Raw genomic sequence first — 114,965 nt, forward strand, 5'->3', positions numbered from 1 at the left:
GAACAGGACAGTGAAACGACTTCGCGCCGATGATAGTGCGGGTTCCCGTGTGAAAGTAGGTCATCGTCAGGCTCATTATTCAAGCTACCCCCTCTGATCTCTACGGTCAGAGGGGGTTCGCTTTTTTTGCGCCTGCTCTAATAAATCGCATCTTTTCGGTGAGTGCATGGGAGAATATGACCATGCATGCATTGTTTGAAGATTCCGGCAAATTCTTGGCCGGTCGTATCCTCTCTGAAACTGATACTTCGGCTCAAGTGGAGCTTGAGTCTGGCAAACGGGTCAAAGTCAAGGCTACCCACATTCTGCTGAAGTTTGATAAGCCCTCTCCCACAGAGCTGATGCTTCAAGCACAGGCCGTGGCTTCCAGTATCGAACTGGATTTGGCATGGGAGTTTGCCCCTGAAGAGGAGTTTGGTTTTGCCGATTTAGCGCGCGACTATTTTTCTGAGCAGGCTACATTGGCTCAGCAGGCGGGTGCCTTGTTCTGTATGCATGAGTCTCCGCACTATTTTCGGCGGGCGGGCAAAGGACGTTTCAAAAAGGCGTCGGCAGATGTTTTGCAACAGGCTTTGGCGGCCATTGAAAAGAAAAAAGCCATTTTGCAGCAGGTGGCTGATTGGGCACAGGCTTTGGGGCAAGGGGATTGTCCACAACCAATTCGTGATCAGTTGTACAAAATCCTGTTCAAGCCTGACAAGAATGCGCCAGAGTACAAGGCCGTAGTGGAGGCCAGCCGGTCTACCCATACCGCTCCTCTGGTGTTGTTACAGCAAGCGGGAGCCATAGATTCTGCATACCAATTCCATTGGCAGCGGTTCTTGTTTGATAACTTTCCTAAGGGTACAGGTTTCCCCACCCTAGAGGCACCCCAACCACCAGAAGATTTGCCGCTGGCTCCGGTACAGGCCTATTCCATTGACGATTCGCATACCACCGAAATTGATGATGCGTTGTCGGTTCAGGGGTTAGGGACAGGAACGGTGGTGTTGGGTATTCATATTGCTGCGCCCGGTTTGGCGATGGTGCCGGGATCGTCACTAGACCAGTTGGGGCGCAATCGCTTGTCTACGGTGTATATGCCAGGGTACAAGATCACTATGTTGCCCGATGCAGTGGTGCAGATCTATACCTTGGATGAGGGGCGTGCCAACCCGGCAGTCTCTTTGTACGTCACGATCAATGAGGAGAGCCTTGAAATCATTGGGACGGAAACGAAGCTGGAGCGTGTGCCGGTGGCGGTCAATTTACGCCACGATCGACTCGACCATATTGTGACGGAAGGGTGGTTGACCGATCCATCTGTGCAGGTTCCAGAGACGCCAGAAGCATTGCTTTGTTTGCGCGAGCAATTGGCATTTTTGTACCGATTGGCCAAGCAGCTCAAAGCCCAACGGGAAGTGGTACGCGGTAAGCCGGAAAATTTTAATCGACCCGATTACAACTTCCGTTTGCAGGGCAACGACGGCGCTGAGCCTGATGGTTCTGAGACCGTACAGATCACGACCCGTCAGCGTGGCGCACCCCTGGATCTGATCGTGGCGGAGGCGGCGATTGTGGCTAACAGTACTTGGGGTGCTTGGTTGGCAGAGTTGGGGGTGCCTGGTATCTACCGCAGTCAGGCTAGCATGGCACCAGGGGTCAAGGTGCGTATGGGCACGAAGGCATTGCCCCATGCAGGTATTGGTGTGAAGAGCTATGCTTGGGCTACATCGCCGTTGCGCCGTTATGTCGATTTGGTCAATCAATGGCAGATTATTGCCTGTGTGCGCCACGGCAACATGGCTGCACTGGCCGCACCTTTCAAACCCAAAAGTGCCGAGTTGTTTTCTATCATTAGCAGTTTTGATGCTACTTATGGTGCCTACAACAGTTATCAGGCCAGTATGGAGCGTTTTTGGACGCTCAAATATTTGCAGCAAAATGCAATCACCGAGCTCGAAGCCACCGTCATCAAGGATGTGCCTGGTGGCGATTGTTTAGTCCGTGCCGATACCTTGCCATTGGTCTTTGCTGTTTTGGGGGCACAGAATTTGCCACGCGGCGCTCGTTTGCGTGTCAAGTTGGGTGCCATTGATGAAATGGCATTGGATGTGCATGGCACGGTGTTGGAGCGTTTAGACAACCCTGTGGATTCTTCTGCAATGGCTGCAGAAGGTGAGGACGAAGAGGATGCCGCTACTGCAGGGCCGATTGCGATTGCTGTAGATCTGAGTGATGCAGACGCAGAAAACAGTGTGCCGATGGCGCCCAGCGTCGGATAATCTGCCTCCGTGAAATCACCAGCCTTTTTTTCTTCCTTCAACACGTTGCAGTGGGCACTGACAATGTCGGTTGCCCTGCATGCAGGGCTGTTGACAGTGCGTTTTGTTCACCCTGAAGCTTTTCATCGGGTATTTCAGGATACGCCTCTGGAGGTGATTCTGGTCAATGCCCGTTCAGATGAGCGTCCTGACCAAGCGCAGGCGATTGCTCAACATGCCTTGGCAGGGGGGGGAGAGGCTGCCCAAGGGCGGGCTAGCAGTCCGTTGCCTTATTCGGCTTTGACCAAGGTAGGTGATGACTACGAAGAGGCACAACGCCAGTTAGATGCTTTACAGGTACAGCAGATGCGGCTGTTGGCACAGTTGCGCCAACAGCTGGCGGCCTTGCCACCCTCTGATCCACAAAATGTGGTTGCTGGCCGTGCGCCTGAAGAGCAGGAAGAAAAACGCCGTCAGTTGTTGAAGCTGTTGGCTGAGATTGAAAAGCGCATCAATGATGAGAATGCCCGACCCAAGAAGCGTTACATCAGTCCTGCCACGCGCAATGAAGTTTATGCCGTTTACTACGATACGATGCGCCGCAAGGTAGAGGATAAAGGGACGGCTAACTTTCCGGAGAGGAATGGGCAAAAAATCTATGGTGAGTTGACCATGATTGTGACCGTGAATCATGATGGTCGTGTGCTGGAGACAGAGGTGGTGCAGAGTTCTGGCAATTCCTTGCTCGATCGTCGTGCCGAGGCGATTGCTCGAGCCGCTGGGCCTTTTGAGCCTTTTGGTCAGGCTATGCGTAGTCAGGCCGATCAGATTGCTGTGGTGTCACGCTTCAAGTTTACGCGTGATCAGACGTTGGAGACCCATGTGCAATGAGTGGTAATGCTGATCTTTATTGTGTGATGGGCAATCCGGTAGAGCATAGCCGTTCACCTTGGATACATGCCCGTTTTGCTGAGTTGACAGGAGAGGCGCTGCGTTATGAGCGCCGTTTGGTGTCATTGACAGGTTTTGCCCAGGCCGTTCACGATTTTGCGGCTACGGGGGGCTGTGGTTGCAATGTGACAGTGCCATTCAAGTTAGAGGCGGCAGGTCTGGCTAGCCATTGCAGCGAGCGTGTGCTGTTGGCTGGAGCGGCCAATACGCTGACTTTTAGCGCAGGAGCCATCGTCGCTGACAATACCGATGGCTTGGGTTTGGTGGCAGATTTGACGCAGAACGCGGGTTTCGATTTGGCCGGGCGCGATGTGTTGTTGATTGGTGCGGGTGGTGCCGCAGCAGGTGCATTGGGGCCATTGTTGGCGGCCAAGCCGCGCTGTGTTGTGGTGGCTAATCGAACGTTGTCGCGTGCCCAGACGCTGGTGGCCGCCCATGCGGCGTTGGCTGTAGCCAACCATACCGAATTACTTGCTACAAGCCCACTGGCGTTAGAGGCTGATTTTGATTTGGTGATCAATGCCAGTGCCAGTAGTTTGGTGGGTGATGCCGTGCCAGTAGCAGCAACCGTGTTGCGTTCTGGGGCGCTGGCTTATGACATGATGTATGGCCCTGCGGCCCAAGGTTTTTTGGATTGGGCGAGCACCCACGGTGCCCAGGCCCGTGATGGCTTGGGAATGTTGGTAGAGCAGGCCGCAGAAGCTTTTGCCATTTGGCGTGGTGTGCGTCCTCCGGGAGCGCAGGTATTGGCTGAGTTGCGCGCGCTGTTGGTGGCGCCTTCCTTGGCAGCAGGTCATGCGCATTCTGGGCATTGATCCTGGCTTGCAAACCACCGGTTTCGGGGTCATTGATGTGCAGGGGCAGGCTGCTAGTTATGTGGCCAGTGGCACTATTCGCACGACAGGTTTAGCACTGGGGAATTTGCCGGGGCGGCTCAAGGTGTTGTTCGACGGGATTGGCGAGGTGGTGGCGCGTTACCAGCCAGATGCCGCCGCGGTAGAAATTGTGTTTGTCAACGTCAATCCACAGTCGACGCTTTTGCTGGGACAGGCGCGCGGTGCCTGTATTACGGCATTGGTGGCTTGTGATTTGCCGGTGGCTGAATACACCGCACTGCAGATGAAGAAAGCCGTTGTGGGGCACGGTCGTGCAGCCAAGTCTCAAGTGCAGGAGATGGTGCGCCGTTTGTTGGAGCTACCTGGTTTGCCAGGCACCGATGCTGCCGATGCCTTGGGGTTGGCCATTACCCATGCTCATGCCGGTGCCGCCATGGCCCGACTGGGCGCCTCTACGACTTTGCAACGTCGCCAACACGCGATGTTTAAGGCGGGGCGCAGTTACTGATACTGACGATGCCTTGTAACATTGGCATCAAAGCGCGCACACCACCCACGCCTGCGCGATGCCTATTGCATGGCCGAGGGCTGCCTATCCCCGCACGTCCGGTCTTTCAGACACATTACCATGGCCACTACTTACACTATCAGCGACCTTGCCAAAGAGTTTGACCTCACGACCCGTGCGATGCGCTTCTATGAGGACATGGGTCTGCTCCAACCGGAGCGCACTGGCCCTGGCGGTCGTAATCGTCTCTACAGTAACCGTGATCGTACCCGTCTGAAGTTGACGCTGCGGGCCAAGCGTTTGGGACTGTCGCTGTCCGAGGCGAAAGAAATTATTGATCTGTATGACAGCCCCCGCGACACTGGCGTGCAATTGCGCAAGTTTCTCAGTGTGCTGGCGGGGCATCGTTGCCAGCTGGAAGAGCAGATGGCCGATTTGCAAGCGAACCTTGACGAAATCAAGGAGCACGAAAAAGAAGCCCGTGCGCTGCTAGCGAAGATGGACAAAAATCAGCCATAATTGACGTTTACGTAAACGTAATTCAGGAGCTGGCATGGCAGAAGCTGTTTTTGAGCCACGTGATCCTCAATATCTCCAGCGGGTGAGTGACAGCTTTGCCCGTCAGCAGGCGATGCATACTTTGGGTGCGCGGTTGGAGCATGTGGCGCCCGGTGCTGTGGATATCGGGCTGGATTGGGCAGCGGCATTAACCCAGCAACATGGCTTTTTGCATGCAGGCATGGTGTCTACCGCACTAGATTCTGCTTGTGGCTACGCCGCCTTCACTCTCATGGCTGCCGATGCCGAGGTGCTGACCATTGAGTTCAAGATCAATTTGCTGGCTCCGGCGCTGGGCAAACGCTTTCGCATGGAAGGCCGGGTGCTCAAGCCGGGCCGCACTATCACTGTGGCTGAGGGTCGGGCGTATGCCTTGGCGGATGGCCAAGAGAAGTTGGTAGCCACCATGCATTGCACCTTGATGGCGGTCACAGGCCGTCCAGATGTGCGCTACTGAATCGTTTCGAGCATCTTTTCTTCCTTTCATACCTACACATCAGGAGACATTGCGATGAGCCTTCCCGCCAACTTGCCCGGCCTCAACTTTCAACTGGGCGAAGACATTGATGCCCTGCGCGATGCTGTGCGCGACTTTGCCCAAGCCGAAATCGCTCCCCGTGCTGCCGAAATCGACCATAGCGATCAGTTCCCAATGGATTTGTGGCGCAAGATGGGCGACTTGGGCGTGCTGGGTATCACGGTGTCTGAGGAGTACGGTGGTGCTGACATGGGCTATCTGGCCCACATGGTGGCGATGGAAGAAATTTCTCGTGCCAGTGCTTCGGTGGGCTTGAGCTATGGCGCACACTCGAACCTGTGTGTGAACCAAATCAACCGCAATGGCAATGCCGAACAACGGCAAAAGTACCTGCCCAAGCTGATCAGCGGTGAGCATGTTGGTGCCTTGGCGATGAGTGAACCGGGTGCAGGCTCTGACGTTATCAGCATGAAGTTGAAGGCCGAAGACAAGGGGGGCTACTACCTGCTCAATGGCAACAAGATGTGGATCACCAATGGCCCCGATGCGGATACGTTGGTGGTTTATGCCAAGACCGAGCCAGAGTTGGGGGCGCGTGGCGTCACGGCCTTTTTGATCGAAAAGGGCATGAAGGGCTTCAGTATTGCGCAAAAGCTGGACAAACTGGGGATGCGCGGTAGCCACACGGGCGAGCTGGTGTTTGAAAACGTGGAGGTGCCCGCGCAGAACATTTTGGGCAACGTCAATGGCGGGGCCAAGGTGCTGATGAGCGGCTTGGATTACGAGCGTGCTGTGCTCACCGGTGGCCCGCTGGGCATCATGCAGGCTGTGATGGACAACGTGGTGCCTTACATCCATGACCGTAAGCAGTTTGGTCAGAGTATTGGCGAGTTTCAGCTTATCCAAGGCAAGGTGGCTGACATGTACACCGTGCTGCAAGCGGGGCGCTCGTTTGCTTATACCGTGGCTAAGAATCTGGACATGTTGGGCACTGACCATGTCCGCCAAGTGCGTAAGGACTGTGCCAGCGTGATTTTGTGGTGTGCTGAACAAGCCACGAAAATGGCGGGCGATGGCATTCAGATCTTTGGTGGCAATGGCTACATCAATGAGTATCCCTTGGGCCGTTTGTGGCGTGATGCCAAGCTCTATGAGATTGGCGCTGGCACCAGCGAAATCCGCCGCATGCTGATTGGCCGAGAGCTGTTTGCCGAGACCTGTTAATTTTCTACTTTGAAGGAGTCCCGTGATGCATAACCCCTCCATTAGCCAACTGTTTGACAACAACCGTGCTTGGGCAGCGCAGATGGAGCGGGATCGGCCGGGCTTCTTTACCAACCTGATGGCGCAGCAAAAGCCGCGCTATATGTGGGTGGGCTGCTCTGACAGCCGGGTGCCTGCCAATCAAATCACTGGCTTGGAGCCGGGTGAAGTGTTTGTGCACCGTAATGTGGCTAATGTGGTGGTGCCCACCGATCTCAATTGCCTGTCTACCATCCAATACGCAGTGGATCAACTCAAGGTGGAACACCTGATGGTGGTGGGTCACTACGGTTGCGGTGGCGTGCTGGCGGCTTTAGAAGATATTCGCGTTGGCTTGGCCGATAACTGGATTCGCCACGTCAAGGACGTGCGTGACCGCCACCGTGATTTGCTGGCCCGCATGGCCCCCGAGTCCCGCCATGATGCTTTGTGCGAACTCAATGCCATTGAGCAGGTGGTCAATATTGCCCAAACCACGGTGCTGCAAGATGCTTGGGCACGCGGCCAGCAAGTGACGCTGCACGGCTGGTGCTATGGCCTGAAAGATGGGCTGATCAACAACCTGCACATGTCTGTCAGCAGCAACGAGGGGTTTGAGAGCCTCTACCGTGCCGCCATAGCAGGGGTGGCCGAAGGCCGTTGCTAAATACGCCCAAAAATACAAAACCAAACTACAGGAGACAACACTATGACATCCCCAACTACCGAATCCATTGTTATTTTGGGCGCAGCCCGCACCCCGATGGGCTCTTTTCAGGGTGATTTTTCTGGCATTGCTGCCCATGATTTGGGTGGTGTTGCTATTGCCGCCGCCGTAGCCCGTGCCGGCGTGGCCCCCTCTGCCGTGGGCGAAGTGTTGTTTGGCAATTGCCTGATGGCAGGCCAAGGCCAAGCCCCGGCACGCCAAGCCGCCTTCAAGGGCGGATTACCCAAAGAAGCTGGAGCGGTCACGCTGTCCAAAATGTGCGGCTCGGGCATGAAGGCGGCCATGTTTGCCCACGATATGTTGTTGGCCGGCACACACGATGTGATGGTGGCCGGTGGCATGGAAAGCATGACCAACGCCCCCTACCTGCTGCAAAAAGGCCGGGGCGGTTATCGCATCGGCCACGACCGCATTTTTGACCACATGATGCTCGATGGCCTCGAAGATGCCTACCAGCCGGGCCGCTCGATGGGTACGTTTGGCGAAGACTGTGCCGCCAAATACAGCTTTAGCAAAGCGCAGCAAGATGCTTTTGCTACTGCCAGTGTGCAACGCGCCCAAGCCGCCATTGCCTCGGGCGCTTTTGCGGCCGAGATTGCCCCTGTCACCCTGCAAACACGCGCAGGTGAGGTTGTCGTCTCCAAAGACGAAGGCCCGGGCAAAATCAAGCTCGACAAAATTCCCCAACTCAAGCCTGCCTTCAAAAAAGACGGCACCATCACGGCCGCTTCCAGTTCGAGCATTAACGACGGTGCGGCTGCATTGGTGTTGGCGCGCGCCTCTACAGCCCAACAACTCGGTGCCAAGCCGCTGGCGCGTATCGTGGCCCATGCCACCCACGCCCAAGAGCCAGAATGGTTTGCCACGGCCCCCCTTGGGGCCACACAAAAGGTGCTAGCCAAAGCAGGGTGGAGTGCTGCCGATGTGGATTTGTGGGAGATCAACGAAGCCTTTGCCGTGGTTCCTATGGCGTTGATGCACGATCTGAACCTGCCGCATGACAAAGTGAATGTGAACGGTGGCGCTTGTGCTTTGGGCCACCCTATTGGGGCCAGTGGTGCGCGCATCATAGTGACGTTGATTTATGCACTGCAAGCCCGTGGCCTGACAAAAGGCGTGGCTACCTTGTGCATTGGTGGCGGGGAAGCCACAGCGGTTGCCATTGAGCTGCTGTAAGTTCTAGGCTCAGGAGACCCCCATGCTGCTGACCCAAGATCAGGAGATGATTCGTGATGCTGTGCGCGATTTTGCACAGCGCGAGCTCTGGCCCCATGCTGCCCGCTGGGACAAGGAGCACCACTTTCCTAAAGAAGCGCACCAAGGGCTGGCAGCACTGGGAGCCTACGGCATTTGCGTGCCCGAAGAACTCGGCGGAGCCAACCTCGACTATGTCACGCTGGCGCTGGTGTTGGAAGAGATTGCGGCGGGCGATGGCGGCACCAGCACTGCCATCAGCGTGACCAATTGCCCAGTCAATGCCATCTTGATGCGTTATGGCAATGCCCAACAGCAGCGCCAGTGGCTCACACCCTTGGCCCGTGGCGAGATGCTGGGCGCGTTTTGCCTGACGGAGCCCCATGTAGGCTCTGATGCTTCGGCGTTGCGCACTACGGCGACCCGTGAGGGTGATGGCTATGTCATCAACGGTGTGAAGCAGTTCATTACCAGCGGTCAAAACGGCCAAGTGGCCATCGTGATTGCCGTGACCGATAAGGCGGCTGGCAAAAAAGGCATGAGCGCCTTTATCGTGCCCACCAGCACCCCTGGCTATGTGGTGGCACGCCTAGAGGACAAACTGGGCCAGCACAGCAGCGATACGGCACAGATCAATTTTGACCAATGCCGTATTCCAGCCGACAACCTGATTGGCGCGGAAGGCGAGGGTTACAAAATCGCCCTTTCTGCTTTGGAAGGTGGGCGTATTGGCATTGCCGCACAAAGCGTAGGCATGGCGCGTAGTGCCTTGGAGCTGGCAGTGCAGTATGCCAAGCAACGCGAGAGCTTTGGCACCGCCATTTTTAATCATCAGGCAGTGGGTTTTCGTTTGGCTGATTGCGCTACGCAATTAGAGGCGGCACGCCAGCTGATTTGGCATGCGGCCAGTTTGCGCGATGCCGGTCGTCCTTGCCTGAAAGAGGCAGCGATGGCCAAACTCTTTGCCAGTGAGATGGCCGAACGGGTGTGCAGTGCTGCTATCCAAACACTGGGCGGTTATGGCGTGGTCAATGATTTTCCGGTGGAGCGCATTTACCGGGATGTGCGTGTCTGCCAAATCTACGAAGGCACCAGCGATGTGCAGAAAATCATTATCCAGCGGGCATTGGCCTGATCAAGGGGCTCGCACCACGATTCTGGAGTTGAGCTGGTAGCCAAACCCCCGGATGGCCTTGATGCTGTGGGATAGGTTCAGCATTTGGGTCATTTTGCTGCGCAATCGGCTGATGAGCACGGCGAGGTTTTCACGGTTCAGGTGGCTGTTGCTTTGTTGGTTGATGCGCTGGAGCAGCATGTCGGTGTCCATGCGCCGTTGGGGGGCCAGCGCCAATTCTCGCAACAGCTGGATTTCTGTCATGCTGAGTGACAAACTTTGTTGCTCAGACCGTATCAACTGCTGGTGGCCCAGGTCAAGCACCAGTTCGATTTGGGGGGAGCGTTGTACCCGGCGTGCCAGGCTGGCAATCACAGCCTCCAATTCGTTGATGTTGGCGGGTTTGGTCAGATAGACATCGGCACCCGATTCATAGCCTGAGATTTTGTCTTGGGACAGTTTGCGTGCTGTCAACATGACGATGCCAATGTGGGGCATTGCGGCACGCATTCGTTGAGCGATACTCAATCCGTCTTCTTCAGGCAGGTTCAGATCAAGAATCAGGATATCGGCGGGTTCCTCGTTCAGTGCGGCGTCGAGTTGTTCGCCCGAGTCTACGCCCCGCAATTGCCATCCGGGTCGTTCTAGAAATGCCAGCAATTCTTCTTGCAGCAATTCATTGTCTTCTACCACCACAATAGACAAAGGGTGGTCAGCATGGGCATGGACAGGGTGAGCGTTTAACAACGGGGATACTCCAGCGTGAATGTGATCCACATGCCATCTTGCCGGTACTGAACCTGCCCACCACCGCGTTGGGCGATTTGTTGTACCAAGTACAGACCTAAGCCTGAACCGGTGGCGTGGTGGGCTGCATTGGCACGGTAATACTTTTGGAAGATCTGCTGGGCATCAGGATAACCAGCGCGCCCAGGCAGGTTGCGCACCACCAGATGCCAGCGTGGCGGTGTTTTTGAACTGAGCAGTTGGACTTCTACCAGACTGTCTGGTGGTGAGTAGGCCAAGGCATTGTCGAGCAGGTTGCTGAACATTGTTTTGACGTTCAGGCTGTCTGCCTGCACAGGCAAGTTGCTTGGCAGTTGCAGCACCAACCGATGGGCATTTTTATGCTGGCGCTGGTAGTCGTGCAGCAGTGCAACCAAGTCCAGTGTTTCTGGGTGTTCGCTGGTATGACCTTGTTCGAGCCGGTCTACTTGTCGGCAGCGTTCGAGCACAGCATCCATGCTGTCAATTGCTTGCTGGATGCGGACGAGCCGTTGCCGACCAAAGGTATCTTCCAGTTTGCGTTGTAGCGTCAAGGCCGACAGGCGGATGCTGGCCAGAGGGCTTTTGAGCTCATGCAACAGCATGTTGATGAAGGTGGCCGATTCTTGGAGCTTTTGTTGTTCCCATTGAAAACGGCGTTGGGTCTCCTGTATTTGGCCGTGCAGCAGGGCGTATTCCCGTTGTTGTAGAACATCTCGGCGCATGAGCACCAGATGCAGCATCACAGCAGCAAACAGGTTGACCAACAGGGTGCTGGGCAGCACATGCAGCGCGCCTGATTGACCGACACCCAGCATGGGCAACAACAGGTAAATGAGGTAGCTGATTTGTAGGCCGTAGAACACACGGATAGTCCAGCGCAATGGCCGATCGTTGATATTGAACAGCAGCAGATCTGCCAGACCGATGAGGGTATAAAACAGCACGGCATTGGTGTTGAGCTTCATTGCCAGCCGCGGATCACCCCAAAAAATTTGCCATACCTCCCAGCACAGTATCAATACCACGGCTGTACGCAACCAAAAGATCAGCCTGTTGCCATCAAAAATGGCATTGATCTTGGCATACATCAGGGAAGCCAAGGTCAGGTGTACGCAGGCGGCCAGCATGGAGGCGCGGTCTACCCAATAGGGCTGTGCGGGCAGGATGTATCGGGCCAAAGAACCCGTAAAGGCCAGCGTGAGCACGATACCAGCCAGTTGCAGCAGGCCATTGATTAGCCAAGCGCCGTCTTTGCTAATGAGTGCCCGCATCAGGGCTATCCAGGCCAGCACCAGTAGCAGGCAGATGTAGGCGCCCACCAACAGGTATTGCAAGCTTTCAAAGTGTTGGGCATCGGCTTCGGTACGGACTTGTACATTCAGTGCCTGTACGGTGTTGCTTTGCAGCCGAACGTAAAACACGGTGGCTTGTTGTGGTGCAGCCGGGTATAGCCAGAAGCTGTAGGTCAGGTCGGGGCGTTCGCGTTGTTGGTAAGCCAGCAGATCACCACCTTGGCGAATTTCCCAGGGGGCGTCGGTTGGGGCGGAAGGGGCAGCGGGCCGATAGAGGTGTAACTGATCGATATGGGAGGGCCGCACCGAGACCACCAGCCGAGGCTCGGTGCTGGGCGGTACTGTGACCCGCAGCCAGAGTGCGCTTTTGGTGTATCCCCGTGACAAAAATTCTGGTGCCGGTGCAAATGCCTGTTGTTGTACCTGCTCAAAAGACATCTGACCGTGGTGGTCGACAAACATTTCGCGCTGCACTGGTAGCGGCGAGGCTTGTGCGGTGCAGGAGATGCCACCCAGTAGCAGGCACAGGAGCAAAAACATGCATCCAACACTGCAGCGCAGTACGGCATGGTGTGGCATGGTGCGTGGACTGTGCTTTCAAAGAGGAGATAGAGGCATCTGCGCGGTTGGGGTGCGAGTGGCTTATGGGGCCGAAGCGGAAGGGGGGCTGGGGGCGGGTAGGGGCCAATCCATCAGGCGCCAGCCCATGAGTGCTGCAGGTACGTCAAAGACATGGGCCAACTCTAGTAAGTCGCTCATGGCCAGGTCTTGGACACAGAAGCGTAGTACGGATTCGGGAATGAGCAGGCGCAGGGCAAACTGGTGGGCTGCACGCTCGGTGCGGGTTTGCATATCCATAGAAAAATCATCAGACACCTCTATGCTGCGCTCTAAGCCGGGACGCAGGTGGTGCAATGCCACATGCCCTAGCGCCTGGGCCAAGGCGTAGCGTTGTCGTTCATGGTGGTGGTGCTGCCCCAGCGTGACCAAAGGTTGGTTTTGTAGGCTGATTTGTAGGTGGGCACAGGCCGCCGTTGGGCTAGGGCTGTGGGCTAGCACTATGCCCATGTTCTGGGCAATGTGTGCCACATCCACAGGCACCGATTGATTCCAGTGGAGCTTGAGAATGCCTTCTGCAAACATGACCATGCGGCGCATTATCGGAGGCACCAGTCCAGTGCCTCCTCCATAGCCCCTCAGAGGAGAGGTTTTTCAGAATTTTTCCCAGGATTGCAGGTAGCGCCATTGGCCTTCGGGCACTTTGGCCAGTGGGACACGTCCGAGACGGATGCGCCGAATGGCCAGCACGCGCAAACCTACCGCTTCGCACATGGCCGGAATTTGTCCGGGGCGGATGCCTTTGAGTGCAAAGCGCAGCCGGGTTTCGTTTTGCCAACTCACTTTGATTGGGGGGAGCGGGCGGCCATTGAAGCTCAGGCCGTGGCAGAGCTTTTGCAGTCCGCCGTCGGCCATTTGGCCTGCCACTTCCACCACACATTCTTGTTCTAGGGTCTCGATGTCTTCGGCCAGTTTGCGTGCAATGCGTGGGTCTTGGGTATACACCACCAAACCACTGGCGGGCGTCGGCAGGGGCGTAAAGCACTGCAATTGCTTGAAATGGCGCAAGAGCACGCGCGTGCCCGATGCATCTTCAGGCAGGTGCGAGGCGGCATTCAGTAGCGTGATGGCCGAAGGCGCACCTTGGCTACGGCTGCCGTGGGCGCTGGCTCCTGCTTCTTGTCCTAGGCCTGCTTCAAAGCCTGGTGGTTTGTGCAACAGCAGCGTAACGGGAGCCAACTCCAGCAGGCTGGCATCAGGGGCCAGTGTGACGGTTTGCTGCGCAGCCACGCGGGCACCGGGGAGTTCTACGATGCGGCCATCGATGCTCACCCAGCCTCCTTCGATATATTGCTCGGCGGTACTGCGTGAGCAGCCCAATTGCTGTGCCAAACGCTTGGATAGGCGTACCAGCCCCGTGGGGATGTTTTCAGTCATTGCCCGGCTCCATACTTCGAATGCGTTCGACATGGGCCAACAATGAGCGTTGGGCCACCGGCCACAACCGTGGAGGTACATCGGCATAGGCATGGGCCACCCAGTCTTGCACTGTGCCATCAGGCAGTGCCTGCATGGCAGCCAGCACTTTGGCCTCGCGGGCCAGCCGATGGGCTCGAAGTTGGGCTATAGCACCGCGTGCGTTGTGCAATACATAGCCGTGGGCAGGCAGGATGAACTCCACCTCGTATTGCAGGCACAGGGCATCGAGCCGATCGAGCGAGTCTAGATAGTCGGCCATGTTGCCATCGGGTGGGTCGATGACGGTGGTGCTGCCATTGAGAATGTGATCTCCAGAGAACAGCAGGCCATCTTCTTCTTGTAGCAAACACAGGTGGTTGGCGGCATGGCCGGGAGTGTGTACGGCTTGCAGCGTGTGGCGCACTTCACCTGTGGGCCCCGTCAGTGTGAGTTGTTGGCCGTGTTGCAACACAGCATCGGGGGTAAAGGCACTGGCGGCGCGGGCGGTGGGTGCAGAGGGCAAACCCAGAATTGGTGGCGCGGCCCGCCCGGCCTGGGTGCAAAGGGCTTGCAAGGGGGCGGCACCAGGCGAGTGGTCAGGATGTGAGTGGGTGCAGACAATGGCGCGAATGTCTCCCCCAGCGGCACGCCAGAGCTTATCGAGATGCGCATGGTCGGCGGGGCCGGGGTCGATGGCGATATAGCCGGTGCTGGGGTCGCCCACCAGGTAGCTGTTGGTGCCGGGGCCAGTCATAAAGCCGGGGTTGGGGGCCGTGAGGCGCTGCACATTGCGCAGCAGCGGTACGGGGGTGGCACTTTGCCAGTCCAGCGGGTGCAGCACTTGACCATCAGGGCACACCAAAGCCAGCTCGCCAAAGGGGGGCTCGTCCTCCATGTAGTGCACTTCTTTGCCAGCCAGTAGGCCGCCGCGTGGGCAGCAGACCCACAGTGCTTGCTCGTGGGCCACAGCAGCCAGCACAGCATCTGCGTTGGCAAAACGGGCCAATCGCTCTAAGGTGCGGATGGTAGGAAAGATCATGAAGAACTGCCCTGCAGCATGGCGTTCGAGCGCCTGTTGGGGCGAGACCCAGACCGGCTCAAATTGCTCTTGTTCATCGGCAATGGGTGTCTGGCCTTCGGGCATACGGGCCACCAAGAAAGGCACGGCAAAGCGTTTGCTCAGTTCACGCGCGCCAGTCCAATGCGCCAGCACATACACCGTGTCGGCGGCCAATGTCAGTCCTTGTGCTGCACATTGGGCGGCAAAGGGGGCATGGCGGTGGAGGCGGGCAATGTCTTGGTCATCCGCCATGCGGCCATCGGCATGGCGGGCCAGCAAGATGCCCAGTTCTTCAAAACTTTCGCGGATGGCCGCGATGGCCTGGGTCAGGTGCAGATCGTTTTGTGTAGGGCGTCTAGCAGCTGCGGCATGGGATTGCGCATCCAACGCATCAATGCCGCCACCAGGAAAGACATAAGCCCCTGGTGCAAAGCTGGCGTGGTCTGAGCGGCGGGTCATGAGCACCTGCAAGCCCTCGGGACTGTCGCGCAACAGCAACACGGTGGCTGCATCGCGGATGGGGGCGGGGGTGTGGGGTGGATGGAGGAGCTGACTGGGGCGGATCATGGCCTGCATTATGGGCAAGGTGGTGTTGCTATGCGATGTCTGTTGGTTTGTTTTTCGCGGCTCTCTGGTCATCCAATGCTCCAAGATTGGTATGGATGCCGGCGAGGAAAGGCCTGTAGCCAAGAGGCCGCACTAGGGGTTGAAAATGCTGAGACAATGCGGACACAAAGCGTTGCCCCCATGAGCACCAAGGTTTGCCGCTGTTGCGTCAAATTTTTGGCTGGCGACCGCCTCCGTGTCTTAGGTGCGCGCTCCCTGCCCAAAAGCAAAATCAAAGATGGCACCTGCTTTGACTAAGACGATGGCATCGCTGTGGGCAACGCCAAATCAAGCGTTGTCGTCGCAAGACTGTACGCATCGCAGTGCATGGCACGATTCGAGGCCGAAAGGTATCGCAAACCTTGGAGTAAAGCACGGGGGTTGTGTGGACTGTGGCTGTGGGCACCATCGGGATAAGAATGCAGTCAAAAATATCCTGAGCCAATCCAGCGTCCGTGCGGGGCATCGCACGTCTGTAGAGGGAGTCTCTGCCCTTTAGGGCGCGGAGGAAGTCGAGTTGCTAGTTTCCTTGTTCATATCTGCCCGCAGTGGCTCTGTGCTTGGGGCTGCTTACCGTCTGGGGGCATGGTGGTGTTTGCTGGCGGCTCTGTTGGCAGGGTGGGATTTGCAGGGGCGTTGGACTGAGCCTGGGCGAGTGGTGGTGGTCTGGTTTAAGTTGTGGATTTTCTGGGCATCGTGGGCTTTGTTGCCTTGGTTGCTGGGGATGCTGATAGGGCTGCATCGGTCGGCAGGGCGGCGTGGGCAGCATGGGCTGGGGCTGGTGGTGCTGGCAGTAGCAGCTTGGGGCGCCTTGGTCGAGCCACGCTTATTGGTGGTGCGCACGCACCCGCTGGCCTTGCCCGCAGGCAGCCCACCTTTGCGGCTGGCGCTGGTGGCTGATCTGCATCTGGGGTTGTTTGTGCGTGGTTGGCAGTTGGAGCGGTTGGTGGAAGTGCTCAATGCCCAAGCAGTTGATGCAGTGGTGGTGGCAGGAGACTGGACTTATGACCCACCATTGGATTTGCAAACTGCTTTGGCTCCATTGGCCCAGTTGCGCCATCCGGTGTGGGCGGTATTGGGCAACCACGATACCGAGTCTCCGGGCCCACCACTGACCTCCGTGTTGCGCACCGCCTTGCAAACCCACGGTGTGCAGCTGCTGGAGGGCCAAGCGATTTCTTTCAAGGGTTGGGAGATTGTGGGCTTAGGCGATTTGTGGGGGGCTGACCCGCGCACCGATATTGCCCGTTTGTTGCCATCAGCACCCCCCAACCGGCCTCGGCTGGTGCTAGCGCACCAGCCTGATACCGCCGCCTTATTGCCCACAGATGCTGCCACATTGGTACTCAGCGGCCATACCCACGGTGGGCAGATCACCCTGCCGTGGATCACGCAACACCGCGTGTTGCCAGGCATCAGTGCCTACGGCTGGTATGCGGGCCGCTATAGCACGCCGGCTGGGACACTCTTTGTTACCACGGGGGTCGGTACTATCGGGCTACCGGCAAGGTTGGGTGTGGTGCCTAGGGTGGATGTGTTGCAACTGCACTGAAGCACATCACAGTCAGGCCAAGCCTGCAACGATAATGGCCCCCTATGCAGATCCGCTTTACCAAGATGCAAGGTGCGGGCAACGACTTTGTCGTGCTCGACGAAACCCAAGGCCGTCTGGGCCTGACGCCAGCGCACTACCGCCTGCTGGGTGACCGCCACTTTGGCGTGGGTGCTGATCAAATTCTCACGGTGCGTCCCTCGCCGGGGCCGGGCATCGATTTTGAGTATGTGATCCACAACGCTGATGGGGGTGAGGTAGAACAATGTGGCAACGGTGCGCGCTGTTTTGCCCGCTATGTGCGTGACTGCGGGTTGACAGACAAGGACACTATCCGCGTACAAACCCGCTCTGGCGTGATTGCCCCCCAGCTGACGCCCGATGGCCGTGTGACGGTGGATATGGGCTGCCCGGTGCTAGAGCCCGCCCGTGTGCCTTTTGAGGCCAGTGGTCTACAACCCCAACAGCAAGGCCAAGGACAGCACTGGCCGTTGGAGCTGGGCAACGGGGGCCCTACAGTGATGGTGAGTGTGGTGTCGATGGGCAATCCCCATGCCGTACAGATTGTGGCCGATGTGGATGCGGCCCCCGTCGCCACCACCGGCCCGTTGATTGAGCACCACCCGCGCTTTCCGCAGCGGGTCAATGCGGGCTACATGCAAGTGGTGGCCCGCGACCACATTCGCCTGCGCGTGTATGAGCGTGGTGCAGGCGAGACGCTGGCTTGTGGCACCGGCGCCTGCGCTGCGGTGGTGGCTGGCATCCGCCTGGGTTTGCTAGATGCACGGGTGGATGTAGATACCCACGGTGGGCGCTTGAGCATTGCCTGGGGCGGTCAGCCTACTGATGCGGTGTTGATGACCGGCCCGGCCACCTTCGTTTTTCAAGGTCAGATCGAACTACCCGATACCCTTTGACACCCTATGACTGCCCACGACCCCACCCCTTTTATGGCCCCGATCACCGAAGAGGACATTGCCGATTACCTCATGGAGACGCCGGGGTTTTTTGAGCGCCATGCCGAGTTGCTGACCAACGTGCAGATCATCAGCCCGCATGGGCATCGGGCCGTCAGTTTGCAAGAGCGCCAAGCCGAGCGCCTGCGCGCCAAAATTGCCGATCTGGAGCAGCGCATTCTGGACATGGTGCACAACGGCCAGCAAAACATGTCGATTGACCAGCGCCTGCACCAGTGGGCCTGTGACCTGCAACGCGTCACGCATCCGCCCTCTTTGCCTGAGATGGTAGTGCAAGGCATTCGGCGCCAGTTTGAGGTACCCCAAGCTGCCATGCGTATCTGGGGCGTCTCTCAGGCCTACGCCAATGCACCGTTTGCCATGGGTGCCAGCCACGACGTGCGCGCCTTTGCCTCCTCCCTGACCATGCCTTTTTGCGGCCCCAATTTGGGCTTTGAGCCGGTGGGCTGGTTGCGTGATGGCGACATGGTGCAATCGCTGGCGCTGTTGCCGCTGCGCGATGGCCCGATGGAGCACGCCACCCCGGCCTTTGGCCTGTTGGTGCTGGCCTCAGAGGACCCACACCGCTTTGAGGCCACGATGGGCACCGATTTTCTGACACGCATTGCCGAGACGGCCAGTGCAGCCCTAGCACGCCTGCGTTGATCAGGCGCTGGTGGTGGCTGCGACCGTGGTGGGCAGCGCCTCTGGAAGCACCAGCGGCAGCGACAGCGTGAAGCAGGCACCCGCCCCAGTGGTGGATTGCAGTGTCAAAGTGCCACCGAGCAGTTGTGCCAGTCCGCGTGACAACCCTAGGCCTAGCCCAGTGCCCCCATGCTCATAACTGGTGCGGGCATTGCCTTGGCGAAAACGCTCAAAAATGCGTTCGTGCAGTTCGGGGGCAATGCCTGGGCCGGTATCGCGCACATGCAGCAGCAAAGATTGTCCGGTGCTATCGAGTTCGACATGCAAGTCGATATGCCCTTGCTCCGTAAATTTGACGGCGTTAGACAGCAGATTGTTCAAAATTTGCTTGAGCTTGAGCGGGTCGGTCACCATGCGCTCGGGCACTCCAGGGGCCACAGAGCAATGCAGATGCAATGCCTTGGCTAAGGCACTGATTTCAAACAGGGCAGTTACTTCATGCAGGACATCGTGCAGCACCACGGGCACAGGGTGGGTGGGCATGGCATTGGCTTCAATCCGGGCCAGATCCAAAATTTCGGTCAGTAGGCTATTGAGGTGGGTGGCGGCATGGCTGATCAGACCGGCTTGCTCAATAATGGCTGTGTCTTTGCTGCGCAGGGCAATCAGTTCTGAGAATCCCTTGATGCTGGTCAGGGGGGTGCGCAGCTCATGGGACATGGCGGCCAAAAATTCGCTTTTGGCTTGGCTGGCCTGTTGGGCTATGGCCTCGCTGTGTACCAATGCCTCATGGCTTTGTGCCAGTTCACGAACGCTGCTGCGAAAAAGTGCCAAAAAAGCCACCACACACAGGCTGGCCAAGGTGGACATTACCAGCAGCACATTGCGATTGGCCCGCCAGCGGCTAAAAGCTTCCTCTACTGTGGTGCCGCTGATGACGGTGAGTGGGTAATTGCCGACCCGGCTGTAGCCCACGATGCGCTCGACGCCATCGTTGCCAGTGCCAATGATGGTGCCATCCAGATTTTCCAGAATGGCAGTTGCCAGCGCGGCAGGGGTGCGCTCACCCACGCCAGAGCTCATGCCATCAATCACCCGCACCCGGATGATCTCGTCCAGCCCCGCCAGCATCAAACCCGCCCCTGGGCTCAGTTGCACATTGCTGTAAACATTGGACAGATGTACGGGATTGAGCGAAGCCACTACCACCCCCACGGTATGCCCATCCAGCCCGGTTACTTTGCGCGAGAGCTGGATGGTCCATTGCCCAGACACACGGCCTTGCAAAGGTTTGCTGATGAACAGGCCATCCCATAGCTCGCGTGAGGTTGGATCGGCTTCACGCGGTTGCAGGTGTACCCGAATATGTTCGCGATCCTTGAGTGAGATCTTGCCACTGCGTTTGCCGTCGGGATCCAGGTTGCTGCCCTGAAAGTACCCTTCTGCATCGACAAATGACAATTGCGTCATGATGTCGGGCACCAAGCCGGTCTCGTTGGCCGTGCGCAGGTAGTCCTGTGGCTGTGGCTTGTGCTCGGCCGCCAGGGTTTGCAGGCGTAGCACGGCCTGATCCATCGTCTCTAAGACCCGCAAAGTATGTTCCTTGATGGCGCGGGCCATGTTGATGTTTTGGCGCAGTTCGGTCTCTTGTGTAGCCTGCCACTGCCAGTACAGCACCGTGACCACAGTAGTCCACACTACAACCAACACAAACAGGCTGAAGCCGTAGACCATCACTGCATGGCGGGGCGTGCGGTGCCGACTGGCAACATGGGCAGAGGGCGCGGAAGCTTTCATGGGGAGGCCGCAGAAGAAGTCAATGGCCTGTTGGTGCCGGGCCAATGAACAGAACAGAAATTGAAAATATCGGAGTCACCCAAACAGGTGCAAGAGCGAGTTGGATGCTTAGCGTCCCAAGGGGTTGTCGGTGACCAAATCGGCAAAAGTCATGCGATGCAGAGTGACGCGCTGGCGCAATGCCCACAGCGCGTCGCTGTGCTCCATAAAGCAGTCCACCACGGCTGGATCGAAAGCCCGTCCCCGCTCCGACAGCAGCATTTCCAGCGCCTTCTCATTGCTGAAGGCATTGCGGTACACCCTGTCCATCGTCAGGGCGTCATAAAAGTCCACCACTGTGACGATGCGTCCAGACAGGGGGATGCTCTCACCGACCAACCCTGAAGGATAGCCCCGACCATCCCAGCGTTCATGGTGGGCCAAGGCGATTTCGGAGGCCATCTGGAACAGGGCGATACGCGACTTACCCAAAATATCGGCGCCGATGGCGGGGTGCTGGTTCATCACCTCACGCTCAGTATGGTTGAGCGGGCCGGGTTTTTTGAGCACGTTGTCTGGAATGCCGATTTTGCCGATGTCGTGCATCGGTGCCGCCTTGCGCAGCAGCGTGGCATACGACACCGACTGCCCTAGATACAGGGCCAGTGCCTCGGCCAGAAACCCGATACGCACGATATGTACACCCGTGTCGTCATCTTTGTATTCTGCTGCCATCGCCAGCCGAAACAGCGCCTCGTGGTGGGCGCGGGCCACCTCCTGAAGGGCTTCGTTGCGTTCGTGGTACATGCGCCCCAAATCAGAGATGATTTTCTCCATTTGGTCAGCGGCTGCCGCATCGAATTGTGTTGCCTCCGGCGTGCGCACGGCTTGGGACATGGACATCAGTCTTCTAAGCTGTTGATGGTCTCTATCAGTTTGAGTGGACTAAAGGGTTTGAGCAAATAGGCATTGGCTCCAGCCCCCATGCCTACCTCCACGTCTTGGCTTTGTCCACGCGCTGTGAGCAGAATGACGCTGGGCTGGCCCAGTGTTGGGTCTGACTTGACCAAACGACACAGATCCAAACCATCCATGCTGCCCGGCATCACGACATCCAGTAGCAGCAAATCAGGACGGACAAGACGCACCTGGGCCAAGCCTTCATCTGCATTGGCTGCCTCATGGATCTCATGGTCTTCGAATTCCAGGGTCATGCGGATCAGCCGGCGAATATCGGCATGGTCTTCGACAATCAATATGCGCTTGCCCATGATGCAGTTTTTTGGAAAGTAGAGACACGGTACACTGGTAATTTTATCATATCTATCAAAAAATAGATTTAGAAATGATAGAATTTTCTAATGGCCCGCATAGAGCAAGTTTCTTTATTGCCCGAAAGTTGCAGTACCCGCGATGTAGCGCAGGCGCTGGGGTTGGCTGTGCGTTCTGTGCAGTTGATGGTCGACCGGGGCGAACTTGAGGCCTGGAAAACACCGGGTGGGCATCGGCGCATTGCGCGGGCTTCGGTGCAACGGTGGCTGGCCCAGCGTCAGGCACCCAACCCGCTGGGGACGCCACTGACGGTGGTGCGCTCGGCAGTGCAGCCGCCTTCGGTGGCGGCAGTCGCTTCAGATCACCTCTCCTCGGTAGCCTGCAAGGGCGTTGGTAGGCCCAAGGTGTTGCTGATCGAGGATTCCGTCCATATCCAAAATCTGGTTCGGCAGTTGCTCCACCACCATTTTCCCCAAGTGGAACTGTATGTGGCAGACGATGGCATTGTGGGCTTGGTCATGGCAGGGCAATTGCAGCCCCAAGTGCTCTTGGTCGATATTGTGTTGCCCAGCATTGACGGCAGCACATTGATCAGCCGCTGGCGTTCGCACCCACAGTTTGCAGGCAGTCAGTTGATTGTGCTGACAGGGCTGGATGCTGTAGAGCAAGCCCGGTATGCTTTTGCGTTGGCAGGGGTGCCCGTGGCCCACAAGCCACAACTGGTGCAGGAGCTGCCCGCATTGCTGGCCACGAGCTTACAGGCCACAGATGTCTGTGCTTGGCCTGCCATTGGTGGTAGATTCGCGCAATGACTGAAAGTACCAACCCCACCCCCTTGCAATCCCAAGCAGAAAAAATCCGTGCCGACCTGTCGGCCATGCTGCTCAAGGCCGCCCAAAGCGCGTCACCATCGGCTGCACAGGCCACGCCCAGTGCGGCCGCTGCCAATCCTGTGAATGCGCAAAAGCCCACATCTGCGGGGCAGTAACTAGGCCAGTGGCTTGTATGGTGTCTGCGCACAAGCGCCACAATGGCACCATGACTACTTTTCATCGCCCTGCCCTGTCCATGCTGGATCTGGTGGCCGTCCGTGAAGGCGGCACCGTGGCCCAAGCTTTGGATATTGCCTCGCGTACTGCCCAGCATGTCGAGGCACTCGGATTCCGACGTTATTGGGTGGCTGAACACCACAACATGCCTGGCATTGCCAGCTCGGCCACTGCGGTGCTGGTGGGCCATATTGCAGGACAGACCACCTCCATCCGTGTGGGCTCCGGTGGCATCATGCTGCCTAACCATGCTCCACTGGTGGTGGCTGAGGCTTTTGGCACCTTAGCCGAGCTGTACCCCGGTCGCATTGATCTGGGGCTGGGCCGTGCCCCCGGCACAGATGGCCCTACCATGCGGGCTTTGCGCCGCGACCGTGTTGAAATGGAAGAGGATTTTCCACGCGACGTGGCCGAAGTGCAGCGCCTTTTGGGGCCGGTGCAACCCGGCCAGCGTATTGTGGCTATGCCTGGAGCGGGTACCCAAGTGCCCCTCTGGCTACTGGGATCTAGCCTGTTTTCGGCACAGCTGGCAGCGCAGATGGGCTTGCCCTATGCGTTTGCTTCCCATTTTGCCCCGCGTATGTTGCTTCAGGCAATTGAGCTGTACCGGCGATTGTTTCGGCCATCAGCTGCATTAGATAAGCCCTATGTGGTGGTTGGTGTGCCAGTCATTGCCGCCCCTACGGATCAGGAAGCGGCTTATCTGGCCAGTAGCACCTATCAACGTGTGCTGGGCATTCTGACCGGACGGCGCGGGCGTTTGCAGCCCCCAGTAGAGAACTTTGGTGCCCAGATCAGTGCTCAAGAACAGGCTGGTATTGCTGACTTCTTGGCAGCGGCTGTCATTGGTGGCCCTGAGGCGGTTCGGGCTGGATTTGATGCACTGTGGCAGACAACGCAGGCCGATGAGTTCATGTTGGTCTGTGATGTGTTTGACCCAGCATTGCGTCTGCGGTCACTGGACATTGCTGCAGCCCAAATCAGACAGTAATAGTCTGCACACATTCCCAATCAGGCTCCAATGGAGCCTGATTTTTTTTGGAGTGATAAATTAAATATAAATAAGAATAAATCGTTTTATCTATTGGAGTGGTAGCCATGAATTTTCTGATGGCTTTCCCCAAGAATGCCTACATGATTTTTGCAAGAAACACCATGTGTTATCACAAAGAATGGAGGTTGTAATTCTGAATCAGAAATTTCTTAAATGAAATCAGCATGAGATGAATGATGAATCAGGACATTCTGATACTGGAATTGCGTTATGCTACAGAGCACCACAGGTGCCTATTTTTTAATCATTACTTGTGGTAGACCTTGGAGAAGCAAAAAAGGAAATTAGTTCCAAGTTTTTTTGTGGCTGCTGTTTTTGAATGCAAACCTGCTGTTTCAGCAATCCGCATAGATCTAGTGCGGTACAAACCAGAAAAGAGGAAAATATGAAAGTTTACGGAAAAGTGCTAGGCTTGGTTGTTACTGGTGTTTTCTCGGTCATACCATTTTCTGCGTCTGCCGAAAACCCCAAAGAAATTCGGGTAGACTATGCGAGCTATTCTCCTACCAGTTTGGTAGTGCGAAAGATGGGCTGGATGGAAGAAGAATTCAAAAAAGACAATATTCCAGTCAAGTGGGTGTTCAGTCCTAGTAGCAGCAATGCGATTGATTTTCTGAAAAAAGGCAGCATTGATTTTGGTTCGGCTGCCGGATTGTCTGCTGTGATGGCACGCAGCAATGGAGCACCGCTCAAGGCTGTGTATGTGTTTTCCAAGCCAGATTGGGTGGCACTTACCATCGAGAAAGATTCGACCATCACCAGTGTCAAAGATTTGAAAGGCAAGAAGATTGCAGCCACCCCTGGCACAGATGCGTATAACTTCTTCCTTCGGACATTGGATATGAATGGCATGAGTAAAGCCGATGTCACGATTGTCAATTTGGCGCACTCGCTCGGACGCAAAGCACTTGAAAATAAGGAGGTAGATGCTTGGATGGCATTAGACCCCCATCAGGCAGCTTCTACCATTGAAGCGGGAACCAAGGTCTTGTACCGTAATCCTGATTTTTCTAGCTTTGGTTTCTTGAATGCCAATGAGTCGTTTGTGAGCAAGTATCCAGACACCGTCAAGCGTGTGATTCGGGTTTATGAAAAGGCACGTACTTGGGTTATTGCCAATCCAGAAGAAACAGCCAAGCTGATGTCTGAAGAAGCCAAGATCAGCCTGCCAGTGGCCAAGGCCCAGCTCAAGCGCAACGACTTTTCCAATCCCACCCCCGGTGCAACCCACATTAAATCCTTGAAGGCTGGGCTTCCTGTTTTGGTGCAAGAGAAGCTGGTGTCTTCAGAGGCCGTGGGCAACAAGGCGATTGATGAGCTGATCACCAGCGAATTCATGAAGTAAGCAGTAGAAAAAACCTTGATTACATCGCGGGCTGGCCCCGCGATGTCCATTTGCAGCACTGGGAGCATTGCAACGATGTCCATCGCAAAACGCTTGTATTTGACACTTTGTTTGTCTTTGATCGGCCTGATGTTGGTCGGGTTTATTGGTCATCTGAAGATGAACAAGGTTTATGAAGTTACCAATAAAGGTAATTTCAATACGGTTCCCAGTGTGTTGGTATTATCCAAAGCTATTGATGAATTTGGCCAACTGCGAGCACATACATCATTGCATGTTTTGAGTGCAGATGATAATGCAAAATCTGATATTGAAAAATATATCAAGGCAGATTATGAGAATGTGAAGGAGTCTCTCAAGGGTTACGAAGTGTTTGCTTCTGGTTCTGCCGATAGAAAAATGTTGGATCAACATCGGGCAGCATTAGAGGTTTACTACAAAGGGGTGCAGGGTGTTCTGGAGATGTCGCGTGGAAATTTATTTGATGAAGCGCGCGATCTGATCGTTAAAAATCAGCCCAACGAAATCAAATTGCGAGATTCTTTTGTTGAGCACATGAAGCTCAGTGATACTATATCTAAAGAGGTGGCTCAAGAAGGACGGTCTGAGATTTCTTCTGCCATTTGGGTGTCTGTGGTAGTGACATGCCTGATTGGTATTGTGGTGGGGTGGATGATTTTTGTCATTGCCCGTAATTTGATTCACCAGTTGAAGTTTGCCGGAAACTTTGCCAACACCATTTCAGCAGGTGATTTGACCAGCAAAATAGAAGTCAGATCCAATGATGAAACTGGGCAAATGATGGCGGCCATGAAGGCCATGAATGACAGCTTGGTAAAAATTGTCAGTGCAGTGCGCACTGGCACCGATGGCATTGCTACCGCATCGAGTGAAATTGCCCAAGGCAATAGCGATCTGTCTACCCGCACTGAAAGCCAAGCCAGTGCTCTGGAGCAGACGGCTGCTTCTATGGAAGAATTAGGCTCTACGGTGCGACAAAATGCCGACAGCGCCCGCCAAGCCAATCAATTGGCTGTGAATGCCTCAAATGTAGCCGTCAGGGGCGGCGAAGTGGTGGGGCAGGTGGTGGAGACCATGAAAGATATCAATGAGTCTAGCCGCAAGATTGCCGACATCATCAGTGTGATTGATGGTATTGCCTTTCAAACCAATATTTTGGCCTTGAATGCCGCAGTAGAAGCGGCCCGTGCTGGTGAGCAAGGACGCGGTTTTGCCGTTGTGGCCTCTGAGGTGCGCAGTTTGGCTGGCCGTTCGGCAGATGCAGCCAAAGAAATCAAAAGCTTGATCAATGCCAGTGTGGAGCGGGTCGAATACGGCACAGTGTTGGTGGACAAGGCGGGTGAGACCATGAACGAAGTGGTCAGTGCCATTAAGCATGTGACCGATATTGTGGGCGAGATCAGTGCTGCCAGCAGTGAGCAGGCCAACGGTGTAGCCCAGGTGGGCGAGGCAGTCACACTGATGGACCATGCCACACAGCAAAATGCGGCGTTGGTCGAGCAAATGGCTGCAGCCACTGCCAGCCTGAAGGCACAGGCCCAAGACTTGGTGCAGGCGGTGAGTGTGTTCAAGTTGGACTTCAGCGCGCAAAATGCCGCTCCGCGCCAAGCTGCGTTACGGGCAGCACCCGTGGCAGCACCATTGCCCCGCACCGGTGCGGCACCTCGGGTGGCTGCAGCCCCCAAACCAGCGGTGCCACACCAAGCCAGTAAGCCCGCCGCATTGATGAAGCCAGCACCTGGTAAAACCAAAGCAGCCGAGGACGACTGGGAAAGCTTTTGAGTATTCGCCACAGTTCCCGCCCATGATTGGTGGGGTGTGGCGGGCGTGCATGTGCCTGCAAGGCAGCGTCTGGTCATAAGGTTGGGGGCGTCAGCCGCTACCATGCACGGCTTGACGCTGTGTCCTGAACGCCCAACTGCTGCCTATGCCCGCTTTTTCTTTTGAAGCCCTGGATGCCCAGGGCCAGACCCGCACTGGTGTGCTGGAGGCCGATACGGCCAAGGCTGCACGCAGCCAGTTGCGTGCCCAAGCTCTGGTGCCCTTGGCCGTGGCACTGGTGGAAGTCGGCTCTGTGGGTGGCAGTACGCCATCATGGAGCCAGCGGCTTTTGACCCGTCCGGTGTTTGATGCCACGGGTTTGGCGGTGTGGACGCGCCAATTGGCGGGATTGGTGGTGTCTGGTCTGCCGTTGGAGCGGGCACTCACCGCTTTGGCCGATGAGGCCGAAGACGAACGCCAGCACCACTTGCTGGCTGCTTTACGGGCCGAAGTGAATGCAGGCGCTAGCTTTGCCCGCGCTTTACAACAGCACCCACAGGAGTTTTCTGATATTTACAGTGCCGTCATTGGTGCGGGAGAAGCCAGTGGCAGCCTAGGGCTGGTGCTGGAACGTCTGGCCGATGATCTGGAAGAACGCCAAGCCTTGCGCGCCAAGCTGATGGGGGCTGCACTCTATCCCGCCATCGTGACCTTGTTGGCCCTGGTAATTGTGCTGTTTTTAGTGACCTATGTTGTGCCCCAGGTAGCGAGCGTGTTTGCTGGCACCAAACGGGCTTTGCCCTTTCTCACGGTGGCCATGTTGGCTTTGAGTAGCGCAGTGCGCCAGTACGGTGGGGCATTGCTACTGGTGCTGCTTTTGGGGGCTGTAGGTTGGCGCTGGATGCTGGCGGGGGAGGTATTCCGACAAAAGGTAGATGCGGCTTGGTTGCAATTGCCTTTGTTGGGGCGCTTGGCACGCAGTTATAACGCCGCTCGTTTTGCCAGCACCTTGGCTATGTTGGCTGGTGCGGGAGTTCCCATTTTGAAGGCTTTGCAGGCGGCGGCAGAGACACTGAACAACCGCGCTATGCGCGCCGATGCACTGGAGGCGCTGGTGCTGGTGCGTGAGGGTGCGCCGTTGGCGTCGGCATTGGCCCAGAAAAAGCGTTTTCCGGGGTTGGTAGCCATGTTTGCCCGGTTGGGTGAGCAGACGGGGCAGTTGCCTCTAATGCTGCAACGGGCAGCCCAGCAACTCTCTGCCGAGGTGCAGCGCCGTTCCATGCAGTTAGCCACCATCTTGGAGCCTGTGCTGATTGTGACGATGGGGCTGGTGGTGATGCTGATTGTGCTGGCCGTGCTATTGCCCATCATTCAACTCAACCAATTTGTCAAATAACTGTTGCTAAGCCATGAGTGCCTCTTTGCAAAACCAGTTGGTGGTCGCTATTTCTTCGCGGGCCTTGTTTGATTTTGAGGAGGAAAACACGGTTTTTGACCGTGATAACGATGCCGCTTACCGGGCCTTGCAGCGCGAGCGCCTAGAGGTGGCCGCATCCCCAGGGGTCGCTTTTTCGCTGGTGCGCAAGCTGCTGGCTTTTAATACACCAGAGCAGGCACGGGTCGAGGTGGTGCTGTTGTCGCGCAATGATCCCGTCAGTGGTTTGCGGGTGTTCCGTTCTTGCCAAGCCCACGGGTTACCCAGTGTGCAGCGTGGTGTTTTTACCCAAGGGCGTGAGCCTTTCGGTTATTTACGGCCTTTGGGGGCACATTTGTTTTTGTCTGCCAATGAGGCCGATGTGCGCCAGGCGCTGCACTTGGGCTACCCTGCTGCACGGGTGTTGACTGAATCAGCCCAAGCAGGCAACGCCCATCCGCAAGAAGTGCGTATTGCGTTTGATGGTGATGCCGTGCTGTTCTCAGACGAGGCCGAGCGCGTGTTTCAAGCCCAAGGACTCGATGCCTTTCAGCGCCACGAGAGCGACAAAGCGGCCCAGCCTTTGCCCGAAGGCCCATTCAAGCCCTTGCTGGCCGCCTTGCACCGCTTGCAGCAGGCCAGCGGCAGCAGTGGGATGCGCTTACGCACGGCCTTGGTCACAGCACGCAGCGCCCCGGCGCACGAACGCGCCATCCGCACCCTGATGGATTGGAACATTGCCGTAGATGAAGCCATGTTTTTGGGCGGCCTGCCCAAGGGCGAATTTTTGCGTGAGTTTGAACCGGATTTTTTCTTTGATGACCAAACCGGCCATGTGACCTCTGCGGCTCGCCATGTACCAGCAGGCCATGTCAGTAGTGGGATTGCCAACGTGCCGTGACCCAGGCACTCAGGGCCACTACAGCCCCCCAGTGCGCTTGACCTTGGGGTCGGAGTAGGTCAGGTCGGCATCGTTCTTGGCTTGCAAGGCCATACGCTCTTGCAAGGTCATTTTGTTGATCTCTTGGGCCATCTCGATGGCGGTGCCACTGGCTCGCCACATGGACTGGATAAAGTCCAGTAACTGCTTGTAAATGGGCTCTGGCTCCGGTTCTGGAGGCAGCTCCTGCACCAGTTTTTTCTCTTCTGGTGTTGTCCAGTCGCGGTTAGGCCCATCGGTGTCGGAGGGCTTGTCGGGTGTTTTGACGATGGCCCCCTCACCGAGCCGATCCATCGATTCAACTGGGTTGGGATTGTTGATGGGGCGCACGGGCACGGCCCCGGACGCGCCGGTGGTAGACAGATCAGAGCTGATCGTGCGCCACGATGGTGATCGGTCAACGGGAGGAATTTGCATGGCGATGCCCCGTAGCAATGATGGGTAAAAACCGGCGGCCCCACAGAAGGCTTTATCGCCGTCTCGTATTGCTATAACGGCAGATCATCGCAAAAATGAAGCCTTTTTTCAGGATGTCCCCATTTTCATCCAGCAGGTAGCAAATTGCACTCCTTTTGGAGTGCCTACTCAGGAGAAACTCGAGCCACAGCCACAAGTGGTGGTGGCATTGGGGTTTTTGATGACGAACTGTGCGCCTTGCAAGTCTTCTTTGTAGTCGATCTCGGCACCCACCAGATATTGGTAGCTCATGGCATCAATCAGCAGCGAGACGCCATTCTTGGTCATAGTGGTGTCGTCGTCATTGACGATTTCATCAAAGGTGAAACCATACTGAAAACCCGAGCAGCCACCACCTTGCACAAATACACGCAGTTTGAGGTCGGGGTTGCCTTCTTCGGCGATCAGGTCGGCTACTTTGGCGGCGGCACTGTCGGTAAAGAGGATGGGTGCGGGCATTTCTTCGGTTTGGGGGGCTTGGGCTACAGCACTCATGGGGAATCTCCGGGATTTTGGGAACGCACCCAAATACTACTTAAAAACAGTCGGCCATTCAGGCGGACGGCACTTGCCATCCATCTGCCTAGGGTCATTACTGAGACCCCACCAACAACAAAGCCGCCCTAGGCGAACCTTGGGCGGCTTGGGTAGCAGGCAAAAAAGCGGATTAACGCTTGGAGAACTGCTTGGCGCGGCGTGCAGAACGCAGACCGACCTTCTTACGCTCGACTTCACGGGCGTCACGAGTGACGAAACCAGCTTGGCTCAGTGCGGGCTTGAGCGTGGCATCGTAGTCGATCAGGGCGCGGGTGATGCCGTGGCGGGTAGCACCGGCTTGGCCGGATTCACCACCACCGTGGACATTGACTTGCACGTCGAAGGTCTCGACATGGTTGGTCAGTACCAGCGGTTGCTTGGCAATCATGATGGAGGTTTCGCGACCGAAGTAGGCTTGGACGTCCTTGCCGTTGATCGTGATTTTGCCAGTGCCTTTTTTCAGGAATACACGGGCTACGCTGGATTTGCGACGGCCAGTGCCGTTGTTCCATTCACCAATCATCTCGGCTCCTTAGATTTCCAGCACTTTGGGCTGTTGGGCGCTGTGCGGATGCTCGGCACCGCCATACACCTTCAGCTTTTTGATCATGGCATAGCCCAGTGGGCCCTTGGGCAACATGCCCTTGACAGCCTTCTCCAGTGCGCGGCCAGGGAACTTGGCTTGCAGGTCACGGAAGTTGGTGGCTGTGATGCCGCCGGGGTAGCCAGAGTGGCGGTAGTACACCTTGTCCAGGTTCTTGGTACCGGTGACCTTGAGCTTGGCAGCGTTGATGATGACGATGAAGTCACCAGTATCGATGTGAGGTGTGTAAATGGCTTTGTGTTTGCCGCGCAGACGGAGGGCAACTTCGCTGGCTACCCGTCCGAGCACCTTATCGGTGGCGTCAATCACAAACCACTCGTGCTGCACGTCAGCGGGCTTGGCGCTGAAAGTTTTCATGCTGTGTTTCTTTCGAGGGTTTGACCAGCCTGAACAGGGGCTGGCGTCCTGGGGACTCTTTTCCACGGTCGGTGTTTCTCTGGAGGAAACCTCTTAGGTGGTATAGGCAAAGCAGGTGTTGAACCACTGATTACCCTTCGCCGCGGAGTCGCGCAAACGCTGCGAAGCCCGCGATTATATAGCGCAGGCTATTTGACGGGTAGTCTTAATTGGATGAACGTACTTCCAGCGGCTCCATCTGCTTGCGAAACTCCACACAGGCGGGCAAATTGACAAAAGCGGGTTGGCGGCACTCCCGGCGCAGGCACATGCTGCGGGTTAATACACCGCTGTCTTCGCACAACGCTGGCGCAGGCTTGGGGGGGCTGGGGGCGTGGGTTACAGGGGCTTCTGCCGCCGGGGCTGTTGGGGCTGGGGCCGGTGTGGTAGTTGCAGTGGCCGTGGCTGTGCTGGTGGGCTTGCGGTTGGGAGGCGGTTTGGGCGGGGCGTTTTGCGACAGTGCCCGTGGGTCGGTTTTCTCAACAAAGGCTGGCGCTGGGCCTTCTGGCAGCACTTCGGCGGTGGGGACTGCTGGTTCAGGCGGGGGCGCTGGCGTGGTGGTTGGAGCGGGCGTGGGAACGGGGTCTGCCTTCTCGGTGATGATGTCTTCGACGGGGGCTGTGGCCTTGGCTGGGCTGCGGCTTGCATACGCTCCGATCCCGGCAGTCACTGCCACCGCCACCGCAGCCACGGCCGCCCATATTACCCAGCGGCGCCCAGCCTTGGTAGGGGCCGCAGCTGGTGTGCTGGTGGTGTGGGGGCGCCGTGAGGCCCGCTCGGGCCAACTCGACTCCAGCCCGATAGGTTCGGGGGGCATCTCTTGGATGAGGGTGTCTGGCCCATGCATGAGCAGGGTGTCCTGCACGTCCTCTAGCAAGATGGTGTCGCCAGCATCGGCCATTGGGCGGCTGTGCGAGGAGGTTGCGGGGGCGGGGATTGGGCCGGCGCTGACGGCCTTGGGTGAAGACAGGTCTACCGTTGGAATTGGGCCGGCGTTGGGCTGGTCGGTGGGCTCCACCCAAATGTCTCCCAAAGCGGCCCGAAAGTCAAAGGCACCCAGTGGGGCTGGGGCAGTTGTCATCTCCAGCAGTTGCAGCAAGGCATCGATGCTTTGGGGCCTGTCTTGTGGGCGCAGTGCCAAGGCTTGCGTGATGCCATTGACGAAGGCCGGTGAGTAGACCTGACCAAACTGTTGCCCCACAGTACGGGCTACACGGGCAAAGGGCACCATGCGGTCACGAATGGCCCGCAGGGTGGATGGCTCGGGCATGTCATTGCACAGGCACCCATAGACCACGGCGGCCAGTGAGTACAGATCGCTCCACGGGCCTTGCGGCAGGTCGGCATCTCCGCTGGCATATTGTTCAATGGGCGCGTAGTTGACCTTGAGTACGGCGGTGTGCTTGCGCTCACGGTCGTTGATGGCGTGGCGTGCTGCGCCAAGGTCTAGCAGCACTGGGGGGCCAGCATCTTGCAAGAAGATGTTGTCGGGCGAGATGTCACGGTGCAGCGTGTGCCCCTCATGCAGTGTGCGCAGGGCGCCCAATACCGACCACAGCACTTGGCGCAGCCAAGCCTCGGAGGGGGGGGCACGCATTTGTAATCGTGCTTGCTTGAAAGTCATGCCGCTGTACAGCGGCATGACCATGTAGGCGGTATGGTGGGCCTCCCAGAAGCGAAACACCTTGACCAATGAAGGGTGGTCAAATTGGGCCAGCATCCGCGCCTCTCCCATGAAGGAGCGTAGCCCGGCTTCAAAGGCGGGCACATCGGCCAGCGCCCGCACTGCCACAGACAGATCTTGCGCACGCCCTGCCAACGCTGCAGGCATGTATTCCTTGATCGCCACAGAGCGGTGCAGGGAGTGGTCGAAGGCTTGGTACACCATGCCAAAACCACCCACGCCCAGCAGCGCAAGAATCTCGAACTCACCCAAGCGTGTCCCCGGGGGCAAAGCATCCGCATGGTAAATGGCGGATACGGGGGTGCTGGGGGAGGGTTCGGACATGGTGGCGGCTACCAGAGGGCAAAAGAAAAGGGCATCAAGAACAATCAGCGCAGATGCCGTAAAAAAGCGCCATCATCCATGATAACGATGAAAAAATGCTGATCCAGCGCAGTGATCGTTACCATAGGGCCATGTTCAGTTATCGCCATGCCTTCCACGCAGGCAACCATGCCGATGTGCTCAAGCACACTGTGCTGATTGCCGCCCTGCAACACCTGACCGAAAAAGAGGCCGCCCTGATGGTGCTGGACACCCACGCGGGTGCGGGCCTGTACCGTCTTGATGGAGATTACGCCAAAACCAGCGCCGAGGCTGCCGATGGTATCCAACGCTTGACGGTGCCGGGTGCGGCCCATGTGCCATTGGCTCCGGCATTGCAGTCCTATATCGATTTGGTACGTTCTTTTAACGCGGGTGCCAGCACCAAGATCTATCCGGGTTCGCCTTTCATCATCCAGCGGCTGCTGCGCAGCCACGACAAACTCAAACTGTTTGAGTTGCACCCCTCAGACATGCGTGCCTTGGTGGGCAATGTGGCCCAACTGGAGGCAGGCCGCCAGGTGGCTGTGCTGCACGAAGACGGTTTTGAAGGGGTGAAGAAGTTTTTGCCCCCACCATCGCGGCGTGCGCTGGTGTTGTGCGATCCGAGTTACGAGATCAAGACCGATTATGGCAAGGTGCTCGATATGGTGCAGGATGGTCTCAAGCGTTTTGCTACGGGCACCTATGCGATTTGGTATCCGATCATTCCACGCCCCGAAGCGCATGATTTGCCCCGGCGCCTCAAGACGATGGCCCAGAAGGCGGGCAAGAGTTGGCTGCACGCCACACTCACTGTCAAGTCCAGCAAAATCACCGAAACCCTAGAAGGTCAGAGCAAACGCCCAGGCTTGCCAGCCAGTGGTATGTTTTTGATCAACCCACCCTACACGCTGAAAGAAACGTTGAAGGAGGCGTTGCCGCAAATGGTGCAGTGGTTGGGGCAAGACCGCAATGCTGCCCACACCTTAGAGTCGGGCAGCTAGAGGTGGGCCGCTTAGTCTGACTCCGGTGGTGGACAAGTGCTATCGTCGTCGGGCAAGGTATGCAGGGTCACAGGCTTGGTGCCAAGCTGAACCATGCCCAAGGCTTCAGCCGCCGCGCGGCTGATATCGATGACACGCTTGCCACCATGTGGCCCCCGGTCATTGATGCGCACGACGACCTCACGCCCGGTGAGGGCGCTGCGCACACACACCCTGGAGCCAAAGGGCAGGGTGGGGTGGGCCGCCGTGAAATCGTGCATGTCGAATAATTCGCCACTGGCGGTGCGTTTCTTATGCTGTTTGGCGCCGTACCAAGAGGCCAAGCCATATTCCTGCGGAAACTGCAAATCTACTTGGGGCAAGCCGGTAGCTTCTGGTGCCGTTTTGCCTGTGCTGTCGGTGCCGATGAGATCGCTTTGCACCGGCACGACCAATGCTCCAGCGTCAGGCACCTTGAGGCCTAGAGCCGGGGGCGGTGGGGTGGTGGTGGCGCTGGGGGAGTCTTCCTCCGGCGGCGGTGGCGTGGTGGAGTCGTTGGCGCTGGCGATGCCTGCTCCCAGCGTCAGTAAAGCATAGATCAGCAGTTGCACGGGGCGACACCGCCACCATCGGATAGTTGGCAACAGGGACATGCGCCAGGGCCTTTCCAAAAAAGCAGGGGCGCTGATGGTAGCGCAGTGGATAGGTGCCCCATACCCAGAAAAAATCCCGCACAAGGCGGGATGGACAGGCCAACAGTGGGGGGCTTAGAAGCGCCAGCCCAGACCGATGCCGAACAGTACGGGATCGACCTTGAATTCACCCACATTCTTGCCAAAAGAGGACACATCGGTACGGATTTGCACCTTTTTCACGTCCAAATTCAGGTACAGATTGTTGCCCAGTGGAATATCAACACCGGCTTGAATAGCCAAGCCCCAGCTGTTCTTGTCTACCGAGGGGTTGAGGGCGGCGGCCACCGTAGGCGCGAAGTTCACACTCGACAGGCGGGTGTAATTGACACCAGCGCCCACATAGGGCTTGATCTTGCCCAGATCGGTAAAGTGGTACTGTGCTGTCAGGGTGGGAGGCAGGTGCTTGAAGGAGCCGATAGCACCACCATTGGAGTACAAGGTGTGTTTTTGTGGCACGGTCAGGATCAACTCGACAGCCAGATTTTTGGTGTAGAAGTAAGTGAAATCAACTTCTGGCAGCCACTTGTTGTTGACGGACAGGCCCAGAGGTGTCGAGTCGCCGTTGCTGCTGTCCAGATGCACAGCACGGGCACGCACCATCCAGGAGCCTTCGGTGATTGGTTGTGCAAACGCGGAGGACGACAACACGGTACCCAGCAGGGCGGCGACCAGGGTAGTTTTTTTCATGAAGGAAATCCGGAAAAACCAGGGAACATTCCCTAGGCTGGATTGGAAAACGCTACGCCCGGATGGTGCTTGACATGCGTCAAGCACCATGCTGGCTGGGTAAAAAAACATCACTGTGCTAGGCCGAGGCGCTGGCAAATTTCCAGTGTGGCTGTGCTTTGGTTCATGGTGTAAAAGTGCAAAGCAGGTGCCCCGCCTTGGCGCAGTTGTTCGCACAATTGGGCGACTACATCCAAGCCAAAGGCTTTGATGCTGGCGGTATCGTCGCCATAGGATTGCAGGCGCAGGCGAATCCAACGTGGCACCTCTGCCCCGCAGCTATCGGCAAAGCGCAAGATGCCGCTGGAGTTGATGATGGGCATGATGCCTGGCACCACGGGTATGTCAGCGCCTAGCCGGTGTGCGTCATCGACAAAGCGGAAATAGGCATCGGTATTGAAAAAGAATTGTGTGATTGCCGAATTGGCCCCGGCCTTGACTTTGGCCACATAGGCTTGCAAGTCGGCTTCTGGGGATTTGGCTTGTGGGTGCATCTCGGGGTAGGCTGCTACCTCCAAGTGGAAGTGGTCGCCGGTTTCGGCGCGGATGAAAGCCACCAGATCGGCGGCATAGCGAAATTCACCCATACCACCGTAGCCGCTGGGCAAATCGCCGCGCAAGGCCACTAAGCGCCGCAGTCCCATCGATTGGAACAGGGCCAGCTTTTCGCGCACCGAGTCGCGCGAAGCGCCCACACAGGTGAAATGCGAAGCGCCTTGTTGGCCCTCGTCTAAGATGGCCTGTACGGTTTGCAGCGTGCCGTCTTGTGTCGAGCCGCCCGCGCCGTAGGTGACGGAGCAGAACTCGGGCCGCAGTGCATACAGTTGCTGGCGCACGGCACGCAGCTTCTCAGCCCCCTCGGGAGTTTTGGGTGGGAAAAATTCCACACTCAGCGGCAATGCGCTAACAGCAGAAGAAAGGGGTTTGGATGCGCTCATGCCGCCCTCCGAGCAGAAATAAAGAATTCGCGGTTGCCATCACCGCCAGCAATCGGGCTATCTAGCCACGTTTGCACTGGCAACCCAGCACTGGCGCAAGCCTCGCGGAGGCGCTGCTCCACCACCGGATAGAGGCTGGCATCGCGCACAATGCCACCCTTGCCCACTTGGCCGGGTTGCAGTTCAAATTGCGGTTTGACCAACATCAGCAGCGTGCCACCGGGAGCCAGCAAGGGCACCAAGGCCGGTAGCACCAAGGTTAAAGAGATAAACGACAAATCACCCGTGATGAAGTCAAACTCCGGCGTGATGTTGACGTCTTCTAGCCCAGCACGGCGACGGTGTTGCACCGGCAGCGTGCCCGCTTGACGGGCTTGCTGTTTGGCGGCCCGCTCGGCTTTGAAGGCTTCGATATCGTGCTCTTTGGCATCATCGCTGTCGTCGTAGGCTTCATCGACCACACCGCCATTGCGCATCCAGCTGTACGGGGCCACGGGCTGGGTGTCGTTGTCTTCGGGGTCTTCTTCCACCACTTCAGACAGCGCCAATTCGCAGGCCGCTTGCAGGCTCTCGGCGGTCAGGTGGCGGGCGTTCAGCCCTTCCACACAGACCACCCGCGCATCTTGGCGCAGGCGCTCATGCAACTGGCCGTGGCCCACGTCCACGCCAATCACTTGGGCTGCGCCTTGTTGCAGCAGGCAATCGGTAAAGCCGCCGGTGCTTTGGCCTACATCCAAGCAGCGCAGCCCGGCCACGGAAAAGCCCGTGGCGGCCAGCGCCCCTTCGAGTTTGAGACCACCGCGCGAGATGTATTTGGCCTCGGCGCTATCGAGTAACCGCAACTCGGCCATGACTGGGATTTCATCGCCGTTTTTGGCCACTTTTTGCCACGGCGCAAAGGACGACAAGCGCCACTCCACCCCGGCTGCAATCAGCCGCTGCGCTTGCGAGCGCGTGGCGGCATGGCCTTTTTCTACCAAAAAAACATCTGCACGCATAGCGGGTCACACTCTCTGGTTGGCTTAGTAGCGGTAGCTGTCGGCCTTGTAGGGGCCGTTTTTCGGTACGCCAATATAGGCGGCTTGGGCATCGGTCAGCTCGGTGAGCATGGCACCCACTTTTTTCAGGTGCAGGCGGGCCACTTTTTCGTCCAAATGCTTGGGCAACACATAGACCTTACCGGCTTGGTATTGCTCGGGCTTGGTGAACAGCTCAATTTGGGCGATGGTTTGGTTGGCAAACGAGGCGCTCATGACAAAGCTGGGGTGGCCGGTGGCGCAGCCCAAATTGACCAAACGGCCCTTGGCCAGCAGGATGATTTTCTTGCCATCGGGGAACTTGATGTGGTCTACCTGCGGCTTGATTTCTTCCCACTCGTATTGCTCAATCGAGGCCACATCGATTTCGTTGTCAAAGTGGCCGATGTTGCAGACGATGGCTTGGTCTTTCATCGCCACCATGTGTTCGTGGCGAATCACATCGCGGTTGCCGGTGGTGGTGACGAAGATGTCGGCCTTATCGGCGGCGTATTCCATCGTGACCACTTTGTAGCCTTCCATCGCGGCTTGCAGGGCGTTGATGGGGTCAATCTCGGTCACCCAGACTTGGGCGCTCAGGGCGCGCAGGGCTTGGGCGCTGCCCTTGCCCACATCGCCATAACCGGCCACACAGGCGACTTTGCCGGCAATCATCACATCGGTGGCGCGTTTGATGCCGTCCACCAAGGATTCGCGGCAGCCGTAGAGGTTGTCAAACTTGCTCTTGGTGACGGAGTCGTTGACGTTGATGGCGCGGAACAGCAGCGTGCCCTTGGCCGACATCTCGTTCAGGCGGTGGACGCCGGTGGTGGTTTCTTCGGTCACGCCGATGATGTCAGCCGACTTACGGGTGTACCAAGTGGCATCTACCGCCAGTTTGGCGCGGATGGCGGCAAACAGGATGGTTTCTTCTTCGCTGGTGGGCTTGTCCAAAACGGACAGGTCTTTCTCGGCGCGCTGGCCCAAGTGCATCAGCATGGTGGCATCGCCGCCATCGTCCAAAATCATGTTCGGGCCTTCGCCGGGGGTGCCGGCTGCGCCAAACTCAAAAATGCGGTGGGTGTAGTCCCAGTAGTCTTTGAGCGATTCACCTTTGACAGCAAACACGGGCGTACCACCATCGGCAATGGCAGCGGCGGCGTGGTCTTGGGTGCTGAAGATGTTGCACGAGGCCCAACGCACTTGTGCGCCCAGTGCTTCCAACGTTTGAATCAGCACCGCCGTTTGAATGGTCATGTGCAAGCTACCGGTGATGCGCGCGCCCTTGAGGGGCTGGCTGGCGGCAAATTCTTCGCGGATGGCCATCAGGCCGGGCATTTCGGTCTCGGCAATGCGAATTTCTTTGTGGCCCCAAGCGGCCAAGGTGATGTCGGCAATCGCGCAATCGGCGTTGGCAAAGGTGGAAGAAGGTGCATTCATGGGCGGCTCCAAACAGGGGTGAACAAACCACTGGCCGACACGGAAATTGCAGAAAAGAAAAGCTCACCGCACCGGAAGTGGATGAGCGTCGTTGCTAGGGTGGGTTCCGAGCCTCACGCCCCGCTGTGCTGGGGGCGCTGCAACGCTCCTCGGAAGTGGCCGATTATACGGAGTTGGCAGACAGCACAGTGGTGGCTGGGGGTTTGGGGGGAGCCAGCAAATGATCCACCAGCGCCACCATGCTGGTATGGGTTTGGACACCGGCGGGCCATTCGGGGGGCAGCGGTGCGCTGGGGTCTACTCCGGCGGCTTGGCCGGTGCAAACCAAGTGCAGAATGCCATGCACAGCGGCACCTGCCTGCATGTGTGACAAGCAACTGCCAATAATGCACACTTTGTCTGGGTCGACACCATAACGCTCGCAAATCTGCTCTAGCAGGCCCGGAGCGGGTTTGCGGCAATGACAACCTTCATCGGGGGCGTGGGGGCAATAAAACACCGCGTCAATGCGCCCTCCTACAGCGGCCAGTTGTTTGTGCATGGCCGCATGCACTGCATTGAGCGTGACCATGTCGAACAGGCCACGCCCCAGCCCTGGCTGATTGGCAGCCACTACCACATGCCAGCCCGCATGGTTGAGTCGGGCAATGGCATCCAAAGCGCCGGGCAGGGGTTTCCAGTCAGCAGGGGACGTGATGAACTCATCCTCGCCCAAGGCGTTGATGGTGCCGTCACGGTCAAGAATGGCGAGTTTCATGGGCCAGATTATGGGAGCAAAGCCGCAGGTGTGGTAGCTGCTGGCGCTGTGGGGGCAAGCACCTGCCAACCCGTGATAAACAAGCCTCTATGGCGTCCCTGCGCCCATTGCAACAGTAATGTGGTTTGCCCAGGTTGCCATTGGGCCGCCTGTGGATCGTCGATCAGCACCTGTTGCAAAGGCTCTAGGTTGGCGATGCGCAATACCAGCTCGGTGCCACCGGTGCTGCGCAGATTGGGAAGTTTGGCATGGCTGCCCAAGACTTGTGCTTGCACCGGGGCCAAGGGTTGCAAGCCTTGTAGGTTGTAGGGCCGCCACAGCAAGGCTGCACAGCCCACCAAACAAACGGCAACCCACAACCCCAACAGCATGCGTTGCACGGTGTGCCAGCCCCAGCGCCGCCGCACCAGCCACAGGCCGAGCGTTAGCACCAGCAAGGCCAACAATGGCCCAGCCAACTGCCAGAGCATGGCCGACAAGGGCTGCGCCCCAGCAAAGGGTGACAGTGGTAGCGCGGTGATGGTTGGGCCGCGCCCTTCTTGCCATTGCAACAGCCAGCGCAATCCGGCCAACAGTGCAGGGGGCGCAAACAGCCACCATGCTATGCGTTGCTGTGCCGTCAATGCCATGCCTGTTTTGCCCTCAAGCGGCCAAACGTGACAAGTCGGCCACGCGGTTCATGGCTTCGTGCAGGGTTTTGAGCAGACCTTGGCGGTTCAGGCGCAGATCCAGCTCTTCTGCATTGACCATCACATCATCAAAGAAGGCATCGACAGGTGCGCGCAGCACGGCCAGCGTCTGTAGGCTGGTGGTGTAGTCGCCCGCATCAAATTGCGCATTGGCCTCGGGCACAAAGCGTTGCAAGGCAGCAAACAAGTCTTGTTCTGCTTGCTCTTGCAATAGTGCCGGGTTGACATGGGCATCGACTTCGCCGGCCTTCTTCAAAATGTTGCCTACGCGCTTGTTGGCAGCGGCCAAAGCGGGGGCTTCGGGCAGGGCGGCAAAGGCGCGCACAGCCTCGAGGCGCTTGGCGACTTCGGCCAGACGTTGCGGGCGCAGGGCCAGCACGGCTTCCACCTCTTGGGCGCGGTAGCCTTGCTCGCGCAAGGAGCCTGCCAGACGGTCATAGATAAAGTCGGCCAGAGCCGGGGTGGCGTCTTGGATTTTGTCGCCAAAGGCCGGAACGGCGCTGGCCAGCAGTGTGCCCAAGTCTAACGGCAGGTCTTTTTCCACCAACATGCGAATCACGCCCAAGGCATGGCGGCGCAGCGCGAACGGGTCGCGGTCGCCGGTGGGCAGGTTGCCAATGCCAAACATACCGACCAAGGTTTCGAGCTTGTCGGCCAGCGCCACCACCACGCCGGTGGTGTTGCGTGGCAAGGTATCGCCGGCAAAACGGGGCTTGTAGTGGTCTTCAATGGCATCGGCCACGTCGGTGCTCAAGCCATCGTTGAGGGCATAGTAGCGGCCCATAATGCCTTGCAGTTCGGGGAACTCGCCCACCATGTCGGTCACCAGGTCGGTTTTAGCCAACAAGGCGGCTTGGTCTATCCACTGGGGCAGGGCGGCATCGCCCAAAGCTTGGGCAATGGCATGGGCAATGGCGCGCACGCGCTGCACGCGCTCGCCTTGGGTGCCGAGTTTGTTGTGGTACACCACTTTGCCCAAAGATTCCACGCGCGAGGCCAGCGTCTTTTTGCGGTCTTGGTCAAAGAAGAATTTGGCATCGGCCAGACGGGGCCGCACCACGCGCTCGTTGCCACCCACCACGGCGCTGGCGTCTTCGGGGCTGATGTTGCTGACCACCAAAAACTGGTTGGTGAGCTTGCCCGCAGCATCCAGCAGTGGGAAGTATTTTTGGTTTGCCTTCATTGTGAGGATCAGGCATTCCTGCGGCACGTCGAGGAATTCTGCTTCAAACTGGCATACCAGCACGTTGGGGCGCTCCACCAGCGCCGTGACTTCATCCAGCAAGGCGGCATCGTCAATGGGGCGCACGCCGTTGCCGATGCGCTCGGCTGCTGCGGCCAGTTGGCGGGCGATGTTGGCGCGGCGCTCGGTGAAGCTGGCAATCACAGCGCCATCGCGCGCCAAGGTGGTGGCGTAGCTGTCGGCGTCTGGAATTGCCACGGGCGACACAGTGGCTTCAAAACGGTGCCCTTGGGTACTGTGACCTGCCTGCAAGCCCAGCGCCTTGACGGGCACCACGGTGCTGCCATGCAGTGCCACCAAGCCGTGGGCTGGGCGCACAAAATGCACGCTGCTCCAGCCAGGCAGCTCGCAGTCGCGCTCCAATTGGTAGGTCATGACTTTGGGAATAGGCAGCTTGGCAATGGCTTCATCCAAGGCTTTTTGCAGGCCGATGTCCAACGTGGCCCCAGTGACAAGGCTGTGATAGAACAAGGCTTCGGTTTTGCCATCGGGAGCGCGGTGCAAGCTGGCTGCCACGGCAGCGGGGTCGGTGGGGTCAATGTCGGCCCCGATGGCGGCCAGTTTTTTCAGCAAGGCGGGGGTGGCATGGCCTTGGGCATCCAGACCCACGGCCACGGGCATCAGCTTGACTTGCACGGGCTTGTCTTCGGCCTTGAGCCAAATGTGGCTGATGTGCGCAGCCAAGCGGCGTGGCGAGGCATAGGGCGTGACCACGGTGTCGGCAGAGGTCAGTCCTTGGGCTTGGAGTTGCTCAAACAACAGGCCCGCAAAGGCATCGCCCAGCTTTTGCAGGGCTTTGGGGGGCAGTTCTTCGACAAAGAGTTCGACGAGCAGGTTTTGTGTGGTCATGTTGGGGTTCTCCCGTCTTCAGGCGGATTTTTTCTGGATTTGTGCGACCCACTCGCGCGGGGCCATCGGAAAGCCCAGGCGTTCACGGCTTTCGTAGTAGCTTTGCGCCACGGCCCGTGCCAAGTTGCGGATGCGACCAATGTAGGCGGCGCGCTCGGTCACGCTGATGGCACCGCGTGCATCCAGCAGGTTAAAGCTGTGTGCGGCCTTGAGCACTTGCTCGTAGGCGGGCAGGGCGAGTTGCTGCTCCATCAGGTATTGGGCCTGCTTTTCGTGGGCATTGAAGGCGGTAAACAGAAAATCGGCGTCGGAGTGCTCAAAGTTGTAGGTGGACTGCTCGACTTCGTTTTGGTGGTACACATCACCATATTTGAGGGTGTCTGTCCATTGCAGGTTGTAGACGTTGTCTACGCCTTGCAGGTACATCGCCAGACGCTCAAGGCCGTAGGTGATCTCGCCAGTGGCGGGTTTGCAGTCTATGCCGCCCACTTGCTGGAAGTAGGTGAACTGCGTCACTTCCATGCCATTGAGCCAGACTTCCCAGCCCAAGCCCCAAGCGCCCAGCGTGGGGTTTTCCCAATCGTCTTCCACAAAACGGATGTCGTTCTTTTGGAGGTCAAAGCCCAGCGCCTCTAGGCTGCCCAGATACAGCTCCAAAATGTTGGCGGGTGCGGGTTTGAGCACTACTTGGTACTGGTAGTAGTGCTGCAGGCGGTTGGGGTTGTTGCCATAGCGGCCATCTTTGGGGCGGCGGCTGGGTTGCACATACGCTGCCTTCCAAGGTTCGGGGCCAACGGCGCGCAAAAAGGTGGCGGTGTGCGAGGTGCCAGCGCCCACTTCCATGTCGTAGGGTTGCAGGAGTGCGCAGCCCTGGGCATCCCAGTAGGACTGCAACTTCAAGATGATTTGCTGGAAGGTCAACATGGCTTTGAGAGGCCCGCTGGCGGGGCCAGGGCCGGGCAATAAGAAAGGGTAAAAAGGCGCGCGAGGGTGGTGCCACCGCGTGTGTGCAGCCCATGATTTTAGGGGGCGGGTGATACGGGCGCAGATTGCGCGGCTTGCAGCAACAAAGGCCAGCACCCTTTGGGGGTGCTGGCCTTGTCAAATGGCACATTCGGGGCGTGTTGCCCTTTGGCCTGCTCACCTTCCAAACAACTGCTTGGAAGGGACGCAACATCCTATCTTGGAAGATCAGTATTCCCAGAAGATACGTTGCAATTCTTTGCTGTCATTGGTTTTGGTCAGGGCCACCATCGCCAAGATGCGGGCTTTTTGGGGACGCAAATCGTGGGCAACAACCCAGTCGTATTTGTCGTCAGGTTGCTCGGCATTGCGCAGCACAAAGCCGTCGGGCACGCGGGCCGAGCGCACAATTTGTACGCCTTGGGCGCGCAGAGCCTTGAGCGAGTCCACCGCTTGTGCAGCCACCGAGCCATTGCCGGTGCCAGCGTGTACCAGCGCCTTCACGCCGGCTTTGCCATAAGCTTCAATGCCAGTGGTGTTCATGTTGCTGTAGCCAAAGACAATATCTACCGCAGGCAGGGCTTTGATGTCGTCGATGTTGAATTCAGACGTCATGGTGTGGCGCTTGACCGGGGCGCGGAACCAGTAGTTCTTGCCCTCTACCACCATGCCCAGCGGCCCCCATTGGCTCTTGAAGGCTTCGGTCTTGATGTTGATGCTCTTGCTCACATCACGGCCACTCTGAATCTCGTCGTTCATCGTGACCAGCACGCCCTTGCCTGTGGCATCCTTGCTGGCAGCCACGCTCACGGCGTCATACAGGTTGAGCGCGCCATCTGCCGACAAAGCCGTGCCGGGACGCATGGAGCCCACCACCACAATCGGTTTGGTGGTGCGCACTACCAAGTTCAGGAAGTAGGCGGTTTCTTCCAGCGTATCAGTGCCGTGGGTGATGACGATGCCATCCACATCGGCCTGCTTGCTCAGAGCAGAGACACGTTGGCCCAGCTTGAGCAGATGCTCGTTGGTAAAGCTCTCGGAGGCAATCTGGAACACTTGTTCACCAGAGACCTTGGCAACGCTGCTCAACTCAGGCAGGCCCGCCAGCAGTTTGTCTACGGGGACTTTGGCGGCTGCATAGGTGGCGCTATTGGCTGCCGATGCGCCTGCACCAGCAATAGTGCCGCCGGTAGCCAGCACAACCACATGGGGTTTGGCGGCTTGGGCCATTGCAACGGCAGACATGGCAGACAGCACGACGCCAGCAAACCAGCGGCGCGAGATGGGAGAGGAAATGTGCATGAGTAAGCTTTCCAGATGATGGTTCAGGCCCCGCCGGTTGGGCGGATGACCCCTGTCCGCCTGTTGGGCGGTACACCATCTTATGAGAAATTGGTACCCACATAGATCAGAAATTGGTTGAATTTTGATGAACCTATCGTTTACCCCGAGCCCATGAGGCTGGGCTTGTGGCCAAAAAGCAAAAAGCCTGCCTGCACCGTGGTGCGCAGGCAGGCCATAACAGGAGCGACCGCAAAGGCTGAGTGAGCGGTTTATGGCTCCCAGCGGCGCAGCACCAAACTGGCGTTGGTGCCACCAAAGCCAAAGCTGTTGGACAGAGCAGTGCGGATGGGTGCGTTGCGCGTGACGGTGACCAGCGGCATACCCTCGGCGGCAGGCTCCAAGGTCTCGACGTTGGCAGAACCAGCGATAAAGCCGTCTTGCAGCATCAACAGGCAGTAAATGGCCTCTTGCACCCCGGTAGCGCCCAACGAATGCCCGGTGAGCGACTTGGTGGACGAAAACGGCGGAATGGCATCGCCAAACACAGCGCGGATGGCCCGCAGTTCAGGCACATCACCCACTGGGGTGGAAGTGCCGTGGGTGTTGATGTAATCAATCGGGCCATCCAAGCCCTCAATGGCTTGGCGCATACAGGCAATGGCACCCTCGCCCGAGGGGGCTACCATGTCTTCGCCATCCGAAGTGGCACCAAAACCGACCACTTCGCCCAAAATGGTCGCGCCACGGGCCAAAGCATGGTCTAGACTTTCCAACACCACCGCGCCGCCACCTCCAGCGATGACAAAGCCATCGCGGTGGGCATCGTAGGCGCGCGAGGCTTTCTCGGGGGTTTCGTTGTACTTGCTGGACATGGCACCCATGCCATCAAACAGCAAGGCCATGCCCCAGCTCAGTTCTTCGCCACCACCAGCAAACATCACATCCTGCATCCCCCAAGCAATTTGCTGCGCGGCTGCGCCAATGCAATGGGCCGACGTGCTGCAAGCCGAGGTGATGGAGTAGTTGATGCCCTTGATGGCAAAATTGGTCGACAAGCAGGCCGACACGGTAGAACTCATGCAGCGTGTGACCTGGTAAGGCCCGACGCGGCGGATGCCCTTGCTGCGCAGCACATCGGCGGCTTCGATTTGGTTGGCAGGAGAGCCACCGCCCGAACCCATAATCAAGCCGGTGCGCGGGTGCGAGACTTGCGCGGGTGTGAGGCCCGCTTGGGCAATGGCGTCTTGCAAAGAGATGTGCGCGTAGGCTGCTGCATCACCCATAAAACGCAATTGCTTACGGTCGATGCGTTCTTCGAGGTTGATGTGCGGAATGCCTGCCACTTGGGTGCGCAGCCCCAACTCGGTAAAGGCGGGCATCGCGCGAATGCCAGAGCGGCTCTCGCGCAGGGATTGCACGACTGTGGCCCGGTCGTTGCCAATGCACGAGACAATGCCCGTGCCTGTGATGACTACCCGTTTTTTGCTCATGCTGCGGTCTCCTTGCCCTCGCCCTCACGCATGAACAACCCTACGCGCAGGTCGTTGGCGACATAAATTTCTTTGCCATCGGCCAACAGACGGGCATCGCCAATGGCCATATTCAGCTTGCGCTTGATCACGCGCTTGATGTCGATTTCGTAGGTGACCAATTTGACATCTGGCCCGACTTCGCCGGTGAACTTGACTTCACCTGCACCCAAGGCACGACCCCGGCCCGGCAGTTGCAGCCAAGTGAGGTAAAAGCCAATCAATTGCCACATCGCATCCAGCCCCAAGCAGCCGGGCATGACCGGATCGCCTTGGAAGTGGCAGGCAAAGAACCACAGATCGGGTTTGACGTCCAACTCGGCCACGATGCGGCCCAGTCCGTGGGCGCCGCCATCGGCATCGATATGGGTGATGCGGTCGAACATCAGCATAGGGGGCAGCGGCAGACGGCCACTGTCGGGGCTGAACAGCCGTCCTTCGCCCGAGGCAATCAGTTGTTCATAGGAAAAGGAATCTGCCATGTTCAATCGTGCTCCACAACAGCGGCCATGCCGCTTCGGTTTCTCTGCTTTGTAGTCCGCCTGCGGGCGGTGTCAACCCTCCATTATCCCGCCAGTGAGGGCCTTGTGGCAGACCGTTGTGTGCGCCATGCCAGCAACAGTACCAGAGTAGCCCCTGCCCACAGGGGCCACAAGCCCCAACGTGCCGCCCAGAAGGCATAGGGCGTGGGGGGGCCATCACGCCCTTGCACCTGTGCGGTCAGTATGGTGCGCGTCAGGCGTGGCACTTGGTATGTGACTTTGCCTCGGTGGTCAATGACGGCGGTGGCGCCGGTGTTGGTTGCACGCACCATGGGACGCTCAAACTCTAGCGCCCGCATTCGACTGATGTGTAAATGTTGGTCGATGGCTAGGCTGTCACCAAACCAAGCAATGTTGCTGAAGTTGACAAAAATTGTGGGTGCCTGGGTGGGGTGGGCAAAGCGGGCGGCCAGTTCTTCGCCAAACAAGTCTTCGTAGCAGATATTGGGGGCAATGCGTTGCCCGCGCCAGTGCATGGGCAGTTGGGCCAACGCGCCCCGGTTGAAGTCCCCCAATGGGATGTTCATCATCTCGGTAAACCACTTGAACAGTGGCGGGATAAATTCGCCAAAAGGCACCAGATGGTGTTTATCGTAGCGGTAAGCGGTCTGTTGCCCAAGCTGCCAGCCAATCACCGAGTTGGTATAGCCTTGGCGCATATCTCCCAGCGGGATGCCCAACAAGGCTGCTTGTGCCCCAGAGCGGTAGTGTTGCTCTAGCCCCTCCAGATAGCCAGGTAGCAATTGCTGTGGCAGCAAGGGGATGGCCGTTTCTGGGGCAATCACCAGGTCTGCCTGAGCACTCTTCAGAGCGCGGGCATACCAACGTAGTGCCAATGGCACGCCGCTGCCGGGCTGAAATTTTTCATCTTGGGGAATGTTGCCTTGCAAGAGGGCCAAGGTGATAGGGGGGGGCTGTGGCGCTGAGGTGGATGCACACAGATCGATGGCGCAATCGCGTTGCCAATGCAGCAGGCCCAGCCCACCGAGCAGAGCCAATCCGAGCAGCCAGGCACGAAGGCGGTGCAGGTCGGTGCGTTGGGTCTGCACCATCAGCATGCCCACTGCCGCCGTCACAAAGCCAATGCCATACACCCCTACTGTGCGCGCTAGCGCGGCCAGTGGGCCGTCTACATGGGCATAACCGCTAGCACCCCAGGGAAAGCCTGTCCACCAAGTGCCACGGGCCAATTCTGCTAAAAGCCAGACGCTGCCAAAGGCGAGTGCTGTCAGCCCTCGGTGCTGGCGTGGTGCCAATTGGGCAAACAGGGCCAGTGCCCCAGCATAGTAGCTGGCTAAAAAACCGGCCAGTGCCAGCACGGCCAACACGGCCAATGGCGCTGCCAATCCGCCATAGGTGTGCATAGAAATAAACAACCACCAAAAGGTGCCTGCCAGCCATGTGGTTGCAAAAATGCCCCCGTACCGTGCGGCCTGACGCCAAGGCACAGGCGGGCGCACTAGCCAAGCCAATACGGCGATGGATGCCAGTTGCAACCACCACAAAGGTTGACCACTGCCTGGCCAAGCCAGCGAAGCCGCCTGTGCCCCGCCTGCACACAGGGCCAATGCCCCCCGAACCCACGGGTTTGCTGTCCGTGCTGTCGTTGGCGCTATCACGGGAGAGTGGGTGGCGTTGCTGCCGGAGTGACTTTCAACCAGCGCACAGCCCCACCGCGGGTGTGCAGCACAGAAAATTGCAGGCCTGACAACTGCATTTGCTCTCCGCGCCGAGGGGCATGGCCCATTTCGTGGGCGATCAGGCCACCGATGGTCTCAAAACTCAGGGCCGTATCGGTGCTGCACAATGCCACCCCTAGGGCTTCGGTCAACCGTGCAATGGGGGTGTCGCCACTGATGCGGTGAGTTTTGTCGGGCAGGGTGAGGATATCGCCCTGGTCTTCGGGCAGATCGAACTCGTCTTCGATCTCGCCCACAATTTGTTCCAGCACGTCTTCAATGGTGATGAGCCCAGCAACCCGGCCAAACTCATCGATGACGACGGCCATGTGGTTGCGATTGCCACGAAACTCACGCAGGAGATCGTTGAGCCCCTTGCTTTCGGGCACAAACATGGCCGGACGCAGTAGATCACGCACAGACAGTTGTGGGCTGTGCTGCAATTTGAGCAGGTCTTTGGCAATCAGGATACCAACGATGTTTTCGCGTTCGCCTTGGTACACCGGAAAACGAGAGTGTCCGGCTCCGATGATGGTGGGCAGCAGTGCATCCAGCGAGGCATCGACTGAAAGCATATCCATGCGTGGTGCTGGCACCATCACATCGCCTGCGCGTACATCGGTCAGGCCAATGACGCGCTCAAGCATCAGGCGCACTTCGGCATCGATCAGCGCATTGCTCTCGGCTTCGGTCAGGACTTCCAGCAGCTCAGCCCTGGAGTCTGGCCCAGGGTGAATAAACTCGACCAGCTTTTGCAGGAAAGTGCGTTTTTCTTCCCTGTCGGGCCAACGCGCAGAGTGTGGATCAGACACAGCCTTGGATGCAGGACGTGCAGTAGTGGAAGGAGTGGGTAGGATACCGGATGGCTGCCGTCTCGGGTATCTTTTGGTGGGTGTTTCTCCCACCGTGCTGTTTATTCCGCCGATTGGTGGCGTGCTGCTTGTACTCCTTGCCGTATTTCTTGCACCCCTGCCAGAAAGTGCCGGAACTGTTGTGCTTGCTGTTTGAGCCGGTAATCCAGCTCGGCCCATTGTTGTTCCACCAGTTCGGTCATGCGCGAATCCAGGCTGGCAGGTGGCAAAGTGAGGTAGGCCTCAGACTCTCCGGCGTCTTGTTCAATGACAGCCCCTGCATTGCGCACGATTTTGAGCATGGCCGTGTTTTCTGACAGGGCGTGGATGAAAACCAAACGCACCCCGGCATTGCGGGCGTGGATGGTGGCGCGTTCAAATAGGCGTGCGCCCAGTCCTTGTCCCCGCGCCTTGCGCAGCACAGAGACGCCAAACTCGGCGCACTGTTCATGCTCTGGATGCTGGGCCAGTGCCAGATGGGCCATTGCAATCAATTCTAGGCGTCGGTTGTAGACACCAAAAATTTCATCGCGCTCAAAGTCCAGCTGCGCTACATAACGGTGGATTTGTGCATCATTGGCAGGATAGCCAAAGCGCAAATAACGGTCGCCCGGCTCCAACGCCAACAGATGGGTGGCAATGCGCTCTCTGTAGGTGGGGCCCAGTGAGCGTATAGGCACTACCAGGGTAGGCCGGGTGATGGGTAGGGGGGGGCATGCTGCATCGCCGGTTTCCCGGTCACTCACTGGGCGCAGCAGATCAATGCCAGCGTCCCAGGATGCCTTGAGCCAGTCTTTGGTCGAGATCATGGCTGCCACTTTAGGTGTTTTCCGGCAACTTTCCAAGCATTTTTTGTTGCACTGCAACAATTTTGTGACCTCCATCCAACTGGGGCTACAAGGCCGTAGAATCCCGCCTGCTGCGGCGTTAACTCAGTTGGATAGAGTACCCGGCTTCTACCCGGGCTGTCGGGGGTTCGAATCCCTCACGCCGCGCCATCTTGTTTGCTATTTTTCTCATTCTCAAGCTGCTGCACCTATTCCACCCATTAAGCCCTCATGTGGTGGGCCGTGTGGCCGCCTTACTGTTGGCGGGCCTGTGCTCTGGAGCGGCCTGCGCTCTGCCCAGTTTTGATGAAGTGCAGCGCCAGTTTCGGCCCTCAGAAACCTTGGTGCTCTCGCGGGAAGGAGAGGTGCTGCAACGCCTGCGTACTGACCACCAAGTCCGTCGAGGCCAATGGTTGGCGCTGGCGGATGTTTCGCCTGCTTTGCGTACGGCTTTGGTGCTGTCAGAAGACCGGCGTTTTTATGAGCACAGTGGGGTGGACTGGCAAGCGGTGTCGGCGGCCGCTTGGGGCAATCTCTGGCATCGGCGCACCAGGGGCGCTAGCACCATCACCATGCAACTGGCAGGATTGCTCGATGCCGAGGGGCCGCCCGGTGCAGGCCGCAGAACCGTGACCGAAAAGCTCAGTCAAACCGTGGCAGCCCAGGTGCTGGAGCGGCGCTGGCGCAAAGACCAAATCTTGGAGGCTTATCTCAATTTGGTGCCCTTCCGTGGTGAAGTGGTGGGCATTGACGCCCTGAGTCGCACCCTGTTTGGCAAGGCCGCACATGGGCTGGATGAGCGTGAGGCTGCCATTGCAGCGGCCTTGGTGCGTGCGCCCAACGCCAAAGCTGCGTTGGTGGGGCAGCGTGCCTGTGGTGTTTGGCGGGCTATGCAGGCCCACACACCGCTCAAGTCGGCAGCCGAGCAAGATTGCCTGGGGTTGGAGTTGCTTGCCAGTGCCAGCCTGTCACGGCGCAGTTGGGCTGCCAGTGAGGGGGTGGCGCCGCACTTTGCCCGGCGTGCTGTGGCCCAAGCGGCCAGCACGGGCCCAGTGCCTGCCCAACTCACTACGACCCTGCGGGCCTCCTTGCAACGCTTTGCTGTGCACACCCTGACCCAGCACCTGCGCGAGTTGCAAGGTCGCAATGTGGAGGATGGCGCTGTGGTAGTGTTGGACAACGCCAGCGGGCAGGCGCTGGCGTGGGTGGGATCTTCAGGCCCATTGAGCCAAGCGGCGGAGGTGGATAGCGTGCTGGCCCTGCGTCAACCGGGCTCTACGCTCAAGCCATTTTTGTATGCACAGGCCATTGCCCAGCGGCGGTTGACAGCGGCCTCACTGATTGAAGACTCTCCTGCGCATCTCCCCACCGCCAGTGGCTTGTATATCCCGCAAAACTACGACCGCCAGTTCAAAGGCTGGGTGTCGGTGCGCACGGCGTTGGCTGCCTCGCTGAACGTGCCAGCCGTGCGTACGCTGGTGATGGTGTCGCCGGATGCATTTTTTGCGCAGTTGCAGGCCGTGGGCTTACCACTGCGTGAAAGTGGCGGCTATTTTGGTTATAGCTTGGCCTTGGGCAGCAGTGAAGTGGCGTTGTTGCACTTGAGCAATGCCTTTCGTACGTTGGCCAATGGTGGGCGTTCTAGCCCGGTGGCTTCTGCCTTACTGCCCAGGCAACCTCAGACCCCTGCATGGCAGCAGGCGTTGGATGCCAAGGCGGCGTTTATTGTTGGCGATATTTTGTCGGACAACAATGCCCGCGCCCGCACCTTTGGCACAGATAGCGTGTTAGCTACCCGGTTTTGGAGCGCCGTGAAAACGGGTACCAGCAAGGATATGCGCGATAACTGGGCAGTGGGCTGGTCGGCACGCTACACCGTGGGGGTTTGGGTGGGCAACGCCAGCGGCGTAGCCATGCACGATGTCAGTGGCAGCAGTGGCGCAGCACCGATTTGGGCGGCCATCATGGGCTATTTGCACCAGCGTCAATCCAGCTTGGCCCCCATGCCTCCTGCGGGCGTGGTGCGTGTGCCTGTGCAGTTTGGCCTGCTGCCGGGCGGGGCTGCAAGCACGCCATTAGAGGCTGCTCGGTCAGAATGGTTTGTGGCAGGTACACAGCAGGCGTTGTTTGCGGTAGATACCGGTGCTGGCGCTGCTGGTGCGCTGGCACTACCAGACCAGGCGATTCGCATCACCAACCCGGTAGCGGGCACCATCTTGGCCTTAGACCCAGATATTCCCCCGAAGCACCAGCGCCTGCACCTTAATGCCTCGGCTGCGGGCAAAAATGCCGCTCAACTGCGCTGGCACCTTAACGATAAACCGCTGGGCCAAGGCCCATCTTGGAATTGGATGCCGTGGCCAGGGCGGCACCGCATCACCCTGACCGATGCCCGTGGCACGCTGTTGGATGAAGTGCGCATTGAGGTGCGCGGTGCTGGGGTGCGTGCTGATGCCATTGCGCCTGCCACGCAACGCGGGCGCTGATGACCCAACCCCCCCTGTGTTTAGCAAGGTGGAGCAACAGCCTCTCGTGCACGCAAAGTGCGACTGAGCAAAATCACTGGCACCAAGCCTACGGCCACCAACGCCAGTGAGGGCAGGGCTGCCTCGCCCAGACGCTCGTCGCGTGCCAACTGGTAGGCCACCACGGCCAAGGTGTCGCTGTTAAACGGGCGCAGCACCATAGTGGCAGGCAATTCTTTCATGACATCGACAAATACCAGTAAGGCTGCCGCGGCTGTAGAGCGTTGCAACAGCGGCCAATGCACTTGCAACAGCAGCCGTGGACTGCCAGCCCCCAGCATTCGTGCCGAGTCATCCAGACTGGGTGGAATGCGCGCATAGCCACTTTGCACCGACTGCAAGGCCACTGCGCAAAAGCGCACCAGATAAGCCCACACAATGCCCACAGCCGTGGTGGTGAGCACGGCACCCAAGCCCAGGTGGGGCCAAGCGGCTTGTAACCAGCCTACGGGCAATAACAGGCCCACCACCACCACCGCACCCGGCACGGCATAGCCTAAACTGGCCAGTTGCACCACGCCGCGTGTGAGCCTATCAGGGCGGCGGCGCACGGCAAACGCCAAGGCCAGTGCTACGGCCACGGCCAGCCCTGCTGTGATGCCTCCCAAGCGCACACTGTTCCACGCCCATTCCAAAAATCGTTCCCACGGCAGCACCGACCAGTCTGACGCCAAAGGCCGCAGCATAAAAGCCACAGGGGCAAAAAATCCCATGAACACTGGCACGGCGCAAATCATCCAAGCCAGCACCAAAGCTGCGCCGCGCAAGGCCACGGGCTGGGCCTCGGCAGAACCCGCCCGCCCAACGCCTTTGGTGGTGAAGCGCATGCGCTGTTGGGCGCGGTGCTCCAGCCACAACAGCAGCAGCACCATCGCCAGCAGCATGGTGGCCAATTGGGCTGCTGCCAAACGGTTGTCCAGCGACAACCATGCCTTGATGATGCCGGTGGTAAAGGTTTGGATGCCAAAGTAGCTGGTCACACCAAAATCGGCCAAAGTCTCCATCAGCACCAGAGCCACCCCGGCTGCCACGGCTGGGCGAGCCAGTGGCAGGGCAATGGTGGCAATGCGTCGGGAAAGCGGGGCACCCAGCAGACGTGCTGCTTCCATCAGGTGTGCTGCCCGCTCGCTCAGTGCAGTGCGGGCCAGCAGATACACATAGGGGTAGAGCGCAAAAATAAAGACCCAGATAGCTCCCCACACGCTGCGCACTTCTGGCAACAAACGGCCTTCTAGCGCCAAGGTCTCGCGCAGCCAGACTTGTAACGGGCCGCTAAATTGCAAGAAGTCGGTATAGGCGTAGGCTGTGACGTAAGCGGGCATGGCCAAGGGCAGCAGCAGCAGCCACTCCCACAGCCGCCGCCCCGGAAACTCAAACAGCGTCACAGCCGCAGCGGTGGCTGTGCCCACCACCGCTGCACCGATACCCACCCACAAGGCCAGCCAAGCGGTGGTGCCCACATAACCGGGCAATACGGTCGAGGCCATCTCGCGCAGCACAGTCGCTGTGGCACCGGCTTGCCCTGCCCAGGGCCACCAAGCGGCCAACAAGGCCAGCACTGGCAAGGCTAGCCAGATTGCCAGCACCAGCAAAGGAAAAGAACGCAGGGAGGCAATAAAACGGTGCAAGGTGGAATCCTGTGGAGAAGCGGACGGCAGCTACAGGCCCGCGCAGCAATGCAAATGCGAATTTTAAGCATTTGGCCCGCCTACAATCGACAGCATGTTTTTGGCCCTCTCCCAACTTCAGGTGCGCTACGGCGCCCAAGCACAGGCTGCGGTGCGCGGTGTCACCTTGGGCCTGCGCGCTGGCGATATTGGCGTGCTGATTGGCCCTTCGGGCTGTGGCAAAACCACCTTGCTGCGGGCAGTGGCGGGGCTGGAGCCAGTCAGTGCGGGCAGTATCCATCTCAACCGCCAATTGGTGGGCAGCCCTGCGTGCAGCTTACCACCCGAGCAGCGCCGCATGGGCATGGTGTTTCAGGACTATGCGTTGTTTCCCCACCTCAATGTGGGCCGCAATGTAGCTTTTGGAATCCATACGTTGCCCCGTACGGAGCAGGAGGCACGGGTCAAAGAAGTGCTGCAATTGGTAGGCCTAGAAGGCAGCGAGCAGCGGTTTCCGCATGAGCTATCGGGCGGACAGCAGCAGCGTGTGGCTTTGGCCCGTGCTTTGGCTCCGCGCCCACAGCTCATGTTGTTGGATGAGCCGTTTTCTAATCTCGATGTAGAGCTGCGCGAGCGGTTAGCCCATGAGGTGCGTGCCATTTTGAAGGAAGCAGGGGCCACCGCCTTGTTTGTCACCCACGACCAATTGGAAGCCTTTGCCATTGGTGATGTGATTGGTGTGATGCACCAAGGGCAACTGCACCAATGGGATGATGCCTACACCCTGTACCATCGTCCTGCCACCCGTTTCGTGGCAGATTTTATTGGGCATGGGGTGTTTATTCCGGCCACGCTAGAGCAACAGTCTAGCGGCGTGGTGGTGCATACGCCGTTGGGCGATTTAGCCAATCTGACCGAATGTCCTTTGCCATCGAGCTACCCCAACGGTCAGTGTGATGTGTTGTTGCGTGCCGACGATATCGTCCACGATGACCACGCTTTGGCCAGGGCGCAAATTGTGCGCAAGGCGTTTCGGGGTGCAGAATTTCTCTACACCCTGCGGTTGGAAAGCGGCCAGACCGTGCTGGCCCATGTGCCCAGCCACCACAACCATGCTTTGGGCGAGTGGATAGGCATTCGCGCCCAAGCCGACCATGTGGTGACTTTTGCGCGAGAGGCCTGAGCAGCGTTAGCCGCGCTCAAAGGCCACTTGACCGCCCACCAGCGTATAGCGCACCTGTCCGGGCAGTTCGTAGCCCCCAAAGGGGGTGTGTTTGCCTTGGCTGCGCAAAGCAGTACCCTGCACTGACCAGTAGGCTTCTGGATCGACAACACACACATCACCCACGCCGCCTTCTACCAGCTGGCCTACGCTGGCTTGCAGCGTGCCCAAGGCATGGCCCAGCACGCGGGCTGGCTCATTGGTGACTACTGCCAGTGCCCGCGCCAAGGGAGCGCCGCTGTCGCGTGACCACTTGAGCGCCAAACTGAGCAGCAACTCTAGCCCAGTAGCGCCGGGTTCGGCCTCGGCAAAGGGCAGGGTTTTGGCATCTTCGTCCACGGGGTTGTGGTCAGACACCAGCGCATCAATCGTGCCATCGAGCAGCGCCGCTTGCAGTGCATCGCGGTCGCGCTGCTGGCGCAGGGGGGGCGACAGGCGGGCGCGGCTGTCAAAAAAGCCAATGTCGTGGTCACTCAGGTGCAGCGAGTTGATGCTGACATCGCAAGTCACGCGCAAGCCCTCGGCCTTGGCACGGCGCACCAACTCGACCCCCGCCGCACTGCTGATGCGGCACAAATGCACACGTGCTCCGGTGCTTTTGAGCAATTCAAAAATGGTGTGCAAGGCAATGGTTTCTGCCGCGACCGGGATACCCGACAGCCCCAAGCGCGTCGCCAGTGGGCCACTGGCGGCCACGCCTTTGCCCAGGTGCATCTCTTGGGGGCGCAGCCAAACGGTATAGCCAAAAGTATCGGCATATTGCAACGCCCGTTGCAGCACTTGGGTGCTGGCCAGCGGCACCTCGGCTTGACCAAAACCAATGCAACCGGCTTCGGTCAGTTCGGCCATTTCGGTGAGCACTTCACCAGCCAAATTGCGTGTGAGCGCACCTTGTGGGAACAGGCGTGCTTGGTGCAGTTTTTCGGCACGGAACTTGAGCATGGCGACCAAGCCCGGCTCGTCCAGCACCGGGTCGGTGTCGGGTGGGCACACCAAGCTGGTCACGCCCCCGGCCACCGCCGCAGCCATTTCAGATTCCAACATGCCCGCGTGTTCTTGACCGGGCTCGCGCAGGCGAGCGGCCAAGTCGACCAAACCGGGCAGCACAATGCAGCCGCTGGCGTTGATGACGCGGTGCGGGGCAAAATCAGGGGCTACTTTGCCCACGCCAATGATGCGCCCAGCGGCAATGGCGATGTCGCACTGTTTGTCCAAGCCGCTGGCGGGGTCGATGACGCGGCCATTTTGAATCAGGATCTTCATGGTTGTTTCCTCAAGCGTCGTTGCCCGCCACAATCGACATCACTGCCATACGCACTGCGATACCAAAGGTAACTTGCGGCAAGATGACGCTTTGTGGCCCATCCACTACCGCTGAGTCAATTTCTACCCCTCGGTTGATAGGGCCGGGGTGCATGACGATGGCATCGGGTTTGGCCAAGCGCAGCTTCTCGGGGGTCAGACCAAAGCTCTTGAAATACTCTTGGCTCGATGGCAACAGCGCACCGCTCATGCGCTCGTTTTGCAGGCGCAAGGTGATGATGACATCGGCATCTTTAATGCCTTCTTCTAGCGTGTGGAACACGCGCACGCCCATGTGCGATAAATCGCCCGGCACCAAGGTGCGCGGCCCCACCACGCGCACCTCTGCCGCACCTAAGGTGGTCAGGGCGTGGATGTCGGAGCGGGCCACACGCGAGTGCAGCACATCGCCCACGATGGCCACCGTGAGGTTGCTGAAGTCTTTTTTGTAGTGCCGGATGGTGTACATGTCCAGCAAGCCCTGCGTGGGGTGGGCGTGGCGGCCATCACCCGCGTTGACCACATGCACATGCGGGGCTACATGCTGGGCAATCAGGTAGGGCGCGCCGGATTCGCTGTGGCGCACCACAAAAATATCGGCCGCCATCGCCGACAGGTTGTCGATGGTGTCGAGCAGGGTTTCACCCTTGGCGGTAGAGCTGCGGGCAATATCCAAGTTGAACACATCGGCGCTCAGGCGCTTGGCGGCAATCTCAAAGGTGGTGCGGGTGCGGGTGCTGTTCTCAAAAAACAGGTTGAACACGCTTTTGCCGCGCAACAGCGGCACTTTTTTGACCTCGCGGTCATTCACTGACACAAAGTTGGCAGCGGTGTCGAGGATGTGCGTGAGAATATCGCGTGGCAAGCCCTCGATAGAGAGCAGATGCATCAGTTCGCCGTGGCGATTGAGTTGGGGATGGCGCTTGTGCAGCACGGCTCAGACCTCTTGAACATGAAAATGGAAACTGCCGCTGTCGGTTTGCGCCAGCGCCAGCGACTGGGTAGGGGGCAGGGCCACCTTGGCCGCAGCAAAATCAGCTTGGATGGGCAGTTCGCGCCCGCTGCGCTCGACCAGCACCGCCAAACGCACCCGCGCTGGGCGGCCATAGTCGTACAGCTCATTGAGCACGGCACGCACGGTGCGGCCCGTGTGCAGCACATCATCCAGCAGCAAAATGTCGGCTTTATTGACGTCAAAAGCCAGTTGCGTTTGGGCACTGGTGGCTAGCCCGCGCTGGGCAAAATCATCGCGGTGCAATGCCGAAGACAGCACTCCTACCGGGCCATCCAAGCCCAAATCGGCTTGCAAGCGTTGCGCCAGCCAGACACCACCCGAGGCAATACCCACTAAGCGGGTGTGCGGGCCAGACAGGGCGCGCACACCACGCAGCAGTTCGGTGTACAGGGCTTCGGCATCCAGCAGCAAACTGCCCTCATTGGTCGCAGCAGGGGAATGGGTCATGCAAGGCTCCGGAAAAATTGTTCCAAGATGATGCAGGCTGAGGCCGCATCGGCATCGCGCGCACCGCTGCTATGGGCCTCAGTGGTGCTGTAGCGTTCATCCACTTCAAACACTGGCAGGCCAAATCGACCGCGCAACTGGCGGCCAAATTTGAGGGCGCGGGCGGTGTTGTCGTGGCTGGCTCCATCAGGATGGTAGGGCACCCCAAGCACCAGCGCATCGGGTTGCCATTCAGCAATGCGCTGCGCCACTTGGGTAAAGCGGGCATCGCCTTCGGCGCGGATAGTGGTTTGCGGTGTGGCGGTGCCCAACAAGCGGTTGCCCACAGCCACCCCCGTGCGCTTGAGACCCAAATCCAACGCCAAAAAGGTTTGCAGTTGTGCCGGTATGGGCACTACCGGGTTGTTCATGCGTGCCCCGCAGTCGGTGCCAATTGCCAGGCTTGCATGCCCAATAGGCGCAGGGCTTGGTCATAACGCTGCTCTACCGGGGTGTCAAAAATGATGGACAAATCCGCCTCTACGGTGAGCCAGCTGTTTTCGGCCAGCTCCGTTTCGAGTTGGCCTTCAGCCCAAGCAGAGTAGCCCAGCGCCACCAACACCCGGCGTGGCCCGGCCCCGTTGGACAGCGCCTCCAGCACATCGCGCGAGGTGGTCATATCCACTGGCCCGGCGGCAATGTGCAGGGTGGACGCATAGGCCGACTCGTCATTGGGAGGGGCCGTTTGGCGCATGGGGTCGTGCAGCACAAAACCCCGGTCGGTCTGTACAGGCCCGCCCAGAAACACCGGGGTATCTGCCAAGTCTTTGCGTTGCAAGCCCAAGTCGATCTTGTCAAAGAGCCCTTGTAGGGTGAGGTCTGTGGGTTTGTTGATGATCAGCCCCAAGGCGCCGCGATCGCTGTGTTCGCACAGATAGACCACGCTGCGGCCAAAGGCCAGATCGTCCAGTCCGGGCATTGCAATCAGGAAATGGTGCGTCAGGTTGGTAGGCGCAAAATCGGTGGACATATACCCCCGATTTTAACGGTGAACATGCCTACCCCTTACTCTATTGGATTGGTCTGGTTCCGCCGCGATCTGCGCGTGCAAGACCACCCTGCCCTGCACCACGCCTTGTGCCAATGTGCACAGGTGCATTGCGTTTTTGTCTTTGATACCGATATTCTGGATACCCTGCCCCGTGCTGACCGCCGGGTGGAGTTTATTCAGGCATCTCTGCGGGAGTTAGATCAGCAGTTGCGTACCTTGTCCGGGCAGGCTGCGGGCGGTCTGATCGTGCGCCACGGCAGCGCCCGCACTGAGATTCCGGCATTGGCGCAGGCGCTAGAGGCCGACGCTGTCTTTACCCACCACGATGATGAACCCGCCGCTCTAGCCCGTGATGCTGAAGTACGCACCGCCCTGATCTTGCAACGTCGGGCTATGCACACCTTTCAAGACCACAGCATTTTTGAGCGCACCGAGTTGCTCACCCAAGGCGGCACACCCTATACCGTGTTTACGCCGTACAAAAATGCGTGGCTGCGCCGGGTGGATGCGGCACGGCTGGCCGACCATCCGGTGCAACCTTATGCCCAAGCCTTGGTGCCCCGGCCTGCGTCTTATTGCCAGCCTGTGCCTAGTTTGGCCGAGCTGGGGTTTGCGCCAGCAGGGTTGGCCCAACTCCGCCTGCCCACAGGAAGCAGTGGTGCTCAACAATTGTTTGACGATTTTTTGCAGCGCATCCACCACTACGCTACGGCGCGGGATTTTCCTGCCCTCAAAGGGCCAAGCTACCTCAGCACCCATTTGCGCTTTGGCACCATTTCCATTCGGCAATTGGCCCGTACGGCCCATGCACTGGCTAGCCAAGGTAATGCAGGAGCGGCCAGTTGGTTGAATGAGCTGATTTGGCGCGATTTTTACTTTCAGATTTTGGCCAACTATCCACAGGTGGTACAACGCAGCTTTAAGCCAGCCTACGATGCGATTGAATGGGAAACTGGCCCCCAGGCCCAAGCACAGTTTGCCGCTTGGTGCCAAGGGCGCACTGGCTATCCGCTGGTGGATGCCGCCATGCACCAGCTCAACCAAACGGGCTACATGCACAACCGCCTGCGCATGGTGGTGGCTAGCTTTCTCACCAAAGATTTAGGGCTGGACTGGCGCTGGGGCGAACGCTACTTTGCCCAGCAGCTCAACGATTTTGATTTGGCCGCCAACAATGGTGGCTGGCAATGGGCCAGCTCCAGCGGTTGTGATGCCCAGCCGTACTTTCGCATTTTCAACCCGGTCAGTCAAAGCCAAAAGTTTGACCCTGATGGCAAGTTCATTCGCCGCTACATACCCCAGTTGGCCCACTTGCCCACTGCGGCTCTGCATGCCCCTTGGTTGGCTCGCCCCTTAGAGTTGGAACAAGCCGGTGTGGTGCTGGGGCACACCTACCCATGGCCCTTGGTGCAGCATGATGCTGCTCGGTTGCGCACTTTGGCGCGTTATGCGGTGGTGAAGGCTGCTGGGTAACCTGTGCTGCCTTTAAGGCAGCAGCCACTGGCCCAATTGCTCTTGTAAAAAGCCCGAGCCAGACAACAGCAAAATCACCAGAAAAAAAACCGATGGAGTGGTGACCATAGCCACACTCCAGCGTTTGGCTTGGGGCCATGACGCAGGCAAAGCCCTTTGCAGTAGCCAAGTGAACCCCACCAAGACCAGTCCACCAACCGCGATCAGCGACAAGAGCACCAAAGCTACGTTGTTCAACTCACCACCACTTGGGCCTCTGCTGCCAGTTGGGCATAGTGCTTGATCAGGCTCAGCAATTCTTCATCCGAGTAGGGCTTGCCCAAATAGTGGTTCACGCCCAGTTCCATCGCGTGTTCTTGGTGCTTTTGCGCAATGCGTGAAGTGATCATGATGATCGGTAGGTCTTGCAACTTCTCGTCCATGCGGATATTACGTGCCAAATCGAAACCGTCCATGCGCGGCATTTCGATATCGGACAGCACGACCGTGGGCCGTTCCTCCTGCAAACGCTCCAATGCTTGCAAGCCATCGGCAGCCAAAGCGACGCGGTAGCCCTCGCGTTGCAACAGGCGCTGTGTCACGCGGCGCACCGTGATGGAGTCGTCCACCACCAGCACCAGTGGCACTTGATGGGTGGCAGCCATTGCCACAGGCTTGGCGATGGTTGGCGCTGCGGCAGTACCGGCTTGCACGGCTGGAGAGACGGCTTGCAAAGCGGTACGAACCTGATCGCCATACACTGTGACCAGCGCCACGGGGTTGTAAATCAGTACCACGGCACCCGAGGCCAGCACGGACATGCCGGCCAAGCCAGGCAAGCGGGCCAGTTGTGGCCCTAGGTTTTTCACCACTACTTCTTGGTTGCCCAGCACTTCGTCCACATGCAAGGCTACCCGTTGTGAGGCGCTGCGGAACACCACGACTGGACGGGTTTTGCCGTGGGTTTCTTCGCTATGCAAAGAGGCTTGCAGCAAACCACCGGCCCAGAAGAAGGGCACCTGTTCCCCGGCAACATCGAAGCGGCCATGCTGGTAAGCCTGCTCTAGGTCGGTGGTTGTGGTGCGGCGCACGACTTCGACCAAGTTGGCAGGCACACCAAACGACAGGTTGCCCGCACGCAGCATCACCACCTGCGTCACCGCAGTCGTCAGCGGCAGCACCATGCGGAAGGCAGTGCCTTTGCCCGTTTCGGTGCTGGTTTCAATGCGGCCACCCAACGCTTTGATCTCGGAGCGCACCACGTCCATGCCAATGCCACGCCCAGCAATGCCGGTCAGGCTGACCGCTGTGGTGAAGCCGGGCATAAAAATCAGGTTGGCGGCTTCGCTGTCGGTGATTTGGGCACCGGGGGCCACCAGCCCTTGCTCTTGGGCCTTGGCGAGGATGCGTGGCAGGTTCAGACCTGCGCCATCGTCGCGGAACTCGACCGAGACGTCGTTGCCTTCGTGGCGTAAATGCACGGCAATGGTGCCGATCATCGGTTTGCCTACAGCTTGGCGCTGTTCGGGCAGTTCAATGCCGTGGGCCACACAATTGCGCAGCAAGTGCTCGAACGCTGGGGTCATACGGTCGAGTACCCCCCGGTCCATTTCAATCGAGCCGCCAGTAATGTCGAGCTTGATCTGCTTGCCCATTTCTTTGGACGCCTGGCGCACAACGGCATACAGGCGTTCGGCAATGCTCTCAAACTCCATCATCCGCGTGCGCAGCAGGTCGCGTTGCAGCTCGCGTGCTTGGCGGCCTTGGGCAATCAGCTCGTCTTCGGCGCCATCCATCGAGCGTTGCAAATTGCGCTGCACGGTGGCCACGTCATTGACCGATTCGGCCATCATCCGGGTCAATTCCTGCACACGGGTGAAGCGGTCAAACTCCAAGGGGTCAAACCCGGCTGCCATCTCTTTGGTTTGTGCCAACCGAGATTGCATTTGCGATTCGGACTGCAATTCAATGTCACGCAATTGCTGACGCAGTTTGTCGAGGTTGACCGAGAGATCTGCCAACGATCCTTTGATCTGACCAATGCGTGATTCCAGCCGCGAGCGGCTGATCATGACTTCGCCCGCCTGATTGACCAATCGATCTAGCAACTGGGCCCGCACACGCACCGACTGTTGTGCCGCAGCCCGCAATGGAGCCGCTTTGACCGTTTGCAGGCGCGCTGGTGCCGCCAGTGGCTGTGCGGCAGGGGTTGTGGGCGTTGTGGTGCTTGGTGGTGTGGCTGCACTGGTTGTGATTTCAGGGGCTGGCACAACCACCGCTTCGGCTGGCCCTTGGGCACTGATGACGCGCAATACCTCAAAGTTGGCCTGCAAACTGTCCAACCGGGCCAGCATAGGCTCAATTTCTTCGCTGGTGACAGTTTCTACATCGAGTTGTTCGATGGCCGACTCCAGACGGTGCGCCATCTCACCCAAGCGCATGGCTCCTGCCAGTCGGGAGCTGCCTTTGAGGGTGTGCAAGGCCCGGAGCAACTCACTGCGGGCGGCCATGTTGCCAGGGCGTGCCGACCATTGCCGCAGAGATGCTCCCAAGTGTGGCAGCAACTCTTGTGCTTCTTCTTCAAAGATGGGGAACAGGTCAGGGTCAATGACGTCGAGGACATCAATATCATCGTCGTGCTCGGTATCCAGCGCCATGGCGTTGGCAATCGCATCATCGACCTGTTGATCGCCATCTGGGGTGTGCAGTGCAGGTGTCTGTAGCTCTGGTGCTGGTGTTGCTTCCAGTTCAAAGTCCTGCAATGGCACTTGTGTCAAGGCGCTGGTGTCATTGGCAAAGCTGCGGGCGCGCGCGTCGGCCTGTGCTTGTTCTGCGGCGGCACGGGCTTCTTGTTCTTCCAATTCGGCCAGCGCGGCCAGTGCATCCTCCAGTGGGGGCGACAGGGTGTTGATGACTTCCGTTTCTAGGATATGGCGCAAGTCTTCTTGTACCTGCAGGTTGGGCGTTTCCAACACACCGGCAGCGAATTGTTGCAACATGCGGTCTATGTCTTGCGCTGCCGCCAAGAATGCTTGGGCCTGTTCAGGCTCGCCCTTGTGTTGCAGTTGTACATGCGATATGGCATGTTCGAGCAGCCGGGCTGTTTCTGACAACGATGAGAACCCAACCGTGGCCGAGCTGCCAGCCAGTGAGTGGGCCAAGGCCACTGCGGTATCAGAGATGGGCTCATCCAACGCTTGGGCCCAATCTTGCAGTCCTCTGGTCAGGCGACGCACCCATTCTTGTGCTTCGCCAACATAGACGTTGTATAGGGCTGTGCCTATGCGTAGCGAGCCAATCTGCTTGGTTTGTTCTTCCGCCTCAATGCGGGCTTGTTCTTCCTTGGCGCGGGCCAAGGCACGGGCTTGGGCTTCTGCCGCCGCTTGAGCGGCAGCACGGGCTTGCTCTTCTTCGGCGCGGGCCAAGGCCTCGGCCTCGGCACGGGCTTGGGCCTCCGCCGCCGCTTGAGCGGCAGCGCGCGCTTGCTCTTCTTCGGCGCGGGCCAAGGCTTCAGCCTCGGCACGGGCTTGGGCTTCTGCCGCTGCCTGAGCGGCAGCGCGCGCTTGCTCTTCTTCGGCGCGGGCCAAGGCCTCGGCCTCCGCACGGGCTTGGGCCTCTGCCGCTGCCTGAGCGGCAGCGCGGGCTTGTTCCTCTTCGGCGCGGGCCAAGGCTTCAGCTTCCGCACGGGCTTGGGCCTCTGCCGCTGCTTGAGCGGCAGCGCGCGCTTGCTCTTCTTCGGCGCGGGCCAAGGCTTCAGCTTCGGCACGGGCTTGGGCCTCTGCCGCTGCTTGAGCGGCAGCACGGGCTAGCTCTTCTTCGGCGCGGGCCAAGGCTTCGGCTTCCGCACGGGCTTGGGCCTCTGCCGCTGCTTGAGCGGCAGCGCGCGCTTGCTCTTCTTCGGCGCGGGCCAAGGCTTCAGCCTCGGCACGGGCTTGGGCTTCTGCCGCTGCCTGAGCGGCAGCGCGGGCTTGTTCCTCTTCGGCGCGGGCCAAGGCCTCGGCTTCCGCACGGGCTTGGGCCTCTGCTGCCGCTTGGTTCACTGCGCTGGTGTGAGACGTGGCCGGTGTTGTGTTTGTGGCATCGAGGGCCGCAGCGAATTGCGAGAAATCGATCTCTTCGGCCACGATCTCTGGCAAGGCTGCCGATGCTGGTTCTGCGGCAGCTAGGTCGGTGGTCAGCGGTGCTGGCTCGGTGGTGGCCCAATCCAACGGGCCTGCAGAGGCCGAAGCCGTAGCTTGTGGCATCGTGACCGACAGTTCTGGCCAAGCCTCCGGTAATGCCTCCAGGGTCAGTGTCGGCAGTTCTGGTGTGGCGGTGGCTGCCTGTACTGGTGGGACAGGCGCTGTGCTGTCTACGGTAGGCTCTGTCACCAATGCGGGCGCAGCATCCGCTGGGCTATTGGTGGAGAGGGTCAGGGGGATGACTTTGTTTTCCAGTCGCAGCGCATCGGCAGAGGCACAGAACGGTGCTGCTTGCCAACCATCAAAGCGCCCTTGGCTAATATCACTGGCCCAGCGATCAAAGGCGCGCAGCGCATCCCCTGAGAGTTGCAATAGCGGTGCTTGTACCGGCTTTTGCTCGGCCAGCCAAGCGTTGAGCAGTTGCTCCATGGACCAGGCAGCTTCGCCGAAATCGTTCAGCCCTACCATGCGTGAGCTGCCCTTGAGGGTATGGAATGCCCGGCGCAGGGTGGTTTGTTCGCTCAAGTCTCCGGGGTTGTCTGCCAACGCCGTGATAGCGGCCAGACCGTTGCCCACCACTTCTTTGGCCTCTTCTAGGAAGACGTCCAGCAACTCGTCGTCCATATCCACTGGAGCGCGCACAGCAATCACTGTGGCTGGGGCAGGTGCTGCTATAGGCGCAGCAGCCGCTGTGGGGGCAGATACGGGGGGTGGGGTGGGGTTGACCGTTGCAGGGGGAGCAACCGGGGTGGGGGGGGATGTAACGGCAGCCACTGGGGCACTGGGTGCAGGTGCCACGGCTTGGAGAACGGGGGGGGTTCTGGGCACCACATCAGGCAGCGGTACCGGAGCGCGTTCCTCGATTTTGTGTGTGGTTTCTTCGTCGTCGTCGTCGTTGGCACGGGTGCGGGTGCGTCCCATCAGGGAGCGCAGTTCGCCCAGTTCTTCGTCATAGACAAACAGCTTGCGCGCCAAGGTGCGCTGGTAGCTGAGCATATCGATCAGAAAGCCCAAGGCGCCCAGACTGTTGCCCAGCTTTTCAAAGATTTGGCTGCGCTCGGTGGGGTCGGGCACCTCTTTGAGCAGCAGACGTTCGATGGTGTCGCGCATCCGCACCACCGCCAGAGATGCTTGGTCTAGACCCAGCACTGACAACACGCCACGCATTTGTGACAACTGTCCGGGCACTACGGTCAGTGGGCTGGTGTCTTCGGGCTTGCGGAAGAACTGATCCATAGCCCGCTCGGCCTCGCCCAGCGTCACGCGCAGTTCATCGACCACACTGCCCATCGTTTGGTGGTCACTGACACGGCGGTACAGTTCTTCCATCCAGTGTTCAAGGGGCTCTGGTTCGGCACCCGCACGCACATTGTCCAGCCGTTCGGCCAGCCGCCGTGCGCGTTGCGCCATGTGCTCTTCGGCAGTGTCGAGCTCCTCAAAGGTGGCTTGCAGGTACAACACCGATGTGGCTACTTCCATAGCCAGAGCTGGTGGAGGGGGTTCGGCAGAACGCAGGGTGCCTTCCACCACCTTGGAAAGTGCCTGGGCTAAAGGCTCGCTCTTGGGATGGAGTTTGCGCAGCGAGTCGCAGACCAGACTAAATTGGTCTGCGGCAGGCTTGAGCTTGTTGCGATCACCACCGGCCAGTGCCGACCAGGTTTCAGTGGCAGTGGCAATGCGCTTGCGTGCCTGTGCCAACACTGCTGGATCAAAGTGACCAAACCGCCGGGTTTCGTAATCGACAGGGACAAAACGGTGGAGTGCAAAGGTTTGGCGCACCGCTTCCAAGGCAGGGGTTTGGGCTGCTGGCGAGGGCTTGGCCTGTGCGCAGAAGAACAGCAGGTCTTGCACCAGTCTGTCGGTGAGGTTGGTGTCTCCCTTGGCCAGTGTGGCGTATTGCATCAACACCCGCGAGGCAGCCCGCTTGGCATACACATCTGCCGCAAACAGGCCCAAGGCAAAGGCCTCAAAGAAGCCAGCGCAGATCTTCCAGAAGGTACGCACCGATTTGTCGGTGCTTCCTGCAGCCAACCCCACGGACAGATGGCGCAGATCGCGTGCCGCCTCGGGGCTGCCGGTTTTGACTATTTTGAGTACGGCTTGGTCAAGGCGTGAGCGTGCCTCTGGCCCATAGCCCATAGGCGCAGCCTCTACGGCGGTGGCTGGCTCACGAAAGCGCCGTTCTACTGGCCAGAGATCAGCAGGGTGAGAGCGTTCGGCACCCGCGAGCGTTTGCACATCACGGTACTGGGGAAACAGGGCCACCGCTGACACCACTTTGCCCGTGAGCACCGTATCGAGGTATTCGCTCAGCGCAAAGCTGGCGCGTTCCAAGGTGGCCGCCGCTTCATCGCTGCACAACTCGGGCCGCTGCACATAGCGTTGCACAGCTGCTTCCATAGAGCGCAACAGCAGTGCTGGTGGGGCCATGCCAATCATTTCCAGCGCGCCACTGGCTTGGTGCAATTGCTGGCGAGCCATGCGCAGCGAGCTGGCATCGAGTGCCGCCAGATCAGACTCTTGGGCTACTTCGGCATCATGGACAAACCGGCGCAAAGCCTTGACAGCACCATCCAGAGACTTGCGTAGCTCTTCTAGCACCCAGGCCAATGGCCCTAAATCTTGTTCGCCTTGGCTCACTTCTGTGGCCGGTGCTTGGTTGGCCTCAATCATTGACATGCATTCATTCCCGGCCACACAGAGCCATAGGGTTGTTCAGGGGATGTTCAACAGCTGGCCTTGGAGCTCAAGCGATCTTGAACCGGGCAACCGATTGGCGCAGTTCTTCCGCCATGTGCGAGAGTTCACGCACCTGCTGGGCGGTGGTGCGCGTGCCCTCACCGGTCTGCTCGGTCACGGCAAAGATGTGCTGGATGTTCTCGGCTACCTCGTTAGCCAGCGTGGCTTCGCTGGAGGTTGCTGAAGAAATTTGCTCAATCAGCTCGGCCAGACGGCGTGACACATGGTCAATTTCAGACAGTGCAGTACCGGCGCTGTCGGACAAACGTGCCCCTTCCACCACACCCTGGGTGGAGCGTTCCATAGCTGCCACCGCATCTTGGGTGTCGGTCTGAATGGCTTTCACCAGCGCCGAGATCTGGCGCGTCGCATCTGCGGAGCGTTCCGCCAGACGCTGCACTTCTTCTGCCACCACCGAGAAGCCTCGGCCTGCTTCGCCAGCAGACGCGGCCTGAATAGCAGCATTCAAGGCCAGCACGTTGGTTTGTTCGGTAATGTCAGAAATCAGTTCAGTGATTTCACCAATCTCTTGGGATGATTCACCCAGTCGTTTGATGCGCTTGGAAGTTTCTTGAATCTGGTCGCGGATGGCATTCATACCGCCAATGGCGTTTTGTACCGCCTGCAAACCCGAGTCAGCCGCTTGCAGCGATTGGCGCGCCACCGTGGCCGATTCTTGCGCTTGCGTGGACACTTCGTTAATGCGCGAGGCCATCTCCAGTACCGAGCGGCCTGTTTCACGGATTTCGCGCAGCTGTTCGGTGGAGGCGGCCAGCAGCTCGGTGGACGTGCTATCGACTTGGGCTGTGGTTTGGGCCACACGGGTGGCCGTGTTTTGTACGCTGCCCACCAGCACGCGCAGTTCTTCCACCGTGTAGTTCACTGAGTCGGCAATCGCGCCTGTGATGTCTTCGGTCACAGTCGCTTCTTGCGTCAAATCCCCTTCAGCCACCGATTGCAGCTCGTTCATGAGCCGCAAAATAGCAGCTTGGTTGGCATCGTTGATGCGCTTGGCTTCTTGTTCTTGGCGTTGGGCGTTTTTGTTTTGTTGCTCAGCGGCCAACTGGCGGTTGCGGCTGTCTAGCAGTTGCACCCGTGAAATACCCACACCGCACAGCAGCACGAACACACCGGCCAGCACCAGCGCAGCCAATTGGCCCATACCCATGCCTGTTTGGGCCGAGAGTTTGGTTTGTAGGGCTTCCAACTGACGGCGCAGGGGTTCACTGTCACCAATGATGGCGGTTTGGGCTTCACGGGCCGACACCAAACCTTGCAAGTTACCCAGAATGGCGCTGGCCTGCACCCGTGTCTGTTCATATAACTTGATCAGCGATTGCAGATGTTCGCGGGTTTGACCATCGCGAGAGGCAGGCAGGCGCAATTCAGCACTGCCATCCAAAAGACCTTGGGAAATTTCCTTGAAGGAGTTCAAGTCTTTGCCCAGCAGAAACACCGCTTCTGGGCTGACGCCCTCGGTGGTCTGGAATTCGTTGGCCGATTTACCAATACGCTGGGTCAACATCACCAGCTGTCCAGCGCCAAACACTTCTGCAGCCGAAGCATTTTGCTGAATTTTGAGTGCCACAATGGTTTCGGCAATTTCCAGCAAATCGGACGATTGGCGGTTGACGGTACGCAGCGCATCACCCACTTGGGTCAGGATCTTTTGCTGGCCCATCACCACAGCAGCATTGTGATCTGCCCGCTCAATCAGCGGCGCGATGGCTTCCAACTCTGGTTTGAATGGCTCACCCAAAGACTGGACGCCCAATTCACCATCGCCCTCATTGAGGGCGCGCACGTTGCGCGCCAGCACGCCCGCACTTTCTTGCACATCCGGAAAAGCCTGCGTACTGCCCACCAAGGCTTGCGACACCGACTTGGCGAGCCGCTGCGACTGCATCAGCGCCTGCCCCGTAGCGGCCAGCTGTTGTGCTGCACGGTCTGCCTGGCGTAGCACCCAGCCTGCAATCAAGGCCACCACCACCACACCAATGGCCAGCAAAATCAGCAAGCGGCGTTGATGACTGGCGGCGACCGCCTTGCCCAACAGCGGTAGCTCGATGAGCTCGCCAGAATGGGCATGGTCGGCCTCAGGGGCGAACCCTCCATCGTGGTCTACCTGGACGCTGTTGAGCGATTCGCCCGGAAAGACTTCACGCAGATTGCTGTCGAGTGAGGCCCCAGCCAGTGAATCCTGCTCCAGAGCTACATCAGGTTTTGCAGGCGGGCGACTGAACATGCTGCCAAGTTTGGTGACGACGGACATGGGGGCAAACCTTCAAGTAAGACTCAAGCGCTGATGCTCAAAAAGGTGGGGTATTGCGATAACTGTTGCAGGTTCAACTCCTGCCAGCGAGTGCCGTGGGCATCGGTGTAGAGGTTGCCCAAAAAAGCCGGTGCATCGTCTGGTGGAGGCTCTGAGGTCACGAAGGCATCAAGACCCCGCAGCCCAGCCAGTCGGTCTACCAGCAGTGCTGCATTGACTTCCAGTGCGGCATTGAACGCCAACAGGCTGGTTTCGGTCAGGGCCTGCTCGGTGCGTACGGGGTTGCCACCGAGGAAGATGGCCAAGTCGACCACGCCAAAAAGGCTGCCGCGCAGATTGGCAACGCCCAAAAACCAGGGCTGGGTGTAAGGCACCATCTGTGGTGCAGACCAAGGAAAGATTTCCCCGGCATGGCCCAGTGGGAGCAGGTAAAACTGCCCACCAGATTGCACAGCCAACCAAGAGGAGACAGCAAGCTCCTCGTTTTTGGCTGCCTGTAAGCGGGTGGCGAGTCGGGTCTGGAGATCGCGCAGGGCTTCTCTGTTGGCCATAAGCGACGCGGTATGGTCAGTTCAGGGCGTCGATTTTGGCCTGCAACTCGGCGGCATCTACTGGCTTGGTAATGTAGCCACGGGCGCCTTGGCGCATCCCCCAGACGCGGTCGGTTTCTTGGTTCTTGCTGGTACACATGATGATTGGGATTTCGGCATATTGTGGGTCGCGCGAGATCGCCCGTGTGAGCTGAAAGCCATTTTGGCCAGGCATGACCACATCCATCAAAATCAGGTCGGGTTTTTCCTCTGCCAGGCGCCGGAAGGCTTCTTCGGCATTTTCTGCCGTGCGAACCTGCATGCCTTTTTTGTGCAACAAATCTGACAGGAACATCAATTCAGTTTTGGAATCATCGACAACCAGCACTTTTTGGATGGGCATTAGATCGCTCCTTGATTGGAATTACCAAACTGTTGCACCGCTTGCAGCAGCTGGTCTTTGGTAAAGGGTTTGGTGAGATATTCTTGGCAGCCCACCATGCGCCCGCGTGCTTTGTCAAAAACACCGTCTTTCGAGGACAACATCACTACAGGCGTGTTGGCAAAACGGGCATTGCGCTTGATGATAGCCACCGTCTGGTAGCCATCGAGCTTGGGCATCAGAATATCGCAGAAAATCAGCTGCGGCTGGTAATCATTGACCTTGGCCAGGGCATCAAAACCGTCATCGGCCAGTAAAACCTCATGACCACCTTGCTTGAGAAATATCTCTGCACTGCGCCGAATGGTATTGCTGTCATCCACCACGAGCACTTTGAAAGTTGTACCAGTTGTAGTCAATTGTCACCGCTCCCGATGGAAAAATAAACCAAGCTGTAACACCGTGGTAATGAGGGCTACAGCCCCCGCACCCGTCCACTGGAGGGCGGGCACAGCTTAAAGGGCATTCACGTAGAATGCAATGATTGTATCTAGTCCATCCTGCGGATTGCAGTTTCCGTGCCACCCTTTGTGAAACGGGCCTATGACAGCATCTCCCCCTCCTGAAAGCGATCCTTCGGCCTTGGCACAGCATCCGGTTTGCGTCATGGTGTTTAACGCCAGCGATCCCAGCGGTGCCGGTGGTTTGGCGGCTGACATCAGCACCATGACCTCGGTAGGCTGCCATCCCTGTGCGGTGCTCACGGGGGCTTATGCCCGCGACACGCGCAACATTTTTGATCACTTCAGTCTGGACGATGAGGCCGTGTTAGAGCAGGCCCGCGCCGTGCTGGAGGATGTGCCCATCCGCCTCATCAAGGTTGGTTTTGTGGGTAGCCCCGAGAACATCGGCACCATTGCGGCACTGGCTGCCGACTATGCTGAAGTACCACTGGTGTGCTATTTGCCCGATCTGTCTTGGTGGCAGGAGAGCTTGATAGACAGTTATCTGGATGCCTTTCGGGAATTGTTGCTGCCCCAGACTTCGGTGCTGGTGGGCAACCACAGTACGTTGTGGCGTTGGTTGCTGCCTGACTGGGAGGGTGAGCACAGCCCCAGCGCCCGCGACATTGCGGCCGCTGCGGCCCAAATGGGGACACCCTTTACGCTAGTGACTGGCATCCCACAACCCCAGCAAATGGTAGAAAACGTGCTGGCCTCGCCCGAGGTAGTGCTGGGTAGTGGCTCCTTTGAGCTGTTTGATGGCACTTTTATTGGTGCGGGCGATACGCTGTCGGCGGCACTGGCCGCCTTGCTGGCCACGGGCAGCGATTTGGGCGAAGCCTGTGGTGAGGCACTGGGTTACCTAGACCAGTGCCTAGAAAATGGCTTTCGTCCTGGCATGGGACATGTCGTGCCCGACCGGCTGTTTTGGGTGGTGACCGACGACGATACAACGCCCGCCGATGCCGATAGCGACGGCACCGATTCTCACTCTGTCGATGGCTTTGTCTTTCCTTCCCATGACACACAACACTGATTGCAATTTGCCCCTGTTTGAACGCGCCAAGGCCGTGATCCCAGGGGGCGTGAACTCGCCTGTGCGTGCCTTCAAGGCCGTGGGTGGCACCCCTCGCTTTATCGAACGCGCCCAGGGGGCGTATATGTGGGATGCCAATGGCCAGCGATTTATCGATTACATCGGCTCTTGGGGGCCGATGATTTTGGGCCACGGTCATCCAGCGGTGCTGGAGGCCGTACAAAAGGCGGTGCTAGAAGGGTTTTCTTTCGGTGCGCCCACTGAGCGCGAGATTGAACTGGCCGAGGCCATCATTGCCCTTGTGCCTTCGCTGGAGATGGTGCGGCTGGTCAGCTCAGGCACTGAGGCGGGCATGAGTGCCATCCGGCTGGCCCGTGGTGCCACTGGGCGCAGCAAAATCATCAAGTTTGAAGGCTGCTACCACGGCCATGCCGATGCGTTGCTGGTCAAGGCCGGTTCGGGGTTGGCTACCTTTGGCAGTGCTACCAGCGCCGGTGTCCCGCCTGAAGTGGTGCAGCACACGGTGGTGTTGGAGTACAACAACATCACCCAACTGGAAGAAGCCTTTGCACTGCACGGTGCCGATTTGGCTTGCGTGATGATTGAGCCCATTGCGGGCAATATGAATTTTGTCCGTGCGAGCGTGCCGTTTATGCGCCGTTGCCGTGAGTTGTGTACGCAATATGGGGCTTTGCTGGTCTTTGATGAGGTCATGAACGGCTTTCGGGTGGCATTGGGCGGGGCGCAAAGCGTGTATGCCCGCGACATTCCGGGTTTTGAACCCGATCTCACGGTGATGGGCAAGGTGATTGGTGGCGGCATGCCGCTGGCGGCCTTTGGTGGCAAGCGGGCGCTGATGGAGCAGATGGCCCCATTGGGTGCGGTGTACCAAGCGGGCACCTTGTCGGGCAACCCGGTGGCTACTGCTTGCGGGCTGGCCACGCTGCACGCCATTAGTCAGCCAGGGTTTTTTGATGCCTTGTCTGCATCCACGCGCCGTTTGGTCGATGGGCTGACGGCTGCTGCCGCTGCCGAAGGCGTACCGTTCAGTGCCGATTGTGAAGGCGGCATGTTTGGCTTTTTCTTGCTGCCCGAGTTGCCCAGCAACTATGGTCAAGTCATGCGCAGTGATGGCACACGCTTTAATCGGCTGTTCCATGGTTTGTTGGATCGGGGTGTTTATATTGCCCCCGCACTCTACGAGGCCGGGTTTGTTAGTGCGGCCCATACAGCCCAAGACATTGACGACACCATCGCCGTGGCCCGCGAAGTGTTCAAGACCCTTTGAGTGTGGGTGCAGGCCTGCCGGAGTGACGGTGGCTGCCTGCCTTAACCTTCTTTGATGCCCCGCTGTGCAGGTGCCGCTGTGGTGCTTGCGGCTGTGGTGCCTTTTCTGTGTTGTTCTGCCATGCTTGCTGCCCTGAAGTTCTGTTTTGCCGCGTTGGTGCTGGTGTGCAACAGCCTGCTCTTTTGTGCCCTGATGGTGCCACTGGCCCTGCTCAAGCTCTTGGTGCCCTTAGCGCCAGTACGCCGCTGGACAGATCGTATCTTGAACCGTATTCCAGCGTTGTGGATTGATTTAAACAATTTTTGGCTCGGCAGCGTTAACCGTAGCCACTGGCAGGTAGCGTTGGCACCGGGTTTGCGTGCAGACGGCTGGTATCTGTTGGTGTGCAATCACCAAAGTTGGATGGATATCTTGGTGTTGCAACGGGTGCTCAACCGGCGTGTGCCCATGCTGAAGTTCTTTCTGAAGCGTGAATTGCTCTATGTGCCAATTTTGAATTTGGCTTGGTGGGCACTGGATTTTCCGTTCATGCGCCGGGGCAGTGGAGGTGGTACGGCGCGCAAAGACTTGCGCGATGCCAAGGTGGCCTGCGAAAAGTTTCGCCATGTACCCACCACCGTGACCAGTTTTGCCGAGGGTACGCGCTTTACGTTAGCCAAAAAGACACAGCAAGAATCACCCTACCAGCACCTGCTCGCGCCCAAAGCGGGGGCGGTGACGATGGCATTGGGCACATTGGGTGATCTGTTGGATGGTCTGATCGACGTCACCATTGTCTATCCAGACAAGGTGCCCAGCTTTGTCGATGCCATGTGTGGCCGTTTGGGCGATGTGGTGGTGCAGGTGCAGTTGCGACCTATTCCGCCCGAATTGCTCAAAGCCGGGGGTAAACAGCGGGCGCAGTTGCAGACCTGGCTTGATGGTGTGTGGCAAGAAAAAGACCAAGCGATGACCAACTTGCTGGCGCAGCGTTAAATCCACCGCCGTTGCCTATGATGAAAAGGCTCAGTGCTGGGGAGTCATGCACCACCCCGGCTGGTGTTGGCCCCGCTGCCAGCAGGGGCTGGGGTGTGGGTGATCCGGGTGCGGAATGCCGTTGGCATCGAGTCGCACCGGGTGGGTGCTAAATCCGCTGGCTCCTTGCGCATCGAAGGTCATACGCAACACCCATGCTTGGCGCTGGCGTTCGTTGTCGGTTTCTTTCATGACAAAGTTGCCCACGCTGTAGATGATAGGCTTGCCTTGGTACAACTCCACGTCTTGGGTCACATGGGGGTGCCCGCCAATGATGGCGTCTGCCCCGGCATCCATCAGCAAACGGGCCAGTTGCCGTTGCCGGTGGTTGGCCGTCAACTCGTTTTCCCAGCCCCAGTGCATGAAGACTAAAACCAGATCGGCCCGATGCTGTTGGCGTGCACGCTCAATATCTGCCACCACCTGCTCGTCTTCGCTCCAAGCAATGCCGGGAGCATCGTGGTCGGCCTCAAAACTGCGCGGCATGAATTCGTTGTAGCTGAACAGGGCTATGCGCAAACCAGCACGCTCTACCAACCACGGTGTATGGGCTTGGCCTAAATTGTGACCACCCCCTGTTTGGGCCAAGTCAGCCGCCTTGAGCAAGCCCAGCATTTCGGCAAAGGCTGCCCGGCCATAGTCGCCCGAGTGGTTGTTGGCCAACGTGACCCCATCCAAGTGGCGGCGCAATACCGGCAATACACGTGGGTGGGCGCGGAAGGTGTAGTTTTTATCCCCCGGCTCGCCGGTGGTGGCCACCACACATTCCAAATTGGCAATACGCAAGTCGGCCTTGGCAAACAGTGGCGCGACATGGGCCAGTGGATCACCCCCGCGTGCAATCAAAGCCCCGGCTGCATCGTCCAAGGTGGTATCGCCCGCAAACACCAAAGAAAACGAAGGCGTCTCTGCCCGTGCCAGACCGCACGCTATGCCCAATAGCAAAGCCAGTGCCCATTTCATGGCTTCGCCTCCGCCAAGGTGCATTGGTACATTAGTTCACGCTCCATTGTTCCGGCATACAGGCGCTGTTCACCTGTGAGGGCGATGTGCCCCGTAGGCCCAGGGAGCGGGTAGGGGGGGAGGTATTTGGCTTGTTGTATCAATGTGGGCTGGTGCCTAGTTTGCTGATAGACATAAATGCTCACATAGCGCAGTTGGTTGGCTTGGGCTACCAGTACCGGCTTGAAACGAAAACGCCCAGCAATGTCCGTTGCGGCGACTGTGTAAGGGTTGTCGGTGGGCTGGGCGATGATGGTTTCTGTGGTGCCGGCGTAGGTGACTTGGCATTCCAACTGGGTGGCTGCCCATGCTGGCGATAGCCCGGCGGCCCAAGCCCCCATGAGCAGCCCCCCAACAACACTCGATGTTTGCAAGCGATTCATGGTTGCATTGTGCAGAAAAAAGCCACCCCAAGGGGTGGCTTGCTGTGGCTGTCTCTTCCGCCCTGCTGGTAGGCAAGCAGGGCAGACGACTCAGATCAGTGGAACTGTTCTTCTTCGGTAGAACCAGTCAGGGCCTTGACGGAGGAAGAGCCGCCTTGGATCACGGTGGTCACGTCGTCGAAGTAACCAGTGCCGACTTCTTGTTGGTGCGACACGAAGGTGTAACCTTGTTCGCGGGCTGCGAATTCAGGCTCTTGCACCATTTCAACGTAGTGCTTCATGCCTTCGCCGCCAGCGTAGGCCTTGGCAAACTTGAAGGTGTTGTACCAGTTGACGTGGATGCCAGCCAAGGTGATGAACTGGTACTTGTAGCCCAGTGCCGACAGTTCTTCTTGGAAGGAAGCGATTTGGCTGTCGTTGAGGTTCTTCTTCCAGTTGAAGGAAGGCGAGCAGTTGTACGACAGCAGCTTGCCAGGGTTGGCAGCCAGCACGGCTTGGGCAAATTCGCGGGCGAAGCCGATGTCTGGCACGCCAGTTTCGCACCACACCAAGTCAGCGTAGGGGGCGTAAGCCACGCCACGGCTGATGGATTGCTCCAGACCGTTCTTGACACGGAAGAAGCCTTCTTGGGTGCGCTCGCCAGTCAGGAAGGGCTTGTCGTTTTCGTCGTAGTCGGAGGTGATCAGGTTGGCGGCTTCTGCGTCGGTACGGGCCAGAATCAGGGTGGGCACGCCCATCACGTCAGCGGCAAAACGGGCCGAGATCAGCTTTTCGCAGGCTTCACGGGTAGGAACCAGCACCTTGCCACCCATGTGGCCGCACTTCTTGGCAGCAGCCAGTTGGTCTTCAAAGTGAACACCGGCGGCACCGGAGGCAATCATGTTCTTCATCAGTTCGAAGGCATTGAGCACGCCACCGAAACCGGCTTCAGCGTCTGCCACGATGGGCAGGAAGTAGTCGATAAAGCCTTCGTCGCCGGGGTTGATGCCACGCGACCATTGGATCTCGTCAGCACGCTTGAAGGTGTTGTTGATGCGGCGCACCATGGTGGGCACCGAGTCGTAAGCGTACAGCGACTGGTCGGGGTACATGGTTTCGGAAGTGTTGCCATCGGCAGCGACTTGCCAGCCCGACAGGTACACGGCTTCCAAACCAGCCTTGGCTTGTTGCATGGCTTGACCAGCAGTGATGGCGCCGAAAGCGTTCACGTAGCCCTTCTTGGCACCGCCGTTCACTTTGTCCCACAGCACCTTGGCACCGCGTTGGGCCAATGTGTATTCTGGTTGCAGGCTACCGCGCAGGCGAACCACGTCAGCGGCGCTGTAGCCACGCTTGACACCCTTCCAGCGGGGGTTTTCGGCCCAGTCTTTTTCCAGGGCGGCAATTTGCTGTTCGCGGGTCAGGTTTTGGGACATGAGTGAACTCCAAGGGTTGATTGAATCGGGTTAAAAGGGGTTGGCTTACATTGCTGGGCCATTGGGGTTTACTTTAAGTCTTATAGAAGACTTGTGCAATTCTTATGTCTTATACAAGACATAAGAATTTGCTAATAAAAATCAATGGCTTAGAATTGTTTTTCTCATAGTGGCATGACATTTTCGTGATATGGGAATTTTTTTTACTCCCAAGAATTTATCTTTTCACTATAAGAAATCAAAAACCACTTGGTAAGAAAATAATAGCGTCAGGGGCGTTGCATGGTGCAGCGGTGTGGTTGCTGCGTCTGGCTGGCGGGTATGTCGCGCAGCACGCGAAAGCCATAACCCGAACCTTCAACATCAAACTTGACGCCAGACTGGCCTTGTTTTTCCATCAGGCCCACTACCAGAGGCTGCTGGAACTGGTGGTCAGCGGCACGCATGGCACCGCTGCGGCCTGCCAGTTGCACGCTGGCATTTTCCATTTGCCGTGCCACGGCTACGGTGTCGGTGCTGGCGGCGCGCTCGATGGATTGGGCCAAGGTCTCGACCATCAGCTGCATCCGCATGTGTACATAGTCATCTTGTGGCTGTGGGAAACGCTGGCGAAAAGATTGGTAGAAGCCTTCGCTGGCGGCACCGGGCACATTGGGCAGCCAATCGGCTACGGCTACCACTTTGCCGACACCCGCATCGCCTAAAGCGGCTGGTGCCCCTAGTGCATTGCCATAGAAGGTGTAGAACGTGCCATTGAATCCCACCTCGCGTGCTGCCTTGACCAGCAGGGTCAGGTCATTGCCCCAGTTGCCAGTGATGACCGCTTGCGCGCCACTGGATTTGATTTTGACGGCGTAGGGGGCAAAATCCTTGACGCGGCCTATTGGGTGCAGTTCGTCACCCACAATGGCAACCTCTGGGCGTTGGGCAGCCAGTTGGCGCTTGGCTTCGCGCAGCACGGCCTGACCAAAGCTGTAGTCTTGACCAATCAGGTAGACGCTTTTTAGGGCGCTGTCGGCGCGCACCACGTCCATCAGCGCCGCCATGCGCATATCGGCATGGGCATCAAAGCGAAAATGCCAGAAGCTGCATTTTTCGTTGGTCAGTACCGGATCGACGGCAGAGTAGTTCAAAAACAGCACCCGCTTGTCGGGCTCGCGGCTGTTGTGCTTGTTGATGGCATCGAGCAGCGCGGCTGCCGTGGCGGAGGAGTTACCTTGCAAAATCACGCGAGCGCCATCGTCAATCGCCGCGCGCAGGGCCGATAGGGCTTCTTCATTCTGGCCCTTGCTGTCATAGCGTTGTATGGCCAGTGGGCGCGGGCCTCCGGCGTTGGCGGGCAGCTGCACGCCGCCGCGTGCATTGACGCGCTCGGTTGCCCAGACGATATTGCGAAACACGGCCTCGCCAGTGTTGGCAAAGGGGCCAGAGAGGCTTTCGATCAGTGCCAGTTTGATAGGCGCGGCCGTGCTGGCGGGGGCCACGGGTCGGGTGGGGGTGGTTTGCGCCCAAGAGGCGGTGGGCAGGGCCGCCAGTGTCAGAGCTGCCAGGGCAGATGCAATGGTGCCGCGCAAGGCACCCGCAGACAAAGACAAGGGAGCATAAACCGGAGAGGGCATGAGAATGGCTTTCTTGGTGGTCTGGAGAGCGTGGGTGCTTGGTGGCAACCACAGCAGGGGAAGCTGGCGGCGATGTTAGTGCCGCAGCAGGGGCGATTTTGTGCCAATACGGTGTCTATTCGTGGCGCAGGGCATCAATCGGATCAAGCCGTGCTGCCCGCCGGGCTGGGAAGTAGCCAAAAATCACCCCGATACCTGCCGAGAACACAAACGACAGCACATTCACACCCAGATTGAACACGTAGGGCACGTCCATCACCCCCGCCAACACCAGCGAAGCACCTGTAGCTAGCACGATGCCGATGATGCCGCCCAGGCTGGACAGCACCACGGCTTCGATGAGGAATTGCAGCAGCACTTCGCGCTCTAGGGCACCAATGGCTAGGCGCAGACCGATTTCGCGGGTACGTTCGGTCACGCTCACCAACATGATGTTCATGATGCCAATGCCGCCCACCAGCAGGCTGACGGCGGCCACTGCGCCGAGTAGCATGGTCATGACCTTGGTGGTACCCGACATGGTTTCGGCCAATTGCTGGGTGTCGAGGATGTTGAAGTTGTTTTCGTCGGCAGCGGCCAGCTTGCGCCGTTCGCGCAGCAGTTGTGTGAGGCTGGATTTGACGCGCTCGGGGTCGCTATCGTCTTGCATCGATACCAGCAGGGTCTGCACGCGCGTGCTGCCCGTCACACGCCGTTGCAGCGTTTTGAGGGGCAGCAGCACCACTTCGTCTTGGTCATTGCCAAAAGCACCTTGGCCTTTGGCGGCTAGCACGCCAATGATTTCGCATGACATTTGCTTGACGCGCAATTGCCCACCCACGGCATCACCAGTGCCGAACAGTTCGCGCCGAATGGTTTCACCAATCAAGCACACCGCCGCCCCGGCGCGCAGTTCATCCTCAGAAAACTCGCGGCCCCAGCGCACGCTCCAGTTGCCCGTTTGCAGCCAAGCATTGGTGCTGCCAATGACGCTGCTTGTCCAGTTGCGCCCCCCGGCCACCACGGTGGTGTTGGTGCGCCCTTCGGGGGCCACGGCCAGAATGCCGCCAATTTGCTGTGCAATGGCATCGGCATCCACATCTTTAAACGAGGGCACGCCCCAGTTGCCACCCGGCCCCATGCGTTGGCCGGGGCGCACTTGCAGCAAGTTGGTGCCCAACCCAGCAATTTGGTTCTGGACTGCCAACGTGGCTCCATTGCCCAGCGTCACCATCGTAATGACGGCACTGACACCAATGACGATACCCAGAATGGTGAGAAAGGAGCGCATCAGGTTGCGCCGGATAGAGCGCAAGGCCAGCAGCAAGGTATTGAACAGCATCAGCAAGCCTCCGTGGCACGCAGTCCAGCGGGGTGCGCATTGGGCGTATCGCTGGCTACCAGACCATCGACAAAATGTACGATGCGCCGGGCATAGGCGGCCATGTCGGGCTCGTGCGTCACCATCAGCACCGTAATGCCCTGTTCGTGGTTGAGCTGCCAGAGCAGCTCCATGATTTCGTGGCTGCGTTGGGTGTCGAGGTTGCCAGTAGGCTCATCGGCCAACAACACGGCAGGTTGCGTGACGATGGCCCGGGCAATGGCCACGCGTTGCTGCTGTCCACCGGAGAGTTCGGCGGGGGTGTGGTGTTCCCAGCCTGCCAGCCCCACCGAGGCCAGCGCCTTCTGTGCGGCCGTGTGGCGGGTGGCGGCATTTTCTCCCCGGTAAAGCAGCGGCAGCTCTACGTTTTCTTGTGCCGAGGTGCGGGCCAGCAAGTTAAAGCCCTGAAACACAAAGCCAAAATAACGCCGTCGCAGCAGCGCACGTTGGTCGCGGCTGAGAGCCTCTACATGCTCGCCCCGGAACAGGTACTCGCCAGTGCTGGGCCGGTCTAGGCAGCCTAGGGTGTTCATGGCGGTGGATTTGCCCGAGCCACTGGGCCCCATGATGGCAACGAAATCGCCCTCGGCGATATCCAAATCTACCCCTTTGAGAGCCTGAAAGGCCAGCGTCCCTTCACCATAGACCTTGGTGATGCCACGCAGCCGGATCAGGGGTGTACTGGTGGTGTGGTCATTCATGGCGCGGCCTTGCTGCTGCGCTGGTCGGTGATCACGGCCATGCCCGGCTCCAGCCCCTCGGCACTGACTTCTGTGAGGCGGCCATCGCTGATGCCCGCACGTACTTGCACGGCTTCGGGCACGCCGTTTTTCAGAATCCAGATCTGGCGCATCCGTCCAGCATTGCCCCCAGCCTCACCCGCCTTGCGTCCGCCGCCCTGGCCCTGAGGGCGGGGGGGGCGCGGCATCAATTGCGAGACCAGCCCACCACCACTGCCTGCGGGTTTGTCGGTGTTGCTGTCGGGGGTGCGGGGGGTGAAGCGCAGGGCGGTATTGGGCACCAGCAGCACTTCGGTGCGTTCGGTGGCGGTGATGGTGGCGGCGGCTGTCATGCCCGGACGCAAGCTCAGGTCGTGGTTGTCCACATCCAGCCAAGTGATGTAGGTGACAACGTTGTCGGTTTTGGTGGAGCCATAGGCCACACGGGTGATCTTGGCGGGGTATTTGCGTGAAGGATAGGCGCTGACGGTAAAGCTGGCCTTTTGGCCCACGCGTACTGCACCCACATCGGCTTCATCTACATTGACTTGCAATTCCAGCTGCGTCAGGTCTGCGGCCACAGTCATCAGGGTGACGGCTTGCAGCGAGGCTGCCACCGCATTGCCCGGTTCTACGGTGCGTGACAGCACTACGCCATCAATGGGCGAGCGGATAGATGCTTTGCCTAAGTTGGTCTCGTCGGTAGACAGGGCTGCTTTGGCATCTTCAACGCTGGCATGGGCGCTGGTCTCTTCTGCTTGAGCACGGGCAAGGTTGGCCCGACCGGTGTCGAGTTCGGCCTCGGAGGGCACTTTGCCCCCAGACAGCCGTGCCACTTCCTCTAGGCGGGCCAGATTGGCGCGGGCCTCTTGTACGGTGGCGCTGGCTTGGGCTAGACGGGCGTGGGCTGAGGCCAAATTGGCCCGAGAGCGCAGCACTTGGGCTGAGAGTTTGGCCGTGTCCAGCTCTACCAGCAACTGGCCTTTTTTCACTTGATCGTTCACATCCACCAGCACCCGGCGCACGGTGCCCGACAGTTCGCTGCCAATGTTGACCGATCGTGTGGGCTGCAAAGTGCCATTGGCAGCCACACTCAAGGTGATGTCGCCCCGGCGCAATTCTTCCGTGACAAAGCGGGGTGCTGCTTGGGCCTGTTGGCGTTGCTGCCAGTATGGGTAGCCCAGTGCAGCCAGCCCCACAGCGGCTAAACCCAGCCACAGTGGGGCACGTTGCCACCAGCGGCGACTGGCACGGGCGCCCAGCAGGGCTTGTAGGCCTGTGGCAGAAACGGCAGGGGCAGCCGCAGCGGGGGGTGGGGGTGTCACGGTGCTGTGGGCGTTAGGGGCAGTCATGGCGGTAGGCAAAAAGGGGCAGTGCAGAACAACAGAAGCAGGGCAAGGGTCTTTTGTGGCGCTCAGGAGGGTGTCCAGCCGCCGCCCAGTGCTTTGTATAGGCGTACGTGGTCAGCGGCTACGCTGGCTTCGGTGCTGGCTACGCTGTCTTGGGTAGAGAGCAGGGTGCGCTGGGTCTCTAACACCGATTGAAAATCGATCAGGCCGCTGCCGTAGCGTTGCTGGGCCAGCAGGGCAGCGTTTTGTGCGGCCTCGGCAGCCGCTTGCAGGCGTTGCAGACGTTCGCGGTCGCCACGCAGGGCTACCAGCGCGTCTTCTACCTCTTGCAGTGCGGTGAGTACCGTGGCTTGATAAGCCCTACGCGCTTGTTCTAAGGCGGCTGCTTGCACGCGCACTTGGGCACGGGCTGCGCCTCCATCCAATAAGGGTGCCGATATGCTGGCCAAGAGCGCGTTGGTAACAGCAGCGCCGCTGCCCAGCGAGCCCAGGCTGAGCGCGCTCAGGCCAATGGAGCCACCGAGGCGAAAACTCGGGTAACGGGCGGCATCGGCCTGCTCCACGCGGGCCAAAGCAGCGCGAATGCGCTCTTCAGCCACCCGTACATCGGGGCGTTGGCGCAGGGTTTCGGCGGGCAGGGCCAGTGCCAGATCCTCCGCAGGTTGGGGCACGGGGCGAACATCGGCCAGCAGTGTGTGGAGTGCGGTGGGGTGCTGCCCTGTTAGTACCGCCAGACTGTGCTGGGTTTGGGCCAGGTCGGTCTGGAGTTGTGGAATTTGTGCGGCGGTTTGCTCCATGCTGGCCCGGGCTTGCTCCAGCACCAGTGAGGTGCTTAGGCCCGCTTGCATACGCCAGTCGGTCAGTTGCCAGGTTTCACGCTGGCTTGCCAGGTTGCGCTGGGCAATGCCCAGCCGGGCCTGCAAACTGCGCACATTGATGTAGTGGAGTACCACCTCGGCAGCCAGTGTGACTTGGGTTTGGGCCAAGCTGGCTTGGCTGGCACGGGCATCGGCTTGGCTGGCCTGCAGGCCAGCCTCCAGTCGGCCCCACACATCCCATTCCCAACTGGCATCCAGCCCCACCTGAAAACGGTTGTTGGTGTTGCCGTTGGATTTGCTGCGTTGTGCAGAGGCACTGGCATCCACGCTGGGTGCCAAGCCTGCGCCTTGCACCTGCGCTTGGGCGCGGGCTTGTTGCAGCGCAGCCTGGGCTTGCAGCACACTGGGGTTGGCCTGTAGAGCTTGCTCAATCAGTGCGTTGAGCGAGGTGTCGCCCAACTGCTGCCACCACCAGGTTGGTGTTGAGGGGGGGGCTGTGGTGGCTGTGGCGGCGTTGCCCCAGGCTGTGGGCAGGGGGGAGTCGGGTAGGCCGGTGGGCCATGTCGTTGTGGTGGTGGCACAGCCTGCCAATGTGGCAGACAGCAACATTGCACCTGTCCAGCACACCACAGGACGGAAAACGCAACTAGGAGGAAACAAGGTCATGGAGGTGCGGGCTGCCGTTGCAAGAGCGTTGATTGTGCGGTGCCATGTTGTCGGCTGCACAATACCCGGATGAACTTGCGGTAAAGCACGGCCCCGCCTATGGCAACGCAAAGGCGAGGGGCAATTAAAGCACCCGAAAGGCCAGCACCGCCACCAGTGTGGGGGGTAATGCTGCCACCAGCAGCCCCAAAGGATGAATGGCGTTGTCCTCGAAGTAGCCACGCAGGATGGATGCCCCTGCTGGATTGGGTGCATTGGCAATCACGGTGAGGCCGCCCCCAGTCACTGCCCCCGCTACCAGCGCCACCTTGAACTCTTGGCTCAAACCCTCTACCAGTGAGCCAAGGTAGGTAAGGGCTGCGTTGTCTGTGATGGCGGTCAAGGCGGTGGCGCCAAAAAAGACCGTAGTGGCATCCATCCCCATCAGCACAGGCTGGAGCCACCATTGTTGCAAGCCACCCAGCACCACTAGCCCGGCCAGAAAGAAGGCCACCAGCAGGGCTTCACGCAGGATCAAAGGGTCTTGGTGGCGCTGGTAGGCGGTGGTAAAGCCCAGAAAAAACAGCAACAACCCTATAAACACCGCAGGATGGTGTGAGAACACCACCACCCCCACCAAAAAAGCCAGATGCACCAGAACCACCTGCCAAGGCACTTCAGGCGTGGTGGATGCCGTTAACTTGCCCAAGCCACGCAGTTCACGGCCAAACAACAGCATGGCGCAACCGGCATTGACGAGCACGGCCACGGCAGCCTTCCAGCCCAGATGCCCGATCATGAACCACAAATCCCAGTTCCACTGACTGGCAACCATGAGCACAGGCGGTGCCGCAAATGGGGTGAGGGTGCCACCAATAGAGATATTGACAAATAGCACGCCCACCGTGGCATATTTGAGCCTGCTCGATACGTTGCGTGCAAACACCATGTCGCGCAACATCAGCGCAGCCAACGTCATGGCTGCCGGTTCGGTGATAAAAGAGCCGAGCATCGGCACCAGCGTTAGCACCACAAAATACATCGCCATGCGATGGTGCAGTGGAATGAACCGTGTCACCCATTGCACGAGCATGGCGGCAAATTGCAGTATGGGCCGGGTGCCAGCAATCACCATGATGGCGAAAACAAACATCGGCTCGGTAAAGTTGCGCGTATCTAGGTATTGTGTGGCCTCGTGCTGCCCGTTCATGGCAAACATACACACCATCAGCACCATGGCCCAAAAGCCAAACACCACCTCCACCTCGCCTAGCAGGTGCCAGATGCCCGCATGGCGCGGCTGGGTGTGTGCCAGGTGCTCAAAGAACTTGGTGGAAAAGGTGTGCAGTACCGCCAGCGCAAACAGTATGGTGCCCACCAACTGCATGGGGGTGGGATCGGGCATCAGGCTGTCTCCTGCAGCGCATCCAAAGGCCAGCGGGGCCGTACATCGAAAGCGTAGACGGTGGTGGCTTGCTGTTGACCGGCTTGCAAGCGCATGGCACCAGCCAAAGCAATCATTGCGCCATTATCAGTACACAGGTGCAGTTCGGGGTAATGCACGCGCACTTTAAGTCGGGAGCAAGCCGCATCGAGCTGTTGACGCAGCAACCGGTTGGCACCAACGCCCCCAGCCACCACCAGACGGCGCAACCCCGACTCTTTTAGCGCCGTGAGGGATTTTTTGACCAACACATCGACGATGGCGGCCTGTGTGCTGGCAGCCAGATCGGCCTTGCGGGCCTCCAGATCGTGGCCCAGTTTTTTGGCTTGGGTCAGTACGGCGGTTTTCAGGCCTGCAAAAGAAAAGTCGAGGTTGCCACTGTGCAGCAGTGGACGTGGCAGTTTGAAGGCATCGGCTTGGCCTTGTTCTGCCAAACGCGATAACGCAGGCCCGCCAGGATAGCCCAAGCCTAGCAGTTTGGCTGACTTGTCAAAGGCTTCGCCAGCAGCATCATCAATGGTTTCGCCCAGCAGCGTGTATTGGCCCACACCATCTACCCGCATCAATTGGGTATGCCCACCCGACACGAGCAGTGCCACAAAAGGAAACTCTGGAGGGTCGGCGCTCAAGAAGGGCGATAGCAGGTGCCCTTCTAGGTGGTGGACGCCCAGCACGGGTTTGCCCAGTGCCGCACCAAGCGCACAGGCTACACCGGCCCCTACCAAGAGCGCACCGGCCAAGCCGGGGCCACGCGTGTAGGCCACCACATCTATATCGGCCAGCCGGTGCCCAGCTTCGGTCAGTACGGCATCGGTCAGGGGTAACACACGGCGAATATGGTCGCGGCTGGCCAGTTCGGGCACCACGCCACCATAGGCTTGGTGCATGTCGATCTGGCTGTGCAGGGCATGGGCCAGCAAGGTGGGCACCGCCGCACCGGGGGTGCTGCGCACCAAGGCCACCCCGGTTTCGTCGCACGAGGATTCGATTCCCAAAATCAGTGAACTCATGCGTGCGAGTGTAGGGCAGCGATGGCCCGTCCGCTCAGTGGCGGAAGTGGCGCACGCCCGTAAAGACCATGGCTACGCCGTGCTCATTGGCAGCATCAATCACCTCTTGGTCACGCATGGAGCCACCGGGCTGGGCAATGCAGGTAGCACCGGCTTCCACCACCACATCCAGACCATCGCGGAACGGGAAGAAGGCATCACTGGCGACCACGGTGCCTTCCAGCGACAGATCGGCGGCTTGGGACTTGATGTTGGCAATGCGGGCCGAGTCGAGGCGGCTCATTTGGCCTGCGCCTACGCCCATCGTCATACCGTTTTTGCAGAAAACAATGGCATTGCTCTTGACGTATTGGGCCACCTTCCAGGCAAACAGCAGGTCTTGCAGCTCACTGGGGGTGGGTTGCTTGATGGTGACCACTTTCAGGTCGGCCAGTGTGAGCACATGGTTGTCGCCCGTTTGCAGCAGCAGGCCCGAACCCACACGCTTGGTTTCGATGGCGTTGCGCACGCTGCCATAGTTGTTGGGCAGGGTAATTTGCATCAGGCGCACATTGACTTTGCTCTTGAACACTTCCAGCGCCTCGGCAGTGAAGCCAGGGGCCATCAGCACTTCGACAAACTGCTTAGACACGGCCTGGGCGGCAGCGCCATCGACTGGGCGGTTAAAGGCGATGATGCCGCCAAAGGCGCTGGTGGGGTCGGTTTGGAAGGCTTTGGTGTAGCACTCCAGCGGGTCTTGGCCCACGGCCACGCCGCAGGGATTGGCGTGTTTGACGATCACACAGGCAGGCTCGTCAAAGCTCTTGACGCATTCCCAAGCCGCATCGGCATCGGCAATGTTGTTGTAGCTCAGTTCTTTGCCTTGCAATTGCACGCCAGTGGCCAAGGAGCCGACGGGGGGATTCACATCGCGGTACCAAGCGGCTTGCTGGTGGCTGTTTTCGCCATAGCGCAGGTCTTGTACCTTGACGGTGTACATATTGGCTTGGCCGGGGAACACCGCCATTTGTGGCACATAGTCTTCGCTCAGTTTTTCTTCTTCAAACTGCACACTCGACAGATAGTTGCTGATGGCACCATCGTATTGGCTGATGCGGTTAAAGGCGGCCACCGACAGGCCAAAACGCAGTTGATTAGACAACTTGCCCAGCTTTTGCAGCTCGTCAATCACGGCGGGGTATTGGCTGGCATCGGTCACAACCCCCACGTCTTGCCAGTTTTTGGCAGCCGAGCGCACCATGGCAGGGCCGCCAATGTCGATGTTCTCGATGGCATCGGCCAGTGTGCAGCCGATTTTGGCGACTGTGGCTTCAAACGGGTAGAGGTTGACCACCAGCAGGTCGATGGTGTCGATGCCATGCTCTTGCAGTGCCGCCATGTGGGCGGGCAAGTCGCGGCGGGCCAGCAGGCCACCATGCACTTTGGGGTGCAGGGTTTTGACGCGGCCATCGAGCATTTCTGGAAATTGGGTGACTTCGGCCACTTCGGTCACAGGCAGGCCCGCATCGGCCAGCAGTTTGGCTGTGCCACCCGTGGACAGCAGTTGCACACCCAAAGTGTGCAGGGCTTGGGCAAATTCGACAATGCCGGTTTTGTCGGAGACGGAAAGGAGTGCTCTCATGGTTTTTGGGCGTCAGGGGTTGGGAATAAAAAATCAAAAAATCAGAGCCTGAGGGCTCAAAGCAGTTGGTGCTCTACCAGCTTTTTGCGCAGGGTGTTGCGGTTGAGGCCCAGCCATTGGGCAGCGCGCGACTGGTTTTGTTCGGCTTGCGCCATGATGACCTCTAACAGGGGTTTCTCGACCAGGTGTAGCACCATGTCGTACACATTGACCGGGGTTTCGCCGTCGAGGTCGCGAAAGTAGTCTTGCAGACTGTCGCGCACGCATTCTTCAATGGTAGGTTTGCTCATGCAGGCAGTTCTTCGGGTTCGGAAAGAGAGGCACAGGCCACCGGCAGATGCTCCATCTGCTGGCCCAAGGCATCCAAATAATCGGCCACGGCCTGCGCTTGCGTGGCACAGTCGTCCACCGTATTGATGTGCTGGCGCAGTGCCTCGCCACCGGGCAGCCCACGCACATACCAGGCAATGTGTTTGCGCGCGCTGCGCACGCCTGTCAGTTCACCATAGAGGTGGTAGTGGTCTTGCAGGTGCTCCAGCAGAAGGTGGCGCACCTCGGCCACGGTGGGGGGGGGCAGGTGTTGGCCGGTGGCTAAAAAATGGCCGATTTCGCGAAAGATCCAAGGCCGCCCTTGGGCGGCACGGCCCACCATCAGTGCATCGGCACCCGTAGCCGCCAACACATCGCGGGCTTTTTCTGGGCTGTCGATGTCGCCGTTGGCGACCACTGGCACCCGCACCGCCTGCTTAACGGCTGCGATGGTGTCGTATTCGGCCACGCCCTTGTAGCCTTGCTCGCGGGTGCGGCCATGCACCGTCAGCATTTGGATGCCCACGGCCTCCAACTGGCGCGCCAACGCCACGGCATTTTTGTGCTGTTGGCACCAACCGGTACGCATCTTGAGCGTCACGGGCACGCCGTGTGGCAGGCAGGCCTGCACCACGGCAGCCGCAATTTCTACCGCCAGGGCTTCGTTTTGCATCAATGCTGAGCCAGCCCATTTGTTGCACACCTTTTTGGCGGGGCAGCCCATGTTGATGTCAATGATTTGCGCGCCACGGTCGATGTTGTAGACGGCGGCCTCCGCCATCATGGCGGCATCGGTGCCTGCAATTTGCACTGCAATGGGGCCGGGTTCACCGTCGTGGTTGGCCCGGCGCGAGGTTTTCAGGCTGTTCCAGAGGTCTTTGCGCGATGTGACCATCTCACTGACCGCATAACCTGCCCCCAAGGCCCGGCAGAGTTGGCGAAAGGGCCGGTCGGTCACGCCTGCCATCGGGGCAGCAAACAGACGGTTTTCCAAAGGAATGGGGCCAATGTGCATGGGGGGGATGGCAGGAAGAATCGGGCAGCATCTGCTGAAAAAGGAGGCAGAATTGTAGCTGCTTAAATTTTGGGCAGAAGCGGGCACTGCACGCCACTACACTCGCGCCCATCATGGAAAACTGGCTGCAACACCTGTTGGAACTGTTGGCGCTGCCACAGTTGGGGCTGAGCACGGTCTTTGTGGTTTCGTTTATCTCGGCCACCCTGATGCCATTGGGGTCGGAGCCGGTGGTATTTGGCCTGATCAAGCTCAATCCAGCACTGTTTTGGCCGGCCATTGCGGTGGCTACAGTGGGCAACACGCTGGGGGGAGCCTTGAACTGGTGGTTGGGCTTGGGAGCGCACAAGGCGTGGCGTTTGGCACGCCAGCACCACCACGCAGGGCAGGCCGCTGCACCAGACAAACGCCAGCCCCGCTCACGCCACGAGCGTATTGCCCGTGTCTGGCTGCGCCGCTTTGGCCCCAAGGCTTGCCTGCTCAGTTGGCTGCCCGCAGTGGGTGACCCGCTGTGCCTATTGGCCGGTTGGCTACGCTTGCCCTTTTGGCCCTGTGTAGCCTATATGGCGGTGGGCAAGCTGCTGCGTTATGTCGTGATGACCAGCGGCTTGCTCTACCTGTTTCCTACGCTGGGGGTTGGCTGAACGCTGGCTCAGTCAGTACCAGGCAACAAGGCGTTCCAGTCCAAGGTTTGGGTGGTGTCAGCCCACACGGCCAGCGCCTGTTCTTGGGCATCCAAGGGCTCACGAGCAGCCAGTTGGGCTTGCAGCACTTCTACGGTGGCTTCAGAGGCGTTGCCGCCTTTGGCCAGACGCCGTTGTACGCGCTCGCGCAGCACCTCCGCCGGGGCATCAAAGGCCAAAATGCGACAAGGCACCTGTTGCTGCGCGGCCACTGCGACCAGTTGTGCCCGATGGCGTTGTGCCAAAAAGGTGGCATCTACCAACACAGGAAAGCCGGCCTGCAACACTTGTGCCGCCAGCAGTGCCAATTGTTCGTAAGTGCGCTGGGTAGCGTCGGGGGTGTAGATGCCTTGGGGTGTGGCACCGGCACTGGAGGCGGTGGGCGCCAGCCCAAACAGGCGTTTGCGTTCGGCATCGGCGCGCAGGCGCACCATGCCGCGCTGGGCTACCAGTTGCGCACTGTGGCGGCTTTTGCCTGACCCCGAGACACCGTGGGCCAGCCACAGCCAGCGCGCACGCGGCTGGCGCAGCTGATCGGCCAGCGCCATGTAACGGCGCACTTCTTGCCAAACTTCGGCTTGGGCTGCCTCGCTTTGGACTTGCCCCAGACGAAACCCTGCCACCATCGCCCGCACCAAGGCCCGATAGACCAGATACCACGGCAACAGTGGCAAGCCTGCGTAATCGCCCGACTGTTCTAGCCAGGCGTTCAGGAAGTGCCATGCCAGATCGGGGCGGCCTTGGGCGTGCAGATCCATGACCAAGAAAGCACCATCGGCCATGGTATCGATCCAGCGCAGCGCCTCGCTGAACTCAATGGCATCAAACAGTTGTGGTGTTTCATGCAACAGCACTAAATTGCCCAAGTGCAGATCACCGTGGCCCTCACGCACATGGCCTTGGGTTTGGCGTTGGCTGAACAGGGGCATCAGGCGCTCGCCTTCTTGTTGCGTCCAATCGCTCAGGGCGGCCAGAGTAGCCCGGTCGGCTTCGTTCAGTGGTAGGCGGGCCAAGGCGTCCAGATTGGCCTGGGACTGTTGGCGCACGGGCATGGGGCTGCCCCAGTGGCTGCCTGCTGGCGCCACGGCGGCTTGGCGGTGCAATTGTGCAACCTGTTCGGCCAGGGCGTTTAGGTGGCTGGTGTGCAAGGTGCCCGCTGCCAGTTGCTGGGCCAGCAGCTGGTCTGCACCAAATCGCTGCATTTGCACGCCGTACTCCAGCACCTCGGTTTGCTCTTGTGCGTTCAGTTGTGCCAATGGCACCAAGCGAGGAGAGGTTTGTGGCCCCAGCACAGCCACCACGGATTGGTACAACTGGGGGGCTGTGCGGGCATTGATGCGCAGCTCTTCTAGGCAGGCATGGCGGCGCAGCTCCAGTGTGCTGAAATTCAAAAAGCCCATATCGAGCGGCTTTTTGAACTTGACGGCCTGCCCGCCAGCCAGCACGACCCAAGAGATATGGGTTTCGGTGCAGGTGGCCTCTGGGGCCAGTGCATGGGTGCCCTGTAACAGTTGGTTGAGCCAGAGGGGGCGGAGGTTGGAAGCTTCAGACATGGTGGGCAGTGGCAATGGTGAGTTACTGTAAAAGTGGCAATAAGCAGCCATTTTCTCCGCCTGTCTGGGGTGGGTGCGCCAAGCTACCCTAAGCAATCCCCGGATAATCGGTGGTGGAATGCCTTTTGTCCCATGTCTCTATCGCTACGCCTGTATGCCGCCCCAGTGTTGCCACGGGCGAGTGCATCTGGCAAGCCCGCAACTGCGGTGGTCAATGCCCGCATGGAGTATTGATGCGTACTGAGCCGGCCAGCAGCCCTGTGGTGGCACAACAGGTGTTGGCAGAGCAGATCCAAGTCCTCTTTCGCAATACCCCCGCGACGCTGAGCACCAACGTGCTGTTGGCTACGGCAGTGGCTTGGAGTTTGCGCCACCTTGCAGACCATGCCTTGCTCTGGGGATGGTGGGGAACGCTGCTTTTGATTACGTTGGTGCGGGCTGCTGTGGTGTTGGCCTATCGGCACCGAGATACCGAGGGCGACGAGGCTCCTTGGCGCTATGTGCTCACCAGTGCCACGTTGTGTTCTGGGCTGATCTGGGGGTTGGCCGGGTGGTTTTTCTTTTTTCCACAGTCGGTGCTGGCGCTGATTTTTCTCACGGTGATTTTGGCCGGGCTGGCCGCAGGTTCGATACCGGCTTATGCTTCTTGGCCGCCCGCACAGTATTCGGTGATTCCCACGGTGTTGCCGATGGCCTGTCGCTTCATGGTGGAAGGCGGGGACTTTTTCATCATGGGGTTGATCTGTGTGCTCTATTTAGCCAACATTTTGTTGGGGGCACGCCAGATCTCCAAAGTGCTGATTCGCTCTATCCGCTTGCAACTGGAGAAGCAGGAGCTGGTGCAACAACTGATGGCCGAAAAACAAGTGGCCGAAGAGGCCCGCAGCCGGGCTGAAGACGCCAATTTGGCGAAATCCAAATTTTTGGCCGCTGCGAGCCACGATCTGCGCCAGCCATTGCACGCGGTGGGGCTGTTTGTGGAGGCACTGCGCCACGAGCGCGACCCTGTGCGGGCGCAACAGGTGGTGGAGTATCTGGGCACTTCGGCCCAATCGTTGGAAGAGTTGCTCAATGCCCTGTTAGAAATTTCTAAACTGGAGGCTGGGCTGTTTGAGCCGCAACGGCAGGTGTTGGCGGTACAAGATTTGTTTGATGCCCTAGAGCAAGAACTGTGGCCGATTGCGCAGGACAAGGGCATTCGACTCAACTTTGCCACCACGCGATTGCACACCTACAGCGATGCCCAGATGCTGGGGCGTATTTTGCGCAACCTGATCATCAATGCCATTCACCATACCGAGCGGGGCCGTGTGCTGGTAGGTTGCCGCCAGCAACAGGGGCGGGTCGCGTTGGTGGTCTATGACACGGGGCCGGGCATTCCTGCCCAATACCATCAGGCCATCTTCCGGGAGTTTTACCAACTGAGCAACCCCGAGCGAGACCAGCGCAAGGGCTTGGGGCTGGGGCTGGCGATTGTGCGTGGTTTGTGCCGCGTGCTGGACCATCCGATCACGTTGCGCTCCTGTGTGGGCCGGGGCTCTGCCTTTTGGGTCAGTGTGCCCATGGTGCAGCCGGCCCTGCCACTGCCGCTTGCCACCGCGCCAGATGGAGATACACCCGTGCTCCAGTGTACGGTGCTGGTGATTGATGATGAGCCCGCTATCCGGCAGGCCATGACAGATGTTTTGGCCCGCTGGGGCTGTATGGTCTGGACGGCCGCCAGCGCCCAAGAGGCCGTGGCGTTACTACAGCAGCAGGCCCACGCGCCCGATATGGTGCTGGCCGACTACCGGCTGCAAGCGGGCCATACAGGCAGTGAGGCCATTGCCGCTGTGCGGCAGGCACTGCGCTTGCCGATACCAGCGGCCATTCTGACCGGCGATACTGCCCCTGAACGCCTGCGCGAAGCCAGTGCCAGCGGTTTTCTGCTGTTGCACAAACCTGTGCAGCCAGCCAAGTTGCGCGCTGTGCTGCACAGCTTGTACGCCATGCGCCTGCCCACCTAACGGGCAGGCTTTTGCTGCCAAGGTTGGTGTAAGAGCACGTAGGCCACGCCGCCAATCAACACCCCCCAAAAAGCCGAACCCAAACCCCATAGCGTCATGCCTGAGGCGGTGGCTAAAAAGGTGATGATGGAGGCTTCGCGGTGGTCAACCTCGTTGATGGCATTGACCAAACTGCCAGCAATGGCTCCCATCAGCGCCAAACCGGCCAGCACGGCAATCAAGGTTTGGGGCAAAGCAGCAAACAGCCAAATGATGCTGCTGGCAAAACTGCCCCCAATCAGGTAGAAAAGGCCATTCGCCATACCGGCGATGTAACGTTGATTGGCTTGCTCGTGGGCATCTTTGCCGGTACACAGGGCCGCCGTAATGGCTGCAATCACAATGTTGATGCCACCAAAACAAGCCACTACCAAAGAGGCCATGCTGGTAGACACGATGATGGGCCGCGCAGCCGTACTGTAACCCGCGCTACGCAAAATAGCCATGCCGGGCAAATACTGCCCGGTCACGCTCACCAGCACCAAGGGCACGGCCAAACTCAAGGTGGCTTCCCAAGTCCATTCTGGGGTGATAAAGGTGGGTTGTGCCAAAGCCCACGGTACCCCCGACAGGCTCACCCCCTCCAGCAGCACCGCCAGGCCCAAACCCGCCAGCAGCAAAATCACCAAACAATAGCGCGGTAGCAAGCGCCGAAACAACAAGTAGATGCCAATCATGGACAGTGCCAGCACTGGGGCTGTTTTGGCGGCCTGAAAAGCCCCGACCCCAAACTGGAACAAAATGCCCGCCATCATGCCGCTGGCAATGCCCTTGGGAATCGATTGGATGAGCTTGTCAAAATAACCCGACAAGCCCATCAGCAACATCACCAGACCCGACAACAAATAAGCCCCCACCGCTTGCTCTAGCGTGATGGCCGGAAACAGCGTCACCAGCAACGCTGTGCCCGGTGCCGACCACGCCGTGACCACCGGCACTTTGAGCCACCAACTCAGCAACAGCCCCGACAAGCCTGCGCCAAACGAGATGGCCCAGACCCACGAGGACATCATCTCAGGCGACACCTGTGCGCTTTGCCCGGCTTGGAAAAAAATGACCAGCGGCCCGGCATAAGAAATGATGACCGCCAGCAAACCGGCAGTCAAAGCAGAGAGAGAAAAATCCTGACGTAAGCTCACTTGACCCGTCCTGTCGCCGGACATACCTACCGGCAAGAACCCAAGAAAAAACCCCCAGCCGCTGAACGGGTGGGGGCAAGGATGCAAAGCCCAACTGCCGTTGGGCTGGGCCAGTTAGTTGGCTGTGGCAGGCACAGCAGTCAGTGTGCCGTGGGGCTGGCGGCTCTCACGCACACTGAACACCACCATTGCCACCATCGCAATGGCCCCCGGAATGGCAAAGGCAATAAAGTTGAGTTGCAGTGGCAATTGGGCTGTCATTAAGGCACCGCCCAACAGGGGGCCAACAATCGCACCATTGCGGCCAATGCCCGAGGCCCAACCCAGCCCGGTAGAGCGGATGGACAGGCCATAGTATTGGGCCGTGCCAGCGTACAACAGGATTTGCGTACCAATCGTGGTAGCACCGGCCACAAAGATCAACAGATACAGCACTGGCATAGAGCTCTTGAAGCCCAGTAAGCTGATAGACACAGCTGCTGCCAAGAAGAAGCCCACCATCACTTTGCTCAAGTTGAAGCGGTCGCCCAGCCAGCCACCCAAAATGGCGCCAGCCATGCCGCCGAAGTTGAGCGCCAACATAAAGCTCAGGCTAGAGCCCAGGCTGTAACCGGCATTGGCCATCAGCTTGGGCAACCAAGACCCCAGCGCATACACCATCAACAGGCAGCAAAAAAACGCCAGCCACAGGCATAGTGTGCCCAGCAAACGACCTTCACGGAACAGCTCCAGCACCGAGGCGCTACCCCCCTTGCCACCGCCTACCAGTACCAACTCATCTTGGGTGTTAAAAGTGCGGCTGGGTTCGACCCGGCCCAGCAGTTGGCGCGCTTCGTCGTGGCGGCCTTGGCGCACCAAAAATCCCAACGATTCGGGCAGCATCAACATGATGAAGGGCAGTGCAATCAGCGGTACGGCAGCCACAAAGAACATCGAGCGCCAGCCAAACTCGGGCAGCACATAAATGCCCACCCCGGCGGCCAACATGCCACCCAAAGAGTAGCCACTGAACATGATGGCTACCAGCGTGCTGCGCAGACGCTTGGGCGCATACTCGTTCATCAGTGCCACGGCATTGGGCATCAGGCCACCACAGCCTAGCCCGGCCAAGAAACGAAAAATGCCAAACTCGGTCGGGGTGCGGGCAAAGCCGTTGACGATGGTGGCGCAAGAAAACAGCGCAAAGCAAATGGCAATGCCCTTTTTACGGCCAATTTTGTCGGCCAAAGGGCCAAAAAACATGGCCCCAGCCATCATGCCAAACAAGGCGTAGCTGCCTAAAGCACCCGCTTGCAAGGGCGTCAAACCCCACTCTTTCATGATGGCAGGCAACACCACGCCAAAGATGAACAGGTCGTAGCCATCAAAAATCAGTACCAAAGCACACAGGCACATCACCATCCAGTGAAAGCCATTGAATTTGGCATGGTCGACGACGCTGTGGACATCAACTTTTTGCATGTTTGTCTCTCTTTATAAAGTTTATGCACATGAAAAAAACCGGAGCCTTGGCGCACAGCCCCGGTATCAAACGAAACCTATGCAGTGGACTTAGCCCAAGTCGCCGCCCCCCACTGGCAGGGTGGTTCCGGTGATGTAAGCTGCCTCGTCCGAGGCCAAGAACAAAATGGCACCCACTTGTTCATCAATGGTTCCGTAGCGTTTCATCAGGCTGGACTGCACGGTTTGGTCGATGATTTGTTGGTACCAAATCTTTTCTTGCTCGGTCTGCTCCGCCGCATTGCGCGGAATGCGCCGGGGTGGGGCTTCGGTGCCGCCCGTGGCAATGGCATTGACGCGCACGCCCCGTTGCGCGGTTTCAAAGGCCAAGCAGGCCGTCAGGGCGTTCACGCCGCCTTTAGCCGCGCCATAGGGCACGCGGTTGATGCTGCGCGTGGCAATGGACGACACATTGACGATGGCCCCTTGGCCTTGCTCCAACATATAAGGCAGCACGGCATGGCAGCACCACAGCGTGGGGAACAAGGAGCGGCGCACCTCGGCCTCAATTTCGCTCACTTGGTAGTGTTCAAACGGCTTGGCCCAAATCGTGCCGCCCACGTTGTTCACCAGCACATCAATCCGGCCAAAATGCGCTTTGGCTGTTTGCATGGTGCGTTGGCAGTCCTGCGCTTGCTCCATGTCGGCGGTGAGTACCTGCACGCTGGTTTGTGGGGAACGGTGGGCCAGCTCGTCGCGCAGCTCATAGACCAGTTCAGAGCGGTCTACCAACATCAGCGCAGCCCCTTCAGCTGCCAAGCGCAGGGCCACACCCCGGCCTATGCCTTGGGCAGCTCCCGTCACTACCGCTACTTTGTCCTGAAAACGTAGGCTCATTACACACTCCATCACCAAAAGGCCCACAGTGCGGGCCTGGTCAGAAAGAAAAGCACGGGGTGCTTAGGCACTGGCGGAGAACTTCTCGTAATAGAAGTTGGCGGGCTGAATGCCTTGTTGGCGCATGAACTGGTTCACCGCCTCCACCATCGGCGGTGGGCCACACAGATAGACATCCACATTGCCGTCGTGCAATTGCGCGGGCGTGATGTATTGCGTCACATAGCCTTTTTGTGGATGGGCACTTTCGGCACTGGCCACGCAGGTAGCAAAAGTGAAGTGGGGGATGCGGGCGGCAAAGGCTTGCAGCTTGTCCACATCCACCAAATCGGCATCGTGGGTCACGCCATAAATCAGGTGCAAGGGATGCGGGCTGCCCCCTTGCTCGGCAATTTTTTCTAGCATGGCCGTGAACGGTGCCAAGCCCGTACCACCGGCCAACAGCAACAACGGACGTTGAATATCGCGCAGGTAGAAGCTGCCAAGCGGGCCAGTCAGGCTGATGGCCGCACCAGGTTGGGCTTGCTGGCTCAAGTAGCTGCTCATCAAGCCACCGGGCACATTGCGAATCAAAAACGACACCGCACCGTTTTGCACCAACGAGCTGAACGAGTAAGCGCGTGTCTGCTCGGTGCCGGGCACTTGCAAATTGACGTACTGCCCCGGCAAGAAAGCCAGTTTTTTCAGGCTTTCGCCCTCAATGGTCAGGCTGATGCAGCTGGGCGACAGCGCACGCACTTCGCGGATGTGGGCCTCGTAGTGTGCTTGCTGGGTGCGGCAAGCTGCTGACGAAGCCGGAATGCGCAGTACGCAATCGCTGGCGGCACGCATTTGGCAGCTCAACACATAGCCTTGGGCCGCTTCTTCGTCGGTCAGGGCATCTTCAATGTATTCGCCTTGGGTGTATTGACCCGATTCGGCAAAGCACTTGCAGGTGCCACAGGCACCATCACGGCAATCGAGGGGGATGTTCACGCCTTGGCGGTAGGCGGCATCGGCAACGGTTTCGGTGGGCGAGGCTTCAATGAAGCGGGTCACGCCATCTTCAAATTGAAGCGCAATATGGTGGCTCATGGTATTGGACAGGCCGGGGCCAAGCCCCGGCCCAAGGCTCAAATGTGGTAGACGTCAATGACGTGGCTGATGTAGTCGTTCTTCAGAACAACGTACTTGCGCTGAATCACTGGCTGCGCGCCCGACACGTCCAAGGTGTACTCCGAAGTGCCGAAGTAGCTGTCGGTGGTGTGGTTGCGAAAGCTCAGGGTGTGCCAGTTAAAACGCACCTTGAGTTGCTGGCCGTCTTGCGACAGGATTTCCACATTGCTGGTTTGGTGCAGCGTGCGTGGCAGCGGGGTGCTGGCCGAAGAACGCTCGGTTTGGATACGGAAGATGCGGTCTTCCAAACCACTGCGGTTGGGGTAGTAAATGAGCGAGATTTCGCTTTGTGGGTCGCGTGTCAACTCGCCGTCATCGTCCCACGAGGGCATCCAGAACTCGGCATTCTCGCTGTAGCAGGCCAGCCATTCGTCCCATTGGCGGTCATCGAGCAGGCGGGCTTCGCGGTACAAAAAGGCTTGGACTTGTTCTGTCGTCATTGTCATGTCAATGGCTCCGTCTGCGCTTATTTCTGGGTTTTCTCGGCGGCTGCGGCCCGCTGCATGGCCTCGAGCCAGTAGCGGTGCTGTTCGGTGTACAAGCCTTCGTCCTCGGTTTTGATGCCGCTGAGCTTGGGTTGCAGGTCGATCTCTTTGGCGGCCTCATCGGGGCCATGCACCCAGTGGGTGGCCCCACGGGTCATGTCGTTCCAAGCCAGGTCGATACCGGCAAAGCCTTCTTGGCAGGCGCGGAACTCGTCCAAGTCGTCGGGGGTGGCCATGCCCGAGGCGTTGAAGAAGTCTTCGTACTGGCGGATACGGTGGGCACGCGCTTCTGCCGATTCACCCTTGGGGGCAATGCAGTAGATGGTCACTTCGGTTTTGTCCACCGAGATGGGGCGCAGCACACGAATTTGCGAGCTGAACTGGTCCATCAAATAGACATTGGGGTACAGGCACAGGTTGCGCGAGTGGCTGATCATCCAATCGGCGCGGGCCTCGCCGCAACGCTCAATCAGGTCATCGCGGTACTGGTAGGCCGGGCGGTCTTGCGGGTTGGCCCAACGTGTCCACAGCAGCATGTGACCATGCTCAAATGAGTAGAAGCCACCGCCATTTTTGGCCCAGTTGCCAGCATCCATGGCTTTGATGCCATCACCGGCTGCTGCTTGCTTGCGGTGGTTGGTGGTGGCAGCGTAGTTCCAATGCACCGAAGTGACGTGGTAGCCATCGGCACCGTTTTCGGCTTGCAGTTTCCAGTTGCCGTCAAAGGTATAGGTGGAGGAGCCGCGCAGCACTTCCAAACCTTGGGCGGATTGGTCGACAATCATGTCGATGATTTTGGTGGATTCACCCAAAAACTCGGTCAGGGGTTTAACATCTTCATTCAGGCTGCCAAAAAGAAAACCGCGATAGCTTTCAAAGCGAGCGATTTTCTTCAGGTCGTGGCTACCTTCTTTATTGAAATGTTCGGGATAACCCGCGTCTGCCGAATCTTTTACCTTGAGCAATTTGCCGCTGTTATTGAATGTCCAGCCGTGAAATGTGCAGGTGAAATTGGCTTTGTTGCCCTTTTTGCTGCGGGCCAGTGTGGCACCACGGTGCGAGCAGGCGTTGATCACCGCATTCAACTCACCTTGTTTGTTGCGGGTGATGATGATGGGCTGGCGACCAATATAGGTGGTGTAGTAGTCGTTGGGGTTGGGGATTTGGCTCTCGTGGGCCAGATAAATCCAGTTGCCCTCAAAGATGTGCTTCATCTCCAAATCAAACAATTCTGCATCGGTAAATGCAGAGCGGTGCAGTTTGTAGATATGCTGGCTGGGGTCTTCCACCAACATTTGATCCAATCGCTCTTGCACGCTGGCGTTGGGTGCAGGGGTACTCATCGTGTCTCCTTTTGTGCTTGTCTGGGGGCTTCCTGCCGCATGGTCAGATCAGTGCAGGGTTTACCCTGATACGATCTTTACTATTGCTTTTTTTGATCAAAGTTAATGCGCGCAGTAAATATCTTATGAATAAAGATATAAACAGGGCAAAGACTGTTTTCAACCGACTTCATACCTAAAAGGTATCGCATGGACTTACGACACCTCAAATACTTTGTGGCTGTGGCTGAAGAGCGCAGCTTTACCCGTGCGGCTGAGCGGTTGCATATCTCGCAGCCGCCGCTCAGTCGGCAGATACAGCAGCTAGAAGAAGCGATTGGTCAGCCCCTGATCGATCGTGAGGCCAGACCACTGCACTTGACCGAGGCTGGGCGGTTCTTTTATGCCCGTGCAGTGCGGCTGTTGGAGCAGTTCCACGAGACCATTGCCATGACGCGGCGCATTGCCCAAACCGATAAACGGTTGGTGTTGGGGTTTGCGGCTTCCACGATGTATGGCGCCTTACCGCACATCGTGCGCATGTTTCGGGCCACGCAACCACATACCGAGCTGGTGTTGTTGGAGCGCACGTCAGTGCAGCAAATTGAAGACCTCAATGCCGGGCGCATTGATGTGGGTTTTGGGCGCATTCGGCTGGAAAGCCCCAATGTCAAACGTGAGGTGCTGCGCAAAGAACCGTTGGTGTTGGCGATGCCCTGCGAACACCCGCTGGCCAGCGACAGCAGCCCCCTGAGTCTGACCGCTATCAAGCCTTATCCCTTGCTGATTTACCCGCGCCAACCCCGGCCCAGCTATGCCGATCAGGTGTTGTCCATTTGCCACGACTTGGGCATTGAGCCGGGCACGGTGCATGAAGTCAATGAAATGCAGACGGCGCTGGGGCTGGTGGCCTCTGGAATGGGGCTGTGTGTGGTGCCATCAGGGGTGCAGAAGCTGCGCCGTGAGGATGTGCTCTACCGGCCCTTGATGGAGCCCAGTGCCGTCTCACCCATCATCATGAGCACCCGGTTGCATGACCGTCCCCCCGACTTGCTGCTGCTGCGCACGCTGATTGACGAGGTGTATCAAGAGGGCGTCTATCCAGGGCAAGTGGCTGCGCCTGTGGGGGCTTCTCCAGGCGATGAGACAAGAGCGGCCAGCCTATGATCACCCATCCTTTTGCCCTTGGGGTCTGCTCACTCCACCGTCACGCTTTTTGCCAGATTGCGTGGCTTGTCTACATCGGTGCCACGGGCACAGGCGGTGTGGTAGGCCAGTAGTTGCAGCGGCACGACGTGCAGGAGCGGAGACAGCGCACCGTAATGCTCGGGCATGCGGATGACATGGATACCCTCGCTGCTCTCAATGCGGGTATCGGCATCGGCCAGCACATACAGCACCCCACCGCGCGCGCGCACCTCCTGCATGTTGCTTTTGAGCTTTTCCAGTAGCGCATCGTTGGGGGCTACTGTGACCACCGGCATGGCGCTGGTCACCAAGGCCAGCGGGCCATGTTTGAGCTCCCCGGCGGGGTAGGCCTCGGCGTGGATGTAACTGATCTCCTTGAGCTTGAGTGCTCCCTCCAGGGCAATGGGGTAGTGCAGCCCTCGGCCCAAAAACAGCGCATTTTCCATGCGGGCAAAGTCTTCGGCCCAGCCAATGAGCTGTGGCTCCAGTGCCAGCACCGCCTGTAAGGCCACCGGCAGGTGGCGCATGGCTTGCAAATGCGCCGCCTCTTGTTCGGCGCTGAGGCGGCCTTGGGTTTGGGCCAGCACCAAGGTGAGCAAAAACAGCCCAGCCAGTTGGGTGGTGAAGGCTTTGGTGCTGGCGACACCAATTTCTACCCCAGCACGGGTGATGTAGGCCAGCGCGCATTCCCGCACCATTGCGCTGGTGGTCACGTTACAGATGGTGAGCGTATGTGGGTGGCCTAGGCTTTGCGCATGGCGCAGGGCCGCCAAGGTGTCGGCGGTTTCGCCGGACTGGCTGATAGTGACGATGAGTTGGCGCGGGTTGGGCACCGAGTCTCGGTAGCGGTATTCGCTGGCTACTTCCACTTGTGTCGGAATGCGGGCGATAGATTCGAGCCAGTATTTGGCCGTGCAGCCGCTGTAGTAACTGGTGCCGCAGGCCAAAATCAACACCGAATCAATCTGACGGAACACCTGCGCTGCCTCTGGGCCAAACAGGGCTGGCACGATGCGGGTGATGCCGTCCAGGGTGTCGGCAATGGCACGGGGCTGCTCAAAAATTTCTTTTTGCATGTAGTGGCGGTATGGCCCCAACTCTGCGGCACCACTGTGGGCATGGACAGTACGCACGGGGCGCTCTGCCGTTGTCAGTGGCTGTCCATCCCGGGTGGTAATGCTGTAGCCGGTTGGTTGCAAATTGACCAGATCTCCCTCTTGCAGATAGATGATCTGGTCCGTCACTCCGGCCAAGGCCATTGCATCGCTGGCAACAAAATGCTCTTGTCCTTCTTGTCCTACACCCAGTACCAAGGGTGAGCCAGCACGGGCTGCCACAACGCGGTGCGGCTCGTCGTGGTGCAGCACGGCGATGGCAAAAGCGCCGTGCAACTGCGCCACGGCGGCTTGCACCGCAGCCAACAAATCACCGGTATACAGGCTGTCGATCAGGTGGGCAATGACTTCGGTGTCGGTTTGGCTGGCAAACACATACCCCTGTGCTTGCAAGGCGGCGCGCAGCGGCTCATGGTTTTCAATGATGCCGTTGTGTACCAAGGCTACTCGGCCCAAGGCTGTGGGCTGGCGGTGGGCCTCGGCGGTGGGGCCATAGCTGAAATGGGGATGGGCATTGCTCTCTACTGGAGCGCCGTGGGTAGCCCAACGGGTGTGGGCAATTCCCGTAGCGCCCTGCACCGGCACCTGTTGCACCTGCTCTAGCAACTCGGCCACCCGAGCCGTGCTGCGGGCGCGCTGCAAACCACCGCTGGTGGCACCGTCTAGGCTGGCCGTGTGTACGGCCACGCCACAGGAGTCGTAGCCCCGGTATTCCAGCCGTTGCAGCCCTTGTACCAACACAGGAACGATATTGCGCGAGGAGACGGCGCCAACGATGCCACACATAAGAAAAATTCCGCTGAAAAGGTGGCTCAATTGTGCGTTAAATTGCCGAATCTCAGACTTTTTCAAGGAGTAGCCCATGACCCGCTTTACCCTGAGCAGCCCCGACATTCCCAGCGGTGGCAGCGTGCCACCCCAGTTCGAGTTTGATGGCTTTGGCTGTGCGGGCCAGAACCAGTCGCCGGTGTTGCAGTGGAGCGGCGCCCCAGTGGGCACCCAAAGCTTTGCCCTCACGGTGTATGACCCCGATGCCCCCACCGGCTCGGGCTGGTGGCACTGGTTGGTGGTGGATTTGCCTGCGGGCACAACCACTTTGGCAGCCCATGCTGGCGCCCAAGGTGGTGCCAACCTGCCCGCTCCAGCCCGGCAGATACGCAATGACTATGGTGCCTATGCTTGGGGTGGCATGTGCCCACCGCCCGGCGATGCACCACACCGCTATATCTTCACCGTTCACGCATTGAGCGTGCCGCGTTTGGACATTCCAGACGATGCCTCTGCAGCATTGGCTGGTTTTATGATCAATGCGCACACGCTAGAAAAGGCCACCTTTACGGCAACCTACGCTCGCCCAGCAGCCTGAGAAGGGGCCGGCAAGGCCCGGCCCAACAGGTAGTCTATACAGGTACGCACGGCACGCGTCTGGTGCCGATTGGGCATGGTGAGCAGGTACATACGGGTGCCAAAAATGCTCAGTCGGTAGTCGTCCAGCATGGTGAGCACGTCGCCGGTAGCAATCTGGTCTTGCACCACATAATCGGGCACCAGCCCTATGCCCAGCCCGGCCAAAATGCCTTGGCGCAAAAATGGAAAATGCTCAGAGATGAGCGTGGGCTCAAGCATCACTTCTTCGCGGGTGCCACCACGATAGGCGCGCAGGCGCAACTGACGCCCCACCACCGCCGAAGTAATCAACGGCATGGTGCGCAATTGCTCAAGCGTGCTTGGCAGGCCGTGCTGCTGGGCAAACCCCCGCGAGGCGCAAGCCAGATAACGCACCAGCCCCAGTTCTCGGGCGACTAATGCGTCGGGCGGCTCTGGCAAAACCCGAATGGCAATATCGACTTCATCGCGGATCAGGTCATCGACCCGGTTTTCAAACAGCACATCGAGCACGATGCCGGGGTACAGGCGTTTGAAGTCAATCAACCAGTCAGACACCACCATTTGCCCATAGCCGCTGGGCACGCTCAAGCCCACCCGCCCTTGCAGCCCCTGGCCTAAAGTGGTGATGGTTTCGCGGGCGGCCAGCAGCTCATTGTGAATGCTGCGGCCATGTGCATACAGCCGCAGGCCCAACTCGGTGGGCTCTACACGGCGGGTAGTGCGCCGCACCAATTGCACTCCCACCGATTTTTCCAATTGGTGCAGGTGGTAGCTGACATTGGCCCGGGTCATTTTGAGCTTGCGTGCCGCTTGGCTCAAGTTGCCCGCATCAATGATGTCGACCAGCAAGGTCAGAGAGGCCAAGTCCATGGTTTTATTTGTCAAAAAATTTTTGACAGTCTGTCAATGGATGCTGTGATTGTCAAGACTGGCTCGCGCATCAACAATCACTCTCCAGAACATCAATACAGGAGACATCTGCATGGGCACTGCCATTCCCGCTTGCGTTGTCACCACGGCCCGCGAAGGTGGCGTGCTGGTGGTGACCATTGACAACCCACCCGTCAATGCCTTGGGCGTGGCGGTGCGCCAAGGGCTATGGGCTGCCCTAGAGCAGGCGGAACAGGATGCTGCTGTCCAGGCCGTGTTGCTATTGGGGGCAGGCACCTCCTTTATTGCTGGGGCTGACATCCGTGAATTTGGTCAACCCCCACAGCCCCCGCTACTGCCCGACCTTTGCAACCGAATCGAAGCCAGCCCCAAGCTGGTGATTGCCGCATTGCATGGCCCAACCCTCGGTGGTGGGTTGGAGGTGGCGCTGGCTGCGCACTACCGTCTGGGTTTGTCTGCCGCCAAATTGGGGCTGCCAGAAGTGAACTTGGGCCTGTTGCCCGGTGCGGGGGGCACGCAACGCACGCCGCGCCTGATCGGTGTGCAGGCCGCAGCAGAGCTGATGCTCAGTGGTCGCCACATGGGAGCCCAAGAAGCCTTGGCGGTGGGTCTGATCGATGATTTGGATGGGGGCCACGATGTGCGCGCTGCCGGGCTGGCTTATGCCCAGACCCTGTTGGCACAAAAAGCCCCGGTGCGCCGTACCCGTGATGCAGGCGCGCTGATCAACAAGGCTGCCAGCCAAGCGGCGCTGAATGTGCTCAAGGCCCACACCGCCAAAAAGACACCGGGGTTGTTCTCTCCACTGAAAATTCTGGAGGCCATTCAAGGGGCCATTGATTTGCCCTTTGACGAGGGGTTAAAGCAAGAGCGAGCCTTGTTTCTGCAATGCCTAGACAGCCCCCAGCGTGCGGGCCTGATCCACGCCTTTTTTGCGGAACGTGAAACCGCCAAGATCCCAGAAGCCAAGGCAGCAACCCCGCGCCCCTTGGCCCACATTGCCATTATTGGTGGTGGCACGATGGGGGCGGGCATCACGGTGGCGGCGCTGGATGCAGGGTTGCAGGTGACCATGATTGAACGCGATGCCCCCTCCATTGCCCGTGGTCAGGCCCATGTGGAAAAGGTCTATGACGGCCTGATCGCCAAAGGCCGCCTGAGCGCAGAGGCCAAAGCCGCGGTGATGGCACGTTACACCCCGAGCACCTCGTATGACGACATTGGGCAGGTAGATCTGGTGATTGAGGCCGTGTTTGAGGATCTTGACGTCAAAAAGACCGTGTTCCAGGAGTTGGATCGCGTGTGTAAGCCCGGTGCCGTGTTGGCTACCAACACTTCTTACCTTGATATTGATGCGATTGCCGCTGTGACCAGCCGTCCGCAAGATGTGGTTGGGTTGCACTTTTTCAGTCCGGCCAACATCATGAAGCTGCTGGAGATTGTGGTGCCCGCCAAGGTGGCGGCTGACGTAGTAGCCACCGCCTTTGCATTGGCTAAAAAGATGAAGAAAACCCCTGTGCGGGCTGGGGTGTGCGATGGTTTTATTGGCAACCGCATCATGGCGGTGTATCGGCAAGCCGCAGATTACTTGATGGAAGATGGTGCCAGCCCCTACCAGATTGATGAGGCGTTGCGGGCCTTTGGCTATCCCATGGGGTTGTTTCAGGTGGTGGATTTGGCCGGAGGGGATATTGGCTGGGCGGCCCGCAAGCGCCGTGCCCCCACCCGTGATCCGCGCGCCCGTTATGTAGAAATCAGTGACCGCCTGTGTGAGCGCGGCTGGTTTGGGCAAAAAACCGGGCGGGGGTTTTATCTGTACCCACAGGGGGCGCGCACGGGGGTACCCGACCCTGAAGTGCTGGCTATCGTCGATGCCGAACGGACCAGAAAGGGCATAACCCCACGCCCATTCACGGCGGACGAAATCATCCGCCGCTACATGGCTGCCATGGTCAACGAAGGCGCCAAGGTGGTGCAAGAGGGCATTGCCCTGCGCCCGTTGGATGTGGATGTGACCTTTTTGTCGGGCTATGGCTTTCCGCGCTTTCGTGGTGGCCCCATGAAATACGCCGACATGGTCGGGCTGGACAAGGTATTGGCCGATCTGCGTGAGTTTGCCCAAGAGGATGCTTGGTTTTGGCAGCCCGCAGCACTGTTGGAAACCTTGGTGGCCCAAGGGGCCAACTTTGACAGCCTGAACCACCGCGAATAAACGAAAAGGATATCCCATGCGTGAAGCCGTCATCGTCTCTACCGCCCGTACGCCCCTAGCCAAGTCGCACCGGGGTGAGTTCAATATTACCCCCGGCACCACCTTGGCCGCTTATGCCGTGAAGGCCGCAGTAGAGCGTTCGGGTATAGACCCTGCCCTCATTGAAGATGCCATTTTGGGCTGTGGGTACCCTGAGGGACGCACGGGCCGTAATGTGGCACGTGCCAGTGTGTTGCGCGCCGGGCTGCCCCTGAGCATTGCCGGAGCAACGGTCAGCCGCTTTTGTGCCTCGGGTTTGCAAGCCATTGCTATGGCCGCCCACCACATCATGGTGGACGGTGCCCCGGCCATGATTGCCGGAGGGGTGGAGAGTATTTCGGGCTTGCGCCGCAGCGAGGGCACTGGTGTGGACACGGGCATCGATCCTTGGGTGCTCGAGCACAAGCCGGATTTGTATATGGCGATGATCGACACCGCCGATGTGGTGGCCCACCGCTACGGCATCAGCCGTGAAGCCCAAGACCGTTTCTCGCTGGAGAGCCAACGCAAAACAGCACAGGCCCAAGCGGCAGGCCGCTTTGCCGATGAGATTGTGCCCTGCACCACCGTGATGGCCGTGACCGACAAGGCCACCGGCGCCGTCAGCCAGCGCGAAGTGACGGCCACTGCCGACAATTGCAACCGCCCCGGCACCACCTATGAGAGCTTGGCACAGCTCCAGCCGGTCAAAGGGCCGGGGCAGTTCATCACGGCGGGCAATGCCTCGCAACTGTCTGATGGTGCTGCCGCCTGCGTGCTCATGGAGGCCACACAGGCCGAGCGTTTGGGTTTGCAACCACTGGGTGCTTTTCGGGGGATGGCCATGGCTGGTTGTGAACCCGATGAAATGGGCATTGGCCCCGTGTTTGCCGTGCCCAAGTTGTTGGCGCGCCACGGCCTGAAGGTGGACGACATTGACCTGTGGGAGCTGAACGAGGCATTTGCCTCGCAGTCCATCTACTGCCAGCAGCGGCTGGGTATTCCCGATGAGCGCCTGAACGTCAATGGTGGTGCCATCTCCATCGGTCACCCTTTTGGCATGACTGGCGCACGCTTGGTGGGCCATGTGTTGTTGGAGGGGCGTCGGCGCAAGGCCAAGTATGCCGTGGTCACGATGTGCATCGCTGGTGGCATGGGTGCGGCTGGCCTGTTCGAAATTTTCTGAGGAACCCCACATGGATCTGCATTTCACCCCCGACGAGGAAGCCTTTCGCACCGAAGTGCAAACCTTCCTACAAGAAAAACTGCCCGCCCGCATCTCCCACAAGGTCAAGGCAGGCCAACGCCTGAGCAAGCAAGATCAGGACGATTGGCACGCCATACTCAATGCGCGGGGCTGGTATGCCAACCATTGGCCCGTACAGTACGGCGGCCCCGGCTGGGGGGCCGTGCAGAAGTTCATCTTTGACACCGAATGCGCACTCGCTGGTGGCCCGCGCATTGTGCCCTTTGGTGTCAATATGCTGGGGCCCGTGCTGATCAAGTTTGGCAATGCAGCACAGAAAAGTTACTGGTTGCCGCGCATTCTCAGTGGCGAGGACTGGTGGTGCCAAGGCTATTCTGAGCCCGGTGCTGGTTCCGATTTGGCCTCGGTCAAGACCACTGCCGTGCGCCAAGGCGGGCATTACATCGTCAATGGTCAGAAAACCTGGACGACCCAGGGCCAGCACGCCAACATGATCTTTTGTCTGGTGCGTACCAACCGGGAAGCACGGGCACAGGAAGGCATCAGCTTTTTGCTGGTAGACATGAACACACCCGGCGTGGAGTTGCGCCCCATCCGTACGCTCGATGGCGACCACGAAGTCAATGAAGTGTTTTTTACCGATGTGAAAGTGCCGGTAGAAAACCTGGTGGGTGAAGAAAACAAGGGCTGGACTTACGCCAAATACCTGCTCACCTACGAGCGCACTGGCATTGCCGGGGTTGGGTTTTCTGTTGCAGCATTGGAAAAACTGAAGGTGATTGCTGCCAAAGTGCATAAAAACGGCAAACCCTTGGCCCAAGACCCACAGTTTGCCGCTCGCATGGCCAAGGTGGAAATTGATCTGGAGAACATGAAAACCACCAACCTGCGCGTGATTGCGGCTGTGGCCGGTGGTGGTGTGCCAGGGGCCGAAAGCTCGATGCTAAAGATTCGGGGCACCGAGATCCGCCAAGAACTGCTGTCGCTGATTCGCCGTGCCATGGGGCCGTATGCGCTGCCATTTGTGGAGGAGGCTCAGTACACAGACGACAGCGCCACCCCCGTGGGGCCCAAGGAAGCTGCCACGGCAGCGGCCAATTATTTCAACTACCGCAAGCTGTCGATTTTTGGCGGCTCCAATGAAATCCAGAAAAACATCATCGCCAAGATGATTTTGGGACTGTGAGGCTGTTGCGATGAACTTTGAACACACCGAAGACCGCCGCATGCTGGCGGATACCCTGCACCGTTTTGTGACCGAACAATACGGTATTGAGACCCGCAACACGGTCGCCTATGGCGAGACAGGCCATAGCCCAGCCCTGTGGCAGCAATTTGCTGAGTTGGGGGCCATTGGCGCTTTGTTTCCCGAGGCCGATGGGGGCTTTGGCGGGGCAGGCTTTGACATCGCTGTGGTGTTTGAGGCTTTGGGGCAAGGGCTGGTGGTGGAGCCTTTTTTGGGGGCGCTGATGGTGGGGCAGGCGCTGGTGGCCGCAGGTACTGCGGCCCAAAAAGCACACCTTGCCAGCCTGATGGGTGGCAGCACAGTGGCTGCATTGGCACACGATGAGCCTGGTTCGCATTACCAGCTGGCCTATGTCACCACCCAAGCGATTGCCAATGACAAGGGCTGGTTGCTGACAGGCCAAAAAGCAGTGGTGTTGTTTGGCGATCAGGCCGACTTATTGCTGGTGTCGGCCCGCACCTCGGGCGCAGTCGACAGCGAAGCGGGTATCTCGCTGTTTCTGGTGCCCGGCAATGCTGTGGGTTTGGCGTGCCGAGGGTATGGCCGTATGGACGGGGGCCGTGCCGCAGAAATCACACTGAGCAACGTGCAGGTGGGGGCGGACGCCCTGTTAGGGGCGCCCAATCAGGGCATGGCTCTGCTGGAGCGGGCCGTGGGCTACGGCATTCTGGCCCTGTGTGCCGAAGCCTTGGGCGCCATGGATGTGGCGAAAAAAAGCACCCTCGAATACCTGCAAACCCGCAAGCAGTTTGGCAAGCCCATTGGTAGCTTTCAGGCGCTGCAACACCGCATGGCGGATGTGCTCATTGAAGTGGAGCAGGCACGTTCTGCTGTGATCAATGCGGCAGCGGCCATTGACGAGGATGATCGCATCCAGCGTGAGCGGGCGCTGTCGGCGGCTAAATACACGCTGGGCCGCATCGGCACTCTGGTGGCTCAAGAGAGCATCCAGCTGCATGGTGGAATTGGCATGACGTGGGAGTTGCCCCTGTCCCACTATGCCAAACGGTTGGTGATGATCGACCACCAATTGGGCGATGAAGACCACCATTTGGCACGTTTTATGGCTTTGGGCCAGTCGCTCTGAACTGGAGCATTGCCATGAGTCCAGCCCTGTTGAGCCGCCGTGAGGGGGCAGTGTGGGTACTGTCTAACAACAATGTGGCCGCCCGCAATGCACTGTCGGTGGATTTTTACACGGCCATGATCGCGGCCCTGCGCCAAGCGGCAGCCGATACCACTGTGGGCGCCATTGTTTTGACTGGCGAGGGCGGGCATTTTTGCTCTGGCGGAGATTTGCGTCAGTTGGCTACGCGCCGCGAACTGCCAGCCCAGGAGCGCCGCACCCGAATTGAGGGGTTACACGACCTGATCCGAGCGATGCGTGATTGCCCCAAGCCCCTGATTGCTGCGGTGGAAGGGGCTGCGGCGGGTGCGGGGTTGTCATTGGCGCTGGCGTGCGACATGCTGGTGACCGCCAGCGATGCGGTGTTCTCGGTGGCTTATGTGAAGGTGGGCCTCACCCCTGATGGTGGGGCTACCGCTTTTTTGGCCGAGTTGGTGTCGCGCCAGGTGCTGACCGAGTTGTGCCTGACGGGCGAGCGCCTCAGTGGTGAGCGCCTGCATGCACTGGGGGCCGTCAATCGGCTGGCTCCGCCCGGTCGTGCCTTGGAAGATGCTTTGGCATTGGCCCGTCAAGTAGCCTCTGGCCCAGAGTGGGCGATGGGGCGTATCAAAGAACTGTGCCGCCAAGCACCACGCAATACCCTGGAGCAACAACTGGATTTGGAAGCGCAGTCGATGGTGCATTCGCAAGCGACCGCAGAGTCGCACGAAGGCATTCAGGCCTTTCTAGAAAAACGCCAACCCGATTTCACCCGCCTACGCCAGCAAGGGGCTGGCAGGCTATAGGAGACAAACTGTGATGACCGATATGGATTTCCCTCTGGACGGGGTGCGCGTGCTGGATCTTTCGCGCGTCTTTGCCGGGCCAATGTGCGGTATGGTGCTGGCCGATTTTGGCGCGGAGGTCATCAAGGTAGAGCATCCGGGGCGGGGCGACGACACCCGCGACTGGGGCTTGCGCATTGGCAAAACCGAAACCACCTACTACAACAGCATGAACCGCAACAAGCGGTCGATCACGCTGGATTTGCAAAGCCCTGAAGGGCTAAAAATCATCCACGATCTGTTGCCACAGTGCGATGTCGTGATCCACAACTTCAAGTCTGGCGGTGCCGAAAAGCTCGGCTTGGGCTATGAGCAACTGCGGGCCATCAAGCCCGACTTGGTGTATTGCGCGGTGGGCGGCTACGACAGCAGCGGCCCCGAGGCCAAGCGCCCTGGCTACGACTTGGTGATTCAGGCCGAAGCTGGGCTCATGGCCCTCAATGGCGAGGCCAGCCAACCGCCGTTGAAGTTTGGCGTGGCGGTGGTGGATTTAATGACTGGCATGTATGCAGCCCAAGCGGTGTTGGCGGCCTTGTTTCGCCGCGAACGCACGGGCAAGGGCCGCTTGATTGAGATGGCGCTGTACGACTGCGGCATCACTGTGACAGGCTACTACGGGCTAGATGCCCTGGAGTTGGGCCACGACCCGGAGCGTTACGGCAATGCCCATCCTTCCATCGTGCCCTATGGCATGTACGACGCAGCAGATGGGCCGCTCATCATCGCCGTGGGCACCAATGCCCAGTTTGACAAGTTTTGCCGCCAAGTGATTTTGCGCCCCGACATTGTGGACGACCCGCGTTTTGCCACCAATGTCAACCGGGCGCAAAACCGGCGTGAGTTGCTGCCCTTGCTCAAAGAAATCATCCGTACCGGCCAGCGCGATGTGCTGCTCGAGCGCCTGACAGTAGCGGGTATTCCTTGCGGCAAGGTGGTGGGTTTGCACGAAGCCCTCACCAGCGAGCGCACCCGACGCAGCGGCTTGTTGCGTGATATGCCACACCCGGTGGTGGGCAGTACCCCAGTGTTTGCACCACCCTATCGGCTCGATGGCGAGCGCCTGCCTATTCGCCAAGCGCCGCCCACGCTGGGTGAAGGCACGCGCGAAGTGCTGCAACAACTGCTGCAACTACCAGAAGAACAATTACAAACATTGCAGGCCCAAGGCATATTGACCTTGCCGCCAACGGCCCATGCACAACACATTGCCGTGGAGTAACCCGCCATGAAAACACGCATCACTGAACTTTTGGGCATCCAACACCCCATCATCCAGGGCGGAATGCACCATGTGGGCTTGGCCGAGCTGGCAGCAGCGGTGTCCAATGCGGGCGGGCTGGGCATCATTACGGGCCTGACCCAACGCACCCCAGCGTTGCTCACCCAAGAAATTGCGCGCTGCCGCGCTATGACCGACAAGCCCTTTGGCGTCAACTTGACTTTTTTGCCCTCGGTGCAGCCGCCAGACTATCCGGGCTATGTGCGTGCCATCATCGATGGCGGCGTCAAGGTGGTGGAAACGGCAGGCAACAACCCACAGCAATGGTTGCCAGCACTGAAAGAGGCCGGCATCAAGGTGATTCACAAATGCACCTCGGTGCGCCATGCACTGAAGGCGCAGGCTATTGGTTGCGATGCGATCAGCGTAGACGGCTTTGAGTGTGGCGGTCATCCCGGTGAGGACGATGTGCCCAACTTCATCTTGTTGCCGCGTGCGGCACAGGCACTGAAGATCCCGTTTGTTGCCTCTGGCGGCATGGCCGATGGCCGCTCTTTGGTGGCGGCACTGGCGTTGGGGGCCGAGGGCATCAACATGGGCACCCGCTTTATTGCCACCCAAGAGGCGCCGGTGCATGCCAATGTCAAGCAAGCCATTGTGGCTGCCACCGAGCTCGATACCCGCTTGGTGATGCGTCCGTTGCGCAACACCGAGCGGGTGTTGAACAACGCCGCCGTGGAACGTCTGCTCGACAAAGAACGTGCCTTGGGGGCCAGCCTGCGGTTTGAAGACATCTTGCCCGAAGTAGCAGGGGTCTATCCCCGCATCATGCAGCAAGGCGAGATGGAGGCGGGGGCTTGGTCTTGCGGCATGGTGGCCGGACTCATCCACGATATACCCACCGTCCAGCAACTGATCGACGACATCATGGCCCAAGCGCATGCACTTATCAGCGAGCGGCTCACCACCATGCTGCGCTGAACGCAAACGCACTGATTCTGCTCGCCTGCACCTTCAGGTGACACCCTCACGGCCCCCTGTAATAAAAATCCCAAGGAGACAAAAATGGAACATCTCAATATCCGCCGCCGCCAATGGTTGCAAGCGGGCGCTTTGGCTGGCAGTAGCCTGCTGGGCGTTCCCGTTTGGGCAAAAACCGATTACCCCAACAAACCGATCAAACTGATTGTGCCGTTTAACCCCGGTGGGGCCACCGACATCTTGGCCCGTTCTATCGGAGAAAAATTAGCCACCCGGATGGGGCAGCCCGTGTTGGTAGACAACCGCCCCGGAGGCAGTGGCGTGACCGGGACGGACTTTGCCCTCAAGTCTGCGCCTGATGGCTACACCTTCTTGATCTCGCTGGGCACCACCATGTTGATCAACCAGTTTTTGTATACCAAGCTGCCCTACCACCCACAGCGCGATCAGGCACTGATGACACAAATTGCGCTGGCCCCCGTCACCTTGTTGGTCAATCCCAAGCTGCCAGTGAACAACGCCACCGACCTGTGGAACCATATCACGCGCAACAAGGGCGCACTGTCCTATGGCTCCTGGGGCAGTGGTTCGTACTCCCATTTGGCTTGTGCGTGGATCAGCCACAACCTGGCGGCCGATATGACCCATGCCCCCTACAAAGGCGAAGCCCCCATGATGCAAGACTTGGCCGGAGGCCAAATCGACATGGCCTTTGCCAGTTTGCAAGCGGCCAAGCCCCATATTGACTCGGGCCGGGTCAAGGTCGTGGCCGTCACTGGCGAACAACGCATGGCGGCATTGCCCCAAACACCGACTTTGATTGAGCAAGGCATCAAAGACGAAATTTTTCGGATCAGTGGTTGGCTTGGCATGAGTGCCCCAGCACGCACACCCACTGATGTGCTGCAACAGGTCACGGCAGAAGTGCGGGCCATCATTGCCCTGCCAGAGATCCGCCAGCGCATCCAGACGATGGGGTTTATTCCGGTGGGCAATACCCCCGAGCAGTTTTCCACCGCCTTTCAAAAAGATGCGCCCATCTGGGAGCGGGTGGTCAAGCTCTCCGGTGCCAAGCTGGATTAAACAGAGCTTGCACTTTTATTTTTAATCAATACAGAACCCCCAACCATGAAAATTCTCGTACCGGTCAAGCGCGTGGTGGACT

The 114,965-nt window shown here is 58.8% G+C and carries 102 protein-coding genes, 1 tRNA gene and 1 riboswitch (1 of these 104 running past the window's edge); of the genes, 41 read left to right on the top strand and 62 right to left on the bottom strand.

The features are described 5' to 3' along the window. The first annotated feature begins 182 nt into the window (after positions 1-182). The 10 genes from ACFO6X_RS13065 to ACFO6X_RS13110 all read left to right on the top strand — a co-directional run bounded on the left by ACFO6X_RS13065 (position 183) and on the right by ACFO6X_RS13110 (position 9,872). Positions 183-2,264 (top strand): ribonuclease catalytic domain-containing protein, encoded by a 2,082-nt coding sequence (locus tag ACFO6X_RS13065; RefSeq protein ID WP_382433755.1) that lies wholly within the window; start codon positions 183-185, stop codon positions 2,262-2,264. A 9-nt stretch (positions 2,265-2,273) separates the two neighbouring features. Then, positions 2,274-3,134 (top strand): energy transducer TonB, encoded by an 861-nt coding sequence (locus ACFO6X_RS13070; protein WP_382433757.1) that lies wholly within the window; start codon positions 2,274-2,276, stop codon positions 3,132-3,134. Beyond that, a complete protein-coding gene (aroE, locus tag ACFO6X_RS13075) occupies positions 3,131-4,009 on the top strand; it encodes a shikimate dehydrogenase (protein ID WP_382433759.1) in 879 nt (292 codons plus the stop codon). Before ACFO6X_RS13070 ends, aroE begins: the two co-directional genes overlap by 4 nt. Then, complete coding sequence (gene ruvC, locus ACFO6X_RS13080) at positions 3,990-4,538, top strand: crossover junction endodeoxyribonuclease RuvC (RefSeq protein ID WP_382433761.1); 549 nt, start codon at positions 3,990-3,992, stop codon at positions 4,536-4,538. Before aroE ends, ruvC begins: the two co-directional genes overlap by 20 nt. Before the next feature lie 120 nt (positions 4,539-4,658). Then, on the top strand, positions 4,659-5,057 hold the full coding sequence (locus ACFO6X_RS13085; protein WP_382433763.1) for a MerR family transcriptional regulator: 399 nt from the start codon (positions 4,659-4,661) through the stop codon (positions 5,055-5,057). 34 nt (positions 5,058-5,091) lie between these two features. Next, a complete protein-coding gene (locus ACFO6X_RS13090; protein WP_382433765.1) occupies positions 5,092-5,553 on the top strand; it encodes a PaaI family thioesterase in 462 nt (153 codons plus the stop codon). 54 nt (positions 5,554-5,607) lie between these two features. Then, positions 5,608-6,798, top strand: a complete 1,191-nt coding sequence (locus ACFO6X_RS13095) for an isovaleryl-CoA dehydrogenase (RefSeq protein ID WP_382433767.1) — start codon at positions 5,608-5,610, stop codon at positions 6,796-6,798. Between the two features lie 25 nt (positions 6,799-6,823). Continuing rightward, the gene (gene can / locus ACFO6X_RS13100; protein ID WP_382433769.1) at positions 6,824-7,483 is read left to right on the top strand and encodes a carbonate dehydratase; all 660 of its coding nucleotides are present in this window, start codon (positions 6,824-6,826) and stop codon (positions 7,481-7,483) included. 42 nt (positions 7,484-7,525) lie between these two features. Beyond that, a complete protein-coding gene (locus ACFO6X_RS13105) occupies positions 7,526-8,719 on the top strand; it encodes an acetyl-CoA C-acyltransferase (RefSeq protein WP_382433771.1) in 1,194 nt (397 codons plus the stop codon). Positions 8,720-8,741: 22 nt separating this feature from the next. Next, positions 8,742-9,872: an acyl-CoA dehydrogenase family protein gene (locus ACFO6X_RS13110; protein WP_382433773.1), complete on the top strand. Its 1,131-nt coding sequence runs from the start codon at positions 8,742-8,744 to the stop codon at positions 9,870-9,872. Here ACFO6X_RS13110 and ACFO6X_RS13115 read toward each other — a convergent pair whose 3' ends face one another. The 5 genes from ACFO6X_RS13115 to ACFO6X_RS13135 form a co-directional block, all read right to left on the bottom strand. Then, complete coding sequence (locus ACFO6X_RS13115; protein ID WP_382433775.1) at positions 9,873-10,598, bottom strand: response regulator transcription factor; 726 nt, start codon at positions 10,596-10,598, stop codon at positions 9,873-9,875. Next, positions 10,592-12,451, bottom strand: coding sequence for a sensor histidine kinase (locus ACFO6X_RS13120; protein ID WP_382433777.1), 1,860 nt, complete (start codon positions 12,449-12,451; stop codon positions 10,592-10,594). The genes ACFO6X_RS13115 and ACFO6X_RS13120 overlap by 7 nt, the downstream gene beginning before the upstream one ends. A 102-nt stretch (positions 12,452-12,553) precedes the next feature. Further along, positions 12,554-13,060: an ImmA/IrrE family metallo-endopeptidase gene (locus ACFO6X_RS13125; RefSeq protein ID WP_382433779.1), complete on the bottom strand. Its 507-nt coding sequence runs from the start codon at positions 13,058-13,060 to the stop codon at positions 12,554-12,556. A gap of 63 nt (positions 13,061-13,123) precedes the next feature. Beyond that, a complete protein-coding gene (locus ACFO6X_RS13130; RefSeq protein ID WP_382433781.1) occupies positions 13,124-13,906 on the bottom strand; it encodes an rRNA pseudouridine synthase in 783 nt (260 codons plus the stop codon). Then, a complete protein-coding gene (locus ACFO6X_RS13135; RefSeq protein ID WP_382433783.1) occupies positions 13,899-15,554 on the bottom strand; it encodes an MBL fold metallo-hydrolase in 1,656 nt (551 codons plus the stop codon). Before ACFO6X_RS13135 ends, ACFO6X_RS13130 begins: the two co-directional genes overlap by 8 nt. A gap of 568 nt (positions 15,555-16,122) precedes the next feature. Here ACFO6X_RS13135 and ACFO6X_RS13140 point away from each other — a divergent pair. From ACFO6X_RS13140 to ACFO6X_RS13150, 3 genes are read left to right on the top strand one after another with little or no spacing between them, the layout of a single operon-like run. Beyond that, positions 16,123-17,145, top strand: coding sequence for a metallophosphoesterase (locus ACFO6X_RS13140; RefSeq protein WP_382433785.1), 1,023 nt, complete (start codon positions 16,123-16,125; stop codon positions 17,143-17,145). A gap of 44 nt (positions 17,146-17,189) precedes the next feature. Then, entirely contained in the window at positions 17,190-18,062 is an 873-nt protein-coding gene (gene dapF, locus ACFO6X_RS13145; RefSeq protein WP_382433787.1) for a diaminopimelate epimerase, read from the top strand. 6 nt (positions 18,063-18,068) lie between these two features. Beyond that, positions 18,069-18,767: a DUF484 family protein gene (locus ACFO6X_RS13150; protein WP_382433789.1), complete on the top strand. Its 699-nt coding sequence runs from the start codon at positions 18,069-18,071 to the stop codon at positions 18,765-18,767. Here the strand turns inward: ACFO6X_RS13150 and ACFO6X_RS13155 are convergent, their stop codons facing one another. The 3 genes from ACFO6X_RS13155 to ACFO6X_RS13165 all read right to left on the bottom strand — a co-directional run bounded on the left by ACFO6X_RS13155 (position 18,768) and on the right by ACFO6X_RS13165 (position 21,793). Continuing rightward, positions 18,768-20,543: a sensor histidine kinase gene (locus tag ACFO6X_RS13155; protein WP_382433791.1), complete on the bottom strand. Its 1,776-nt coding sequence runs from the start codon at positions 20,541-20,543 to the stop codon at positions 18,768-18,770. 108 nt (positions 20,544-20,651) lie between these two features. Beyond that, positions 20,652-21,419, bottom strand: a complete 768-nt coding sequence (locus ACFO6X_RS13160) for an HD-GYP domain-containing protein (RefSeq protein WP_382433793.1) — start codon at positions 21,417-21,419, stop codon at positions 20,652-20,654. A gap of 5 nt (positions 21,420-21,424) precedes the next feature. Next, positions 21,425-21,793, bottom strand: a complete 369-nt coding sequence (locus ACFO6X_RS13165; protein WP_382433795.1) for a response regulator transcription factor — start codon at positions 21,791-21,793, stop codon at positions 21,425-21,427. A gap of 90 nt (positions 21,794-21,883) precedes the next feature. On the opposite strand from ACFO6X_RS13165, the gene ACFO6X_RS13170 reads away from it, so the two are divergent. The 7 genes from ACFO6X_RS13170 to ACFO6X_RS13200 all read left to right on the top strand — a co-directional run bounded on the left by ACFO6X_RS13170 (position 21,884) and on the right by ACFO6X_RS13200 (position 29,339). Continuing rightward, complete coding sequence (locus ACFO6X_RS13170) at positions 21,884-22,606, top strand: helix-turn-helix domain-containing protein (protein WP_382433797.1); 723 nt, start codon at positions 21,884-21,886, stop codon at positions 22,604-22,606. Next, the gene (locus ACFO6X_RS13175; protein WP_382433799.1) at positions 22,603-22,782 is read left to right on the top strand and encodes a hypothetical protein; all 180 of its coding nucleotides are present in this window, start codon (positions 22,603-22,605) and stop codon (positions 22,780-22,782) included. Before ACFO6X_RS13170 ends, ACFO6X_RS13175 begins: the two co-directional genes overlap by 4 nt. A gap of 50 nt (positions 22,783-22,832) precedes the next feature. After that, positions 22,833-23,834: an LLM class flavin-dependent oxidoreductase gene (locus ACFO6X_RS13180; protein ID WP_382433801.1), complete on the top strand. Its 1,002-nt coding sequence runs from the start codon at positions 22,833-22,835 to the stop codon at positions 23,832-23,834. Positions 23,835-24,216: 382 nt separating this feature from the next. Next, a complete protein-coding gene (locus tag ACFO6X_RS13185; RefSeq protein WP_382433803.1) occupies positions 24,217-25,242 on the top strand; it encodes an aliphatic sulfonate ABC transporter substrate-binding protein in 1,026 nt (341 codons plus the stop codon). Positions 25,243-25,317: 75 nt separating this feature from the next. Next, positions 25,318-27,045, top strand: coding sequence for a methyl-accepting chemotaxis protein (locus tag ACFO6X_RS13190; protein WP_382433805.1), 1,728 nt, complete (start codon positions 25,318-25,320; stop codon positions 27,043-27,045). Positions 27,046-27,190: 145 nt separating this feature from the next. Beyond that, the gene (gene gspF / locus ACFO6X_RS13195; protein ID WP_382433807.1) at positions 27,191-28,420 is read left to right on the top strand and encodes a type II secretion system inner membrane protein GspF; all 1,230 of its coding nucleotides are present in this window, start codon (positions 27,191-27,193) and stop codon (positions 28,418-28,420) included. A 13-nt stretch (positions 28,421-28,433) separates the two neighbouring features. Further along, positions 28,434-29,339, top strand: a complete 906-nt coding sequence (locus tag ACFO6X_RS13200; RefSeq protein WP_382433809.1) for a 5'-nucleotidase — start codon at positions 28,434-28,436, stop codon at positions 29,337-29,339. Positions 29,340-29,357: 18 nt separating this feature from the next. On the opposite strand, the gene ACFO6X_RS13205 is transcribed toward ACFO6X_RS13200, so the two are convergent. The 5 genes from ACFO6X_RS13205 to ACFO6X_RS13225 form a co-directional block, all read right to left on the bottom strand. Beyond that, positions 29,358-29,795, bottom strand: a complete 438-nt coding sequence (locus ACFO6X_RS13205; RefSeq protein ID WP_382433811.1) for a hypothetical protein — start codon at positions 29,793-29,795, stop codon at positions 29,358-29,360. 168 nt (positions 29,796-29,963) lie between these two features. Further along, complete coding sequence (gene erpA, locus ACFO6X_RS13210) at positions 29,964-30,329, bottom strand: iron-sulfur cluster insertion protein ErpA (RefSeq protein WP_382433813.1); 366 nt, start codon at positions 30,327-30,329, stop codon at positions 29,964-29,966. Positions 30,330-30,501: 172 nt separating this feature from the next. Next, positions 30,502-30,894 carry a 30S ribosomal protein S9 gene (gene rpsI / locus ACFO6X_RS13215; protein WP_382433815.1) on the bottom strand — a complete coding sequence of 131 codons (393 nt, stop codon included), beginning with the start codon at positions 30,892-30,894 and terminating at the stop codon, positions 30,502-30,504. 9 nt (positions 30,895-30,903) lie between these two features. Further along, positions 30,904-31,332: a 50S ribosomal protein L13 gene (rplM, locus tag ACFO6X_RS13220; protein WP_091458541.1), complete on the bottom strand. Its 429-nt coding sequence runs from the start codon at positions 31,330-31,332 to the stop codon at positions 30,904-30,906. 205 nt (positions 31,333-31,537) lie between these two features. Beyond that, entirely contained in the window at positions 31,538-33,379 is a 1,842-nt protein-coding gene (locus ACFO6X_RS13225; RefSeq protein ID WP_382433817.1) for a serine/threonine protein kinase, read from the bottom strand. Positions 33,380-33,510: 131 nt separating this feature from the next. Here ACFO6X_RS13225 and ACFO6X_RS13230 point away from each other — a divergent pair, with 131 nt between their 5' ends. After that, entirely contained in the window at positions 33,511-34,404 is an 894-nt protein-coding gene (locus ACFO6X_RS13230) for a 23S rRNA (adenine(2030)-N(6))-methyltransferase RlmJ (protein WP_382433819.1), read from the top strand. A gap of 11 nt (positions 34,405-34,415) precedes the next feature. On the opposite strand, the gene ACFO6X_RS13235 is transcribed toward ACFO6X_RS13230, so the two are convergent. From ACFO6X_RS13235 to ACFO6X_RS13305, 15 genes are all read right to left on the bottom strand, one after another. Further along, positions 34,416-35,036 carry a septal ring lytic transglycosylase RlpA family protein gene (locus ACFO6X_RS13235; RefSeq protein WP_382433821.1) on the bottom strand — a complete coding sequence of 207 codons (621 nt, stop codon included), beginning with the start codon at positions 35,034-35,036 and terminating at the stop codon, positions 34,416-34,418. A 114-nt stretch (positions 35,037-35,150) separates the two neighbouring features. Further along, positions 35,151-35,765, bottom strand: a complete 615-nt coding sequence (locus ACFO6X_RS13240) for an OmpW/AlkL family protein (RefSeq protein WP_382433823.1) — start codon at positions 35,763-35,765, stop codon at positions 35,151-35,153. Positions 35,766-35,875: 110 nt separating this feature from the next. After that, on the bottom strand, positions 35,876-36,742 hold the full coding sequence (gene metF / locus ACFO6X_RS13245; protein WP_382433825.1) for a methylenetetrahydrofolate reductase [NAD(P)H]: 867 nt from the start codon (positions 36,740-36,742) through the stop codon (positions 35,876-35,878). Then, a complete protein-coding gene (locus ACFO6X_RS13250; protein WP_382433827.1) occupies positions 36,739-37,740 on the bottom strand; it encodes a TlyA family RNA methyltransferase in 1,002 nt (333 codons plus the stop codon). Before ACFO6X_RS13250 ends, metF begins: the two co-directional genes overlap by 4 nt. Before the next feature lie 24 nt (positions 37,741-37,764). Continuing rightward, entirely contained in the window at positions 37,765-39,198 is a 1,434-nt protein-coding gene (gene ahcY, locus ACFO6X_RS13255) for an adenosylhomocysteinase (RefSeq protein WP_382433829.1), read from the bottom strand. Between the two features lie 76 nt (positions 39,199-39,274). Continuing rightward, a riboswitch (S-adenosyl-L-homocysteine riboswitch) is annotated at positions 39,275-39,355 on the bottom strand. Between the two features lie 6 nt (positions 39,356-39,361). After that, a complete protein-coding gene (gene gmhB / locus ACFO6X_RS13260) occupies positions 39,362-39,955 on the bottom strand; it encodes a D-glycero-beta-D-manno-heptose 1,7-bisphosphate 7-phosphatase (protein WP_382433831.1) in 594 nt (197 codons plus the stop codon). An 8-nt stretch (positions 39,956-39,963) separates the two neighbouring features. After that, on the bottom strand, positions 39,964-40,584 hold the full coding sequence (locus ACFO6X_RS13265; protein ID WP_382433833.1) for a hypothetical protein: 621 nt from the start codon (positions 40,582-40,584) through the stop codon (positions 39,964-39,966). 13 nt (positions 40,585-40,597) lie between these two features. Then, positions 40,598-42,736, bottom strand: coding sequence for a glycine--tRNA ligase subunit beta (gene glyS, locus ACFO6X_RS13270; RefSeq protein WP_382433835.1), 2,139 nt, complete (start codon positions 42,734-42,736; stop codon positions 40,598-40,600). Between the two features lie 18 nt (positions 42,737-42,754). Then, positions 42,755-43,660: a glycine--tRNA ligase subunit alpha gene (gene glyQ, locus ACFO6X_RS13275; RefSeq protein WP_382433837.1), complete on the bottom strand. Its 906-nt coding sequence runs from the start codon at positions 43,658-43,660 to the stop codon at positions 42,755-42,757. A 267-nt stretch (positions 43,661-43,927) separates the two neighbouring features. Next, on the bottom strand, positions 43,928-45,001 hold the full coding sequence (locus ACFO6X_RS13280; RefSeq protein ID WP_382433839.1) for a type II asparaginase: 1,074 nt from the start codon (positions 44,999-45,001) through the stop codon (positions 43,928-43,930). Between the two features lie 251 nt (positions 45,002-45,252). Further along, positions 45,253-46,473 carry a beta-ketoacyl-ACP synthase I gene (gene fabB / locus ACFO6X_RS13285; RefSeq protein ID WP_382433841.1) on the bottom strand — a complete coding sequence of 407 codons (1,221 nt, stop codon included), beginning with the start codon at positions 46,471-46,473 and terminating at the stop codon, positions 45,253-45,255. Then, positions 46,470-46,994: a bifunctional 3-hydroxydecanoyl-ACP dehydratase/trans-2-decenoyl-ACP isomerase gene (gene fabA / locus ACFO6X_RS13290; protein WP_382433843.1), complete on the bottom strand. Its 525-nt coding sequence runs from the start codon at positions 46,992-46,994 to the stop codon at positions 46,470-46,472. The genes fabB and fabA overlap by 4 nt, the downstream gene beginning before the upstream one ends. An 83-nt stretch (positions 46,995-47,077) precedes the next feature. Continuing rightward, on the bottom strand, positions 47,078-48,673 hold the full coding sequence (gene lnt, locus ACFO6X_RS13295; protein ID WP_382433845.1) for an apolipoprotein N-acyltransferase: 1,596 nt from the start codon (positions 48,671-48,673) through the stop codon (positions 47,078-47,080). Continuing rightward, positions 48,670-49,545, bottom strand: coding sequence for an HlyC/CorC family transporter (locus tag ACFO6X_RS13300; RefSeq protein WP_382433847.1), 876 nt, complete (start codon positions 49,543-49,545; stop codon positions 48,670-48,672). Before ACFO6X_RS13300 ends, lnt begins: the two co-directional genes overlap by 4 nt. Positions 49,546-49,646: 101 nt before the next feature. Beyond that, positions 49,647-50,393, bottom strand: coding sequence for a GNAT family N-acetyltransferase (locus ACFO6X_RS13305; RefSeq protein WP_382433849.1), 747 nt, complete (start codon positions 50,391-50,393; stop codon positions 49,647-49,649). 112 nt (positions 50,394-50,505) lie between these two features. Here ACFO6X_RS13305 and ACFO6X_RS13310 point away from each other — a divergent pair. Then, positions 50,506-50,582: transfer RNA gene (locus ACFO6X_RS13310), tRNA-Arg, on the top strand. Positions 50,583-50,644: 62 nt separating this feature from the next. Continuing rightward, entirely contained in the window at positions 50,645-52,897 is a 2,253-nt protein-coding gene (pbpC, locus tag ACFO6X_RS13315) for a penicillin-binding protein 1C (protein WP_382433954.1), read from the top strand. A gap of 20 nt (positions 52,898-52,917) precedes the next feature. On the opposite strand, the gene ACFO6X_RS13320 is transcribed toward pbpC, so the two are convergent. Beyond that, a complete protein-coding gene (locus ACFO6X_RS13320) occupies positions 52,918-54,564 on the bottom strand; it encodes an ABC transporter permease (protein WP_382433851.1) in 1,647 nt (548 codons plus the stop codon). 94 nt (positions 54,565-54,658) lie between these two features. On the opposite strand from ACFO6X_RS13320, the gene ACFO6X_RS13325 reads away from it, so the two are divergent. Beyond that, on the top strand, positions 54,659-55,726 hold the full coding sequence (locus tag ACFO6X_RS13325; RefSeq protein WP_382433853.1) for an ABC transporter ATP-binding protein: 1,068 nt from the start codon (positions 54,659-54,661) through the stop codon (positions 55,724-55,726). A gap of 6 nt (positions 55,727-55,732) precedes the next feature. Here ACFO6X_RS13325 and ACFO6X_RS13330 read toward each other — a convergent pair whose 3' ends face one another. The 5 genes from ACFO6X_RS13330 to ACFO6X_RS13350 are packed head-to-tail and all read right to left on the bottom strand — an operon-like array spanning position 55,733 to position 59,538. Beyond that, positions 55,733-57,028, bottom strand: coding sequence for a dihydroorotase (locus ACFO6X_RS13330; protein ID WP_382433855.1), 1,296 nt, complete (start codon positions 57,026-57,028; stop codon positions 55,733-55,735). 10 nt (positions 57,029-57,038) lie between these two features. Continuing rightward, positions 57,039-58,001 carry an aspartate carbamoyltransferase catalytic subunit gene (locus ACFO6X_RS13335; RefSeq protein WP_382433857.1) on the bottom strand — a complete coding sequence of 321 codons (963 nt, stop codon included), beginning with the start codon at positions 57,999-58,001 and terminating at the stop codon, positions 57,039-57,041. A gap of 3 nt (positions 58,002-58,004) precedes the next feature. Beyond that, on the bottom strand, positions 58,005-58,529 hold the full coding sequence (gene pyrR, locus ACFO6X_RS13340; RefSeq protein WP_382433859.1) for a bifunctional pyr operon transcriptional regulator/uracil phosphoribosyltransferase PyrR: 525 nt from the start codon (positions 58,527-58,529) through the stop codon (positions 58,005-58,007). After that, positions 58,526-58,939 (bottom strand): Holliday junction resolvase RuvX, encoded by a 414-nt coding sequence (gene ruvX, locus ACFO6X_RS13345; protein WP_382433861.1) that lies wholly within the window; start codon positions 58,937-58,939, stop codon positions 58,526-58,528. Before ruvX ends, pyrR begins: the two co-directional genes overlap by 4 nt. Beyond that, positions 58,936-59,538: a YqgE/AlgH family protein gene (locus ACFO6X_RS13350; protein ID WP_382433863.1), complete on the bottom strand. Its 603-nt coding sequence runs from the start codon at positions 59,536-59,538 to the stop codon at positions 58,936-58,938. The genes ruvX and ACFO6X_RS13350 overlap by 4 nt, the downstream gene beginning before the upstream one ends. 24 nt (positions 59,539-59,562) lie before the next feature. On the opposite strand from ACFO6X_RS13350, the gene ACFO6X_RS13355 reads away from it, so the two are divergent. Then, a complete protein-coding gene (locus tag ACFO6X_RS13355; RefSeq protein WP_382433865.1) occupies positions 59,563-61,032 on the top strand; it encodes a cryptochrome/photolyase family protein in 1,470 nt (489 codons plus the stop codon). A gap of 12 nt (positions 61,033-61,044) precedes the next feature. Here ACFO6X_RS13355 and ACFO6X_RS13360 read toward each other — a convergent pair whose 3' ends face one another. The 6 genes from ACFO6X_RS13360 to ACFO6X_RS13385 all read right to left on the bottom strand — a co-directional run bounded on the left by ACFO6X_RS13360 (position 61,045) and on the right by ACFO6X_RS13385 (position 71,534). Continuing rightward, entirely contained in the window at positions 61,045-61,269 is a 225-nt protein-coding gene (locus tag ACFO6X_RS13360; protein WP_382433867.1) for a hypothetical protein, read from the bottom strand. Beyond that, on the bottom strand, positions 61,266-67,871 hold the full coding sequence (locus ACFO6X_RS13365) for a hybrid sensor histidine kinase/response regulator (protein ID WP_382433869.1): 6,606 nt from the start codon (positions 67,869-67,871) through the stop codon (positions 61,266-61,268). Before ACFO6X_RS13365 ends, ACFO6X_RS13360 begins: the two co-directional genes overlap by 4 nt. 67 nt (positions 67,872-67,938) lie before the next feature. Further along, on the bottom strand, positions 67,939-70,203 hold the full coding sequence (locus ACFO6X_RS13370; RefSeq protein ID WP_382433871.1) for a methyl-accepting chemotaxis protein: 2,265 nt from the start codon (positions 70,201-70,203) through the stop codon (positions 67,939-67,941). A gap of 23 nt (positions 70,204-70,226) precedes the next feature. Continuing rightward, complete coding sequence (locus tag ACFO6X_RS13375; RefSeq protein WP_382433873.1) at positions 70,227-70,754, bottom strand: chemotaxis protein CheW; 528 nt, start codon at positions 70,752-70,754, stop codon at positions 70,227-70,229. Positions 70,755-70,770: 16 nt separating this feature from the next. Continuing rightward, positions 70,771-71,136, bottom strand: coding sequence for a response regulator (locus ACFO6X_RS13380; RefSeq protein WP_382433875.1), 366 nt, complete (start codon positions 71,134-71,136; stop codon positions 70,771-70,773). Beyond that, positions 71,136-71,534 (bottom strand): response regulator, encoded by a 399-nt coding sequence (locus tag ACFO6X_RS13385; protein WP_382433877.1) that lies wholly within the window; start codon positions 71,532-71,534, stop codon positions 71,136-71,138. The genes ACFO6X_RS13380 and ACFO6X_RS13385 overlap by 1 nt, the downstream gene beginning before the upstream one ends. 184 nt (positions 71,535-71,718) lie before the next feature. Here ACFO6X_RS13385 and thiD point away from each other — a divergent pair, with 184 nt between their 5' ends. The 3 genes from thiD (at position 71,719) to ACFO6X_RS13400 (ending at position 74,917) form a co-directional block, all read left to right on the top strand. After that, positions 71,719-72,654 (top strand): bifunctional hydroxymethylpyrimidine kinase/phosphomethylpyrimidine kinase, encoded by a 936-nt coding sequence (thiD, locus tag ACFO6X_RS13390; protein ID WP_382433879.1) that lies wholly within the window; start codon positions 71,719-71,721, stop codon positions 72,652-72,654. Then, the gene (gene hemL / locus ACFO6X_RS13395) at positions 72,638-73,942 is read left to right on the top strand and encodes a glutamate-1-semialdehyde 2,1-aminomutase (RefSeq protein WP_382433881.1); all 1,305 of its coding nucleotides are present in this window, start codon (positions 72,638-72,640) and stop codon (positions 73,940-73,942) included. The genes thiD and hemL overlap by 17 nt, the downstream gene beginning before the upstream one ends. A 120-nt stretch (positions 73,943-74,062) precedes the next feature. Then, complete coding sequence (locus ACFO6X_RS13400) at positions 74,063-74,917, top strand: acetyltransferase (RefSeq protein ID WP_382433883.1); 855 nt, start codon at positions 74,063-74,065, stop codon at positions 74,915-74,917. Positions 74,918-74,947: 30 nt separating this feature from the next. On the opposite strand, the gene ACFO6X_RS13405 is transcribed toward ACFO6X_RS13400, so the two are convergent. From ACFO6X_RS13405 to dusB, 13 genes are all read right to left on the bottom strand, one after another. Further along, the gene (locus ACFO6X_RS13405) at positions 74,948-75,919 is read right to left on the bottom strand and encodes a CapA family protein (RefSeq protein ID WP_382433885.1); all 972 of its coding nucleotides are present in this window, start codon (positions 75,917-75,919) and stop codon (positions 74,948-74,950) included. Then, a complete protein-coding gene (locus ACFO6X_RS13410) occupies positions 75,916-76,341 on the bottom strand; it encodes a hypothetical protein (RefSeq protein ID WP_382433887.1) in 426 nt (141 codons plus the stop codon). Before ACFO6X_RS13410 ends, ACFO6X_RS13405 begins: the two co-directional genes overlap by 4 nt. 95 nt (positions 76,342-76,436) lie before the next feature. Beyond that, positions 76,437-77,756: an isocitrate lyase gene (gene aceA / locus ACFO6X_RS13415; RefSeq protein ID WP_382433889.1), complete on the bottom strand. Its 1,320-nt coding sequence runs from the start codon at positions 77,754-77,756 to the stop codon at positions 76,437-76,439. Between the two features lie 269 nt (positions 77,757-78,025). After that, positions 78,026-79,375 carry a branched-chain amino acid ABC transporter substrate-binding protein gene (locus ACFO6X_RS13420; RefSeq protein WP_382433891.1) on the bottom strand — a complete coding sequence of 450 codons (1,350 nt, stop codon included), beginning with the start codon at positions 79,373-79,375 and terminating at the stop codon, positions 78,026-78,028. Between the two features lie 115 nt (positions 79,376-79,490). Next, positions 79,491-80,696 (bottom strand): ABC transporter permease, encoded by a 1,206-nt coding sequence (locus ACFO6X_RS13425; RefSeq protein ID WP_382433893.1) that lies wholly within the window; start codon positions 80,694-80,696, stop codon positions 79,491-79,493. Next, on the bottom strand, positions 80,696-81,436 hold the full coding sequence (locus tag ACFO6X_RS13430; RefSeq protein WP_382433895.1) for an ABC transporter ATP-binding protein: 741 nt from the start codon (positions 81,434-81,436) through the stop codon (positions 80,696-80,698). Before ACFO6X_RS13430 ends, ACFO6X_RS13425 begins: the two co-directional genes overlap by 1 nt. Continuing rightward, positions 81,433-82,806 carry an efflux RND transporter periplasmic adaptor subunit gene (locus tag ACFO6X_RS13435; protein ID WP_382433897.1) on the bottom strand — a complete coding sequence of 458 codons (1,374 nt, stop codon included), beginning with the start codon at positions 82,804-82,806 and terminating at the stop codon, positions 81,433-81,435. Before ACFO6X_RS13435 ends, ACFO6X_RS13430 begins: the two co-directional genes overlap by 4 nt. A 62-nt stretch (positions 82,807-82,868) precedes the next feature. Continuing rightward, a complete protein-coding gene (locus tag ACFO6X_RS13440) occupies positions 82,869-84,230 on the bottom strand; it encodes an efflux transporter outer membrane subunit (protein ID WP_382433899.1) in 1,362 nt (453 codons plus the stop codon). A 181-nt stretch (positions 84,231-84,411) separates the two neighbouring features. Next, positions 84,412-85,671 carry a putative Na+/H+ antiporter gene (locus ACFO6X_RS13445; RefSeq protein WP_382433901.1) on the bottom strand — a complete coding sequence of 420 codons (1,260 nt, stop codon included), beginning with the start codon at positions 85,669-85,671 and terminating at the stop codon, positions 84,412-84,414. Then, positions 85,671-86,720, bottom strand: a complete 1,050-nt coding sequence (gene tsaD, locus ACFO6X_RS13450) for a tRNA (adenosine(37)-N6)-threonylcarbamoyltransferase complex transferase subunit TsaD (protein WP_382433903.1) — start codon at positions 86,718-86,720, stop codon at positions 85,671-85,673. The genes ACFO6X_RS13445 and tsaD overlap by 1 nt, the downstream gene beginning before the upstream one ends. A 34-nt stretch (positions 86,721-86,754) precedes the next feature. Beyond that, positions 86,755-88,341: a bifunctional phosphoribosylaminoimidazolecarboxamide formyltransferase/IMP cyclohydrolase gene (gene purH / locus ACFO6X_RS13455; RefSeq protein WP_382433905.1), complete on the bottom strand. Its 1,587-nt coding sequence runs from the start codon at positions 88,339-88,341 to the stop codon at positions 86,755-86,757. Positions 88,342-88,397: 56 nt separating this feature from the next. After that, complete coding sequence (locus ACFO6X_RS13460; RefSeq protein WP_382433907.1) at positions 88,398-88,631, bottom strand: Fis family transcriptional regulator; 234 nt, start codon at positions 88,629-88,631, stop codon at positions 88,398-88,400. Next, the gene (gene dusB, locus ACFO6X_RS13465; RefSeq protein WP_382433909.1) at positions 88,628-89,665 is read right to left on the bottom strand and encodes a tRNA dihydrouridine synthase DusB; all 1,038 of its coding nucleotides are present in this window, start codon (positions 89,663-89,665) and stop codon (positions 88,628-88,630) included. The genes ACFO6X_RS13460 and dusB overlap by 4 nt, the downstream gene beginning before the upstream one ends. A 113-nt stretch (positions 89,666-89,778) precedes the next feature. On the opposite strand from dusB, the gene ACFO6X_RS13470 reads away from it, so the two are divergent. Then, positions 89,779-90,309, top strand: coding sequence for a YqaA family protein (locus ACFO6X_RS13470; RefSeq protein WP_382433911.1), 531 nt, complete (start codon positions 89,779-89,781; stop codon positions 90,307-90,309). Between the two features lie 8 nt (positions 90,310-90,317). Here the strand turns inward: ACFO6X_RS13470 and ACFO6X_RS13475 are convergent, their stop codons facing one another. Then, complete coding sequence (locus ACFO6X_RS13475) at positions 90,318-91,901, bottom strand: bifunctional aminoglycoside phosphotransferase/ATP-binding protein (RefSeq protein ID WP_382433913.1); 1,584 nt, start codon at positions 91,899-91,901, stop codon at positions 90,318-90,320. A 233-nt stretch (positions 91,902-92,134) separates the two neighbouring features. Between ACFO6X_RS13475 and ACFO6X_RS13480 the strand changes: the two genes are divergently transcribed. Continuing rightward, entirely contained in the window at positions 92,135-93,907 is a 1,773-nt protein-coding gene (locus tag ACFO6X_RS13480; RefSeq protein WP_382433915.1) for an ATP-binding response regulator, read from the top strand. Here ACFO6X_RS13480 and ACFO6X_RS13485 read toward each other — a convergent pair. The 6 genes from ACFO6X_RS13485 to benA form a co-directional block, all read right to left on the bottom strand. Continuing rightward, positions 93,904-95,085, bottom strand: coding sequence for a benzoate/H(+) symporter BenE family transporter (locus ACFO6X_RS13485; RefSeq protein WP_382433917.1), 1,182 nt, complete (start codon positions 95,083-95,085; stop codon positions 93,904-93,906). The two genes, ACFO6X_RS13480 and ACFO6X_RS13485, sit on opposite strands and share 4 nt — an antisense overlap. Positions 95,086-95,199: 114 nt before the next feature. After that, positions 95,200-96,546 carry an MFS transporter gene (locus ACFO6X_RS13490; protein ID WP_382433918.1) on the bottom strand — a complete coding sequence of 449 codons (1,347 nt, stop codon included), beginning with the start codon at positions 96,544-96,546 and terminating at the stop codon, positions 95,200-95,202. Between the two features lie 90 nt (positions 96,547-96,636). Further along, complete coding sequence (locus ACFO6X_RS13495) at positions 96,637-97,422, bottom strand: 1,6-dihydroxycyclohexa-2,4-diene-1-carboxylate dehydrogenase (protein WP_382433920.1); 786 nt, start codon at positions 97,420-97,422, stop codon at positions 96,637-96,639. Between the two features lie 63 nt (positions 97,423-97,485). Further along, the gene (gene benC / locus ACFO6X_RS13500; RefSeq protein WP_382433922.1) at positions 97,486-98,496 is read right to left on the bottom strand and encodes a benzoate 1,2-dioxygenase electron transfer component BenC; all 1,011 of its coding nucleotides are present in this window, start codon (positions 98,494-98,496) and stop codon (positions 97,486-97,488) included. Positions 98,497-98,534: 38 nt separating this feature from the next. Continuing rightward, positions 98,535-99,023, bottom strand: coding sequence for a benzoate 1,2-dioxygenase small subunit (gene benB, locus ACFO6X_RS13505; RefSeq protein ID WP_382433924.1), 489 nt, complete (start codon positions 99,021-99,023; stop codon positions 98,535-98,537). A gap of 20 nt (positions 99,024-99,043) precedes the next feature. Then, complete coding sequence (gene benA / locus ACFO6X_RS13510) at positions 99,044-100,405, bottom strand: benzoate 1,2-dioxygenase large subunit (RefSeq protein WP_382433926.1); 1,362 nt, start codon at positions 100,403-100,405, stop codon at positions 99,044-99,046. A 189-nt stretch (positions 100,406-100,594) separates the two neighbouring features. Here benA and ACFO6X_RS13515 point away from each other — a divergent pair, with 189 nt between their 5' ends. Next, positions 100,595-101,551 (top strand): LysR family transcriptional regulator, encoded by a 957-nt coding sequence (locus ACFO6X_RS13515; RefSeq protein ID WP_382433928.1) that lies wholly within the window; start codon positions 100,595-100,597, stop codon positions 101,549-101,551. Positions 101,552-101,580: 29 nt separating this feature from the next. On the opposite strand, the gene glmS is transcribed toward ACFO6X_RS13515, so the two are convergent. Further along, on the bottom strand, positions 101,581-103,473 hold the full coding sequence (glmS, locus tag ACFO6X_RS13520; protein WP_382433930.1) for a glutamine--fructose-6-phosphate transaminase (isomerizing): 1,893 nt from the start codon (positions 103,471-103,473) through the stop codon (positions 101,581-101,583). 76 nt (positions 103,474-103,549) lie between these two features. Between glmS and ACFO6X_RS13525 the strand changes: the two genes are divergently transcribed. Next, positions 103,550-104,053, top strand: coding sequence for a YbhB/YbcL family Raf kinase inhibitor-like protein (locus ACFO6X_RS13525; RefSeq protein ID WP_382433932.1), 504 nt, complete (start codon positions 103,550-103,552; stop codon positions 104,051-104,053). Here ACFO6X_RS13525 and ACFO6X_RS13530 read toward each other — a convergent pair. Continuing rightward, a complete protein-coding gene (locus ACFO6X_RS13530; protein WP_382433934.1) occupies positions 104,032-104,946 on the bottom strand; it encodes a LysR family transcriptional regulator in 915 nt (304 codons plus the stop codon). The two genes, ACFO6X_RS13525 and ACFO6X_RS13530, sit on opposite strands and share 22 nt — an antisense overlap. Positions 104,947-105,058: 112 nt before the next feature. On the opposite strand from ACFO6X_RS13530, the gene ACFO6X_RS13535 reads away from it, so the two are divergent. From ACFO6X_RS13535 to ACFO6X_RS13575, 9 genes are all read left to right on the top strand, one after another. Continuing rightward, entirely contained in the window at positions 105,059-107,179 is a 2,121-nt protein-coding gene (locus ACFO6X_RS13535; RefSeq protein WP_382433936.1) for a 3-hydroxyacyl-CoA dehydrogenase NAD-binding domain-containing protein, read from the top strand. 16 nt (positions 107,180-107,195) lie between these two features. Further along, positions 107,196-108,383, top strand: coding sequence for an acetyl-CoA C-acyltransferase (locus ACFO6X_RS13540; RefSeq protein WP_382433938.1), 1,188 nt, complete (start codon positions 107,196-107,198; stop codon positions 108,381-108,383). 10 nt (positions 108,384-108,393) lie between these two features. Continuing rightward, the gene (locus ACFO6X_RS13545; protein ID WP_382433940.1) at positions 108,394-109,590 is read left to right on the top strand and encodes an acyl-CoA dehydrogenase family protein; all 1,197 of its coding nucleotides are present in this window, start codon (positions 108,394-108,396) and stop codon (positions 109,588-109,590) included. A gap of 10 nt (positions 109,591-109,600) precedes the next feature. Then, complete coding sequence (locus ACFO6X_RS13550; protein WP_382433942.1) at positions 109,601-110,737, top strand: acyl-CoA dehydrogenase family protein; 1,137 nt, start codon at positions 109,601-109,603, stop codon at positions 110,735-110,737. Positions 110,738-110,751: 14 nt separating this feature from the next. Further along, positions 110,752-111,561, top strand: a complete 810-nt coding sequence (locus tag ACFO6X_RS13555; RefSeq protein ID WP_382433944.1) for an oxepin-CoA hydrolase, alternative type — start codon at positions 110,752-110,754, stop codon at positions 111,559-111,561. 13 nt (positions 111,562-111,574) lie between these two features. Further along, the gene (locus ACFO6X_RS13560) at positions 111,575-112,819 is read left to right on the top strand and encodes a CaiB/BaiF CoA transferase family protein (RefSeq protein ID WP_382433946.1); all 1,245 of its coding nucleotides are present in this window, start codon (positions 111,575-111,577) and stop codon (positions 112,817-112,819) included. A 6-nt stretch (positions 112,820-112,825) separates the two neighbouring features. Beyond that, the gene (locus ACFO6X_RS13565; protein ID WP_382433948.1) at positions 112,826-113,800 is read left to right on the top strand and encodes an NAD(P)H-dependent flavin oxidoreductase; all 975 of its coding nucleotides are present in this window, start codon (positions 112,826-112,828) and stop codon (positions 113,798-113,800) included. An 84-nt stretch (positions 113,801-113,884) separates the two neighbouring features. After that, the gene (locus ACFO6X_RS13570) at positions 113,885-114,883 is read left to right on the top strand and encodes a Bug family tripartite tricarboxylate transporter substrate binding protein (protein WP_382433950.1); all 999 of its coding nucleotides are present in this window, start codon (positions 113,885-113,887) and stop codon (positions 114,881-114,883) included. A gap of 45 nt (positions 114,884-114,928) precedes the next feature. Further along, the coding region annotated (locus ACFO6X_RS13575; RefSeq protein ID WP_382433952.1) for an electron transfer flavoprotein subunit beta/FixA family protein crosses the window boundary (this coding region is incomplete at its 3' end): on the top strand, positions 114,929-114,965 show 37 of its 364 nt. The annotated region continues 327 nt past the right edge of the window.

It is taken from the genome of Giesbergeria sinuosa (assembly GCF_042652905.1).
Classification (GTDB): domain Bacteria; phylum Pseudomonadota; class Gammaproteobacteria; order Burkholderiales; family Burkholderiaceae_C; genus Simplicispira; species Simplicispira sinuosa.

Bases quoted from the DNA above. Each gene is read 5' to 3' on its own strand.
- ACFO6X_RS13065 (WP_382433755.1), top strand. From the start codon at position 183: ATGCATGCATTGTTTGAAGATTCCGGCAAATTCTTGGCCGGTCGTATC.
- aroE (WP_382433759.1), top strand. From the start codon at position 3,131: ATGAGTGGTAATGCTGATCTTTATTGTGTGATGGGCAATCCGGTAGAG.
- ruvC (WP_382433761.1), top strand. From the start codon at position 3,990: ATGCGCATTCTGGGCATTGATCCTGGCTTGCAAACCACCGGTTTCGGG.
- ACFO6X_RS13085 (WP_382433763.1), top strand. From the start codon at position 4,659: ATGGCCACTACTTACACTATCAGCGACCTTGCCAAAGAGTTTGACCTC.
- ACFO6X_RS13090 (WP_382433765.1), top strand. From the start codon at position 5,092: ATGGCAGAAGCTGTTTTTGAGCCACGTGATCCTCAATATCTCCAGCGG.
- ACFO6X_RS13095 (WP_382433767.1), top strand. From the start codon at position 5,608: ATGAGCCTTCCCGCCAACTTGCCCGGCCTCAACTTTCAACTGGGCGAA.
- can (WP_382433769.1), top strand. From the start codon at position 6,824: ATGCATAACCCCTCCATTAGCCAACTGTTTGACAACAACCGTGCTTGG.
- ACFO6X_RS13105 (WP_382433771.1), top strand. From the start codon at position 7,526: ATGACATCCCCAACTACCGAATCCATTGTTATTTTGGGCGCAGCCCGC.
- ACFO6X_RS13110 (WP_382433773.1), top strand. From the start codon at position 8,742: ATGCTGCTGACCCAAGATCAGGAGATGATTCGTGATGCTGTGCGCGAT.
- ACFO6X_RS13120 (WP_382433777.1), bottom strand. From the start codon at position 12,451: ATGTTTTTGCTCCTGTGCCTGCTACTGGGTGGCATCTCCTGCACCGCA.
- ACFO6X_RS13125 (WP_382433779.1), bottom strand. From the start codon at position 13,060: ATGGTCATGTTTGCAGAAGGCATTCTCAAGCTCCACTGGAATCAATCG.
- ACFO6X_RS13130 (WP_382433781.1), bottom strand. From the start codon at position 13,906: ATGACTGAAAACATCCCCACGGGGCTGGTACGCCTATCCAAGCGTTTG.
- ACFO6X_RS13135 (WP_382433783.1), bottom strand. From the start codon at position 15,554: ATGATCCGCCCCAGTCAGCTCCTCCATCCACCCCACACCCCCGCCCCC.
- dapF (WP_382433787.1), top strand. From the start codon at position 17,190: ATGCAGATCCGCTTTACCAAGATGCAAGGTGCGGGCAACGACTTTGTC.
- ACFO6X_RS13150 (WP_382433789.1), top strand. From the start codon at position 18,069: ATGACTGCCCACGACCCCACCCCTTTTATGGCCCCGATCACCGAAGAG.
- ACFO6X_RS13155 (WP_382433791.1), bottom strand. From the start codon at position 20,543: ATGAAAGCTTCCGCGCCCTCTGCCCATGTTGCCAGTCGGCACCGCACG.
- ACFO6X_RS13160 (WP_382433793.1), bottom strand. From the start codon at position 21,419: ATGTCCCAAGCCGTGCGCACGCCGGAGGCAACACAATTCGATGCGGCA.
- ACFO6X_RS13165 (WP_382433795.1), bottom strand. From the start codon at position 21,793: ATGGGCAAGCGCATATTGATTGTCGAAGACCATGCCGATATTCGCCGG.
- ACFO6X_RS13170 (WP_382433797.1), top strand. From the start codon at position 21,884: ATGGCCCGCATAGAGCAAGTTTCTTTATTGCCCGAAAGTTGCAGTACC.
- ACFO6X_RS13175 (WP_382433799.1), top strand. From the start codon at position 22,603: ATGACTGAAAGTACCAACCCCACCCCCTTGCAATCCCAAGCAGAAAAA.
- ACFO6X_RS13180 (WP_382433801.1), top strand. From the start codon at position 22,833: ATGACTACTTTTCATCGCCCTGCCCTGTCCATGCTGGATCTGGTGGCC.
- ACFO6X_RS13185 (WP_382433803.1), top strand. From the start codon at position 24,217: ATGCAAACCTGCTGTTTCAGCAATCCGCATAGATCTAGTGCGGTACAA.
- ACFO6X_RS13190 (WP_382433805.1), top strand. From the start codon at position 25,318: ATGTCCATCGCAAAACGCTTGTATTTGACACTTTGTTTGTCTTTGATC.
- gspF (WP_382433807.1), top strand. From the start codon at position 27,191: ATGCCCGCTTTTTCTTTTGAAGCCCTGGATGCCCAGGGCCAGACCCGC.
- ACFO6X_RS13200 (WP_382433809.1), top strand. From the start codon at position 28,434: ATGAGTGCCTCTTTGCAAAACCAGTTGGTGGTCGCTATTTCTTCGCGG.
- ACFO6X_RS13205 (WP_382433811.1), bottom strand. From the start codon at position 29,795: ATGCAAATTCCTCCCGTTGACCGATCACCATCGTGGCGCACGATCAGC.
- erpA (WP_382433813.1), bottom strand. From the start codon at position 30,329: ATGAGTGCTGTAGCCCAAGCCCCCCAAACCGAAGAAATGCCCGCACCC.
- rpsI (WP_382433815.1), bottom strand. From the start codon at position 30,894: ATGATTGGTGAATGGAACAACGGCACTGGCCGTCGCAAATCCAGCGTA.
- rplM (WP_091458541.1), bottom strand. From the start codon at position 31,332: ATGAAAACTTTCAGCGCCAAGCCCGCTGACGTGCAGCACGAGTGGTTT.
- ACFO6X_RS13225 (WP_382433817.1), bottom strand. From the start codon at position 33,379: ATGTCCGAACCCTCCCCCAGCACCCCCGTATCCGCCATTTACCATGCG.
- ACFO6X_RS13230 (WP_382433819.1), top strand. From the start codon at position 33,511: ATGTTCAGTTATCGCCATGCCTTCCACGCAGGCAACCATGCCGATGTG.
- ACFO6X_RS13235 (WP_382433821.1), bottom strand. From the start codon at position 35,036: ATGTCCCTGTTGCCAACTATCCGATGGTGGCGGTGTCGCCCCGTGCAA.
- ACFO6X_RS13240 (WP_382433823.1), bottom strand. From the start codon at position 35,765: ATGAAAAAAACTACCCTGGTCGCCGCCCTGCTGGGTACCGTGTTGTCG.
- metF (WP_382433825.1), bottom strand. From the start codon at position 36,742: ATGAGCGCATCCAAACCCCTTTCTTCTGCTGTTAGCGCATTGCCGCTG.
- ACFO6X_RS13250 (WP_382433827.1), bottom strand. From the start codon at position 37,740: ATGCGTGCAGATGTTTTTTTGGTAGAAAAAGGCCATGCCGCCACGCGC.
- ahcY (WP_382433829.1), bottom strand. From the start codon at position 39,198: ATGAATGCACCTTCTTCCACCTTTGCCAACGCCGATTGCGCGATTGCC.
- gmhB (WP_382433831.1), bottom strand. From the start codon at position 39,955: ATGAAACTCGCCATTCTTGACCGTGACGGCACCATCAACGCCTTGGGC.
- ACFO6X_RS13265 (WP_382433833.1), bottom strand. From the start codon at position 40,584: ATGGCATTGACGGCACAGCAACGCATAGCATGGTGGCTGTTTGCGCCC.
- glyS (WP_382433835.1), bottom strand. From the start codon at position 42,736: ATGACCACACAAAACCTGCTCGTCGAACTCTTTGTCGAAGAACTGCCC.
- glyQ (WP_382433837.1), bottom strand. From the start codon at position 43,660: ATGTTGACCTTCCAGCAAATCATCTTGAAGTTGCAGTCCTACTGGGAT.
- ACFO6X_RS13280 (WP_382433839.1), bottom strand. From the start codon at position 45,001: ATGCACATTTCCTCTCCCATCTCGCGCCGCTGGTTTGCTGGCGTCGTG.
- fabB (WP_382433841.1), bottom strand. From the start codon at position 46,473: ATGAGCAAAAAACGGGTAGTCATCACAGGCACGGGCATTGTCTCGTGC.
- fabA (WP_382433843.1), bottom strand. From the start codon at position 46,994: ATGGCAGATTCCTTTTCCTATGAACAACTGATTGCCTCGGGCGAAGGA.
- ACFO6X_RS13305 (WP_382433849.1), bottom strand. From the start codon at position 50,393: ATGATCTCGACCAAAGACTGGCTCAAGGCATCCTGGGACGCTGGCATT.
- ACFO6X_RS13325 (WP_382433853.1), top strand. From the start codon at position 54,659: ATGTTTTTGGCCCTCTCCCAACTTCAGGTGCGCTACGGCGCCCAAGCA.
- ACFO6X_RS13330 (WP_382433855.1), bottom strand. From the start codon at position 57,028: ATGAAGATCCTGATTCAAAATGGCCGCGTCATCGACCCCGCCAGCGGC.
- pyrR (WP_382433859.1), bottom strand. From the start codon at position 58,529: ATGACCCATTCCCCTGCTGCGACCAATGAGGGCAGTTTGCTGCTGGAT.
- ruvX (WP_382433861.1), bottom strand. From the start codon at position 58,939: ATGAACAACCCGGTAGTGCCCATACCGGCACAACTGCAAACCTTTTTG.
- ACFO6X_RS13350 (WP_382433863.1), bottom strand. From the start codon at position 59,538: ATGTCCACCGATTTTGCGCCTACCAACCTGACGCACCATTTCCTGATT.
- ACFO6X_RS13355 (WP_382433865.1), top strand. From the start codon at position 59,563: ATGCCTACCCCTTACTCTATTGGATTGGTCTGGTTCCGCCGCGATCTG.
- ACFO6X_RS13365 (WP_382433869.1), bottom strand. From the start codon at position 67,871: ATGTCAATGATTGAGGCCAACCAAGCACCGGCCACAGAAGTGAGCCAA.
- ACFO6X_RS13370 (WP_382433871.1), bottom strand. From the start codon at position 70,203: ATGTCCGTCGTCACCAAACTTGGCAGCATGTTCAGTCGCCCGCCTGCA.
- ACFO6X_RS13375 (WP_382433873.1), bottom strand. From the start codon at position 70,754: ATGGCCAACAGAGAAGCCCTGCGCGATCTCCAGACCCGACTCGCCACC.
- ACFO6X_RS13380 (WP_382433875.1), bottom strand. From the start codon at position 71,136: ATGCCCATCCAAAAAGTGCTGGTTGTCGATGATTCCAAAACTGAATTG.
- thiD (WP_382433879.1), top strand. From the start codon at position 71,719: ATGACAGCATCTCCCCCTCCTGAAAGCGATCCTTCGGCCTTGGCACAG.
- hemL (WP_382433881.1), top strand. From the start codon at position 72,638: ATGACACACAACACTGATTGCAATTTGCCCCTGTTTGAACGCGCCAAG.
- ACFO6X_RS13400 (WP_382433883.1), top strand. From the start codon at position 74,063: ATGCTTGCTGCCCTGAAGTTCTGTTTTGCCGCGTTGGTGCTGGTGTGC.
- ACFO6X_RS13405 (WP_382433885.1), bottom strand. From the start codon at position 75,919: ATGAAATGGGCACTGGCTTTGCTATTGGGCATAGCGTGCGGTCTGGCA.
- ACFO6X_RS13410 (WP_382433887.1), bottom strand. From the start codon at position 76,341: ATGAATCGCTTGCAAACATCGAGTGTTGTTGGGGGGCTGCTCATGGGG.
- aceA (WP_382433889.1), bottom strand. From the start codon at position 77,756: ATGTCCCAAAACCTGACCCGCGAACAGCAAATTGCCGCCCTGGAAAAA.
- ACFO6X_RS13420 (WP_382433891.1), bottom strand. From the start codon at position 79,375: ATGCCCTCTCCGGTTTATGCTCCCTTGTCTTTGTCTGCGGGTGCCTTG.
- ACFO6X_RS13425 (WP_382433893.1), bottom strand. From the start codon at position 80,696: ATGCTGTTCAATACCTTGCTGCTGGCCTTGCGCTCTATCCGGCGCAAC.
- ACFO6X_RS13430 (WP_382433895.1), bottom strand. From the start codon at position 81,436: ATGAATGACCACACCACCAGTACACCCCTGATCCGGCTGCGTGGCATC.
- ACFO6X_RS13435 (WP_382433897.1), bottom strand. From the start codon at position 82,806: ATGACTGCCCCTAACGCCCACAGCACCGTGACACCCCCACCCCCCGCT.
- ACFO6X_RS13440 (WP_382433899.1), bottom strand. From the start codon at position 84,230: ATGTTGCTGTCTGCCACATTGGCAGGCTGTGCCACCACCACAACGACA.
- ACFO6X_RS13445 (WP_382433901.1), bottom strand. From the start codon at position 85,671: ATGCCCGATCCCACCCCCATGCAGTTGGTGGGCACCATACTGTTTGCG.
- tsaD (WP_382433903.1), bottom strand. From the start codon at position 86,720: ATGAGTTCACTGATTTTGGGAATCGAATCCTCGTGCGACGAAACCGGG.
- purH (WP_382433905.1), bottom strand. From the start codon at position 88,341: ATGAGAGCACTCCTTTCCGTCTCCGACAAAACCGGCATTGTCGAATTT.
- ACFO6X_RS13460 (WP_382433907.1), bottom strand. From the start codon at position 88,631: ATGAGCAAACCTACCATTGAAGAATGCGTGCGCGACAGTCTGCAAGAC.
- dusB (WP_382433909.1), bottom strand. From the start codon at position 89,665: ATGCACATTGGCCCCATTCCTTTGGAAAACCGTCTGTTTGCTGCCCCG.
- ACFO6X_RS13470 (WP_382433911.1), top strand. From the start codon at position 89,779: ATGGAAAACTGGCTGCAACACCTGTTGGAACTGTTGGCGCTGCCACAG.
- ACFO6X_RS13475 (WP_382433913.1), bottom strand. From the start codon at position 91,901: ATGTCTGAAGCTTCCAACCTCCGCCCCCTCTGGCTCAACCAACTGTTA.
- ACFO6X_RS13480 (WP_382433915.1), top strand. From the start codon at position 92,135: ATGCGTACTGAGCCGGCCAGCAGCCCTGTGGTGGCACAACAGGTGTTG.
- ACFO6X_RS13490 (WP_382433918.1), bottom strand. From the start codon at position 96,546: ATGCAAAAAGTTGATGTCCACAGCGTCGTCGACCATGCCAAATTCAAT.
- ACFO6X_RS13495 (WP_382433920.1), bottom strand. From the start codon at position 97,422: ATGAGCCTACGTTTTCAGGACAAAGTAGCGGTAGTGACGGGAGCTGCC.
- benC (WP_382433922.1), bottom strand. From the start codon at position 98,496: ATGAGCCACCATATTGCGCTTCAATTTGAAGATGGCGTGACCCGCTTC.
- benB (WP_382433924.1), bottom strand. From the start codon at position 99,023: ATGACAATGACGACAGAACAAGTCCAAGCCTTTTTGTACCGCGAAGCC.
- benA (WP_382433926.1), bottom strand. From the start codon at position 100,405: ATGAGTACCCCTGCACCCAACGCCAGCGTGCAAGAGCGATTGGATCAA.
- ACFO6X_RS13515 (WP_382433928.1), top strand. From the start codon at position 100,595: ATGGACTTACGACACCTCAAATACTTTGTGGCTGTGGCTGAAGAGCGC.
- glmS (WP_382433930.1), bottom strand. From the start codon at position 103,473: ATGTGTGGCATCGTTGGCGCCGTCTCCTCGCGCAATATCGTTCCTGTG.
- ACFO6X_RS13525 (WP_382433932.1), top strand. From the start codon at position 103,550: ATGACCCGCTTTACCCTGAGCAGCCCCGACATTCCCAGCGGTGGCAGC.
- ACFO6X_RS13530 (WP_382433934.1), bottom strand. From the start codon at position 104,946: ATGGACTTGGCCTCTCTGACCTTGCTGGTCGACATCATTGATGCGGGC.
- ACFO6X_RS13535 (WP_382433936.1), top strand. From the start codon at position 105,059: ATGGGCACTGCCATTCCCGCTTGCGTTGTCACCACGGCCCGCGAAGGT.
- ACFO6X_RS13540 (WP_382433938.1), top strand. From the start codon at position 107,196: ATGCGTGAAGCCGTCATCGTCTCTACCGCCCGTACGCCCCTAGCCAAG.
- ACFO6X_RS13545 (WP_382433940.1), top strand. From the start codon at position 108,394: ATGGATCTGCATTTCACCCCCGACGAGGAAGCCTTTCGCACCGAAGTG.
- ACFO6X_RS13550 (WP_382433942.1), top strand. From the start codon at position 109,601: ATGAACTTTGAACACACCGAAGACCGCCGCATGCTGGCGGATACCCTG.
- ACFO6X_RS13555 (WP_382433944.1), top strand. From the start codon at position 110,752: ATGAGTCCAGCCCTGTTGAGCCGCCGTGAGGGGGCAGTGTGGGTACTG.
- ACFO6X_RS13560 (WP_382433946.1), top strand. From the start codon at position 111,575: ATGACCGATATGGATTTCCCTCTGGACGGGGTGCGCGTGCTGGATCTT.
- ACFO6X_RS13565 (WP_382433948.1), top strand. From the start codon at position 112,826: ATGAAAACACGCATCACTGAACTTTTGGGCATCCAACACCCCATCATC.
- ACFO6X_RS13570 (WP_382433950.1), top strand. From the start codon at position 113,885: ATGGAACATCTCAATATCCGCCGCCGCCAATGGTTGCAAGCGGGCGCT.